The organism is Microtetraspora glauca, assembly GCF_040656155.1.
In the GTDB taxonomy this organism is placed as follows: domain Bacteria; phylum Actinomycetota; class Actinomycetes; order Streptosporangiales; family Streptosporangiaceae; genus Microtetraspora; species Microtetraspora glauca.
In genome coordinates, this window is the sequence record NZ_JBFALK010000004.1 from 332130 (window position 1) to 445917 (window position 113788).

Here is a 113788-nt window from a genome sequence, read left to right on the forward strand (position 1 = left end):
GGTGTACCGGGGCCCGGGGGGGGGGGTCGGGGGGCCCGCCGGGGGGGGGGCCCACCCCCCACTGGGGCCGCCCCCCCGGGGGCCCCCCCCCCACGGCCGTGTACGGCTCCGGAGAGCCCCCGCTCAGCTGGAACGCTTGAAGATCTTGTTGCCCAGCCAGACCAGGGGGTCGTACTTCCGGTCGACGACGCGCTCCTTCATCGGGATCAGCGCGTTGTCCGTGATCTTGATGTGTTCCGGGCAGACCTCGGTGCAGCACTTGGTGATGTTGCAGTAGCCCAGGCCGTGCTCGTCCTGCGCGGACTCCTTGCGGTCGGCCACGTCGTACGGGTGCATGTCGAGCTCCGCGATCCGCATGAGGAAGCGCGGGCCGGCGAAGGCCTGCTTGTTCTCATCGTGGTCACGGATGACGTGGCAGACGTTGTTGCACATGAAGCACTCGATGCACTTGCGGAACTCCTGGGACCGCTCGACATCGACCTGCTGCATGCGGTACTCGCCCGGCTTGACGTCCTTGGGCGGAGTGAACGACGGGATCTCGCGCGCCTTCTGGTAGTTGAACGAGACGTCGGTCACCAGGTCCTTGATGACGGGGAACGTCCGCATCGGGGTGACCGTGATCGTCTCGGACTCCTCGAACGTGGACATCCGCGTCATGCAGCCCAGCCGCGGCTTGCCGTTGATCTCCATCGAACACGAGCCGCACTTGCCCGCCTTGCAGTTCCAGCGGACCGCGAGGTCGGGAGCCTGTGTGGCCTGCAGCCGGTGGATGACGTCGAGGACGACCTCGCCCTCGTTCACCTCGACGGTGAAGTCCTCCAGGCGGCCCTCGCCGCCCTCTCCGCGCCAGACGCGGAACTTGGCCTTGTATCCCATCACGACTCCTTGACCGCGTCGTACTCCGCCAGCTCGTCCTCGGTGAGGTACTTGCTGAGCTCCGTCCGATCGAACAGGGCCAGCAGGTCACCGCGCATCGACGGCTGGATCCGCTCCTCGACGCTCACGGCCGCGCCGTCCGGCGTCGCCGAGCAGACCAGGAGCCTGCGCCGCCACTCGGGCGACATCTTCGGGTAGTCGTCCCGGGTGTGCCCGCCCCGGCTCTCCTCGCGCAGGAGAGCGGCGCGCGCGACGCACTCGCTGACGAGCAGCATGTTGCGGAGGTCGAGGGCGAGGTGCCAGCCGGGGTTGTAGATCCGGCCGCCCGGAGAGGCGGTGTGCGTCGCCCGCTCCTTGAGCTTCTCGACCGCCTCCAGGGCCTCGGAGACCTCCTCGGCCTTGCGGATGATGCCGACGAGCTCGTTCATCGTCCGCTGCAGCTCGTGGTGGACCTCGTAGGGGTTCTCGCCGCCCGACCGCTCCAGGGGCGCGAGCGCCTCGGCCCGCGCGTCCTCGACCGCCGTCTCCGCCACGACCGGCCGCTTCGCCAGGCCGTTGACGTACGAGGCGGCGCCCTCACCGGCCCGGCGGCCGAAGACCAGCAGGTCGGACAGGGAGTTGCCGCCGAGGCGGTTGGAACCGTGCATGCCGCCGGAGACCTCGCCGGCCGCGAACAGGCCGGGCACGGACGCGGCGCCGGTGTCGGCGTCAACCTCCACACCGCCCATGATGTAGTGGCACGTCGGGCCGACCTGCATGGGCTCCTTGGTGATGTCGACGTCGGCCAGCTCCTTGAACTGGTGGTGCATCGACGGCAGCCGCTTGATGATCTCGGCGGCGGGCAGTCGGCTGGAGACGTCCAGGAAGACGCCGCCCTGCGGTGAGCCGCGGCCCGCCTTCACCTCGGAGTTGATGGCCCTGGCCACCTCGTCACGCGGCAGCAGCTCCGGAGGGCGGCGGTTGTTCGCCTGGTCGGTGTACCAGCGGTCGCCCTCCTCCTCCGTCGTGGCGTACTTGTCCTTGAACACGTCCGGCACGTAGTCGAACATGAAGCGCCGGCCCTCGGAGTTGCGCAGCACGCCGCCGTCGCCCCGGACGGACTCCGTGACGAGGATGCCGCGCACCGACGGCGGCCAGACCATGCCCGTCGGGTGGAACTGGATGAACTCCATGTTGATCAGCTTCGCGCCCGCGAGCAGGGCGAGCGCGTGGCCGTCACCGGTGTACTCCCAGGAGTTGGACGTGACGACGTAGGACTTGCCGATGCCGCCGGTGGCCAGCACCACGGCCGGGGCGTCGAAGAGGATGAACTTCCCGGTCTCCCGCCAGTAGCCGAAGGCCCCGGCGATCGCGTCGCCGTCCTTGAGCAGCCGGGTGACCGTGCACTCGGCGAAGACCTTGATGTACGCCTCGGGATCGCCGTGCAGCTTCTCGTCCTCCTGCTGGAGCGCGACGACGCGCTGCTGCAGGGTGCGGATGAGTTCGAGGCCGGTGCGGTCGCCGACGTGCGCCAGCCGGGGGTACTCGTGCCCTCCGAAGTTACGCTGGCTGATCTTGCCGTCCTTGGTGCGGTCGAACAGCGCGCCCCACGCCTCCAGCTCCCAGACCCGGTCCGGGGCCTCCTTGGCGTGCAGCTCGGCCATCCGCCAGTTGTTCAGGAACTTGCCTCCGCGCATGGTGTCGCGGAAGTGCACCATCCAGTTGTCGTCGGGGTTGACGTTCCCCATCGCGGCCGCGGCGCCGCCCTCGGCCATGACGGTGTGCGCCTTGCCGAAGAGCGACTTGCAGACGATGGCCGTGCGCTTGCCCTGCTGCCGCGCCTCGATCGCCGCGCGGAGTCCGGCGCCTCCCGCGCCGATGACGACGACGTCGTATTCGTGACGCTCGATTTCCACTGTGATCCCTCGTTAGGCGAACGGGAAGTTGATGATGCCCTTGGCGACCAGCCGCACATAGAGGTCGGCGATCATGACCGAGAACATCGACGCCCAGGCGAATTGCTGGTGCTTGGCGTTGAGTTTCGAGACGAAGGTCCACGCCTTGTACCTGAGCGGGTGCTTGGAGAAGTGGTTCAGGCGTCCCGCCGTGATGTGCCGGCAGGAATGGCAGCCGAAGGTGTAGGCCAGAATCAGGATCGCGTTGACCAGAAGGATGATCGACCCAAGACCCACATGTCCCCAGTTGCCCTCTTTATCCCTGAACGCGAGCACCGCGTCATAGGTGAGGATAAGTCCGATGATCACCGCGAAGTAGAAGAAGTAGCGGTGGATGTTCTGGATGATCAGCGGCAGGCGCGTCTCACCGGTGTACTTCCCGTGCGGCTCGGCCACCGAGCAGGCGGGCGGCGACAGCCAGAACGAGCGGTAGTAGGACTTGCGGTAGTAGTAGCAGGTGAGACGGAAGCCCCCGGGCAGGCCCAGGATCAGCAGCCCGGGGGGCCAGGTGTACCAGTCGCCGATGGGGGCCAGACCGAACAGGCGTGCCCCTTCGGGACACGCCGTCGCCAGGCAGGGCGAGGCGAAGGGCGCGATGTACGGCTCCGCCAGGTAGCTCTGGTCGAAAATCGCCCAGAACCCGTAAATAAGGAATGTCAGCAGCCCGGTGAATGTCAGCGCGGGGGCGAGCCACCATCTGTCGGTGCGCAGGGTGCGTACCTTGAGCTGGGCGCGCTGCTTTCTGGCCGGGTTTTCGGCCGTTGTCTGGGTCATCAGAGACCTCTCCACCTTCCGCGGACCCTGTTGTACGCCGAGGGGGTCCGGGTGTTCATTCGTGTCGCGCCGGCCGATGCGCCACAGGTGTAACAGCGAGGTGTGTAACAACGCCGACGCGTGTTGGTGGGGGATACGTTACGACGCTGACAGGGCAAAATGTGAGAAGGGTCACCCCCTATTTCGGCAAGAGAGTGTGATTGTCGTCACGTCTCGGGGGTGCTCCGGCAGTATTCCCCCACTTGTCCGGATTTATCGGGCGCTCTGGAAGACTGTCCCCTGACCAAAGGGGAGGTCGAGGCTGGAGTGACCCGAGAGAAACCGTCGCTCGCGGGGGCCGAACCGGTTCCGCGGCTCGCCCGGCTGACCGTCGCCGTCACGCTCACCGGTTTCGCCGCCGTGTACGTGCTGGCCGCCGACGGCGTGGCGGAGGCACTGCTGGCGGTGGCGATCCTCGTGCTCCAGCTCGCGTACGTCGTTCCCCGGTGGCGGCGCTTCCGCGGCCCGGCGTTGCTCGCCGTACAGGCGGTCCTCGCGGCGGTGGCGGTGCTCGGTCTCGGCGTGTCCGTCGGCGTGCTGGGGTTCCTGGCCGGTTCGTTGCTGCTGGTCTCGGCGTGGCCCGCGGCGGTCCTCGTCGTGGCCGGTGCGGCCCTCGTCCAGGCCGTGCGCTCGGCGGACACGCTCATCATGATCGACTCTACGATCAGCACGCTCCTCACCGCCCTGGTGATCTACGGCCTGACCCGGATGGCGGACCGGGTGGACGACGTCGCCGCCGCCCGGCTCGGGCTCGCGATGGCCGCCGTCGCCGAGGAGCGCCTCCGGATCGCCACCGAACTGAACGAGGGGATCGGCCGAGGGCTCGACGCCATCGAACGCGGCGCGAGCCGGGCCATGGGACGTACGGAATCGAGCGGCCAGGAGGCCGGGAGCGCGGAGGCGATCGACCCCGCGGCGAACAGCATCCCGGGGAACAGCTCCGCGAAGATCGGCCCAGTGGCGAACAGCTCGGAGGCGGACGGCTCCGAGGAGATGAAGGAGACGATCGGGGAGGTCGCCGCGACGGCCCGGCGCTGCCTCGCCGACGCGCGGTCGGCCGCGGCGGGATACCGCGCGCTGTCGCTCGCCCCGGAGGTGGCGACCGCGCGGGCGCTGCTGTCGGCGGCGGGGATCGAGGCGGTGGTGCGGATCGGCCACACCGAGCCGCTCGGGCCCGCCGGTGCCCTGCTCGCGACCGTGCTCCGCGACGCCGTCACCGACGTCGTACGGCACGGCACGGCCGGGCACTGCGTGATCGAGACCGCCCACCGCGACGGCATGGTCCGGCTGCGCGTGACCAACGACGGCGTGCGCACCGCGGGCGCGGGCGTCGAGGGACTCGACGACGTCATCGACCAGATGGCGGCGGCCGGGGAGGTGCGCGCCGGGCTCGATCCGGACGGCCGGTTCACGGTCGAGGCCGCCATCCCGGCCACGCCGCCCGCCCCACCACCGCCGGACACCGCCTACCGGCTGTCGATCGGCCTGCTCGCGACGGTAATCGCCGGATTCTGCGTGAAGGCCCTGCTGCTCGTCCCAGAAGAGCTGGTGCTTCCGGCGGCGGCGTGCCAGGCGGTGATCGCGTTCCTCCAGTTCCGGTCCGTACGCGGGCGACGTCCGTACGCGCTCGTGGCCATGGCCCTGCTCACCTATCCGCCCCTGTTCGTGTTCGACCGGGTCTGGCTGGGGGTGGCCGGTTTCCTGGCGGGGCCGCTGCTGCTCGCGTTCCGCCCGGCGGTGGCGTGGCCGCTCGTCATGGCCGTCATGGCGAGCGTGGCGGCGATCGGGGCCGCGTTGGGGTTGCCCGCGGGGATGGTGGTCAACTACACCGTCAGCACGCTGGTCACCGGGCTGGTGATCCATGGTCTGGTGCGGCTGGCCCGGTTCGTCAAGGAACTACAGGACTCGCGGGAGGAGCCGGCCCGCGCCGCGGTCGTCCAGGAGCGGCTGCGCGCGGCCCGTGACCTGCACGATCTCCTCGGCCACAACCTGGCGGCGATCCTGCTCAAGTGCGAGCTGGCCCGCCGCCTGGCGGACGCCGACCCGGAGCGGGCCCGGCGGGAGATCGCCGATGTCATGGCGATGGCCGAGCGGGCGGAGGCCGACCTGCGGAGCGCGTCGGGCGACCACCGCGAGATGTCATTGGAGGAGGAGGCGGACTCCGCCCGCTCCGTGCTGACCGCCGCCGGAATGGAGGTCCGGCTCTCGCTCGGCCACGGACCGCTGCCCGGCCCCGCGGAGACCGTACTCGCCACGGTCCTGCGCGAGGCGGTGACCAACGTGCTCAGGCACAGCTCCGCGCGGCGATGCCACATCGAGTCCGGAGCCTCCGAGGGCGTCGTACGGCTCGGCGTGGCGAACGACGGGGTGGGCCCGAACGCCGGGCGGACCCGGCCGGGCGCGGGCATCGGCAACCTCACCACCCGGATGGCCGCGCTCGGCGGGGAGCTGACGGCCAGGGCGGACGGGGACGGCTGGTTCCGGCTGCTGGCCGTCCTCGATGTGAGTGCCCTCCTAGATCCAGCCGGACTCCTGGGCGACGCGGACGGCGTCCGTGCGGTTGCGGGCGCCGAGCTTCGCCACGATCGCGGTGAGATAGTTGCGGACGGTCCCGGCGGTGAGGAACAGTTCCGCCGCGATCTCGGTCGCCCCGGCGCCACCGGCGGCCAGCCGTAGCACGTCCGCCTCGCGTGGCGTGAGGGGGTTGTCGGCGAGGTCCCAGGCGGCGACGGCCAACGAGGGGTCGAGGACGCGGCCTCCCGCGGCGATCGCGCGGATCGCCGCGATCAGGTCGTCCGGCGGCGCGGTCTTCAGCAGGAACCCGTTGACCTGGGCGCTCAGCGCCCGGCGCAGCTGGCCCGGCCTGCCGTGCCCGGTGAGCATGAGCGTGCGGCACTCGGGCAGCTTCGCGCGTAGCTCGGCCGCGGCGGCGAGGCCGTCCAGGCCGGGCATGTCGATGTCGAGCACGGCGACGTCCGGCCGGTGCCGGAGCGCGGCGGGCAGCACGGCGTCGCCGGAGCCGACGGCGTCCACCACCGTCAGGTCGTCCTCCAGTTCCAGCAACGCGACGAGTGCTCCGCGTACGACGTGCTGATCTTCGGCCAGCAGAACCCTGATCACGGCAACATGTCTATCAGTGTCCGACTCATGACGTCGTCATGGTCGACTGGTGATCGGCTCTCTGGTTCGCGTTCTCCCGCTTCAGCAGGCTGAACACCATGGACGACGCGGTACGGCTGGACGCCGTGAGCAAGGTGTACGGCAAGGGGCAGGGCGCGGTGGCCGCCCTGCGCGAGGTGACGATCGGCATCCCCCGCGGGGGCTTCACCGCGGTGATGGGGCCGTCCGGCTCGGGCAAGAGCACGTTCCTCCACTGCGCGGCCGGACTGGACCGGCCGACCTCCGGTTCGGTACGGCTCGGCGACATCGAACTGGCGGGGATGGACGAGACGCGGCTGACCGAGCTGCGCAGGGAGCGGGTCGGCTTCGTGTTCCAGGCGTTCAACCTGGTGTCGTCGCTCACGGTGCTGCAGAACATCACGCTGCCGCTGCGCCTCGCCGGGACCCGGGTCGACCGGGCCTGGCTGGACGAGGTGGTCCGCCGCGTCCGGCTCGACGGCCGTACCGGGCACCGGCCCGCCGAGCTCTCCGGCGGGCAGCAGCAGCGGGTGGCGATCGCCAGGGCGCTGGTGACGCGGCCCGAGGTGGTGTTCGGCGACGAGCCGACGGGCGCCCTCGACATGATGACGGCGCGAGACGTGCTCACCCTGCTCCGGGAGGTGGTGGACGGTCTCGGCCAGACGGTGGTGATGGTGACCCACGACCCGCTCGCCGCGTCGTACGCCGACACCGTGCTGTTCCTCGCCGACGGGCGCGTCGTCGACACGATGAGCGCCCCGACGGTCGACAGCGTCGCCGACCGCATGACCCGGCTGGGAGCGTGGGTGTGATGATCGGGTTCGCGCTGCACACCATGCGGAACCGCACGGCCGGCTTCGCCGGAGCGTTCTTCGCGCTGCTGTGCGCCGCCGCGCTCGTCTGCGCCTGCGGCGCCCTGCTGGAGACCGGACTGCGCGGCCAGGTTCGGCCCGAGCGGTACGCCGGCGCTCCCGTACTGGTCGCCGGGGACCAGAACGTGCGCGAGACGATCCTCAAGCAGAAGGGGGAGGGCGAGGTCAAGACGAAGGTCAAGGCCAAGCCGCTGTCCGAGCGGGCCTGGGTGCCCGCCTCGCTCGCCGGTCGGCTGGCGGGCGTCCCCGGAGTTCGTTCGGTGGTCGCCGAGGTGACCTTCCCCGTCCACGCGGGTGGTGCCCGGTACGCCGGCCACGGCTGGGAATCGGCCGCGCTGACCCCCTTCACCCTGCGTGAGGGACGCGCCCCGGCGGCGCCCGGCGAGGTGGTCGCCGACGCCGCGTCGGGGCTGGCCGTCGGCGGGCGGCTCACCGTCGAGACCGGGGGCGCGTACCGCGTCGTCGGCGTGACGGCGGAGGCGCTGGACAGCCAGGCCACCCTGTTCTTCGGCACGGCCGAGGCCCGCAGGCTGGCCGGGCTGCTGGGCGGGCGCGCGGACGACATGGTCAGCGCGATCGGCGTGTTCCCCGAGGGCGCCCCCACGGTTGTCCTGGAGGGCGTGAACGCGGTGCTGGAGGGCACGAACGCGCTCGCCTACACCGGGGACGACCGCGGCACGGTCGAGTTCCTCGACGCCGAGAAGGCCAGGGTCAAACTGATCAGCCTCGGCGGCGCGCTGGGCGGCACCTCGCTGCTGGTCGCGGTCCTCGTGGTGGTGGGCACGTTCGCGCTGTCGATCCAGCAGCGCCAGCGAGAGATCGCGCTGCTGCGCGCGGTGGCCGCCACGCCCCGGCAGATCAGGACGATGCTCGGCGGCGAGGCCCTGCTCATCGGCCTGGTCGCGGGCCTTCCCGGCACGGTGCTGGGGGTGGGGCTGGCGTTCTGGCTACGGTCGCGGTTCGTGGACCTCGGCGCCATGCCGGCGAACCTCGACCTGGTGCTGAGCCCGTTCCCCGCCTTCGCCGCGTTGGGGGCGACCGTGCTGGCGGCGTGGGCCGCGGCCAGGATCTCCGCTCGCCGTACCGTCAGGATCCGCCCGGTCGAGGCGCTGGGCGAGGCCGCGCTGCGCCGGTCCGGGCTGCCGTGGGGCCGCCTGGTCGCCGGGCTGCTCTGCCTCGGCGGCGCCGTCACGCTCACGCTGGTGCTGTCCACGCTGTCCAGCGAGGCCGCCTCCAGTCCGGTGACCATGCTGACCGCGCTGGTGTGGACGATCGCGGTCGCGCTGCTCGGCCCCGTCATCGCCCGGGTCGCCGTCACCGTGCTCGGGGCGCCGATGCGCGCCTTCCGGGTGGGCGGCCACCTCGCCGCGGCCAACCTGCGCGCGGGCACCTGCCGGCTCGCCGCCGTCGTCACCCCGCTCAGCCTGATGGTGGCGATGACCTGCACGATCCTGTTCGTCCAGACCACCATGGGGCACGCCGCCGAGACGCAGGCCCGAGCGGGGACCCGGGCCGACCACGTCCTCGGGCCGCGCGTCCCAGAGGCGGCCGCCGACGCCGTACGGAAGGTGCCCGGCGTGGTGGCGGTGACCGAGGTCCTGCGTACCTCGGTGCGGGTCGGCCTGGCGAAATACGGCGCGCAGGGCGTGACCCCCGCCGGTCTCGCGTCCACCATGGACCTCGGCGTGCTGAAGGGCTCCCTGGATCGCATGGGCGACGGCACGCTCGCGGTCAGCGAGACCGCGGCGGACGGCCTGGGCGTGTCCGTGGGCGACCGGGTGGCGCTGACGCTCGGCGACGGCACACCGGCGACGCTCACCGTCGCCGCCGTCTACACCCGCGGCCTCGGCTTCGCCGATCTCACGCTGCCGCACGACCTGGTCGCCGCGCACGTGGACGACCCCCTGGCCCGGACCGTGCTCGTGGCCGCCCCGTCCGTGGAACGGGCCGTGCTGGCCGCCGCGCTGCGCGACCATCCGGGCGTGAGCGTGCTGGACCGGGTCGAGGCGATCGTCACGCCGGCGGGCGCCGAGGTCAACTACGTCGCGATGGGCCTGATCATCGCCTTCACCGCCATCGCGGTCGTCAACACGCTCGTGATGGCGACCACCGACAGGGCCCGCGAGTTCGCGCTGCTCCGCCTCGTCGGCACCACCCGGCGGCAGATCATGCGCATGCTCCGCTGGGAGACCTTCGCCGCGGTGCTTGTCGCGGTCGCACTCGGTACGGGCGTCGCCCTGGTGACGCTCGCCGCGTTCGGCGCGGGGATGACCGGATCGGCCACGCCGTACGTGCCGCCGGTGACCTACCTGGCGGTCGTCGCGGCGGCGGCGGCGCTGGCCCTGGCCGCGACCGTCGTCCCCGCCCGGACGGTGCTTCGCGACCGGCCGGCCGACGTCATCGGGGCGAGGGAGTGACCGGGATCAGAACCGGTTCGCGGTGGAGGGCAGTTTGACCACGGTGACGAAGAAGTCATCGATCTGACGGACTACCCGGATGAACTGGTCGAAGTCCACCGGCTTGGACACGTACGCGTTGGCGTGCAGGTGGTAGCTGCGCATGATGTCCTCCTCCGCCTCGGACGTGGTGAGCACCACGACGGGGATGCTGCGCAGCTCCGGGTCGTCCTTGACCTCGGCCAGCACCTCCCGGCCGTCCTTGGCTGGTGGATTGTCCGCTTCGCTCAGCAGTTCCTCAACGAGGAAGGCGTCACCAGGATCGTCCTCTATCAGCAGCAGCGTCAGCATTTGGGGCAATGCCGCAACCATGCCTGGTGAGAGCGCGGTCACAAAACGCCTCTCTATTGCTATGACGGATAAATCTTGCCAAGAGCATGAACATTATCCGGTCAATGATTGCGGTCGAGTCTGCTATCAGACAATTTGTCAGTCCGAGCTGATGAGCTCGATGCCCTGGGGGAGGCTGCCGTCGTGGGCGGCCTCCGCGAGGTAGTAGAGCAACGTCGCGCGGAACGCCTCGGCCGCGCGGGTGGGCTCGACGTCCTTGCGGTGGGCCAGCGCGATGGTGCGGCGCAGGCCGGGGGGCGCGAGCGGCGTCCCCGCGAGGCCGGGCCGCCCGTCCAGCACCATGGACGGCACCACCGCGATCCCGAGACCCGCCTCGACGAAGCGCAGCACGGCGTCCATCTCCCCGCCCTCGACGGCGAACCGCGGCTCGAACCCCGCCTGCCGGCAGGCGGTCAGCGTCGCCTCGCGCAGGTCGTAGCCGCGCCGGAACATCACCAGCGGCCGCCCGCGCAGGTCCTCGATCCGCATGTACGGCCTGCGCCGGCCCGGGGGAGAGGCGACGACGAGGTTCTCCCTGAGGATCTCCTCGGTCACCAGGGAAGGGTCACTGCTCTGCAGCGGCAGGATGATGAGCGCGAGATCGAGCTGGCCCCTGGCCAGGTCGCGGACGAGGTCGCGTGAGCCGCTCTCCTCCACGAGCAGTTCCACGCCGGGATAGTCACGATGGAACCGGGCGAGGGCGTCGGCCAGCAGCCCCGCGCACAGGGACGGCGTGGCGCCGAGCCGTACCCGGCCCCGGCGCAGACCGGCCAGCTCGGCGACCTCGCGGCGCGCGGTCTCGGCGTCGGCGAGCATGCGGCGGGCGAGCGGCAGCAGCGCCTCGCCCGCGGGCGTCAGCGTCACGTTGCCGCGGGCCCGGCTGAACAGGGGCGCGCCGAGCTCGGTCTCCAGGGTCCTGATCTGCTTGCTGAGCGAAGGCTGGGCAACCCGCATCCGCTCGGCGGCATGGGTGAAGTGCCGGGTCTCGGCCACCGCCACGAAGTACGCGAGTTGCTGGAGCTGCACGCCTCCCTAGCGTACGGCTGTGAGATTTGTCGCATCCGGCCGAGGTCGCCGGAACGCGTAAGCCGTACGGGCCACAGGTCATAGCCTGCGGCTATGGGGACGACGCCCGCCGCGACTTGGACTCTCCTCGGAACCCGAACCTAGCGTGAGCAGCTGTGACAGCCACGATAGACCGGGGAGCGGCCACCAAGCCGGTCGCACCCCACGCAGCGCAGACAAGTCCCCCCACACGCCGCCGCCCGGGCCTCTTCGCCTCGTCGAACGGCAAGAAGGCCGTCATGGCCGTCACGGGTGCGATCCTGGTGCTCTTCCTCGTCGGCCACATGGTCGGCAATCTCAAGTCGTTCTTCGGAGCGGACTCCTTCAACCACTATGCCGAATGGCTGCGGACCGTGGGCTCGCCCGCCGTGCCCAACCGCGTGCTGCTGACCGTCGTCGAGATCGCTCTCGTACTCGCGGTGGCCCTGCACATGTGGTCCGCCGTGTCCCTCGCCCGCCGCGCGTCCAAGGCCCGGCCGGTGAAGTACGCCGCCAAGCGGAAGTCCCAGGCCAACGGGTACGCCACGCACACCATGCGGTACGGCGGCGTCATCATCGTGCTGTTCGTCGTCTGGCACCTGCTCGACATGACGTTCGGCGCGGTGAACCCCGAGGGCTTCGACGCCGAGCCGTATGACCGGCTGGTCGCGGGCTTCGACCCGTCGCGCTGGTGGGTGACCCTCTTCTACGTCGTGGCGATGATCATGGTCGGCCTGCACCTGCGGCACGGCCTGTGGAGCGCGTTCCAGACGCTGGGCCTGGCGAGCGGCCGCAGCTACGGGAAGCTGAAGGCGGCCGCCGCTCTGGTGTCGCTGGTTCTCGTGGTCGGTTTCCTCGCCGTGCCCGTCGGGGTGATGATCGGAGTGATCAAGTGAGCGAGCAGGAGACGCACGGCTACAAGGTCGGCGAGCCCATCAAGGACACGAAGGCGCCCGAGGGGCCGATCGAGGGTCGCTGGGACAAGCGTCGTTTCTCGGCGAAGCTGGTCAACCCGGCGAACAAGCGCAAGATCAACGTCATCGTGGTCGGCACCGGGCTGGCCGGAGGGTCGGCCGCCGCCACCCTCGGCGAGCTCGGCTACAAGGTCAAGTCGTTCTGCTACCAGGACTCGCCCCGGCGCGCGCACTCCATCGCCGCGCAGGGCGGGATCAACGCCGCGAAGAACTACCGCGGTGACGGCGACAGCATCTACCGGCTCTTCTACGACACGGTCAAGGGCGGCGACTTCCGCGCCCGCGAGTCCAACGTGTACCGGCTGGCGCAGGTCAGCGTGAACATCATCGACCAGGCCGTGGCCCAGGGCGTTCCCTTCGCCCGCGAGTACGGCGGCCTGCTGGACACCCGCTCCTTCGGTGGCGCGCAGGTGTCCCGTACGTTCTACGCCCGCGGCCAGACGGGCCAGCAGCTCCTGCTCGGCGCCTACTCGGCCCTGGAGCGCCAGATCGCGGCCGGGACCGTCGAGATGCACACCCGGCACGAGATGCTGGACGTGGTGGTCAGCGACGGGCGCGCCCGTGGCGTCATCGTCCGCGACATGGTGACCGGAGAGATCGAGACCCACCAGGCGGACGCGGTCGTCCTCGCGACCGGCGGGTACGGCAACGTCTTCTTCCTGTCCACCAACGCCAAGGGCTGCAACACCACGGCGATCTGGCGGGCGCACCAGCGCGGTGCGATGTTCGCCAACCCGTGCTACACGCAGATCCACCCGACCTGCATCCCCGTCAGCGGCGACTACCAGTCGAAGCTGACGCTGATGTCGGAGTCGCTGCGGAACGACGGCCGCGTGTGGGTGCCGCTGGCCAAGGGCGACGCCCGCAAGCCGGCCGACATCCCCGAGGATGAGCGCGATTACTACCTTGAGCGGATTTATCCCGCTTTCGGAAACCTCGTTCCGCGTGACATCGCCTCCCGCGCCGCCAAGAACGTCTGCGACGAGGGCCGCGGCGTCGGTCCCGGCGGCCTGGGCGTGTACCTGGACTTCGCGGACGCCATCACCCGCCTCGGCCGTGACGCGGTCGAGAAGAAGTACGGCAACCTCTTCGAGATGTACGAGCGCATCACCGGGGAGAACCCGTACGAGGCGCCGATGCGCATCTACCCCGCCGTGCACTACACGATGGGCGGCCTGTGGGTGGACTACGACCTGCAGTCCACCATCCCCGGCCTGTTCGTCATCGGTGAGGCGAACTTCTCCGACCACGGCGCCAACCGCCTCGGCGCGTCCGCGCTGATGCAGGGCCTGGCCGACGGCTACTTCGTGCTGCCGACGACCATCGGCGACTACCTCGCGGGCGCGACCGCGTTCGACGAGGTGGACGAGGAGGCCGTGACGCAGGCGCGCGAGGCCGTCCAGCAGAAGATCGACAAGCTGCTCAGCGTCAACGGCACGCGGACCGCCGACTCCTACCACCGCGAGCTCGGCAAGCTCATGTGGGACTACTGCGGCATGGAGCGCACCGAGGAGTCGCTGCGCAAGGCCCTGGAGCGGATCCCCGAGCTGCGTGAGGAGTTCTGGAACAACGTGAAGGTGCCGGGCGACCCCGAGGGCCTCAACCAGGCTCTCGAGCGCGCCGGTCGGGTCGCGGACTTCTTCGACCTGGCGGAGCTCATGTGCATCGACGCGCTTCACCGTACGGAGTCCTGTGGCGGCCACTTCCGCGCCGAGTCCCAGGACCAGGACGGAGAGGCCCTGCGCGACGACGACAACTTCGCCTATGTCGCCGCCTGGGAGTGGGGCGAGGACGGCCCGACCCTGCACAAGGAAGTGCTCGACTACGAGTACGTCAAGATGACCCAGCGGAGCTACAAGTGAGCGCACCCGACGCAGTGAGCGGAGTGAAAAGCGCCGCGCAGCAAGCTTTTCGCGTAGCGAATGAGGAGTGGTGAGCGAACGATGGGCATGAACCTGACACTGAAGGTCTGGCGTCAGAACGGCTCGTCCGACGAGGGTCGGATGGTGACCTACAAGGTCGAGGACGTCTCGCCGGACATGTCGTTCCTGGAGATGCTGGACGTACTCAACGAGCGGCTCATCCTGGAGGGCGACGACCCGGTCGCCTTCGACCACGACTGCCGCGAGGGCATCTGCGGCATGTGCGGCATGGTGATCAACGGGGTCGCGCACGGCGAGCAGCGCGCGACCACCACCTGCCAGCTCCACATGCGGCACTTCGAGGACGGCGCCGAGATCACCATCGAGCCCTGGCGCGCGGCGCCCTTCCCGGTGGTGAAGGACCTCGTCGTGGACCGGTCGGCGTTCGACCGGATCATCCAGGCCGGCGGCTTCATCAGCGTCCCGGCGGGTTCGGCTCCGGACGCGCACAGCGTCCCGGTGAAGAAGGACGACGCGGACGCGGCGTTCGACGCGGCCACCTGCATCGGCTGCGGCGCCTGTGTGGCCGCCTGCCCGAACGGGTCGGCCTCGTTGTTCACCGCCGCGAAGATCACGCACCTGGGCCTGCTGCCGCAGGGTCAGCCGGAGCGCGACTCGCGGGCGAAGGCCATGGTCGAGCAGATGGACATGGAGGGTTTCGGCGGCTGCACCAACACCGGTGAGTGCACCGCGGTCTGTCCGAAGGGCATCCCCCTCGACACGATCGCCCGGATGAACGCCGACTACCTGAAGGCGTCCAAGTAACGAGACCGGAGTGCCGGGGTGACGGTCCGCCGTCGCCCCGGTCCGTTCCCGCGGGGCGCGAGCCGTACAGACGATGTACGGCTCGCGCCTTTTCGCGTTCCAGGGGACGCGCGGCGGTTCTTCGGTGCGGGTTCATGTCGGTCGTCCTCTGTTCACGGATTTCTCAGGCCAGATGATTATCGGATGTGAAACTTCCCCTTGGGGAAGGCTGTGGAGTGCGCATTTCTGCCGATCTTGAATGCTCTGACCTGCGGCGATGAATATTTCATGAGCCGGAGGCGTCGTTCTCTGAGGAATTAATGAAGAATGTGGGTGGCGCTTTTCCCAGTCCTGTGGATGTACGTTTTTCGGCGAGCGAGACCGGCGGCACCTGGAAGGCCGACTTCTCCGGTACCGGCACGAAGGCGAAGTCCTCGGGGACCGCCTATGTGAGGTGACTCCGCCGTCTGGAGCGTCAGCAGGGGATGGACGCGGCCCCGGCTCCTTGAGGGGGCCGGGGCCGCGTCATTGGTCTCTGGCGTCCGGGCCGTAGCGGCCCGCTGTAGGGGCGGTTGGATCAGCGGGTCGGCCACAACTTCACCGTGTCGTCGTCGCTGCCGGTGGCGATGGTTCTGCCGTCCGGGCTGAAGGCCACCGTTTCGACAGTGCCTGTGTGGCCGGTGAGGGTGGCAGTCGTCCTAAGGTCGGCCACGTCCCGCAACTCCACCGTGTTGTAGCCGCCGGTGGCGAGGATTCCGCCGTCCGGGCTGAAGGCCACCGTGTAGACCCCTCTGGTGTGGCCGGTGAGGGTGGCGATGCTCTTACGGCCGGCCACGTCCCACAGCCGCACGGTGTTGTCCTGGCCGGCGGTGGCGAGGGTTCTGCCGTCCGGGCTGAAGGCCACCGAGAAGACCTCCCTGGTGTGGCCGGTGAGGGTGGCGATGGTTCTACGGCCGGCCACGTCCCACAGCCGCACGGTGCTGTCGTCGCCGCCGGTGGCGAGGGTCCTGCCGTCCGGGCTGAAGGCCACCGAGTAGACCCAGCCGGTGTGGAGCGTGGCGATGCTCTTACGGCCGGCCACGTCCCACAGCCGCACGGTGTTGTCGTCGCTGCCGGTGGCGAGGATTCCGCCGTCCGGGCTGAAGGCCACCGACAAGACCCATCCGGTGTGGCCGGTGAGGGTGGCGATGCTCTTACGGCCGGCCACGTCCCACAGCCGCACGGTGTTGTCGTCGCTGCCGGTGGCGAGGGTTCTGCCGTCCGGGCTGAAGGCCACCGAGGAGACCCATCCGGTGTGGCCGGTGAGGGTGGCGATGCTCTTACGGCCGGCCACGTCCCACAGCCGCCCAGTGCCGTCGCGGCTGCCGGTGGCGAGGATTCTGCCGTCCGGGCTGAAGGCCACCGAGGAGACCCATCCGGTGTGGCCGGTGAGGGTGGCGGTCGGTGCGAAGTCGGGGATGCCGGTGGAGAGAGCGATTGTGACCGGTACGCCGATGGCGGTGACGGCACCGAGTCCGGCCAGGAGCAGGACACGGCGCCGGGGCATCCGCCGATCCGCGGCGGGGGTCGGCGCTGCCGCAGTTTGAGAGGTCACCTGGCTGCTACCTCGGCCTTCGGCCCGGACGTTCCGGCGTCGCCCGGCCGCGTCCGCGCCAAGATCGTCACGGACGTGGTTCCGCCATCGTCGGTACGGCTGACCGGGGCACCGAGCACGGCCGCCAGGTAGTGCATTGTGTTGGCGCGCATGCGGACCAGCTTCATCGGGGCGTCTTGGACGCCACTTGTCTCGTGCTAGAACGCCTGCTCGGCTGTTGTCCGGAAGCCATGGCCCGCTACCGGATTCGTCCGCAGTGCCCCGGCCCGCGCCCGGTCGGTGCTCACGCCTCGCGTACGGGAGCGTCCGGGGTCAGGATGCGCTCGACCGCGTCCGCGACCAGATCATCGACCTGTGATCCGGGAAAGATGTCGGGCAGGGTGAGCCGCTCCAGGATCAGCCAGTTCAGCGCCATGTAGAGCAGCACCACCGTGGTGGCGTCTCCCGGCATCCCGGACTCCAGGTGGAAGCCGATGTTGGCGTCCAGGTCGGCCCGGATCCTGCGGGTGAGCACCGCGCGTAGTTCGGGGCGGCGGGTGGCTTCCAGGCGCAGCTCGATCAGGGCCAGGTAGCCCGCCGGGAAGTCGGTCAGGCGGCCCACCATCTCGCGCATCAGCGCGGTGAGGTGGGCGCGGTCGCGTGGCCCCTCCACCACCTCGGCGAAGGCCGACGCGTCCGGCTGCCACCGCTCGTAGACGCGTGCCCCCGCCTGTGTCAGCAGGTCGTCGCGGTTGGTGAAGTAGTTCGACGCCGTGCCGTTCGGCACCTTCGCCTCGCTGTCCACGGCGCGGAAGGTCAGTCCGCGCGCGCCCTCGCGGGCCAGGACCTCGATGGCGGCGTCGACGAGCGCCGCCCGCCTGGCCGGATTCTGCCGCATCGCATCTCCAACGATCTCGGTTGACACCACTCTGGATGTAGTACTACGGTCTAACCACTCCAGGCAGAGTACTACATACGTAGCGACGAAAGGCCCCGTATGCGAGTCGAGTTCACCGCACTGTCCACCGCTTCCGCCGCGATGGCCGCGCCGGGTTGGAGGGGGACACCGACGCCAATCCCGCCGCAGCCCCGGCACGACCGCCGCCAGGCTCCGAGGCCGCGATCCGTACCCCGGCCGAGGCCGCTGCCCAAGCCCGGCGGAGCCAGGTGAGCGGCGGTCGGGTCCACCGCTCACGCGACCGCTGAGAACGCCACCGAGAACGACCCAGGAAACGACGTCGGATTCGGCACAGAGCCCCATATGGGGCTCCACCAGAAGACGACACCTGACACGACACCAGAACGACACGGAAAAGGATCAGATGCGAAAGCTCACGTACTACGTCGGCATGACCATCGACGGCTTCATCGCCGCCCCGGACGGCAACGCAGACTTCTTCCCCGTGACCCAGGACGTCGTGGACTTCATCCGCGACGACTATCCGGACACGCTGCCGAGCCATCTCCGGGCCCAACTCGGCGTCGACGACGGCAACCGGGACTTCGACACCGCGGTGCAGGGACGCCTCACCTACGAGCCCGCCCTGGCAGTCGGCGTGACCAGCCCGTACGCGCACCTGCGCCAGTACGTGGTGTCCCGGAGCATCACCGACAGTCCCGACCCGGCGGTCGAGATCGTCACCGGCGATCCGCTCGCCAAGATCCGCGAACTCAAGGCCGAGGACGGCAAGGACATCTACCTGGCCGGCGGTGGTCGCCTCGCGGGCACCCTGCTCCCAGAGATCGACGAACTGGTCATCAAGCTCTACCCGGTCGTCGCCGGGTCCGGCATCCCATTGTTCACCGCCGACTTCTCCCCGGCGTACTTCGACCTCACCGGTACCCGCGTCCTCGAAAGCGGGATGGTTGTCCTCACGTACAAGAGGAGGTGATCGGGGCTCATCAACCCCGGCCCGTCAGAGGGGCATGACCTGGCACGGGACCAACCGGCACGGCCCCTTCGCGGGTCCCGCCCGTCCGGCGCACATGATCCCGGCCGCGTCCCGGCTGCTAGGGTGCCGGACATGGGTTGCACATGCTTCATGAGGCTGCGCCGCGCCTAGCGGCGGGCTGACCTCACTGTTCACCAGCTCCGCCGCACATCGGAGTCATCGCCGGTGCGGCACCGCATGCTGCCCGGCTCCGATCTTCCAGCGCGGAGCAACCCATGTCTCACCCCTATCAGGGCGGCCGGCACGAGCTCGGTCAGAACTTCCTCGTCGACCGTTCGGTGATCGCCACCGTCGAACGACTCGTCGCGCGTACGAGCGGGCCGATCGTGGAGATCGGCCCCGGAGACGGCGCCGTGACCCTGCCGCTGAGCCGATCCGGCCGACCGATAACGGCGGTGGAGATCGATCCGAAGCGCGCACGGCGGCTGGAACGGCGCACCCCGGAGAACGTGGTCGTCGTCAACTCGGACATCCTGCGTTTCCGGTTCCCCAGGCACCCGCACGTGATCGTCGGCAATCTGCCCTTCCACCTGACGACCTCGATCATGCGGCGGCTTCTCGCGGAAGACCGGTGGCACGCGGCGGTGCTGCTGGTGCAGTGGGAGGTCGCCCGGCGGCGGGCGGGAGTGGGAGGAGCCAGCCTGCTGACCGCGAGTTGGTGGCCGTGGTACGAGTTCGAGGCGCACTCGCGGGTTCCGGCCCGATCGTTCCGGCCCGTGCCCTCGGTCGACGGCGGGCTGCTCACCATGGTCCGCCGGGCGTGCCCGCTCGTCCCCGACCGCAGGCCGTACCAGGACTTCGTCAAGCAGGTCTTCACCGGACGAGGGCGCGGACTGCGCGAGATCCTCGACCTGACGGGCCGGGTCCACCGTACGGCGCTCCGCGACTGGCTGCGGGCGGATCGTGTGTCCCCGTACGCGCTGCCGAAGGATCTCACCGCCGACCAGTGGGCCTCCCTGTGGCGTCTCACCCTGGCCGATGCCGCCGACCGCCCATCGCCGATACGGCGCGCACGACGCTGATTCCGGTACGGAGGCGTCTGCCGCCTCACGTCGTCCGGTACGACCACGATCCCCTAGGACGGGCCCCGCCGGCTTCGGTCGGCGCGGGCGCCTTCGCCATCGCCCCGATGGAGGACCATGGTGGGCCGGGTCTCGCATCGCTAGGGTGAGGAGATCACCGCGCATGGAGGAGCCGATGCCCGCTGGCCCGCTGGAGCCGGGAGACCCGCGCGTGCTGGGGGAGTTCGAGGTCGTCGGGCGTCTGGGCGAGGGCGGGCAGGGGATCGTCTACGAGGGGCGGACCCGGTCCGGCGAGCGGGTGGCGATCAAAGTACTTCGCAGCGGCGCGGATCCCGCCTCGCGCCGCCGGTTGGCCAGGGAGCTGCAGTCGGCACTGCGGGTGGCCCCCTTCTGTACGGCCCGGGTGCTGGCGGCGGAGACCGACCGGCCCGTCCCCTACGTCGTGAGCGAGTTCATCGCGGGCCCCTCACTGCAGGATCGGGTGCGTGAGGAGGGCCCCCTGCGTGAGGGCGACCTCGATCGCCTGGCGGTCGCCACGGCTACCGCGCTCGCCGCCATCCACAGCGCGGGAGTCATCCATCGGGATTTCAAACCGGCCAACGTGCTGCTCGGCCCAGACGGCCCACGGGTGGTCGACTTCGGCATCGCCCAGTTGCTCGACGCGAGCACGATGCCCTCGGCCCTGTCCGGCACCCCGCCGTACATGGCTCCCGAGCAGTTGGGCGGCGTGCACGGATCGCCCGCGGCCGACGTGTTCTCCTGGGCGGCGACCATGGTCTACGCAGCCACCGGCCGTGCGCCGTTCGGCAGCGACACCGTCGCCGCGGTCTTCAGCCGGATCCTCAACGCCGAGCCCGACCTCACGGACGTTCCGTCGCCTCTGCGGGAGACGCTGGCCGTCTGCCTCGCCAAGGATCCCGGGGTACGCCCCTCCGCCCGGGAGCTCATGATTCGCCTGGTCGAGCCCGGAGCCCCGACCGTCACGGTCCCCGACGTCGGCCCGGTGCCCACCGCCTACCTGCCCGCTGACTGGGGTGACCGGGCGGATCAGGTTCCAGCTGCGGCCGGTCCTGGGCCGACCGGACCGCTTTTAACCGATTCGTCCGGAACGCAGAGTCCGGCCGGCTCCGCGTACGGCCTGGCACCCACCCGCCATCTCGGCCGTTCCGACACGGCGGTGCGGGAAACGGCGCCGCGGCACGGCGAGCCGGTGCCCCGACAAGGGCGGCGGCCTGCCGTACTGATCGCGATCACCGGTACCGCCGCGGCGCTCGTGACGGCGGTGGCGCTGTACGCCACAGGGACGCTCGGTGGCCCCTCCGACCGCGACGGCGACGGCAACGGCGCGGCGAGGCCGGAGGCCGCTGCCGACACCGGCGGGGACTCCGGATCACGCTCGGTCGCAGGCGGGCAACCGGCTTCCGCGCCACCGTCGACGCCGCCCTCGGCCCAGCCGGGAGGCGGAGTCCCGGAGGCGTTCGCCGGAACGTGGACGGGCCAGGTCGTCTCGCAGGACGATCGGCAGAAGACCGCCGACGTCACGCTCACTCTGCTGCGTGACCAGCCGACGGGGACGTGGCGGGCCGGCGCGTGCGAGCAGCAGGTCACGCTGACCCGGGTCAGGACCGGGAGCGTGCTCGACCTGACCCGCGTACAGCGGAATCAGTGTGTGGGGGGAGACATGACCCTCACTCTGAAAGACCGGGCGACCCTGGACTTCGTGGGCCAGGAGGGCGCGAGCGCGCTGGAGTATCGCGGGAACCTGTACCGGTCCTGACGCGGGACCGGCCCAGGCACGTGACCACGCTTCGCACCGCCACCGGACGCCCGGTCGACGCTCAACCCGCCCGCGCGATCTGGAACGAGTAGGCCCCGGTCTTCGCCGCACCTGATCTGACCACGAGCGCGTACCGGCCGTCTCCATTGGAGAGCGGGATGTCCGACTCGTATCCGCAGAGTGGGACGGGCTGCCGTGGGCCGGCGATGTTCTTCTCCGCGGCATCCGTGAGCTCCAGCTCGATGGCCGTGCACGCCCCGGCCCCACCGAGGATCTTGATGGCCGAGGCGCCGTCCGCGTCGAACTCGAAACGGTCGATGCGTCCTGGGACGTCCAGCCGTCCCGCGCCGTCCGGGCTGCCCTCGCCGATCTTCAGGCCGATCGTCGCCGGGAACGTGCGGACCTTCACCGTCGCGATCCTGAAACTGTACGGCCCGATGACGTTCGTGTTCCCGAAGACCTCCAGCCGGTGCTTGCCCGCCTTGGTCAACGTGACGACCGACGTGCCCCAGCTGAGAGCGATGCCGGACGGGCTGACCGGCTGGTCGTCGACCTCGGAGAACACCTGGAACTGGATGTCGCCGCCGTTCATGTCGGTGACGTAGAAATCCCTGGCGTCGCCCAGGTCCAGGGTGAACGTGTCCCTCTGCCCGGCGCGGGTGAGCTCGGCCGCGACGGTGCTGCCGTCGACGAGGGCCCCACCCGGCCGAACATCCGTCTGGGCCTGGGCCGGGTCGCCCGTCTCGGTCGTGGTCGCGGCCGGCTCGCTGTTCTCCGTGGGGCGGGTGGTCTCGGTGGTCGGGGTGGTCTCGGTCGCCGTGCTGGTCACGCGCTCCGGAACGGCCTGATCGCTCCGGAGCGCGTCAACGCCGGAACCGCATCCGGTGATGGTCAGGAGCACGAAGGTCGCGCCGGCGGCAAGCCGGCGGGGCACGCTGAGGCGTCCAGTGGGGGAGGCTTTCATGCCAGCCATTGTGCGAAGCCTGCTTGCAGCCAGCTTGCCGTTGTGGATTCCGGTTCTCGAAACCCGCTGGCGCATCGCTGCTCCGGAGCGCGCAGACCGGGATAAAACGGATCTTCCTCCCCTCGCCGACACCGCGGGAAGCTCGGGTGCGGCGGATGGGGGACACGGCCGCGGCGACCGGTTTTCCACACAACCGGCGTTCTCCACAGAACGCGACTCGGGAAGGGAGGGCCGGCCGCCGCGCTGCCAGCCTGGGCCTTCGTCGTCCAGTGGAGGTGCCCATGACCGCCAAGATCCTGCTGCCGGTGGCCGCCTCGGTGAGCGTCGCCTATGTGGTCGCCGCTCCCGATGAGCCCGTTCCCGCCGCTGCGGTCACCGAGCTGGTGGAGGCCCTTCCTCCTGGCGTCGAGCTGCGGGTCGAGGAGATCGACGGCGCTCATCCGTCACTCGCCCACGCGATCCGGGTGCTCTCCTGCCCGGACTGCTCGCCCGACGTCGATCCGCTCGTCGCTGTGCTGCTGGAGATGGCGAAGGGGCATCTCCAGATCACCTGCACGGCTCCGCCGGGGTGGCCGCCCGACCACCTGCACTGGTGTGCCCTGGCGACCGACCGCCTCGCGGACCTCACCCGAGGGATCCGCCTCGATCCGCGCCCCCCGCGGTTGCTGCCCGATCAATGGCGTTCTGAGCCGTTCCTCTCCCGCGAGGATTTCGCGGTGGCCACGTGGGTCTCCGTCAGCTTCACCCCCGGCGACGACGACCGGTTCGGCATGCGCACGACGGGGCTGTCCCTGCTCGGCCTGCCCGAGCTCCGGACCACACGGCTCTCGGAGAGGCATCTTCACGGCTGGTTCCATCTCTTCCACGGCCTGGCCCACGTGCTCGCCTCGACGCTCTTCGCTCGGCCGCCCGGTCGCCGAGACATCGAGATCCCGGTGGAAGAGGTGGTGACGACCACCGACGCCAGGGCGGCGCATCGTCTGCCACCGCCCGCGCGCCGGAGGCGGGTCGTGGTCCGGCTGCGGTACGACCCGCGCACCCGTGATCTCTCCGTTCTGGCTCCCGCCGAGTTCGCCGGCCGGGAGGTTGAGTGGCGCGACCAGGTTGCGGCCGCGATGTGCGGCTGATGCGGTGATGGAAAAGATCACGGGCCTGCCAGGTGCTGTGGCCCGCTCGTCCTTGGGGTCCCGGGCCTACCAGCCCAGACAGGGGCCCGGTCGCCGCACTGGCGACGGCCCCCGACAACCGGTCAGGAGGCGCGGGGTCGGCGAGCGCTCGGCGCGAGCAGCCGTTCCAGTTCGATACGTAGGGTGGCGATGTCGATGCCCGAGGAGCTGATCACCCGCGCACCGAGCCCCTCTGCCTCCCGTAGCAGGCCGAGGAGGATGTGGCCGTCGCGGATCTCCTTGCTTTTCAGGGCGATCGCCTCGCGCAGGGACAGTTCGAGGGCCTTTTTCGCGCCCCGGTCGAAGGGGATGTGGCGGCCGCTGAGCAGCAGGCCGCGATGGTTTCGGCTGGGTGCCCGGTCGAGGGCGCCGGGCCCGAAGGTCGCCTCGACTCTTTCCCGTACGGCCGCCAGGTCGATGCCGATCGTCTCCAGAGCGTCGGCGTCCAGGTCTCCGCCACGTTGGTCCGGTCCGGGAAGGGCGCGCAGTGTCGCCGTCTCGGCCCGGTCCAGGGTGAGGCCGTGCTCGTTCAGGATCTGTGCCGACAGTGTGTCCGGATTCCCGAGGAGGCCGAGCAGCAGGTGCTCGGTGCCGATGTGCCGGTGCTGCAACCGCCGGGCGTGCTCCTGCGCCTGGGTCACCGTCTGCCGCGCGTCGTTGGTGAACCGTTCGAACATCGCTACTTCTCCCGTCTCAGTAGTCCACGTCCGCCCGCGTACTTCTTGTGGACGGCCTGCCTGGTGACGCCCAGCAATGTGGCGATCTCCTGCCAGGACCAGCCCTGGGTCCGTGCGTTCTCCACCTGAAGTGCTTCAAGTCGCTCGACCAGCACCCGCAGGGCCCGGACGGCCCGCAGTCCGATGCCGGGGTCGCGGCTGCCGGCATCGCTGGCCAGCTGCGCCGTATCGTTCATGATGTCAACCTAGGTTTACATCGTTCGCGTGTCAACCCAGGTTTACATCCGGCCTCGCGACACGCGGGCACGAAAATCGATTGCCGAGCCTGGGACCGGCCTGTGAGCCTTGAGGACGTCATGCTCTCCTTGCCTGTCGCCGACCCCGGCATTCCCGACGCCCGAAGTCCCCTCCGCTACCTGTGGTGGGTCGCCCGTGCCCAGCGCGCCCCGCTCCTGATCGGCATCAGCCTCGCCATCCTCTGGTGGCTGGGGCAGGCCCTCGTGCCCGCCGCGCTGGGCAGTGCCATCGACGCGCTGCTCTCCGCGGACACGGGCGGTCTGGTGCGCTGGTCCCTCGTCCTGCTCGGGCTGGGCGTCGTCCAGGCCGTCGCCGGCGCGATGCGGCACCGGTTCGCCGTGTTCACCTGGCTGGCCGCCGCCTACCGCACGGTCCAGGTCACCTCACGGCAGGCCACCCGGCTGGGCGCGACCCTGCCGAAACGGCTCTCGACCGGTGAGGTGGTGAGCGTCGGCAACTCCGACATCGCTCACATCGGCAACGCGATGGACATCCTGCTGCGCGGCACGGGAGCGGTCGTCGCCGTCGTCACGGTGACGGTCCTGCTGATCACGAGGTCGCTGCCGCTCGGTCTCATGGTGCTGATCGGCGTGCCGGTGATGGCGGCCGCGGTGGGCCCGCTGCTCAGGCCGTTGCACCGCCGCCAGCACCAGCAGCGCGACCTGCAGGGCGAGCTGGCCACACGGGCGGCCGACATCGTGGCGGGTCTGAGGGTGCTTCGTGGCATCGGCGGCGAGCGCGTGTTCGCCGACCGCTACCGCGAGGAGTCGCAGCGGGTGCGGCGAGCCGGGGTCGGGGTCGCGTCGGTCGAGTCGGTGCTCGAAGGCGCCCAGATCCTGCTGCCCGGACTGCTCATCGCCTGCGTGACCTGGCTCGGCGCGCGGTTCGCCCTTGCCGGCGAGATCAGCGCGGGTGGGCTCGTCGCCTTCTACGGCTACGCGGTGTTCCTCATCGCGCCGCTCCGGACGCTCACCGAGGCCGCTGACAAGATCACCAAGGGGCACGTCGCGGCCCGCAGGGTCTGCCGGATCCTGTCACTGGACCCCGAGCTCTCCGGCGGCGACGCGGCCGTGCCTTCGGGCGGCGACCTGCACGACGAGGAGTCCGGTCTCACGGTGCGGCGAGGGCTGCTGACCGCCGTGGCGGCGGCGGTGCCCGAAGACGCGATCACGATCGCCGACCGGCTCGGGAGGTACGCGCCCGGAGAAGTGACGCTGGGCGGCAGGCCGCTGGCCGATCTGCCGATCGCGGAGGTCAGGCGGCACGTCCTCATCGCGGACAACGCGGCCAAGCTCTTCACCGGCCGCCTGCGCGACGAGCTGGACGTCACCGGCACGGCTTCGGACGAGTCCGTGCACGAAGCCCTGGCCGCGGCGTGCGCGCAGGACATCGTGGAAGCGTTGCCCGACGGTCTGGACGCTCACGTGGCCGAGTCCGGCCGCGAGTTCTCCGGCGGCCAGCAGCAGCGGCTGCGCCTGGTCAGGGCGCTGGTCACCGATCCCGAGATCCTGGTCCTGATCGAGCCGACCAGCGCGGTGGACGCCCATACGGAGGCGCGGATCGCCGAGCGGCTGGGCCGGGCGCGCGCGGGTCGCACCACCCTCGTCTGCACGACCAGCCCCCTCGTCCTCGACCACGCCGACCTCGTCCTCTTCGTGGAGGACGGCAAGGTGCGGGCCGAGGGCACCCACCGGGAGTTGCTCGCCGGGGAACCCGCATACCGGTCCACGGTCACCCGAGGGGAGGAGTAGTCGATGGCACGCGAGATCCTGCCGGTCGCCGACCAGGCGCAGGTGCGCGCCTACGCGCGGCGACTCACACTGAAGTACCCCCGCGAGCTCACGCTCGCTCTGGGCCTGCACGCCCTCGCCGCCGTGGCGGGGCTGGCCGCGCCCCGGCTGCTGGGCGGGCTGGTCGAGGCCGTCAAGGACGGCACCGACACCGTCAACGTCGACACGGTCGCCCTGGCCATCGCCGGATTCGTGGTCGCGCAGGCGATCCTGGTCAGGTTCGCCGTCTACGCCTCGTCCCGGCTGGGCGAGAAGGTGCTCGCCGAGCTGCGTGAGGACTTCGTCGACAAGATCCTCGCGCTGCCGCTGTCCACCGTCGAGCGGGCCGGGTCCGGTGACCTGCTCACCCGCACGTCCCGTGACGTGGACGCGCTCTCCCGCAGTGTGCGGCACGCCGTCCCCGAGACGCTGATCGCGATCGTCACCGGGGCGTTCATGGTGGGCGCGGTCCTCGTGGTCGGGCCCATCCTCGCGGTGCCCTCGCTGCTCGCCGTGCCGCTGCTGTGGATCGCCACGCGGTGGTACCTCAACCGCGCCAGAGATGGCTACCTGCGGGAGAACGCCGCGTACGCCGATATGACGGAGGGGCTGGCCGAGACCGTGGACGGCGCGCGGACCGTGGAGGCCCTGGGCCTGCGGGACCGCCGCCACCGCAGGACGGACGGCGACATCGCCCGCTCGTGGAAGGCCGAGCGGTACACCCTTGGCCTGCGCATGGTGTGGTTCCCCGCCGTGGAGTTCGGCTATGTGATCCCGGTCGTGGCCACCCTGCTCATCGGTGGTCTGTTCTCCATGGAGGGCTGGGTGTCGGTGGCTCAGGTGACCACGGCGACGCTCTATGTGCAGCAGCTCATCGACCCGCTGGACCGGCTGCTGTCCTGGGTGGACGAGCTCCAGGTCGGTGGGGCCTCGCTGGCGCGCCTGCTCGGCGTGGCCAACGTCAAGGAGGACCGCGTGGCCGGGGCCGAACGGCCCGACGGTGAGGAACTCCGGGCGTCCGACGTCCGGTACTCCTACCGAGAGGGACGCGACGTGCTGCACGGCATCGATCTGAACGTGCGCCAGGGCGAGCGGCTCGCCATGGTCGGCCCGTCAGGCGCGGGCAAGTCCACCCTGGGCCGGCTGCTCGCGGGCATCCACGGCCCGCGCACCGGCACTGTCACCGTGGGCGGGACGCAGCTGGTCGAGCTGCCGCTCGACGAACTGCGCGGCCACGTCGCGCTGGTCACCCAGGAGCATCATGTCTTCCGGGGAACGCTGCGTGACAACGTGCTGATCGCGCGTCCCGACGCCTCCGACGGCGAGGTGCGGCGCGCGCTGGCCGCGGTGGACGCGTGGGAGTGGGTCGAGCAGCTCGATCAGGGACTGGACACGATCGTCGGCTCCGGCCGCACCGCGATCTCACCGGCGCAGGCGCAGCAGCTCGCGCTCGCCCGTCTCGTGCTGGCCGACCCGCACACGCTTGTGCTCGACGAGGCGACCTCGTTGATCGACCCGCGCGCCGCGCGCAACCTGGAGCGCTCGCTGGCGGCCGTCCTCGAGGGGCGGACCGTGATCGCCATCGCGCACCGGCTCTACACCGCGCACGACGCCGACCGCGTCGCCGTCGTCGAGGACGGCCGGATCAGCGAGCTGGGCTCGCACGACGAGCTGGTCGCGGCGGGCGGTGCCTACGCCGCGCTGTGGCAGAGCTGGCATGGCGGAGGCGTCGCCGGGCCGGTCAGGGAGCCTTCCTGAGCCGGTCAGCGCCCCGCCTTCCATCGGTTTCCGCGGCGACCTCGCCGTCGTCCTCGGACTGTTGGAGCTTGGTCAGAGTGAGGACCTGTCCGGCGACCGACCGTGCGGTGCGGGAAACCCGCCCCGCGGCGTTCACGTACGCGCCGCCGTTCCGGCCGGGGGTGTGAACGACGACGTCGATGCCGCCGAAGGTGGACTCGGCGGTGTCGAACAGTGCGGCCACGGCCCGCTCGTCGGCCACGTCGGCCACGTCGGCACTGAGTGTCCGCGCGGCCGGGCCGCGCCGTACGGCATGGCCGCGGGCCGGGGCACGCCCCGAGGACGCGGCCATGCCGTCAGGTCGACGCCGCCTGGTCAGCCCAGGGCCTTCTTGAGGAAGTCGACCTGGAGGAGCAGCAGGTTCTCCGCGACGACCTCCTGCGGCGTCATGTGGGTCACGCCGGACAACGGCAGGACGGTGTGCGGGCGTCCGGCGGCGAGCAGCGCCGACGACAGCCGCAGCGTGTGCGCCGCCACCACGTTGTCGTCCGCGAGGCCGTGCACGAGCAGCAGCGGCCGCTCCAGCTTCTCCGCGTCGGCGAGCAGCGAGGACGCCTCGTAGTGTCCCTCGTCCGGGTGGCCGAGATACCGCTCGGTGTAGCAGGTGTCATACAGCCGCCAGTCCGTCACCGGGGCCCCGGCGATCGCCGCGTGGAACACGTCCGGGCGCCGGAGGACCGCCAGCGCGGCGAGGTAACCACCGAACGACCAGCCGCGGATGCCCACCCGCGACAGGTCGAGGTCGTACTCGGCCGCCGCGCCGTGCAGCGCCTCCACCTGGTCGTCGAGCGTGACGGTGAAGTCGTGCAGCACCTCGCGCTCGAAGGCCGGGCCGCGACCGGGAGTGCCCCTGCCGTCCGCCACGATCACCGCGAAGCCCTGCTCGGCCCACCACTGGGACTCCAGGAACATCCGGCCGGAGGCGAGCACGCGCTGGGCGCCCGGGCCGCCGTACGGGTCCATGAGGACCGGCAACTTCCCGCTGCCCGGCTCGTACCAGGAGGGGAGCAGCACGGCCGTGGCCAGATTGCGCTTGCCGGTGGGGACGAGCGAGACGCGCAGGTCGATGCCGGGCCGCTCGGCGTGGGAGTCGATGTGGCCGCACGGCCGGCCGTCCCGGAAGATCCGGGTGACCGAGGTCTGGCTCTCCAGCGTGGCACCGATGATCACCGTCGTGCCTCCGGCGGACGTGCCGCTGTAGACACCCGGCTCCTCGGGGCTCACCCGCGCGAGCACGCCCGCCGAGCAGGTCCACACCTGGACTTCGGTGGGGTCGGCGCTCGCCTGGAACAGGATCGTGTCCCCGTCGACGGCCAGCACCGAGCGCACCTGCAGGGTCGGGGGCGTGACCGGACGGTCGCCGACGATCAGGCGCCGCCCGCCCTCGGAGTCGGCCACCCAGACCAGGGTGCCGTCGGACAGGTGGTCGGGGACGCCGGGGACGATGTCCACCCAGGCGGGGTCGACGTCCTCGCGGACCGGCGCGAGGCCGTCCGTGACCGTGAGCAGGCGCAGGGCCTTCTGGTCGCGCGGCATGGTGACGATCGCCAGGCCGTGATCGTCCCAGAGCGCGGTGACGAGGTACTCGTCGTCGAACGGGACCGGGGTGCGCGAGCCGTCCAGCCCGAGAACGAAAAGCTCGGTCCGGGCGTTGGGCGTGCCCGCCGCCGGATAGGCCACGGTCACCGGCTCGGACGCCGGGTTGGCCGGGTCGGCGATGTGCCAGCGCGTGACCGGGGCCTCGTCGACCCGCTCGACCAGCAGGGCGTCACCGTCGGGGGACCACCAGTAGCCGCGCATCCGGTCCATCTCCTCGGAGGCGATGAACTCGGCCAGGCCGTAGGTGACACCTTCCTCGGCGGCGAGGACGACGTCCTCGTCCGCGCCCAGGTCGCGCACGTGCAGCGCGCCCCCGGTGACGTACGCGACACGGGTGCCCGAGGGGTTCAGCCTGGGGTCGATCACCGGCCCCGGGGTCTCCAGGTGGCGTACGGCTCCCGCCGCCAGATCGACCAGGTAGAGAGCTCCGGACAGGGCGAAGACGGCCTGCTCGGCCGCGGAGTCGGTGGCGTAGGCCACCACGCCGCCCGCCGCCTCGCGGGACCGCTCACGGCGGGCGCGCTCCTCGGGCGGGAGGTTCTCCTCTCCGGCGCCGAGCGAGAGGGGGTCCACGACGAGCCGCTCGGCGCCGGTCGCGACGTCGAACTCCCACAGGCACGTCACCGGGTCGGTGCCGGACCTCGACCGGAGGAAGATCACCCGACCGCCGTCGGGAGAGATCGTGAAGCCGCGCGGGACGCCCAGGGTGAAGCGCCGGGTCCGGGCAAACAACCGGGGAAAGCTCTCAGTCATAGCTCCCCATCCTGCCAGCTAGGCTCGGAGCATGACTGACCGGCGATTGCTGCTCGTGCACGCCCATCCCGACGACGAGTCGATCGGCTCGGGGGCGACCATGGCCAAGTACGCCACGGAGGGCGCCCATGTCACGCTGGTGACCTGCACCCTCGGCGAAGAGGGTGAGGTCATCCCGCCGGAGCTGGCGCACCTGGCCGCCGACAGGGACGACACGCTCGGGCAGCACCGCATCGGCGAGCTGGAGTCGGCCTGCCGGGCGCTCGGGGTCAGCGACCACAGGTTCCTCGGCGGCCCCGGCCGCTGGCGCGACTCCGGCATGATGGGCGCCCCCACCAACGACCGGCCGGACTGCTTCTGGCGGGCCGATCTCGACGAGGCGGCCGCGGAGCTGGTCGCGGTGATCCGCGAGGTCCGGCCGCAGGTGCTCGTCACCTACGACGAGAACGGCTTCTACGGCCATCCCGACCACATCCAGGCGCACCGCGTGGCCCGGCGGGCGTTCGAGCTGGCGGCCGACCCCGCGCACCCCGGCGGGGAGCCGTGGCAGATCGCCAAGTTCTACTACACGGCCATGCCGAAGTCGGTGATGAAGCGCGCCGCCGAGGCGATGCGCGAGGCCGACATCGAGTTCTGGGGCGAGGACGTCGACGCCCTGCCGTTCGGTTGCGCGGACGAGGAGGTGACCACGGAGATCGACGCCCGCGCCCACATCACGGCGAAACTGGACGCGATGCGCGCGCACGCCACGCAGATCGCGGTCGACGCCCCGTGGTTCGCGCTCTCCAACAACGTCGGCCAGGCCGCGCTTGGGATCGAGCACTTCATTCTCCACGCCGGCGTTCCCGGCCGCCCCGGTGTCGGCGCGCCGTACGAGGTGGGAGGCATCGGCGAGCCGTACAACCGTGAGGATGATCTCTTTGCAGGCATCGACTAGTCCCCCGCCGGAGCAGGGGGAGTCCCCCGCCGTCATCGGCGCGGCCTACGGCATGCTCTTCGTGCTCGGGGTCGTGCTCGGCGTGGTCGGCGGTTTCGAGCACTCCTGGTACGCCGGGGACGTGCCCGTCGCGGCGATCGTGTGGTTGCCGATCCTGTTCGCCGTGCCGTACGCCATGGGGCGGCTGATCGGGGGCAAGATGGGCGCGCTGCTGCCCGCCGCCGGCTGGATGTTCGTCTCGTTCTTCCTGGCCAGCAAGCAGGCCGCGGGAGACCTGGTCATCGCCGCCGATCCGGCCGGATACTGGTATCTCTACGGAGGGACGGCGGCCCTCGTGGTCGCCATCATGGTCACGCGATCCCAAGGTTCGTGGCTCCTGAGGCGCTGAATGAGACCGTATGAGATGGCACCGGTTCCGGCAGGTCGTCAACGTCGTCAACCTCTCCACCCCCGTCGGCCTGCTGATCGCGCTGATCGGCGGGGCCACTCCGCGTAAGGGCGAGCACGGGCTCATCCTGGCGCACGGCTACCGCATCCCGTTTCCGGTGGCCGGCGCGTTCACGGTCGGCAATGTGGTCCTCACCAAGAACCAGGACGGCTACCTCGTGGGCGAACTGCTCGCCCACGAGTCCCGGCACGCCACGCAGTACGTCCTCTGCGCGGGGTTGCCGATGCTTCCGCTCTATGTGATCGCGGCCGCCGTCTCGCTGGTCGTCTGCGGTGATCCCGCCTCGTGCAACGTCTTCGAGCGGCTGGCCGGACTCGAGGACGGAGGCTACGCCCGGCGCCACCCCTGGTGGCGCCGGCCGGCTCGATGAACGCCGGCGTGATCCCGCCCGCGCCATCGCTCAGGCCAGCGCCCGCTCCAGCGCTCAGGCCAGCGCCCGCTCCAGCGCTCAGGCCAGCGCCCGCTCCAGCGCGTCGAAGGAGCGGTTGAGCAGGGCGATGTGGTCGTCGAGGACGTCCTCCGGACGATCGCCGGCGAGCGTCCGCCGGAAGCTGATCGCGTAGGTCGCGCGGAAGGCGGCGACGACGAGCGCCGCGGCCACCCGTGACCAGGGCCCCTTCGGGTCGGCCTCGTCCAACAGCGTCGTGAGCAGGGCCTCGACCTCGTCGAGGAACTCTCTGACCCGGGCCCGCAGGGCGGGAGAGTCCACCACGACCCGCAGGAAGTGCTCGTATCCCTCGCCGATCCCGCCCAAGGGATGGCGTTCGCGCGGCAGACGCAGGGCGGCTTCGCGTAGCGCGGCCAGCGGCTCCACGCCCGCCGGACGCTCCCGGACCGTTCGGACGATCAGGTCGGCGGCCTCCGGCAGCCGGTCGAGGAAGAGGTCCTCCTTCCGCGGGAAGTAGTTGAAGACCGTCTTCGTGGAGACCCCGGCCGCTTCGGCGATCTCGGCGACGGTGACCGCGTCGAAACCCCGCTGCATGAAGAGCCAGGACGCCATGTCGGAGATGTGCTGCCGCGACTCCTGCTTCTTCCGCTCCCGCAACCCGCTCATGCGAGAAACTATAGTTGAAGGAAAATTTTAGTGAGAGTATGTTTTTAGTCACGGTAGCAACCCATCGAGGAGGGGCACATGCTGTACGACGCGGACGTCGTGGTGGCCGGGGGCGGCCCGGTGGGGCTGATGCTGGCATGCGAGCTGCGGCTCGCCGGGGCGTCGGTCACCGTGCTCGACCGGCTGACCGCGATCGACCCCACCATCAAGGCCGGATCGCTCACGGTCTCCACTGCGGCGGCGCTCCACCGGCGGGGTCTGCTGCCGCAGCTTGAGGAGGCACAGCGGAACAACCTGCGGGGGTTCGCGCCGAGTGCGAAGGCGGGGCCGAAGTTCATCGGCCACTTCGGCGGGATCATGCTCACCTCGGAGCATCCCGACAGGTCGCGTGACGCCGGGGAGCACGGCCCGGCGGCCGGCATCACCTTGGTCGCCCAGCAGCAGGTGGAGGCGATCCTCGCAGAACGGGCCGCGGAACTCGGGGTGGACGTACGCCGCGGTGTCGAGGTGACCGGCATCGCCCCCGACGACGACGGCGTCACGGTGACCACCGACCGGGGGCCGGTCCACGGCCGGTGGCTGGTCGGCTGCGACGGAGGGAGAAGCACCGTCAGGAAGCTCGCCGGGTTCGACTTCCCGGGCACGGAGCCGGAGATCACGGCCTACCAGGCCCTGGCCGAGATGGAAGGCACCGAGGCGCTGGCGATGGGCTGGCACGCCACCCCGACCGGCGTCTACGCGTACGGCCCGCAGCCGCGCCGCATTCTGGTCGCGGAGTTCGGCGGCACGCCCGCCGACCGCGACGCACCCGTGACCGCCGCCGAGCTGGAAGCGTCGATCAGGCGCGTCACCGGAGTGGACGTCGTGGTCACCGCGGTCGACACCGTGACCCGGTTCACCGACAACACGCGCCAGGCGAGCACGTACCGGCTCGGGCGGGTGCTGCTGGCCGGGGACGCCGCCCACGTCCACCCGCCCTTCGGCGGGCAGGGGCTCAACCTGGGCGTGGGGGACGCGGCCAACCTGGGGTGGAAGCTCGCCGCGGTGATCCGGGGGGATGCCCCGGACGGGCTGCTGGACACCTACACCACCGAGCGGCACCCCGTCGGCGCCTGGGTGCTCGACTGGACGCGCGCCCAGATCGCCATCATGCGGCCCGACCCGCACGCCAGGGCGCTCCGGCAGGTGGTGGCCGATCTGGCCCGGACGACCCACGGCACGACCTTCCTCGCCGGCAGGCTCTCCGGAGTCTGGCAGCGCCACGACATTCCGGGCGACCATCCGCTGGTGGGCACGAACGCGCCCGACCTCGAACTGGCCGACGGCTCCCGGCTCGCCGACCACATGCACGACGGCCGGGCCCTGCTGCTCGACCCGTCGGGCGAGCTGCGCGCCGTCGCCCACGGGTACGACGACCGCCTGAAGGTGACCGAAGGGCCGCTCGGCCTGCTCGTCCGGCCCGACGGGATCGTCGCCTGGGCGAGCGAGGACGGTGCCGAGCCGTACGCGCTGGAGAAGGCCCTGTCCACCTGGCTCGGCGCCCCCCGCTCACCGGCCGCCGCCTGACGAAGCGCCCGCCGGGAACGGACCCTCCAAGGGACACGACCACGACACCGATCGAGGTGGACGGCGGTTGTCAGACCTTCCCGATGTCGGAGGACAGGTCCAGGCCCAGGATGTGGTCGAGGTGCAGGAAGGTCTCGAACCGCGAGCCCGGCGCCACCGAGTCGTCGATCTCCAGCTCGCGTACCAGCCGCACGGCGAGCGGCGTGTCGAGGTCGTCGTCGAACGCCTCCCGGATGCGGGCGGCCCGCTCCCTGGCGATCGGCCCGCTGGGCGACTCCGCCCACCGGGCGACGCGTCCCCGCCACCGCCTGACCGTCCGGTCGGCCGATCGCAGCAGGTCCCAGGTCAGGTCCACCGGACCGCGGTAGTGATGCTCCAGGAGCGCAAGCCGTACGGCCAGCGGGTCGAGGCCGGCGGCCTCCACGTCGGAGACCAGCGTGTCCGCGGGCTCGCCTCCCTCGAACAGCAGCGGCCCGCCCACCACCCGGTGCCGGCCGTCAGGACCGCCGGGGCCGAGCACGAGATCGACGGGCTCCCCGGCGTACGGCAGAGGCGTGGACAGGTGGATGTTCAGCGCGAGCGGGCCCGGCTCCCCGGCGTCGCCGTGGGTGAGCACCCGCAGGCCGTGTCGCTCGATCACCCGGCGTACGAGGTCGGGCAGCAGGTAGGACAGCGGGCCCGGCGGTGTGGAGACGTACATCCGCAGCGCCCGCGCCCCGGCGGGGGCGACCCGTTCGACGCTGTCCCGCAGGGTGTCATGGAGCCGCAACATGCTCCGAGCCTAGCCAGGCGGGCGTGATCGACCAATCCGCTGTGATCGTGCTACGTATTTGCGGTGAAATTTCGCAATACCGTGGCCATCGCCGCCCTGACGGCAGCGGCGACTGCCGCGATCCCCGCCGCGGCCCACGCTTCGAGCGCGGCTGATCCCGCCGACGCTGTCGCGAAGCAGTTCGGGACAGGCCGTGGGGTGAAGCTCTCCGAGACCTCCACGATCACATTCGGCAGCGAGATCATCTCGTACCGGGTCAAGGGGGCTTTCGGGTTCGGGAAGTCCGGGATCGCCGCGGCGGACGTCACCCGGGTCCCGACCGTGGACGGCAAGACCGGGGACAGATTCCACTTTCGCGTCGTCGGTGGCGTGACCTACGCGTACGGCGGGGTCTGGGGCGACGAGTGGACCAAGGTGAACCAGAAGTACAAGCCGCAGGAGTTCTCCGAGCAGAACATCGACGTCTTCGAGCGGGCGACCCTCAGGAAGCTCCTCACGACGGCCACCAAGCATGCGCCCGGAGGGAAGGTGGGCGGCGTGCGGACCACCGCCTACTCCGGCACCGCCGATTTCGGCGCGATGCATGCTGTCTCACCCGCCTTTCGCGCCGAGTTCGGCAAGCTCACCGCGAAAGAGAGGAAGACCAGGATCACCTGGCGGCTGTGGGTGGACGGCAAGGGCCTGCCGCGCCGCCTGACCACGTCATGGAAGCGCGGCCCCAGTGACGACTTCCCGATGGACACCGGCTCCGCCGTCACCACGAACTACGACGCCTGGGGCTCGAAGGTGACGGTCGCCTCACCGCTGGAGTGATTCAGGAGTCGAGGAAGTTCAGGATGTCCCGGTCGCCGCGGTCTCGCAGCCTGGCCATGATCTCCTCGCGCGCCGCGCCCTCGGGGAGACCGATGCGGGCGCCGATGAGCCGCAGGCCCTCCGCCTCGGAGGCGACCGGCGCGGTGTAGCCGATGAGATGCAGGGCCCGGTTGAGCGCGGCCAGCCCCGGCGTGGCGGCGGGCAGGAAGCGGGTCAGCAGCTCCCCGCCGTCGGAGACGGTGAGGAAGACGTGATCGCCCTCCGAGGCGTTGTAGCCCGCGAGCACCGGCCGGATGGACCCCATCGTCGGCTGGTTGTGCCAGCTGATCACCACCTCACCGGACGGCGTCGAGGCGGTCAGCTGCCCGCCCGGGGCCATGCCCAGGTGCGCGGCGAAGCCGGTCGGCAGCGGCGACCCGGAGCCGCGCAGGTGCTCGGGGTTGACGTCCACCCGGTGCCACCAGCGGCCGTCCCTGCTGCGGAAGCAGCGACGGGTCATCGACACGTCCCGGCGCGGTTGGTACGGCTCGGCCTGCTCCTGCCCGGCCACCCGGATCCAGCCGCGCTGCGTGCGCTCGAACCCGGGGCCCCCGGCGTACGCCCGGACGGAGCTCTCGCTCACCTCGTACCGGGAGGTGAGGCTGCCGACGATCGTGCTGACCGACGCCTCGCCGCCCGCCCGCTCGATCTCGCGGGTGATCATCTCGCGGATGCCGAGGTACTCCTCCCCGCCCCAGCGCCGCAGGCCGTACTTGTTGCGGTCGAGGCGCAGGAACCGGTCGTCGGCGGTGAGCTGGTTGCGGATCCCGACCAGGCTGTAGTCCTCGCCGATCCGCGACTGGATCTCCTCGGGCGAGAGCGCGGTGCCGGCCACGGCGAGCACGGCCTCGGCCTTGTCGTTGACGCTGCGCGGCCACGGGACCACGTGTCCTTCCAGCACCCGCAGGTGCGGGACGGCGGCGAGCCAGCGCTCCGCCACGTCCTCGCGGATGCCGAGCTGGGCGACCAGGGACACCGCCTCGCCCAGGGGACGCGGGCCGTCGGCGAAGAGCTGCCGGGTCTTCTCCCGTAGCTCGTCGGCCCCTCCGGCGACCAGCCAGCCGTCCACCTGGTCGTAGCCGGTGAGCAGGGTGCGCAGGAAGCGCCATGTGGGGATCCCCAGCGTGGCGAGCTCGGCGCGGTGCCACGGGACCGCCGCGGCGAGGTCGTCGGCGGGTACGGCGGAGCCCAACCGGCCACGGAGCCAGGTGAGGTGCGCGGTCAGCGGGCCCGCCTCGGGTGAGGTGAGCCACGACTCCACGTGGTCACGCAGGTCGCGCTCGATCTGCCGGATGCGCTCGCGGGTCACCGAGAACCGCTGGGCCAGCTCGTCCAGCGTCACCCGCTGCTCGGCGTAGAGCCGGTCCCTCGCGATGGCGCGCTGCCGGTCGTCGAGCCGGGCGAAGACCTCGTCGATGATCTCGGGGATCGGGCGCTCGGGCAGCGCCGGCGCGACGGGGGCGCCGGACGGCTCCTCGGCCGGCTCGGTCTCCAGGAGCCTGCCGATGACGTCCGCGAACAGCTGCTGGACGGCCTCGCGCGGGCCGGGCGTCTGCAGGCTCTCCTGCGGATTGGTGAACCTCAGCAACGGCAGGATGTCGCCGAGCGCCAGGTGTCCCCAGCAGGCCGTGGTGAGATCCACCAGCCGGGAGACGACCCGCTCGATCCCCACCGCCGCACAGGCCCGATCGAGGGGAATCGCCTGCCACCACGCGTCTGGAAGACCGGGGTCGCTCGCGATCGGCTCGACCTGACTGGGTGCGGTCCAGCGCAGGGGAGGCACGATGTCGCTCAGGCTAAGGTTCATGCAGGTCCAACCGGCAAGGGGAATATATCCGCAGTTCAGACTAGGGGATCAGGCAGGTAGGAAGGGACTCGCTCGTCCGGTGTGGGAGACGTAGAGCATCTCGCTGGCCCGTGTGCACGCCACGTAGAGGAGCCCCCGTTCGCGTTGCAGGTCGTGCGCCCGTGCCGTCGGATCCTCGGCGGCCGGGGTCAGTGCTTCGGGTGCCGGCACGATTCCGTCAGCCACGCCTATCACGGCCACCCGCCGGAATTCCAGTCCCTTCATCCCGTGCAGCATGGTCACCTTGACGCTGATCCCGGCCTCCTGCAGCGCCGTACGCGCGGCTCTGACGAGGTCGGTGGTGCGGGCAGCCACGGCGATCTGGTCCTCGGGGACGCCGTCGGCGAGCCACGAGGAAAGGTGGGACACCAGCCCGGCCAGCTCCGCCTCCTGGGAGACGTATCCGAGGACCGTGGGGCGCGGCCCGTGCTGCAGCGCCCGGTAGCCGTGCAGTTCGGCGATGCCCTCCACGAGGCCGTCCGCCGGCCCGCCGCCGCGCAGCCGGATGCCGAAGGACAGGATCTCGTGCGGCAGCCGGTAGGAGATCTTGAGGTGGAATCTCCGCGTGGGGATGCCGAGCCCGGCCAGTGCGACACGGGTGTCGAACATGCGCTGGTGGGGGTCGCCCACGATGAACATGTCGTTCGGCGCGAGCGGCACCGCCGCCCGCAGCAGGCGCCACTGCGCCGGGTGCAGGTCCTGCGCCTCGTCCACCACGATGTGCCGGTACGGCTCCCTGCCCGGTGCCTCGTCGCCCAGCATGTCGCCGGTGGACCGGCCGAGCAGTTCGGCGGCCTCGGACGCGAGCTGAAGGAGGGTCCGGCGGCCGGACTCCCGCAGCCGCTCGGTGACGTACTGGACGGCACGCCAGACGGTGGCGCGGATCTCCGGTGACAACTCGACCGTACGGCCGGAGCGCGGGGCGGCGAGGTACTCGTCCAGGGTGCGCAGGTTCTGGGAGAGGATCACCTGCTCCCATTCGCGCAGCAGGAACGCGGCGGCGAACCTGCTGCCCGCCGCCTCCTGCCACAGCGCGGCCAGGTCGCCGGTGCCGACCAGGGTCGGCGGGCGGCCCTCGGCCTCGGACACGATGCGGTGCGCGAGCCGGTCGACGTTGCGCACCTCGATGCGCTCGCGCACGGTCTCGTCGTCGACGATCAGGTCCAACCGGGCGGCCAGCTCCGAGGCCAGCGCCTGGGAGAAGGTGACCAGCAGGACGGGTCCGGCCGCCGCGCGGGCCAGGTACGCGGCCCGGTGCAGGGCGATGACCGTCTTGCCGGTGCCCGCGCCGCCGGTCACGAGCGTAGGCAGGTCGTACTGCGGCCAGTTGGCGTACGTGTGCTGCGGCGGATAGAGGAATGTGGCCCAGTGCGGGGCGTTGAGGATCCGGTCGAGTTCCTGCTGGCTGGTGGCGAAGGCCGCCCTGCCGGGGCTGCGCCGCAGCGCGGCGAGCAGGTCGTCGGGGTCGATCTCGCCCGGCTCCATGCAGCGGCAGCCGTCCAGCTCCGACCAGGCCGCCGCCAGCGACCCGCCCTTGGCCAGCGCCATGAGCGGGGCCAGCTGGCTCTCCGGCAGGAACGGCTCGATCCCGGTGAGGTGCACCTCGGAGGTCATCAGCCGCAGCAGCGGGAGAAGCGTCTCGTCGATGCCGATCTCAAGCAGGTCGTTGTCGCAGAACGTGCCGAACAGGCGGCGGTCGGTGCCCCGCGACGCCCGGCGCAGGGCCGCCTCGGACTGGTCGATCGCCTCGGCGTCCCACACCTCGACGACCCCGATGGCCGTGTTGACGCCGACGCGGTGCCGCTGGGCGTAGGACCACGCCTCGTCGTCGGGCAGCACGGTCAGCAGCCAGTAGGTGTCCTCCTGCCGTACGACGACACCCCGGTGGCCGGCGGACAGGCGCAGGGTGGCCACGCGGGGGTCCCGGCCGTTGCGCACCCGCTCGGGGTGCGGCGCGGCGAGGGAGTTGTGCAGGAACCGCCGCAGGGCGACGGTGGCGTCCCGGCGGGCCGGGGTGTCGAGGGCGCCGAGCTTCTTGACGAAGTCCGGTGAGATCGCGAGCCTGGGCATCTCCGGCTAACCCAACAGGGACAGGAGGTCGCGGTCCCCTCGCTCCCGGAGGCGGGTGAGGAGCTCGGTCTGGCCGACGGGACCGGCGAGGCCGATCCTGGTGGCGATGACACGGCCCGCCTGCTCGCGGGTGCCTCCCGGCGCGGTGTAGCCCACCAGCCGGAGTGCCCGTGAGGTCTGGTCGCCGCCGCTCGCCGCCGGCAGGTGCCGTACCCGCAGCATCCCCTCGTCGGAGAGTGTGAGGAAGATGTGGCTTCCTTCCTTGGCCGCCATCTCCGTGAGGATCGGTTGGAGTGATCCGAGAGCCGGATGGGCCTGCCACGAGAACGTGACGTCCCCTGTGGCGCTTCGCACGGTACGGCTGCCGCCCGGGGAGAGCCCGAGATAGGCGGCGAACCCGCTGGGCAGGGAGATCTCCGCTCCTTCCAGATGCTGCGCGCTCACGTCGACCCGCAGCCACCAGCGCCCGTCGGGCTGGCGGAAACAGCGCCGGGTGAGCGCGACGTCCTTCAACTGGCCTTGCTGTTTCGCCGGTGAGTCCGGCGGGGATCCGGGCGGTGTGCCCGGAGAGAAACCTGGAGAGAACCCCGGCGAGAAGTGTGGTGCGAGGCCCGGGGCGGGATCCGGAACCGGCCCGGGGACGAGCGCCGGGACGCTCGGCGGAAGGCTCGGGGTCGGGCCTGCGGCCGATGCGGGCGGAAGGCCCGGGGTGGGGGCCGGGCGGGAGCCGTTGCCGCTCTGGATGCGGAGCTGGGGCACGTTCTCCAGCCACTCCTTCGCGACCTCGGGATGGATCCCGAGCGAGGCGACCAGTTCGAGCGCGCGGGCGATCGTGGGCGGACGCTCGGCGCCCAGGATGAGGGCGCGCGTCCTCTCGTGCAGATCGTTCAGGTCACCGGCCACCACCCAGTCTCCGGAGACCCGGTGGTCCGGCAGCGTGGCCAGCACGAACTGCCAGGCGGGCACGTCTAGGGAGGGCAGGTCGTGCCCGTGCCACGCCGCGGCCTCGATGAGGCGGGACTTCGGCGCCGCGACGCCCAGCGTCTCCGCGACCCGCCGAACGTGCTCGCCGTACGGCACGGCGTCCGGCCCGGCCAGCCACGCGGCGAGCTGCTCGCGCAGCGACGCCTCCACGGCGCCGATGGCCTCGACGGGGACGGCCAGCAGCTTCGCCAGCTCCTCGACGGGGGAGGGTGTCTCGCAGAAGACCCGGTTCTGGGCGACCATCCAGGTCCTGTCGTCGAGACCGGCGAACGCCGCGTCGATCAGGGCGGGGTAGTCGGGCTCCTCGGCGGGCGGGCTTGCGGAGGAGGCCTCCGCGACGGCGGGGTTTTCCCGCAGCGCCGGGCTTTCCAAGAGGACGGGCTTTTCCGGGAGGGCCGGGTTTTCCGGGAAGGCGGGTGCGACAGCGCCTCCGGGACGGATGCCCTCCGGCTCCGGCAGAGCGTGTGTGCTCTCGGGCAGATCGCCCGGCCCGTCGACCGGGGGGAGCGGGCCCTCGGCCGGAGGGAGTTCGGCCGGAGGGGCCGTGTTCTCGGCCGGAGGCGTCTCAACGAGAGGGGTCTCGGCCGGAGAGGCTTCGTTCTCGGCCGGAGTGGCGTCGACGGCAGGAGTCTCGACCGGGGAGGCCGTGTTCTCCGCCGGAGCGGTCAGAGGCGGCTCGCCCGGAGGGATCGTGTTCTCGCCCGGAGGGATCGTGTTCTCACCCGGGGGGACCGGGCTCTCGGGCAGGGCCCGCGCCACAGGACTTTCCGGGACGGCCACCGACGCGGCGAGGACCTCGGGCACGGCACGCGCGGCGGCGGCGACCGTCCGGCCCGGTGGCGCGAGCCGTACGAACACGGCCGTGAACAACGCGGTCAGGACCGGGCGGGCCCTGATGAACGCCTGGTCGGACAGCTGGCGGGCGGACAGCGAGAGCAGGCCCGGCCAGGACCCGGCACGATCCAGGGCGATAGCGACCTGGGGGTCGTCCGCCTCGTCCGGGTCGAGCACGTGGAGTGCGGGGAGCACATCACCGACGGCCGCGGCCGGCCACTGCTCCAGGGCCAGCTCCGTGACCAGCTCGCCGAGCGCCTCGGGACCGAGGACGGCGAGTACGCGGGAGACGGGCAGGCTACGCCACCACGCCTCCGGCAGCGCGCCCGCAGAGGCGTCCTGCGCGGCGTCCGGAGGGACGTCCGGCGAACGGGGCGGCGCGGTCAGCGTTCCGATGCGGGCAGCGTCACTCCAGCGCAGCGGTGGCACAAGGTCACTCAGGCAGAAGTTCATCGCTTTCCCATCAGTCTGTACAGCCAGACCATAGTCTGACAAATCCCCTGCCACAGCGGGAGTTTCGTCAGCGACGAACAGCGGCGAAACGGAGACGTACGTAGTCGGCCACCCATCCGGACTCCCGCCTGAGCGCGGGGGCGGCGAGCTCGTTCACCCTGCGCAGAAGCGGTTCCACGAGTGCGGGCGGCACCCCGTCGAGCAGCGATCCGGCGAACATCCGCACCCAGTCGGCCGCGCCGCCCGGACACTCGTCCAACGGGGTGGGGCGGTCGACGTACTCCAGGATGCGCACCGTGAAACCGCCCTTCTCCAGCCGGAGGGCGTACTCGGCGGGGGTGGGGAAGTACCACGGGAGCTCCGGCTCGCGCAGCCCGTGCTCCCGCCAGGCGGTGCGCATCGCGGACGTCAGCGTGGCGCAGTTGCCCGCGCCGCCCAGCTCGGCGACGAACCTGCCCCCCGGGCGCAGAGCCATCCGCACACACGAGATCACGGCGTCGGGGTCGCGGCTCATCCAGTGCAGCGCCGCGTTCGAGAACACCGCGTCGTACGGCTGGGCCACCGTGAAGTCGTCGCCGTATCCGATGGTGAAGTCCAGGCCGGGATATTGCGCGATGGCCGTCTCGATCATGGCGGTGGAGCCGTCGATGCCCAGGACGCTCGCGCCCCGCTTGGCGATCTCGGCGGTGAGCACGCCGGTGCCGCAGCCGAGGTCGAGGACACGCTCACCCGGCTGCGGGTCGAGCAGCTCCACCAGCGGCACTCCCTGGGCCGACACATAGCCGAAGGAGCTGTCGTAGGCGCGAGCGTTCCACCGCGTGAGACTGGGGGTTTCGTATCGCAAGATCGGCTCGCATTCTCGTGTGTGACACACTTTACGGCGTCGCCGAACTCGCGACCGCTATGAGCCGATTTGCCGGGCCCAGTGCTTCTGCAGGTAGGTCTTCGCGGCGTCCTGCTCGGGAATCGTGAGGATCACCGGTGTCCCGACCGCCTTGGGCAGCTTGCCGGCGGCGTCGCGGTCGAGCGTCTTGCGCATCTCCATGGCCTCCATCCGTACCGGGCGGGCGTACCCCCGGAGATAGAGGTTCTGGCCGTCGTCGGACAGCAGGAACTCCTGCCAGAGGCGGGCGGCGGCCGGATGCGGCGCCTTCTTGTTGATCGCCTGGACATAGTAGGAGGCGAGGACCGCGTCGTGCGGGATCGTCACCAACCAGGTCGGCTTGCCGTTCTGCGTCGTGGCCGCGGAACGCGCCAGGTTCAGGTAGTCCCAGTCGACCACCGCCGTGGCCTGGTCGGGGGCGGCGAGCGCGCCCGACTTCTTGATCCCGGCGAAGAAGTCGACTCCGCGGGCGGGGTTCGTCTTGCCCTTCCTGAGTGAGGTCGCCATGACCCCGCTGAAGGCGGACGCGGTGCGCAGCGGGTCACCGGGGAGGGCCACCGTGACGCCCTGCTTGTTCAGCGCCGCGTAGGACGCGGGCGCGGCCATCTTGCGCGGGTCGTAGCCGATGGACATGTAGCCGCCGTACGCGGCGTACCAGAGCCCCCCGCCCTCCTTGAGGTCGTCGGGGATGTCCTGCCAGCCCGCCACCTTGTACGGCGCGAACTTCTCGGCGTTGGCCACCGCCACGTCCAGGTTCAGGTCGAACACGTCAGGGGGCGTCTTCGTGGCCGCCGCGGCGACCTGCTGCTGGCTGTTGGCGTCGGGCCGCAGCTCCGTCACCTTGATGCCGTACTCCTCGGAGAACCGCTCGATGATGTGCCCGTAGTTGACCCAGGTGTGCGGCAGCCCGATGACGGTGAGCGCGCCCTCCTTGCGGGCGGCGGCGACCAGCCCCTCCATGCCGCCGAAGCCGCTCAGGCCGGCGGCGTGCACGTTCGCGGGCGGCAGTTGCTTGGGCTCCTGCGCCGAAGCGGAGCAGGCGGCGGCGACGGCCGAGACGAGGAGGATCGCGGCAACGCTGGCACGTTTGGTCACCCGCCGAATACTGTACGTGGTGCTCCCGGTGGTCGAGGAGGCACGCGCGGGGTTTACCGAGCACGCGCGGGATTTACCTGGGCGGTACCACTTTGGCCGCGACCAGGCTCTCCTCCGCGATCTCCACGAGGGTCCCGTCCCGCTTGCGCACGGCCAGCACGCCGCCGCTCCACGCCTCCAACACGCCGACGGCGTCGCCGAAACCACCGGGCACCACGCGCCGCGTGGTCACCCTTTTCCCCACGTCAGCCGGGGTTATCGCGACGACGAACCGGGCTCCGAACCGAGGGGTCACGCCGATTGTCCCCCTCCCGTTTCAGCCAGTGGGTGGGCAACGCAATACTAGGTCTGAACAACCCGCGGTCGAATCGTGCCAACCAGAAGGAGCCCGAAGGTGACGTACGTCATCGCGCAGCCTTGCGTGGACGTCCTGGACAAGGCGTGCATCGAGGAGTGCCCCGTCGATTGCATCTACGAGGGCAACCGGATGCTCTACATCCACCCCGACGAGTGCGTGGACTGCGGAGCCTGTGAGCCGGTCTGCCCCGTCGAGGCGATCTTCTACGAGGACGACCTTCCCGAGCAGTGGAAGGACTTCTACAAGGCCAACGTGGAGTTCTTCGAGGAGCTCGGCTCCCCGGGCGGGGCCTCCAAGGTCGGCAAGATCGAGAAGGACCACCCCGTCGTCGCCGCGCTTCCGCCGCAGGGCGAGGACCACTGACCAGGGGAGACTCCGCCCATTGAGCGTCCAGGCTCGATGGGCGGATTCGTGATGACTAGGGGGCACCTTTGATCTCGTTGCCGGACTTCCCCTGGGATCGGCTCACGCCGTACAAGGAGAGGGCGCTGGCGCACCCGGATGGGATCGTCGACCTCTCGGTCGGCACTCCGGTCGACCCGGTGCCCCTCGTGGCGCAGAAGGCTCTCACCGAGGCGGCCGACAGTCCCGGCTACCCGCTGACGTACGGCACGCCGCGGCTGCGCGAGGCGGCCGCGGGCTGGTTGGCGCGCAGGCACGGCGTCCGGGTCGACGCGGCGGACATCCTGCCCACCATCGGTTCCAAGGAGCTGGTGGCCTGGCTGCCCACCCTCCTCGGCGTACGGCCCGGCGAGCACGTGCTGTTCCCCGAGCTGGCCTATCCGACCTACGACGTGGGCGCCCGGCTGGCCGGGGCCACGCCGTACGCCACGGACGGCCTGCTGGCGCTCGGTCCCGAGCGGGTCCCGCTCGTCTGGGTGAACTCCCCGTCGAACCCGACCGGCCGGGTGCTCCCGGCGGAACACCTCCGCAAGGTCGTCGACTGGGCGCGCGAGCGCGGCGCCGTGGTCGCGTCCGACGAGTGCTACCTGGAACTCGGCTGGGAGGAGAGCCCGGTCTCGATCCTCCACCCCGACGTCTGCGGCGGCTCGCACGAGGGACTGCTCGCGGTGCACTCGCTGTCGAAGCGATCCAACCTGGCCGGTTACCGCGCGGGCTTCGCCGCGGGGGATCCGGCGCTGATCAAGCGGCTCCTGGAGATGCGCAAGCACGCCGGGATGATGATGGCCGCTCCCGTCCAGGCCGCCATGGCCGCGGTGCTGGACGACGACGCGCACGCCGACGAGCAGCGGGAGCGGTACGCCCGCCGCCGCGCCGTGCTGCGCCCCGCGCTCGAAGGCGCGGGCTGGCGGGTCGAGCACTCCACGGCCGGGCTCTACCTGTGGGCGACGGACGGCAGGGGCTGCTGGGACCAGGTGGAGGCCCTGGCCGGGCTCGGCATCCTGGCCGCGCCGGGCGACTTCTACGGCGTGGCCGGTGCGAAGCATGTCCGGATCGCGGTGACCGCCACAGATGAGCGGATAAATGCGGCTGTGCTCCGCCTCCAGTAGGATCGCCCGGCATGACGGCGACGGCAGTGGTGGTGCTCACCTTGAGCGTCGTGACACTCGTCGTCGTGCTGGGCGCGTTCCTCACCACGACGAGGTCCGGGCGGACGCGGACGCCGCCGGCCAGAGCGGTCCAGGCCCCCGGCCCCGCGTACTTCGATCCCCGCACCATCAAGGTGACCGACACCGTGCACTGCGCGGGTGTCCGCTTCCGCGCCATCGGCGCACTCCATCTGTCCCGGCAGGGCGAGCAGCGGACCGAATACCTCCTCGACGAGGGCAACCGCCGCTACCAGTGGTTGTCCGTGGAGGAGCGCCGAGAGCCGGGCGCCGACGGAGCCGGACATCTGGAGGTCCTGCTGTGGACCACGGTCCCCACCGAGGGCATGGTGCCCGCCAAGAGCACGCTGATGATGGAGGGTGCGGAGTTCTCGCCCGTACAACGCGGCACGGTCGCGTTCCGCGCCGAGGGGACCACTGGCCTGCCCGACCGCGGCCTGCTGGACTTCGCCCACTACCGCGCGAACGACGGACGGCTGCTGGCCTTCCGGCGGGTCCAGGGCGGCACGTGGGCCGCCTCGTACGCGCATCCGCTGCCGCCGGGGTCGATCACGGTGGAGCGGCCTTCGTGAGGTCTGTCGAGTGACGGGACATGTCTCACGTACGGCGCTGGCCATCGTGGCCATCGTCGTCGTCCTCGGGGGAGGCATCTTCTTCGGCGCCTACTACCTGCTTGGGCGCGCCAAGCCGTTCGCACTCGGGGAACACTGCAAGATCACCACATCGGACGGCACGCTCGACCTGGACATCGACCAGTCGGAGATCGCCGCCACCATCGCCGCCGTCGCGGCGCGGCGCGGACTGCCCGAGCGGGCCCTTCAGATCGCGTACGTGACGGCCATCCAGGAGTCCAAGCTCGCGAACCTGCCCTACGGCGACCGCGACTCGGTGGGCGTCTTCCAGCAACGGCCCTCTCAGGGATGGGGCACCCCCGCGCAGCTCCAGGACCCCGTCTACGCGACCAGGAAGTTCTTCGTCGCCCTGGAGAAGGTCAAGAACTACCGCAGGATGTCGCTGCACGAGGCGGCGCAGGCCGTCCAGCGTTCCGCGGACGGCTCGGCGTACGCCCAGCACGAGATGCAGGCCAGGATCCTGGCCGGCGCGTTCTCCGGGCGTGTCCCGAAGGCGGTGCGCTGCTGGTACCCGCCGCCGGAGAAGCCGGTCGACTTCCGTCCGGAGGAGGCGCGCAAGCAGTTGCGCCGCGAGTTGGGCGACGACACGGCGGCCAAGCGGGCCTGGCTGGTCGCCGGCTGGTACGTCACCCACGCCCAGCGGTACGGCCTGCGCGAGATCCGGTACGACGGACTGTCGTGGACGGCCGCCGACGGACACGACGGCTGGCTGGCGTCGGAGAAGGCGTCCGGGGCCAGCAAGGTCCGGGTCCTCTGAGGGATAGGCTCGGTGACCATGCGGCTGGACATGGATGTGGACCTGAACGACGACGTGACCGCGCTGACGGCGCGTCTGGTGGACATCGAGTCGGTCAGCGGAGACGAGAAGGCGATCGTCGACGCGATCGAGGAGGCGCTGCGTCCCCTGGGGCACCTGTCCGTCGACAGGGACGGTGACGCCCTCGTCGCGCGTACAGCCCTCGGCCGCGCGGAGCGGGTCGTGATCGCCGGGCACGTGGACACCGTGCCCGTGGCGGGCAATCTGCCCTCGCGGGTGGAGGGCGACCTCATCTATGGATGCGGCACCTCCGACATGAAGTGCGCCGTCGCCGTCATGCTCAAGCTGTGTCTGCTGGAGACGCCGAACCGCGACCTCACCTTCGTGTTCTACGACTGCGAGGAGATCGAGGCCGAGCGCAGCGGGCTGCTCAGGCTCACCCGCAACCATCCCGATTGGCTGACCGGCGACTTCGCGGTGCTGATGGAGCCGACGCACGGCCTGATCGAGGGCGGTTGCCAGGGCACGCTGCGGGCCGAGATCTCCACGCACGGGGTGCGCGCCCACAGCGCCAGGTCGTGGCAGGGCGCCAACGCCATCCACGCCGCCGCGCCGGTCCTCGACCTGCTCAACGCGTACGGACCGAGGCGTCCGGTCGTCGAGGGCCTGGAGTACCACGAGGGCCTCAACGCGGTCGCGATCCGCGGCGGGGTGGCGGGCAACGTGATCCCCGACGAGTGCGTGGTGACGGTCAACTACCGCTTCGCCCCCGACCTGTCGGTCGAGCAGGCGCAGGACCACGTCCGCGAGGTCTTCGCCGGGTTCGAGGTGCGGTTCACCGACGCGGCCCCCGCCGCCCGGCCGGGGCTGACCCATCCGGTGGCGGCCCGCTTCGCCGAGGCCGTCGGCGGCGTCCCCAGGGCCAAGTACGGCTGGACCGACGTCGCCCGTTTCTCGGCGCTCGGCATCCCCGCCGTCAACTACGGTCCCGGCGATCCGAACCTGGCGCACCGGCGCGACGAGCACGCCGAGCTTTCCAAGATCATCGAATGTGAAGCGCGGATGACCGCCTGGCTGTCCTGATCCACCCGCGCGGATCTGTTCGCGCGGATCTGTTCGCGCGGATCTGTTCGGCCGGATCGGCGCCGAAATGAAGAAAGTGGCTTTCCTCGCCGGCCATTTGGCGGGGAAAGCCACTTTCATCCCGAGCAGCACCCTCGCCTGTTAGACGTGGCCTGGTTGAATCCCGGTTCCGCGATTTTTCAAGATTATTTTGACTGCTGGGCTAGCGTGATCGACATGACTACGATCCGCCGGGAACGCCGCCAGGGCCCCTCCGTCCTCCGCGGCAGCATGGTTACCGATTCCACCTATGACCAGCGGCTTCTCGACCGCAGAGGGCCCACGGACTGGCTTCACATGGACCCGTGGCGGGTGCTGCGCATCCAGTCGGAGTTCGTCGAGGGTTTCGGCGCGCTCGCCGAACTCCCGCCGGCGGTCACCGTCTTCGGCTCCGCCCGCACCGGCCGTGATTCCAAGGAATACGAGATGGGCGTGCGGCTCGGCCGGGCGCTCGCCGAAGCCGGTTTCGCCGTGATCACCGGAGGCGGTCCCGGCGTGATGGAGGCGGCCAACAAGGGCGCCCTGGAGAGTGGCGGGGTCTCGGTCGGCCTCGGCATCGAGCTGCCGCATGAGCAGCACATGAACGAGTACGTCGATCTCGGCGTCGAGTTCCGCTACTTCTTTGTGCGCAAGACGATGTTCGTCAAGTACTCCTCCGGATTCGTGACCCTTCCCGGCGGGTTCGGGACGCTCGACGAGCTCTTCGAAGCGCTCACCCTGGTCCAGACGCGCAAGGTCACCTCGTTCCCTGTGGTCCTGATGGGCACCGAGTTCTGGGCGCCGCTGATCGACTGGATCCGCACCACGCTCGTCACGGCCGGCAAGGTCTCCCCGCACGACGTCGACCTGATCCAGATCACCGACGACCCGGACGCGGCGGTGGACATCATCGTGGCGGCCGACCGGCAGCAGCAGGCCGGTACGGCGCGGCGCGAGGAGGTCGCCGCCCGCCACACGGTCGGCGACGCCCAGTAGCCGGGCCCAGCAGCCGGGCACAGTACCCCAAGCCCAGTAGCCGCGCCCGTGCCCGGCCCAGTGAGTCCGGCCCAGTGAGTCCGGCCCAGTGAGTCCGGCCCAGCCACGGGTTCGTCCCGAACTCGGTCCGGCCCCTGGCTCTAAGGTGGAGTGATGTTCATCTGCGTGTTCTGTTCCTCCAGTCAGAAGATCGACCCCAAATACGTGGATCTCGCGACGGAGGTGGGAGAGGAGATCGCCAGGCGCGGCCACGGGCTGGTCAGCGGGGGAGCGATCGTCTCCTGCATGGGAGCCGTCGCGCGGGCGACGCGGCGGGGCGGCGGCCGCACCGTCGGCGTGATCCCCAGGGTGCTGGTGGACATCGAGATCGCCGACACCGACTCGGACGAGCTGATCGTCACTGACGACATGCGGCAGCGCAAAGGCCTCATGGACGCCAGGTCCGATGCCTTCCTGGTCCTCCCCGGAGGCATCGGCACGTTGGAGGAGCTCTTCGAGATCTGGACCTCCCGCGTGCTGGGGATGCACGAGAAGCCGCTGGTCCTGCTCGACCCGTGGGGGCTCTACACGCCGCTGCGCGAGCTGGTGGACGGCCTGTACGACCAGGGCTTCACCCGGCCGGGCGTCTTCGACGCCATCTCCTGGACGGCGGACGTCCAGGAGGCGTTCGACCTCCTGGAGAAGCCGGGCCTGGAGCTCCGCCCCACTCCGGAGGAGCTAGGCGAGGCCACGCCGAGTTAGGGCCGGAGGCCGCCGTCCGGCCAGAGAGTCGGTCATCTCGACCGCGAGCCGTACGTCCCGGGCCGTCTCCGGGGTCGTGCGGAACACCCGCGCCCCTGCCCAGGCGAAGACGGCGGCCGTCGCGACCGCCTCGGTCGCGTCCTCGGGCAGGGTCACGGCGACCGTAAGGCCGGCCCGGACGAGGTCCGACACCTCGGCCACGGAGCCGGCCCACGCCCATCCCGGGTCGATCGCGTCATCGGGGCCGAGTACCACCGTCATACTTTGATGCTCCCACGGATGGGACTTGTGGCACGATTCGTATGTGCTGGTCGTTCTCGTCCTCGCGGCGCTCGCCGTCGTAGGCTGCGCGGTAAAGGTTTCGCAGGGCCATGGTGGCGCGCTGGCCGAGTTCACGCCAGACACGCCACCGCTCGTCCTCCCCGCAGGGCGGATGGACGCCGCGGACCTGGCCGGGCTGCAACTGCCGATCGGTCTCGTCGGCTACCAGACGGACGCCGTCGACGCGACGCTCCAGCGGGCCGCGATCTCGCTCAGCGAGCGGGACGCCCACATCGCCGCCTTGGAGCAGCGCCTCGCCCAGGTGCTCGCGGAGCGGCTGTACGGCCGCCCTGAGGATTCCTCCGAGCCCGCCCGGCCCACTGATCACGTGGAGCCCGCGGACCCCGCCCACGACGCCCACGAGCCCGATCACGCGGACCCCGGCGAAGCCGCCGCTGCCGAAGCCGCCGGGAAGACCGAGAAGATCGGGAAGGCCGGGACGACGGAAAGCGCTGGAGAAGCCGACAGCACGAAGACATCCGACAGCGCCCACAACGCCGAAAGCGTCGAGCCCCGCCCCCAGGTCGCGACGGCGGCCGCCAACGGGGCCTGGGAGGACGCATGATGATGAGATGCGCGTGGGCCACCTCGGCGCCCGACTACATCGCGTACCACGACGACGAGTGGGGCCGAACCGTCCGCGGCGACGACGGCGTCTTCGAGCGGGTCACGCTGGAGGCGTTCCAGTCCGGTCTGTCCTGGCTGACCATCCTGCGCAAGCGGGAGAACTTTCGCGCGGCCTTCGCCGGGTTCTCCATCGAGAAAGTCGCCGCGTTCGACGAGTCGGACGTGGAGCGGCTGATGGGCGACGCGGGCATCGTCCGTAACCGCGCCAAGATCGAGGCGGCCCTCGCCAACGCGAGGGCCGCGCTGGACCTGCCCGGCGGGCTGTCCGACCTGGTGTGGAAGTACGCCGATCCGGCCGCGCCGGTGCCCCGCACCGGCGCCGAACTCCCGGCCCGTACGCCGGGATCCACGGCACTGGCCAAGGAGCTCAAGAAGAACGGCTTCCGCTTCGTCGGGCCGACCACGGCCTACGCGCTCATGCAGGCCATCGGGCTGGTCAACGATCACCTGGCCGGCTGCTGGGTGAGGGACGCCGTCAACGCCCCTCAAAGCGAGGCCGCTCCTTGTTGAGGAACGCCTTGGTCGCCGCGGCGTGGTCGGCCGTGGCCGCGCACTCCTCCTGAAGGTCCGCCTCCAGATCCAGCGCCTCCGACAACGAGTGCGAGGCAGCGTAGTCCAGCGCCTTCCTGGTCGCCGAGTACGCCCGGGTGGGCCCCTGCGCCAGCCGTACGGCCAGCTCGCGGGCCACGGTCATCACCTCGTCGGCGGGGACGACCCGGGAGACCAGGCCCAGCTCCAGCGCGCGGCCGGCGTCCACGACGTCGCCGAGCAGGAGCAGCTCACGGGCCCGGGCCGGCCCGATCAGGCGCTGCAGCGTCCAGGACGCGCCCGAGTCCGGAGCGAGGCCGATCCCGGTGAACGCCATGGCGAACTTCGCCTTGTCCGAGGCCACCCGGAAGTCGCACGCGAACGCCAGCGCGGCGCCCGCGCCGGCCGCCACCCCGTTGACCGCCGCGACGACCGGCTTCTCCATCGAGGTGAGCGCCCGCACGATCGGGTTGTAGTGCTGCCGTACCGTGTCGGCGAGTCCGAGGCCGCGCTCCAGCAGGTCCGCGTGCTCACGCAGGTCCTGCCCGGCGCAGAAGCCGCGGCCCCGGCCGGTCAGCAGCACCGCGCGTACGGACACGTCGTCCCTGGCCCGTTCCACGGCGGCGAGCAACGCGGACTTCATCGAGATGGTCAGCGAGTTCATGGCGTCCGGACGGTTCAGCGTGATCGTGGCGACTCCGTCGCCGAACTCGTAGGAAACCTCGTCGGCGACGTCATCGGTGGCGGTCATCGCATCTCCTTCGGTGTGGAGTCCCCGGCCTTCGGCCCTGAGGAGGAAACGCGGCATGGTGCCGCGGGTTGTCGGCTGTCGTGGCGGCTGTCCGGCGGCGAGAACCAGGCCGCGGGACCTACCGCCGGGCTGGCGGAAAGTGAAGCCTGTGAGGGCTGCGCGGGACCGTCGGACGGTTCCCCGTCCCTCGTCCTGACCGCGACGGCGACCGCCGGTGAAGCGGGAAACCCGACCCGTGAGGGTTGGAATGCTCCGGCTTCAGCCGTGGGGAAAGACGTCAAGTGCTCCATCCATGTTCTGGTCGATGAACGCGGTGGCGGCCGGCAGCAGCCGAGCGGCCTCCCGCTCAAAGTAGAGGCGGGCCTTCTCTCCCGGCCACGCGGGGGGCAGGAGTTCGGCGGGCAGCCCGGGATCGCGGAACAGGAAGTTCCGCCAGCCGTGCAGAAGCCTGCTCCGGACCGCGAAGACCTGGTCGTCGGACGCGCCGTCGGGCAGCGAGCCGACGAGGACCTCCGCGTCGGCCAGCCACTCCTCGTACGCCCGGCCGATCGCGTCGAGATCCCAGGCACGGGCCACCAGCTCCCGCGGATCGCCCGCGAGGGTGGCGTCGAACCTGTCGGCGCTGATCCGCAGCGTGTCCAGTTCGGGGGAGGGACGGGGGCCGATCCAGGTGGTCTCCGAGAGGGGTGCGTAGCCGAGGAACGCCAGATCCGCGCGGAGCCGCTCCCGTCGCGGCCGGTCGCGTACCGGTTCGAGAACCAGCAGGTGCCACCGGCCGGACCAGCTCACCGGGCCCACCCGGTAGACGCGCGCCACCGCCTCGTCGAGGCGGTTCACGCCCTTCGGGGTCAGCGCGTACCCGGGGCCGTGGGGCAGCCGCACCGGAGCGAGCCAGCCCTGGCGGACCATCCGCGATATCGCGGTACGTACGGCCGGAGCGGCGATGCCGAGAGGTGCGAGCAGCCGGACGAGGGCGGCCACGGACGCGCGAGCGCCGCGGGTACGGAGATGGTCTCCGTAGAGATCGAAAAGCGCGGCTCGGGCGTTCATCCCACCCAGTGTGCTGTCAGGATCTGCCGTCGACAATGCATATCCGACGTCCTTTGATCGACTGTACGGGGCACGGTCGTTACCTTTTTAAGCTCAGAGGCGGGATAATAGGCCATCACACAAGACGTGAATAAGCCGGCCACCCCCGGGCAGCCGGCGACGTGGGAAGGGATGCACGCATGGCGGCGATGAAGCCGCGGACTGGCGACGGTCCGCTGGAAGTCACCAAGGAAGGCCGGGGCATTGTCATGCGGGTCCCTCTCGAGGGTGGCGGCCGGCTCGTCGTCGAGCTCTCGGCGGATGAGGCCGGCGCCCTTGGAGACGCACTGAAGAAGGTGGTCGGCTGACTCCCAGCCGACCTGTTCGATTTTCGGCCCTGGCGGCGGGGATGTTCCCGGTGCCGGGGCCGCCTTGTTGGAGGTGCCTGTGCCGATAGAGACCACGCCGACCTTCGCCGCCGAGCCCGCCGTCGACGCACAGTTCGTCGCCGTGCCGTTCGGACGCGATCTCGCTCCTCCGGCGGAGCTTCCCCTGCCGGTGGACGCGCTGCTGGCCCATTACGAGGCCAAGGGGGATCCAGGAGAGGTCGTCGAGGTCCCGGTCGCGCTCGGCTCGGGCATCCGCCGCGTCCTCCTGTACGGCATCGGCGCTGGTTCGGCCGCTGACCTGCGCAGAGCCGGCGCCTCCGTGGTCAGGAAGATCAAGGGGGGCGCGACCGTCTGGATCCGGGTACCGGAGGTCACCGACGCCGCCGCGCTGGCCGAGGGCGCGCTGCTCGCGTCGTACACGTTCCGGATCGGTGCGAGCCGTACGCCGCCGAAGATCGTCTTTGTCGGAGGGGACGAGGAGGCGCTGCGGCGGGGTGAGACGATCGCCCGCGCGACGTCGCTGGCCCGCGACCTGATCAACACCCCCGCGTCGGTCAAGTCCCCGGCCTGGCTCGCGGAGCAGGCGCGGTCGGTCGCCGCCGATGCCGGGCTGGGGTTCCGCGAGGACACCGAGCTCGTGGACTTCGGCGGCATCCGCGCGGTCGGACGGGGTTCGGCCGGCCCTCCCAGGCTGGTGGAGATCTCGTACGCGCCTGAGGGGGCGACCCGGCACGTCGTCCTCGTCGGCAAGGGCATCACGTTCGACACCGGCGGTCTGTCGCTCAAGCCCGAAGAAGGCATGAAGACGATGAAGACCGACATGGCCGGCGGGGCGACCGTCATCGCCGTCATGGGGGCGCTCGCGACGGCCGGCGTGCCCGTGCGGGTCACCGGCCTCGTGGCGTGCGCGGAGAACGCGTTCTCCGGCTCCGCCCAGCGGCCGGGTGACGTCATCACCCAGTACGGCGGGCGCACCGTCGAGGTGCTGAACACCGACGCGGAGGGCCGGCTGGTGCTGGCGGACGCGCTCGCCTACGCCGACGCCGAGCTCGCTCCCGACGCGATGATCGACATCGCCACCCTGACCGGCGCGGCCAAGGTCGCGCTCGGGCTGCGGCTGGGCGCGCTCTACGCGACCGACGAGGCGCTGGCGAGCGCGCTGCTGGCCTCGGGGGAGGTCACCGGCGACCGGCTGTGGCGGATGCCGTTGATCGACGACTACCGCGCCGACCTGGACTCGGACATCGCCGATCTGGCCAACGTCGACAGGCGGATGTCGGGGTCGGCGGGATCGGTCGCCGCCGCCCTCTTCCTCAGGGAGTTCACGGGCGGCCGGCCGTGGGCGCATCTGGACGTCGCCGGGCCCGCGCGGTCGAGCGCCGACGACGGCGAGATCACCAAGGGTGGCACCGGGTTCGGCGTACGGCTGCTGCTGCACTATCTGACGTCAGTGAAATAGCTCACTGAATCAGCTCACTGAATCAGCTCGCTGGACAGCTCACTGGGACAGCTTCACGGCGGCGAGCAGGCCGTCGCCGAGTGGCAGCATCAGCGGGCGGAGCCGGTCGTCGGAGCGGACCAGCTTGCCCAGCTCCCGGACGGCGACGGTGTCCGGGTCACGCTGGGTGGGGTCGGCCACGCGGTCGTGCCAGAGGGCGTTGTCGAACGCGACGATCCCGCCCGGGCGCAGCAGCCGTACCGACTCGGCCAGGTAGTCGCCGTACTCCTGCTTGGCGGCGTCGCAGAAGACAAGGTCGTATCCCCCGTCGGCGAGGCGGGGGAGCACGTCGAGGGCGCGGCCGCCGATCAGGCGGATCCTGCTGCCGGAGAAACCGGCTTCCGCGAACGTCTTGCGGGCCAGGCGCTGGTGCTCCGGCTCGGAGTCGACGCTGGTCAGCGTGCCGTCCGGGCGCATGCCGCGAAGGAGCCACAGTCCCGAGACGCCGCAGCCCGTGCCGACCTCGACCACCGAGCGGGCGTTGATCGCGGTGGCGAGGAAGCAGAGCGCCGCCCCGCCCCCGGGCAGGATCGGGGGCGCTCCCACCTCGATGCCGCGCCGGCGCGCGGATTGCAGGATCTCGTCCTCGGGGACGAACTCCTCCGCGTAGGCCAGGCTGGCCGGGGTCGTCGCCATCGGCCTCTCCTTCCCTCCTGCATTTTGTCGCAGCCTAGGGGAGTCGGGGTCGAACGGGAACTCACGCCACAACGGGGACGTTGCACGCTTTGAACGGTCTTTGTAGAGACCGCTCGATCGCGGTGCGCAGGAAGGGGCGAAACCAGGCACTATGGCTGTAGCGACGATCCTGCAGAGAGGACTCCCGGTGGACGACCACGACCACCAGGCGGACGCCCCCGTGTCCGACTGGACGCCTCCCACCTGGGAGGAGGTCGTCAGAACGCATTCCGCTCGGGTCTACCGGCTCGCGTACCGCCTCACCGGCAACGTGCACGACGCCGAGGACCTGACACAGGAGGTCTTCGTCCGGGTCTTCCGTTCGCTGTCCAGCTACACGCCGGGCACCTTCGAGGGCTGGTTGCACCGGATCACCACGAACCTCTTCCTCGACATGGCACGGCGCAGGCAGCGCATCAGGTTCGAGGGGCTGGCCGACGACGCCGCGGAGCGGCTGCACGGCCGGGAGCCGTCGCCGGCGCAGGCGTACGACGACGCCCACCTGGAGCACGACATCCAGGCGGCGCTCGACGCGCTCGCGCCCGAGTTCCGCGCGGCCGTGGTGCTGTGCGACATCGAGGGACTGTCGTACGAGGAGATCGCGGCGACGCTGGGAGTGAAGCTCGGCACCGTGCGCAGCAGGATCCACCGGGGTCGCGCCCAGTTGCGCGAGGCGCTCGACCACCGCGCCCCGGGAGCGAACAGGAACGGTGACCAATTCCCCCCTTCGTTCAGCAAGGAGGGTGCATGAGTCATCTTGGCGAGCGCGTTTCCGCGCTCATCGACGGCGAACTCGGTCACAGGGAACGGGAGCGGGCGCTCGCCCATCTGACCTTCTGCGCGGACTGCCGTGCCGAGGTCGACGCCATGCGCGCGTTGAAGAGCCGGTTGCGGTCCATCGAGCCGCCGGCCATGCCGGTCGATCTCACCATGTCCCTGCTGCGCATGTCAGAGCCGGGAGGGCCGATCCCGCCGCGCATGCGGCCGTTCCCGGACCATCCGGCCTTCGCCTCCACCAGGCTGCCGGCGATGCAGCACGGCATCGCGCCGCTGGACAACCGCCCCCGCCTGGGCGGCGGGCACTCGGGTCCCGGGCGGCCGAGCCGTACACGCCGGGCGGGATACGTCGCGGTGGGGGTCGCCTCCGCGGCGGTGGCGCTCGGTACGATGTTCATCGTCGGCGGCACGGGGGCCCAGCAGACCCACAACCCTCCGGTGCAGTTCGTCAACCCGCAGCAGAACATCGCACCGCCTCAGACGAGCCCGACGCCTAGTCCGTCGCCGAGCTTGCGCTCCCACCTCGCTCGATGACATTCGAACGCAGGAGGGACCGCGCGGATGACCGACGACACGAGTGCGTTCGACCCGCCCGAGCGGCCTGACTTCCTTCCCGCGCCCTACCAGGCGACCGGCCTGGGCCCCGGCTGGGGGCCTCCGCCGCCGTATCCGCCCGTTCCGGCGCGTACGGCCGGTGGGCCCCCTGTGCGCCTGTATCTCGCCCTCGCGGTGGTCATCGCGCTGGTGGCCGGGGCGGCGGGGAGCTGCGGCACCTACCTGCTGACCAGGCCGCCGTCCGGCACCGACCCGTCGTACCGGCTGAGCGCGGTGCCCACCGGTTCGACCTCGCGGGCGCCCGAGTCCGTCGCCGGGGTCGCGTCCCGGGTGCTGCCGAGCGTGGTCTCGCTGGAGGTGAAGGGCAACCAGGAGGCGGGGACCGGCTCGGGCTTCGTCATCCAGGGCGGCTACATCGTGACGAACAACCACGTGGTCGCGGTCGCCGCCCAGAGCGGGGAGATCCGGATCCGGTTCAACAACCGCAGGTCGTCCAAGGCCCAGATCGTCGGCCGCGACCCGAACTCCGACATCGCCGTGGTGAAGCCGGAGGAGACGTTCGGGGCGCCCGAGATCACCCTGGGGAACTCCGACGGCGTGGTGGTGGGCGATCCCGTCATCGCCGTCGGCTCGCCGCTCGGCCTCACCGGCACCGTCACCACCGGCATCGTCAGCTCGCTCAACCGGCCGGTCGAGGCGGGCGGCGAGACCGGCTCCGACTACGCGCTGATCAACGCGATCCAGACGGACGCCGCGATCAACCCCGGCAACTCCGGCGGCCCGCTCGTCAACGCGTCCGGCCAGGTGATCGGGGTGAACTCGGCCATCGCCACGCTGGGCAGCGGGGCGCTGCTCGGCCAGCCGACCGGCAGCATCGGCCTGGGCTTCGCGATCCCCATCAACCACGTGAGGAGAGTCGCCCAGGAGCTGATCACGACGGGTGCCGCGCGCACCTCCCGGATCGGCATCACCATCGACCAGGAATACCAGGGCCAGGGTGTGCGGATCGCCTCCGGAGCGAACCGCGGTGAGCCCGCCGTCACCCCGGGCGGCCCGGCGGACAAGGCGGGTCTGAAGCCCGGTGACGTCATCCTCGAGGTCGACGGGCAGCCCGTGGGCGACAGCCGCGAGCTCATCGTGACGATCCGCAGCAAGGCGCCCGGCGACCGGATCGCGATCAAGTTCCAGCACGACGGCGAGGACAAGACCGCGACCGTCACCGTCGGTGCGGCTCCGGCCGTGACGGCACGGCCGTCGTAATACCACTGCGGTGCTATTAGTCTGAAACCAGCTGTTCCTGGAAAAGGAGATCACCTGTGTTCGGACTGGGCTGGCCAGAGATCCTGGCACTCGTGGTGATCGCGCTGCTCGTGTTCGGCCCGGAGAAGCTGCCGCAGGCGGCCCAGCAGGCCGGGCGTACGCTCCGGCAACTGCGCCAGATGGCCAACAACGCCAAGGCCGATCTCGAGGCCAACCTCGGGCCCGAGTTCAAGAACTTCGACCCCGCGGACCTCAACCCGAAGACGTTCGTGCGCAAGCATCTGCTCGACGACGTCGAGAACGACTGGAACGCGGCGCCGGCGGCGGCAGCCGTCCCCATCGCGGCCGGGGCGGTGTCCCCGGGCGGCGACCTCGGCTTCGGCGAGATCCCGCCGTACGACACCGAGGCGACCTAGGCCGGACGTTCCCCTATCGAACACCGGCGTACGGGCTCGGCGTACAGGCTCCGCACGCGGGCAAGGAAACGACTCGGGCCCGCTCACGGTCGTGAACGGGCCCGGGGCGGGGTGATGAAATCAGCGACCGGCGGGAGAGATGTCCAGCTTCAGCCCCTTGAGGCTGGTGGACTTCTTGCTCAGCCCGGCTGCGATCCGGCGCAGCTCTGCCGCGGCCGGGGCGTCGGGGTCGGTCAGCACCAGGGGCTTGCCCTCGTCGCCGCCCTCGCGCAGCCGCATGTCGATGGGAACCTGGCCGAGCAGCGGCACCCGGGAGCCCAGGATGCGGGTCAGCCCGTCGGCCACGCTCTGGCCGCCGCCCTCGCCGAACACCGAGATGCGCTCGTCACAGTGCGGGCAGGGCAGCCACGCCATGTTCTCGATGACGCCGGCGATCTGCTGGTGGGTCTGCGCGGCGATGGAACCGGCCCGCTCCGCCACCTCGGCCGCGGCCTGCTGCGGGGTGGTGACGACCAGGATCTCGGCGGACGGCATCCGCTGGGCCACGGAGATCGCGATGTCACCGGTGCCCGGGGGCAGGTCCATGAGCAGGACGTCGAGGTCGCCCCAGAAGACGTCGGCGAGGAACTGGTGCAGCGCGCGGTCGAGCATGGGGCCGCGCCACACCACGGGAGTGTTGCCGTCGGGCTTGAACATGCCGACCGAGATGACCTTGATGTCATGCGCCACCGGCGGCATGATCATGTCCTCGACCTTGGTGGGCCGCTGGCTCACGCCGAGCATGCGCGGCACGGAGTGGCCGTAGATGTCGGCGTCCACGACGCCGACCTTCAGGCCGGAGTCGGCCATGGCGGCGGCGAGGTTCACGGTGACGGACGACTTGCCGACGCCGCCCTTGCCGCTCGCGACGGCGAACACGCGCGTCAGTGAGCCGGGCTTGGCGAACGGGATCTCCTTCTCGGGAGCCCGGTCGCCGCGCAGCTTGGTCTGCAGGGTCTTGCGCTGCTCGGCGCTCATGACGTCCATGTCCACGTGGACGCGCGTCACACCGTCGATCTTCGAGACGGCGTTGGTGATGTCCCGGGTGATGGTGTCCTTCAGGGGGCAGCCGGCGACGGTGAGGAACACGCCGACGCGCACCACCCCGTCAGGGGAGATATCGATGCTCTTGACCATGTCAAGCTCGGTGATCGGCCGGCGGATCTCCGGGTCGTTGACCGTCGCCAGCGCCGCCGTCACCAATTCTGGGGTCGGTGCCATGGATCCATGCTATGGAGTCGGCCACTGTCCTCCGAACACCGGGAGCGGCACTTCACCGTCGCGTGTGCCGTACCGCGGGGGTGTGCTGGTGAGGCGGGGGGCCGGGGTGGCGGTGGGGCGGCAGTGAACGGGTGCCGCACGGCGGCGGCGGGACGGTGGCCTACTGGTTCCTGGAGCCGCCCAGTTCCTCCTGGAGCCGCTGGAGCTCCGACCGGATGTAGTCCCTGGTCGCCGTCTCCCCGATGGCGATCCGCAGCGCGGCGATCTCCCTGGTGAGGTATTCGATCTCGGCCTGGTTGCGCTCGGCCGCCGTCCGGTCCTGGTCGTACTGGACGCGGTCCCGGTCGGCCTGCCGGTTCTGGGCCAGCAGGATCAGCGGTGCCGCGTACGACGCCTGGAGGGAGAGCATGAGCGTCAGAAAGATGAACGGATACGGGTCGAACCGGAACGGCGCCACGGCGTTCCAGGCCATCCAGACGGTGACGAACACCGTCATGTAGACGAGGAAGCGGGCGGTGCCGAGGAAACGGGCGATCTGCTCGGAGAGCCGCCCGAACGCCTCCGGGTCGTAGTGGGGACGGAGCCGCATGGTCACGTCCCGCGGCTGGTCGAGCCGCTCAGTCATTTCTCTCCCGCCAGTCTTCCGGCAGCATGTGGTCCAGGACGTCGTCCACCGTCACCGCTCCGAGCAGCCGCCCGTGCTCGTCCACGACCGGCGTCGCGACGAGGTTGTACGTCGCCAGCAAGGAAGCCACCCCCCGAAGCGGGAGGTCGGGCCTGATCGGATCGACGGTGTTGTCTACCACGCCGCCGAGCATGGTGGACGGAGGCTCTCGCAGGAGCCGCTGAAAATGGGCCACGCCGAGGAACCGGCCGGTCGGCGTCTCCGTGGGCGGGCGGGCGACGAAGACCTGGGCGGCGACTGCCGGGGTCTGCTCCCGCTGCCGGATGTGCGCCAGCGCCTCCGCGACGGTCGCGTTGGGCGGCAGGACCACCGGGTCGGTCGTCATCATCCCGCCCGCGGTGTCCTCGTCGTAGACCAGCAGCCGTCGTACGGGCGCGGCCTCCTCGGGCACCATCAGGCGGAGCAGGGCCTCGGCCTCGTCGGCGGGCAGTTCCTGGAGCAGGTCGGCCGCGTCGTCCGGGCTCATCGCCTCCAGCACGTCGGCGGCCCGCTCGGCGTGGAGCTGGCTCAGCACGGTGACCTGGTCGCGTTCCGGCAGTTCCTCCAGCACGTCGGCGAGCCGGTCGTCGTCGAGCGCGGCGGCCACCTGGGCCATCCGCTTGCGCGGCAGCTCGTGGAGCATGTTGGCGAGGTCGGCGGAGCGCATCGCGTCGAAGGCGGCGAGCAGGTTGGCCGCGCCCTGGTCCTTCTGGACCACGCCGAAGCCCGTGACCTCTTCCCAGTCCACGATGAGGGTCTCGCCACGGCGCCTGGACCCGCGTCGTACGGCGACCTTGCCGAGCACCCATTCGGCCGGGCGGGCCTGCTCCATGGCGAGGTCGAGCACGGTGACCTCCTCGCCCTGGTAGCGCACGGTCAGGTCGAGCATCTCGCCGATGGCGAGGGTCTCGGACTCGCGCTGCTCGAACCTGCGCATGTTGAGCTTGCCGGTGAAGATGACGGCCCGGGACTCGACGCTGGTGATGCGGGTGATCGGCAGGAACACCCGGCGGCGTGGCTGGATCTCGACGACGAAGCCGTGGACACGCGGTGGGAGAGGGCCGCGAATCCCGACCACCACGTCCCGGATCCGGCCGATCTGGTCACCGGCCGGGTCGAACACCGCGAGCCCGGCCAGCCGGGCCACGAAGATCCGATCCACCTTGCCAGATTACGCCGGGATGCGCCGGACGGCCTGGTATGACAGGATCAAAAGGGGCTAATGGTAGTTACATGGGGTGGTGGGTGTGAGGGCGGCGAGCTTGGCGATCGCGGTCGCCTCGGCGTGCTGTTTCGGCTTCTCCGGGCCGATGGCCCGATATCTGGGAGCGGCCGGGCTGACGCCGATGGAGGCGGTCTGGGTGCGCATGGCCGGGGCGGGACTGCTCCTGGTCGTCGCTCTCGTGATTGTACGGCCGAAGGCCCTTCGGATCCCGCGTGACCGGCTGCTTTTCGTCGCCGCGTACGCGTTGATCGCGGTGGCCGCCGTCCAGGGCCTGTTCTTCTTCGTCATCACCCGGCTGCCGGTCGGCGTCGCGCTCCTCCTGGAGTACACCGCCCCGGTGCTGGTCGTGGTCTGGGTGCGTTTTGTCCGGGGCCTGCGGCTCGCGCGGTCGGCCTATCTGGGCGCCGTGGTCGCCGTGGCGGGGCTGGCCGTCGTGGTGGAGGTCTGGGACGGCATCCGGCTGGACGCGCTCGGGCTGATGGCGGGGCTCGTCGCCGCCGCCTGCTGCGCCGGATATTTCCTGATGAACGATGCTTTCTCGGATGACGACATGGATCCCCTCGGGCTGATCGCCTGGGGCATGACGGGCGCGGCCGTCGCGCTCCTGCCGCTCTCGCGCCCCTGGAACATCGACTGGGCGGCGTTCGGCCGGACCGCGACGGTGGGCGGTCACACCCTGCCCGTGCTGGGCGCCGCGCTCTGGCTGATCCTGGTGGCGACGGTCGCCGCCTACATCACGGGAGTGATCGCGGTCCGCCGCCTCTCGGCCGCCGTCGGCGCCACCGTCGCCACGCTGGAGGTCATCGCGGGCGCCGTCATCGCCTGGTTCCTGCTCGGCGAACGGCTCGGCGGCGCCCAGATCGTCGGAGGCGCCGTCGTCCTCGCCGGCGCCCTGCTGGCCCAGTCCGCCGCCGCACGGCCGAAGACCGACCCTGCCATACTGCTCACGCCGGAGGCGTCAACCGTACGATGACGGACCCGGCGGCCCAGCGGTCGGTCAGCGTGGTGGCGTCGGGGGCGTTGAGACGCTCCTTGGCGAGCGCGGCCACCGCCTCCGGAGAGCGGGACTGGTCCACCACCTCGACCGAGGCCGTGAACCTCACCAACTCGGCGCCGTTGTCCTTGCTGCGGAGGGTCACCTCCACCTCGGACGCCTCCGCGAGACCGGGCAGTTCCTGCTCGCCTCCGCCGGTCACGAGGTAGATCGCCCCCTCGTGCCACACATGCCAGGCCAGGCGCGGTCCGGCGGCCAGGGTCACCCACAGCACGCCGGACTTCTTCGCGCCCTCCTCGATCAGAGGGGCGTTCACCTGCCGGACCGCCCGGTGAGCTTCCAGGCGGCGGGCAGCAGCCCGGCCGCCACGGCGATCTTGACGGCGTCGCCCGCGAGGAAGGGCACCACGCCGGCGGCGAGCGCGGGCGCCAGGCCCATGCCGGTCACCGCCATCAGTACCGGGACGCCGAAGGCGTAGATCACCAGGTTGCCGAGGATCATCGTGCCGGCCGTACGCGCCGGGGTGCGGTCACCGCCGCGCTCGGCGAGCCTGCCGACGAGGGCGGCCGCGACGACGAAGCCGATCAGGTAGCCGAAGGTCGCGCCGCCGGGGCCGTGTCCGCCGCCCGTGAACCACGGCACTCCGGCGATGCCGGCCAGCACGTACAGGCCCATGCTGAGCGCCGCGCGGTTGAATCCGAGCGCCGCGCCGACGAGCACGACGGCGAAGGTCTGGCCGGTGACCGGGACGGGCGAGCCCGGAATGGGGAAGCTGAGCTGGGCGGCCAGGCCGGTCAGCGCGGCGCCGCCGAGGACGAGGGCGGCGTCGCGGACCCGGGCTCCGGGGATGAGATCGGACAGGACGGCGGGGCGCACCCCGGTGGCGATTTCAGTCATCGCTTTCTCCCTCAACGCTCGTGGACGGTGCCATTCTTCGCGAAAGACGCGCCGATGGCCGTACAAGGCCGGTGCCAAGAACGCGGCACCTCCTTTGTAGCGATCGACCATGGCCCCGCTAGCGTGTGGCCATGCGTGCTCGACGTTCGTGCCTGGCCGTGCCCGGCAGCAATCCGCGTTTCATCGAGAAGGCCCAGGGTCTGGCCGCCGACGAGGTCTTCCTCGACCTGGAGGACTCCGTCGCGCCCGCCGCGAAGGAGAAGGCGCGCGAGAACGTGGTCGCCGCGCTGCGCGACGGCGACTGGACCGGGAAGACGATCGTCGTCAGGGTCAACGACCTGACCACGCAGTGGACCTACCGCGACGTCATCGACGTCGTCGAGGGTGCGGGCGACCGCCTCGACTGCGTCATGCTGCCCAAGGTCGAGGACGCCTCGCACGTGGTCTGGCTCGACACGCTGCTCACCCAGATCGAGAAGGCGCACGGGCTGCCCCGGATCGGCATCGAGGCGCAGATCGAGAGCGCCCGCGGTCTCGTCAACGTGGACGCCATCGCCGCCGCGTCCGACCGGCTGGAGACGCTGGTGTTCGGCCCCGCGGACTTCATGGCGTCCATCGGGATGAAGACCCTGGTCGTGGGTGAGCAGCCCCCCGGGTACGGCGAGGGCGACGCCTACCACTACATCCTCATGCGGATCCTGATGGCCGCCCGGGCCAACGACCTGCAGGCCATCGACGGGCCGTACCTGCAGATCAAGGATGTGGACGGCTTCCGCCGCGTGGCCGGAAGGGCGGCCGCGCTGGGCTTCGACGGCAAGTGGGTGCTGCACCCCTCCCAGGTGGAGGCGGGCAACGAGGTCTTCTCACCGTCGCAGGAGGACTACGACCACGCCGAGTTGATCCTTGAGGCGTACGACTACTACACGACCGTGGAGCGGCGCGGGGCGGTCATGCTGGGCGACGAGATGATCGACGAGGCGTCCCGCAAGATGGCCCTCGTGGTGGCGGCCAAGGGGCGTGCCGCGGGTCTGGCGAGGGCTCGGACCTTCGAACGGCCGACAATGGAGTAATGACCGACCCGCAGTGGAACCCGGCCGCCGAATGGAAACCGCCCTCCCAGGGTGACCCGAACGCGCAGGGGGGACCACCCGCGGACCAGCCTCCGCAGGGACCGCCCCCGCAGCAGGGCCCGGGACAACCCGGCCCCGGGCAGCAGAGGCCCGGAGCACCCGGTCCAGGGCACGAGGGCCCAGGTCAATGGGGGCCGGGGGAGCACGGCCCGGCACAGTGGGGTCCGGGGCCGTGGGGTCCGGGGGGACAGGGCCCGGGGCCGTGGGGTCCGGGGCAGCACTATCCGGCCGCGCCGTACCAGTGGGCGCCTCCGCCGCCCCCGGCTCCCTGGGCCATCGGTCCGTCACCGGGCACCCGCTACGACCGGCTCGCCCGTACGGCACTGCATCGCTGGTGGCGGCCGATCGTCGGGACGCTCGCCATCGTCGCCGGATACCTCGTGGTGTCGGTGGTGGCCGGGATCGCCGCCTGGCTGGTGTCGATCCTGGCGGGCGTTCCGATGGTGCTGCAGGGCACCCAGATCTTCGCGGACCCGCTGCTGACGCTCGGGTTCAATCTCGGCCTGATCGCCCTGGCGATCCCCCTGGTGGCCGGGGCGGCCTGGGCGGTGCAGCGGCGGAGGCCGGGCACGCTCTCGTCGGTCGCCGGGCGGCTGCGCTGGGGCTGGCTGTTGTCGTGCGTCCCCATCGCGCTGGTCGCCGTGATCCTCGGTGAGATCGCGCAGCAGCTGACGTTCCTCGCGACCGGCGTGTCGACCGGGTTCATGTGGGTGGGCTGGGACCGCTTCCTGGCTCCATTGATCGTCATCCTGGTGCTGGTGCCGTTCCAGGCGGCGGCCGAGGAGTACGTGTTCCGCGGCTGGATCCTCCAGGCGTTCGGGGCCTACCTGCGCAACCCGGTGCCCGGCATCGTCGTCGGCGCGGTCGCCTTCGCCTCGCTGCACGGCTACACCGACTGGGGCATCGCCTACGTCTTCGGGTTCGGTGTGCTCATGGGGTGGCTGGCGATCCGCACCGGGGGCCTGGAGGCGCCCATCGCGTTGCACTCCGTCAACAACGTGTTCGCCTTCGGCATGACCGCCGCCGCGGGCGGCCTCCAGAACGCGCTGCAGCAGGGCTCAGTGCCCTGGCAGTCGATCGTCGGCACGGTCGTGCAGTTCGCCGTCTTCACCGTCGCCGTCGTGATAATCGCCCAAAGACGATCAATTCAGACTCTGTCCCGATAAATCTCACTAGAGAGGTATGGTCAGCGCGGCGTTCGCTGTGTTGGTCTTTAGAGGTGATCGCCAGCCGGAGACCGGGTATCAACATGCTCGCGTCCGCTTCGCCGTTCTAGTGGAGGCACGGAGCGTGAATTCGGACCCCCCTTCACGCGATGAGGAACACCCGGCGACGCCACCGGCGATCCCGCCCATCCCTGAGGGCCCTCCACAGGGCTCCTCGCCATGGGCGCTGCCTCCGTTCGGTGCCCCCGTACCCGATGAGACGCCCCCGCCGCGCCGCACCGGGCGGCGTCCGTACTCCGACGAGCCCGACACTCCCGACACGCCCGCCAGGCCCCGGCGCCTGGTCGACCGGCCGGACAAGCTCGTCGCCTCCGGCCGTGCCACCCCCCAGGAACCGGCCGAGCCCATACGGGAGCGGGAGACCGGACACACCGGACACACCGGACACACCGGACAGGAGCAACAGCCACACCCGGAGCAACCGGCGCAGCCCGAGCCGGTGCGGAGGATCGGCGCCCCGCCCGGAGGGCGCCCGGCCCGTCCTGACGTGCTCGTGGCCACCGGCCCACCCCGCTCCGGCGGCGGCCGGCACCATCACCACCGGCGGCGGAGCGAGCCCAAGCGCCCGTTCCGCGTCCGCAGGTACGTCGCACCGGTCCTGGCGTTCGCCCTGCTGCTCGCGGCCGCGTTCGGTGTCGCCCGATGGGTGTCGGGACCGTCGGCGGGCGGCCTGCTTCTCGCGTCGGGCGACGGCCAGTCAGGGGACACGGCGTTCCCGGCCCCCGGCCTGCCCGGCAACGGCTCCAGCCAGGTGCTCAACGCGGTCACGTCGGCGGACTCCACGGTCGTGGCCGTGGGCAGCGACATCAGCGGCCCGGTGCCGCGACCACTCTTCCTCGTCTCCACGGACGGCGGCGGGAAGTGGGAGCTGGGGCGGGTCGTCGGCCCGGCCGGTTACGACATCGTCGGCGGAGCGGTGGGCCGGGTCGTGGGCGGCGGCGGACACTGGCTCGCCGCGGGTACGGACGCGCCCGGGTCCGCGGGACCGGCGGCGCGCGGCATGTGGGTCTCCTCCGACGGCAAGACCTGGACCGCGGTGGATCCCGGCCGGTTGACCGCGTTCTGGAGCCAGGATCGGATCACCGACCTGGCCAGGACCGCCACCGGCTTCGTGGCCGTGGGCACCGCGACCCTCCGGGACGGTACGGCCGGCCCGGTGGCCTGGGTGTCGCCCGACGGGCGGGGATGGACCCGCGTGGACACCGGCCAGATCGGCACTCCCGACAAGGTGCGCGGCATGCGCGCCGTCGCCGCGCGCGGCGACCAGGTCGTCGCCTTGGCCGACCCCGGCGAGGGCGACTCCGCCTCGGTGGTGCTCCGCTCGGCCGACGGAGGCAGGTCCTGGCTCCGTACGGCCGTCGCCCTCGCGGACGTACGGCCGGAGCCGGGAGCCCTGGCGGCCACGGGCAAGGGCTTCGTGCTGGTCCCGACGCGACAGCGGTCGGCTGCGGGCGAGGTACGGGTCTTCTGCTCGGGCGACGGCGCCAAATGGGAGCAGTGCGGCACCATCGGGAAGCTCGGCCCCGAAGGCGCGGGCGTGCGGGGCCTGGCCTCGTCCGCGGCGGGGATCGCGGCGGTGACGGAGTCGGCCTGGGAGCGGTACGCCCTCTACACCAGCGCCGACGGGCGCAAGTGGACCAAGAGCGCCGACCTCGGCGAGATCCCCGGGACGCTGCGCGGGCTCACCATCACCGACGAGGGCGTGCTCGTCGCGGGCGGGGACAAGCGCGGGCCCGGAGACGTGGAGAACCTGCCCGTGCTCATGACGGCGAGAAAGGGCAAGCAGGCGAAGGCCGTACCCCCCGGGGAGATCGCGGGGCTGACGCGGCTGGCCAGGGAGACGACCAACCTCGCGGCGGCGGGCGGCCTGTTCGTCGCCGTCGGCTCCGGCGGCGGCGACGCCGGCATCTGGACCAGCGGCAACAACGGCGCCAACTGGAAGAGCCTCACCTACCCCGATCTGCTCGGTGGTTCGGGACGCCAGGCGCTGAGCGCGGTCGCCCACGGGCGGAAGGGATGGCTGGCCGTCGGCACCACCACCTCCGACCCGGCGGTCACCCGGCCCCTCCTGGTCACCTCGGCCGACGGCAGAACCTGGAAGCCCGGCCCGGCCCTCGACGTGCCGGCGGGCCACTTCCTCCTGGCGCCGAACGCGGTCGCGGCCGGGCCCAAAGGGTACGTCGTCGCGGGCGAGGACCGCGGCGCGACGGGAGTGCTTCCCGCCCTGTGGTTCAGCCCCGATCTCAAGCGGTTCACGCGGGCGGCCCAGGGCGCCATGCCGACCGGGGGCGCGGGTGTGCGCATCGCGGACGTCACGGCCACGTCGTCCGGGTTCATGGCCGTCGGAGGCTCCGGCACCGCCGACCGGGAGACGGGCGTCGTCTGGGTGTCCTCGGACGGGGTCGAGTGGACGGCCAGAGGCCGGGTGCTGCCCGACGACACCCGCTCGGCGGGGCTGCGCCACGTCGTGGCGCGGGGGAACGAGGTGATCGCGGTCGGCGTCGCCGACGGCGGCCGTCCCTTCGCCGCGGTCTCGTCGGACAACGGGTCCCACTGGGAGTACGCGTGGCTGCCGGTGGAGGGGGCGGCCGCCGTGCTCGACCTGGTGGCGGCGGACCAAGGAGTGGTCGCGGTGGGGGCGCACGGCCCGGCCGGCGAGGGGGACAGCACGGTCTGGATCTCCGGCGACGGCCTGGACTGGACCCGCCACACGCTCACCGGGGACGGCCTCGGCGGTGCCGGGGCGCAGTGGCTCGGATCGGTCGCGGTCTCGGGGAACCGGGTCGTCGCCACCGGCCGGTCGGCGACCTACACGGAGGACCACCTCACGATCTGGCGGAGCACGTTCACGTCGTCGGAGGACCGATGACCTTCCAGGAGACGAGTGCCTCCACCAGGCCGTCGGTCAGCGGAAGCCGTACCAGCTCGGCGAGATCGCACCACCGGGCGTCGGCGGCGTCGTCGCCGGGCGACAGGCGGCCGTCCGAGGCGGCCACCAGATAGTCGTGGATCTCGTAGGTCACACCCGCCGGCCCGGGACGCCGTACGGTTCCGGCCAGGGAGCCCACCGTGCCGTCGAGGCCGGTCTCCTCGCGCAGCTCGCGCCGCAGCGCCTCGGCGTCGGTCTCGCCGGGTTCGACCCTGCCGCCGGGGAGGGACCACAGGCCCTCACCGGGCGGATGGCCCCTGCGGACCAGCAGTATCCGTCCGGCCGGGTCCAGGACGATCGCTCCCACGCATCTCACCACATACAGAACATTACGACCGGATAACCCAGAGGTCCTTGACGCCAGTGGTTCACGGAAGCACCGTGGGTAGTTGTGAGAGCCGCGCCTTCCTGTCCGCGGTGCTTCGGGCCGCTGCATGAGCCGAGCGTCTGGAACAGCTCCTGGCGCTGCGACTTGCACGGCGACGTGCTCCCGCTCCAGCCGCCCCATCGGCCCTCACGGGCCGCGCTCGACGCGCTCAGGCAGGCGTCACTGGTCCCCGTGTGGTTGCCGTGGCCGCTGCCCACGGGCTGGCTCGTCACCGGGTTCGCCGAGGTGGGAGACGACCGCACCGGCGGCCGGGCCAGCGTGGTCGCCCTCTCCGGCCCTTCGGTCACGCACGGCCCCGCCGACCTGCTGATCGTCGCCGAGGAGCCCGGTGTGGGCCTCGGCGCGGCCTATGCCGGGCTTGACGGGCCCGACCCGGGAGGTGAGTTCGACGCCGGCCCGCCACACGCGAAGATCGAGGTACGCGGGCATCCCGGCGCGCTGTGGTGCCTCCTCAAGGGGGTACCGCCCGACCGCGCCGTGTACGTGGGGGAAGCCCTCGGCAACTGGTTGTGGATGATCGCCTGGCCGGCCGAAGTAGGGTGTTTCATCCCGCTCGCCCAGCTCTCCCTGCGCGACCTGCGTGACAACGACCAGGAACTCGACCTCCCGTACGGTGCCTTCTCCCCTCGCCTCGACGACGAGCCACGAGAGGCATGAGCTAGTAGGGTTCTGAGACGTGACAGCGCGTATCGAACGAGTGGTGACCTCCGGCGTGGTCGAGATCGACGACGCCGAGCACAAGGTTGAGAACAACACGTGGATCGTGGGTGACGATGAGGAGGTCATCGTCGTCGACCCGGCGCGGGACGCCGACAAGATCCTCGAAAAGGTGGGCGAGCGCGAGGTCCTCGCCGTCATCTGCACGCACGGGCTGCCCGACCACGTCGGCGCCGCGATCGAGGTGGCCGCCAGGGACGAGGCCGTCATCGCCCTGCATCCCAAGGACAAGCGCCTGTGGCGCCAGACCTGGGAGGAGACCTGGCCCGACATCGAGATGGAGGACGAGGGCCTGTTCGCCGTCGCCGACGTCGAGCTCGAGGTGCTCACCACGCCCGGCATCACCCAGGGCGGCGTCTCGCTCTACTGCGAGGCGCTCGGCGCGGTCTTCACCGGCAAGTCCCTCCAGGCCGACGGTCCGGGCAGGCTCGGCGGGGAGTACCCCGCGCTGGCCGACCAGCTCACCGCCATCGGCGAGCGGCTCTTCACGCTGCCGCACGGCACCCGCGTGCTGCCCGCCCACGGCGAGGAGTCCACGATCGGCGATCTGGAGCCCCAGTTCGACGGCTGGCTGTCCGGCTCACTCACGGGAGGCGACGAGCAGCACCGGGAGTCGCCCCTCGTGGACGGCACCGGCGCCTCCGGCATCACGCTGAAGCTGGACGACGAGTAGCCGCTCCCATGGAACAGCTGGGATTCGAGGGCATGCCGCGCCGGCTGTACGCGTGCACGCCCTCACGGCTGAACTCGTGGCTCGACTGCCGCCGCCGCTACCGCTTCACCTACCTGGACCGGCCGGCGCCGCAGAAGGGGCCTCCCTGGGCGCACAACAGCGTGGGGGCCTCGGTCCACAACGCGCTGGCCGGATGGTGGCGGCAGCCGTACGAGCGGCGCACGCCGATGACGGCGGCGACCCTCCTCACCAGCGGGTGGATCACCGAGGGGTTCCGCGACCAGGAGCAGTCCACGACGTGGCGTGATCGTGCCCGCGAGATGGTGTCCGGATATGTCGCGGCACTGGATCCAGCGGACGAGCCGGTCGGCGTCGAGCGCACGGTGGCCACCCGGACCGCCGTCATCGCGGTCTCCGGGCGGATCGACCGGCTCGACCGGCGCGGCGACGAGCTCGTCGTGGTCGACTACAAGACCGGTCGCCGGGCGCTCGACAGCGACGACGCGCGCTCCTCGCTGGCCCTGGCACTGTACGCGATCGCGTCGTCGCGCGTGATGCACCGCACCTGCCGCAAGGTGGAGCTGCACCACCTGCCGACGGGTTCGGTGGCCGAGTGGGAGCACACCGACGAGTCGCTCGATCGGCATCTGCGCCGGGCCGAGGAGATCGCGCTGGAGGCGTCCGAGGCCGACGAGGCCTACCGCGCGTGGTCCGGCGCCTCCGGATCCCGTACGGCGAGCACGGACCCGGTGCCGCCGGAGGTCGACGCGCTGTTCCCGCCCAGTCCCGGCCCGATCTGCTCGTGGTGTGACTTCCGGCGGCACTGCCCGCAGGGCCTGCAGGCAGGACAGGAGCGCAATCCCTGGGACGGCCTCCACTAGGTGGCGCCTGACAAGGTAGGTCGTGCCTGGCAGGTCACGGCCTGCTGCGCACGGCCTGCTGCGCACGGCCTGCTGGGGCGTGTCGGGTGCTCCCCGGCCGGTGAACGCCCTGCTGGGCCCCTCCCGGGGCCCGTCAGGAGTGGTGCAGGATCTCGCTCTCCGCGGCGTTCCAGAACCGGGTGAGCGCCGCGGCCGTCGTCTCGGGAGCCTCGACGGCCGGGGAGTGGGCGGCGCCGGGCACGACCACGCATTCGGCGTCGAGCCGGTCGGCCATCTCGGCCTGCAGGAGGGGCGGCCAGCCGTCGTCGTGCTCGCCGTACAGGACGAGGATGGCGAGGCCGCTCTCGGCGAGTTCGTCCACGCGGTCGGGGGCGTCGAGCACCTCCCTCGCCATGGCGAGCAGCCCGGCGGGGGAGTGGGCGAGCAGCCGCTTGCGCAGGAAGGACACGATCTCGTCGGGAACCCCCGCCCTGAGCGCCTCCGGCTCCAGCCGGTTGGCCCAGAGGTACTCGACGCCGTACTCCGGCAGCTCGGTGAGCATGATCCGGCCCGTCTTCTCGCGGGGTCCGATGATCCCCGCGGGACCCGAGCTCATCAGCGTGTATGACGCGATCTTGGCGGTGCCGTCCAGGGCGGCCTCACGGGTGATCAGCCCGCCGAAGGAGTGTCCGAGCAGGTGCACGGGCTCGCCCCCGCCGACGGCGTGGGCGACCAGGTCGATGTCGGCGCCCAGGGCCGCGCAGGTGTACGCCGAGGGATCGTCGGGCCCGGGTGTCTCGTACTGGCCGCGGATGTCGACCGCGACGACCCTGCGGCCGGCCTGGGCGAGAGTCTGGAGGACCGAGATGAAGTCCTCCTTGCTGCCGGTGAATCCCGGGACGAGGAGGGCGGGCCAGCGTTCGGGGACACCGCTGACGGGCTCCGCCGAGAGGACCGCGAACGTGCCCGCCGGCGTCTCGATCTGCTGGGTGGTGACACCCGGGGGCAGCGTCAGGAATCGCGGCGTACTCACGTGGCACCACGATACCCAGCGATGCTGTTGGCGACACCGCCAACAGCACTTTGCCGGTTGTGACCCATAACTCCATGCCTCCTACAGAGGGTTTACCCACTGCCGGATGGCGGTCTCCCGTCCCCGGCCGGCGGGCCGGGGACCGGTCTGTCTCCCGTGGCTATCCGCCTCGCCGTGACCGCGCTGGGCGGCGACGCTGGGCCGCGCGCTCCGTCGCCGCGGAGGGCGCGGGAATGTCGTCCTCCGTCGCGAGGTCGGGAGATCGGAACACCACGACGAACGGGCTCGGCGGGATGATCCGCTCCGGCTGCGGCTTCGGCTGGGGCAGCGGTTCGGGCTCGAGTACGGCCAGCGGCTCGGGCACGAGGTCGCGCTCGGGCACGAGGTCGCGCTCGGGCTCGGCGTGCGGCGTGGGCACGGGCCGGATCTCCTCGACGGCGGCGGGGACCGCCGTCTTCCGGGTCTTCCGGGTCTTGCGGACCTGGTCGACCTCGCGGACCTGCTCGGCCTCGCGGACCTGCTCGGCCTCGCGGACCTGATCGACCTCGCGGGTCTGCTCGACATCGAGAGCCCCTTGTGGCTCGCGTGCCTCGACCGCCGCCTCGGCCTCGGCGCTGCGGCCACCGCGGGTGCGGCGGCGCTCCCTCGGCGTACGGGCGGGGCGCTCACGGCGCTCCTCCCGTCCGGGCCGGTCGCCGCGACCGCGAGAGCGAGTACGCCCGGTCTCGCCGAGATCCTCGATCTCCTCGGCGGCCAGACCGGCGCGGGACCTCCTGGCGTGCGGCAGCACGCCCTTGGTGCCCTCGGGGATGCCCAGGTCCGTGTAGACGTGCGGCGAGCTGGAGTAGGTCTCGACCGGCTCGGCGAAGTCGAGGCTGAGCGCGTTGTTGATGACCTTCCAGCGGGTGAGCTCGGTCCACTCGACGAACGTCACGGCGACGCCGGTGCGCCCGGCGCGGCCGGTCCGGCCGATGCGGTGGACGTAGGTCTTCTCGTCCTGCGGACAGTCGTAGTTGACCACGTGGGTGACGTCGTCGATGTCGATGCCGCGGGCCGCCACGTCGGTGGCGACGAGGACGTTGATCTTTCCGTTGCGGAACGCGCGCAGGGCCTGCTCGCGCTGGCCCTGACCGAGGTCTCCGTGCACGGCCGCGACGGCGAAGCCCTTGTCGTCGAGCTGCTCCGCCACCATGTCGCAGGCGCGCTTGGTCTCGCAGAAGATCATGGTCAGGCCGCTCGTGGTGCTCTGCAGCAGCCGGGCCACGATCTCGATCTTGTCCATGCGGTGCGTGCGGTACACGAACTGCGTGGTCTGCGGGGTCGCCTCGGCCTCGGCGTCGTTGTTCTCCGCGCGGACGTGGATCGGGCGGTTCAGATAGCGCCGCGACAGTGCGACGATCTCGCCCGGCATCGTGGCGGAGAACAGCATGGTCTGCCGCTTCTCCGGGACCAGCTTGATGATGCGCTCGATGTCGGGAAGGAAGCCCAGGTCGAGCATGCGGTCGGCCTCGTCCATGACGAGCATGGTGATCTGGCCGAGGTCGAGGTGCTTCTGCTTGACCAGGTCGAGGAGCCGGCCGGGGGTGCCCACGATGACGTCGACGCCGCTCTTGAGGGCCTCGATCTGCGGCTCGTAGGCGCGGCCGCCGTACACGGTGAGGATTCGGGAGCCGAGCTTGCCCGCGGCGAGGACGAGGTCTTCCGTGACTTGCAGGGCGAGCTCTCGGGTGGGGACCAGGACCAGGCCGCGCGGCTTCTTGCGGTTCTTCCGCGGCTTGCCCACGAGCTGCAGCATCGCGACGCCGAACGCGTAGGTCTTGCCGGTGCCGGTGCGTGCCTGGCCGATGACGTCCTGCCCGGCGAGTGCCAGCGGGAGCGCCATTTCTTGGATCGGGAACGGTGAAGTGATGCCCTCGGTCTCGAGCGCATCGGCGATCTCTGGGATGACTCCCAGGGCTCGGAACGTCGTCAGTGTGACCTGCCTCAGTCGTTGGCGAAGGCGGCCCACCGGAACCAGATCGGCCGGAACTCTCCCAGGCCGTGTTCTCACGGATGTGGCGCCCTCGGCGTCATCAGCGACCGCGGCATCCAGTTACTGGGGGTCTGGAGCCGGACGGCCCAGATCAATACAGTGCGGTCGCACTTTCGCGAACCAGTCTACTCGATACCACAACATGGAACCGTTTTCTCCGTGTTCCCGATGTTCGGTCAAGTGTTTTCGCGTGATCGTTTCCTCCGGGCGCGCGTCGGGTGGGGCGAAACCGGCCCGCGTACGACCCGCGTACGCTGCACCCATGAACGAAACCCCTCCAGGTGTCGTGGACCTGCTCGGCGTGCTCGCGTACGCGGAGCTCACCGCGTTCCTCCGGCTGGCCGAGGACGCGGCGCTGCTCGCGCCTTCGTTGACCGACCGTGCCGCACTCGGTGACGTGGCCGCGGCCGAGTACGGGCACTTCCGGCTGCTGCGCGACCGGCTCGCCTCGCTCGGCGTCGACTCGGAGGAGGCCATGGCGCCGTTCGTCGACGCCATCGACGCCTGGCACGAGCAGACGAAGCCGAGCGACTGGTACGAGGCCCTGGTCAAGGCGTACGTCGGCACGGGGATCGCCGGTGACTTCTACCGCGAGGCCGCCCGGCACGCCGACCCCTCCGTCACCGAGCTGGTGGAGGAGGTACTGGCCGACGAGGTGCGGTCCGCGTTCACCGTGGATCGGGTGCGTGCGGCCATCGAGCAGGATCCGCGGCTGAGCGGCCGGTTGGCGTTGTGGGCCCGCCGGATGGTCGGCGAGGCGCTCAGCCAGGGGCAGCGGCTCGCGGCGGCCCGCCCCGACCTGGCGGTCCTGCTGGTGGAGCCGGGAAGCGAGGACCTGGCCGAGATCGGGCGGCTCTTCGCCCGCCTGACGGAGGCGCACGGGAAGCGGATGTCCGCCCTGGGACTCACGCCGGGCCCGTGAGCGCCGGGCCCGTGAGCGCCGGGGCCGTGATCACTGGGCGCGTCGAGCGTGTGGGACCGGACCTCTGGCCATCGATCCCGGAGCCGCCGGGGCCGGTACCGATAGGGCAGCCGGTCCGCTGATCGAGCGGCGTGAGGACGCCAACGGTTGTAGCGTGCGAGGCATGAGCGCCTCGCGCCGCTACGGCAGTTCCTTGACGAGATGTGGGCCGAACCGCTGGACGACACGCGCTGTGTTGCGCAGGGGCAGCGCGGGCTGTCCCACCATCAGCCGCAGGCGTGACGAGGCGCACCGCATGGCCGTGGTCCGCCGTCCTCCCGGGTGCGCGTACGGGCCGCGCTGATCCGGAGCGGCGCAGGAGACCACCGTCCCCCGCCGCGCCGCGACGGGGGACGCGACTCGGAGGGCCGGCCTAGAGTGTCCCGCCGAAGCCGATCGTGCGCTGCTCGTCCTCGCCGACCTCGACGAAACCGAGGGCGGACACGGGCACGACCACTCGGCGCCCGTTCGTATCGGTGAGCGAGAAGACGCCCTTGTCCGCGGCGAGAGCCTGGCGGAGCTCCTCCTCGATCTGCTCGGCCGACATGTCGGTCTCCACGACGAGCTCGCGGTGCACCGACCGAACAGCGATCTTGACTTCCATCGGGCTCCCCTTTCCAGAGGGCTGCGTCACGCAGCGCCTCACCCCCATCGTCGCCGTCCTCCGGCGCGGTGAGCCCTCTGATCGCGTCAAGCGAACAGGAAATCCCGCGCGTTCAGCCGGTCCGGGGGAAGCCGCTGATGCCGCGCCAGGCGAGGCGGGCCATCAGCTGGGTGGCGGCCTCCTTGGGGATGGAACCGTGGCTGCTGAGCCAGTAGCGCGCGCTGACCTCGGCCATGCCGACCAGGCCGACCCCGAGCAGGTGCGCCTCGTCGCTGGAGCAGCCGGTGTCCTCCTGGATGACCTGGCTGATCGCGTCGGCGCTCTCCCGCAGGGACCGCTCCATCCGCTGGCGTACCGGGGCGACGTTGCGCAGATCGGACTCGAAGACCAGCCGGAACGCCTCACCCTGGCTGGACACGAAGTCGAAGAACGCCCCGATCGCCGCCTGGACCCGCTGCTTGTTGTCGCTGGTGGACGCGAGGGCCTCGTGGCACCTCGTCACCATGTCGTCGACGTGAAGATCGAGCAGGGCGAGGTAGAGCTCGAGCTTGCCGGGGAAGTGCTGGTAGAGCACCGGCTTGCTGACACCGGCCCGCTCGGCGATCTCGTCCATGGCCGCCGCGTGGTAGCCGTTCTCCACGAACACTTCCTGCGCCGCGCTCAGGAGCTGACGGCGGCGGGCCATACGGGGCAGGCGGGTGCCCCGGGGCTTGGCGTCCGGGGTAGCGGTCACGGCACTCTCGTCTCCTTGTTGCGGGAACTCGCCCATCCTACGTGTGGGTAACCAGGTCAGCGGTAGTCCTCTTCGCCGTACTGCTCGACGACGCGTTCCTGATCGGTGGCGTCGGCGGCGTCGGCCTCGATCGGCACCTGCTCGGGCCAGCGGGGTTCTTCCGCGGACTTCAGCCGCTGGAGATCCTCGACCGCGTCCTCTTCCGGCGTCTCGCTCGAGATCTCCTCAGGCGGGATCTCCTCGGACAAGGTCTCCTCAGGTGTCTCTCCGAGGGAGTCCATCTCGGACATCTGCCGTCCTCCGTTCCCGGCCCCGTCGACGCCGCGACAGGTCCAACACTACGGCCACGGGCCGTACCGGCTAAGTGGTGGAGGCCCGGAACAGGTCTCCATGCCGCTCGACCCGGTCCAGCACGTCTCGTGCCGTGTAAACGAGCTGTCCCGGGTCCGTACAGGCATCCACCTCTGCCCACGAAAGCGGGGTCGACACGGTCGGGACGCTGCCGGCCCGCAGGGAGTAGGGGGCGACGGTGGTCTTCGCCGGGTTGTTCTGGCTCCAGTCGATGAACACCTTCCCCGGCCGTTCCCGCCTGGCCATCACGCTGGTGACGAACGTGTGCTCGCGCTCCAGCCGCCGAGCGAGTTCGCGGGCGTACGCGTTCGTGTCCTCGTCGCCGTTCCACGGCACGTAGAGCTGCATGCCCTTGCTGCCGCTGGTCTTAGGTGATCCCTCGCGGCCGTCCTCCTTGAGCACCTCGCGGAGCAGGAGGGCCACCTCGCAACACTCCACGATCGTCGCGGGGGCGCCGGGATCGAGGTCGAAGACCAGGGTGTCCGGTGGCAGCGGGTCTCCCTCCTCGGAGACGCGCCACATGGGGACGTGAAGTTCCAACGCGGCGAGGTTGGCGTAGTAGACGAGCGTCGCCAGGTCGTCCACGATCGCGAATTCGATCTTCTCTCGCCCCTTCGAGCTGCCGGGGGCGGGCAGGGTGGCCGTACGGACCCAGTCGGGGGTGTGGCCGGGCACGTTCTTCTCGAAGAAGAACTGGCCGTCGACGCCGTCGGGGTAGCGCTTGACGGTCAGCGGGCGGCCGCGCAGGTGGGGGAGCAGGGCCGGGGCGATCCGGGTGTAGTAGTCGATGACCTCGGCCTTGGTGAACCCGGCGTCGGGGTAGAGCGTCTTGCCGAGGTTGGTCAGCACCAGCTCCCTGCCCTCGACCTGGACCCGTACCTTCCTGGTCACAAGCGCACCTCCGAGGCGGCCGATAGGGCACCGCCATAGTGGGTACCTGCCCAACAGGTAAGTCCTTTGAATCCCGAGATGGTGTAGTTCGAACAAAGAGACGAGAATGTGGCTATGCGCAGCATCTGGAAGGGCGCCATATCGTTCGGGCTGGTCACCATTCCCGTGAAGCTCTACTCCGCGACGGAGCAGAAGGATGTCGCCTTCCACCAGGTGCACCGGGAGGACGGCGGGCGCATCAAGTACAAGCGGGTGTGCACGGCCGACGGCCAAGAGGTGTCCTACTCCGACATCGCCAAGGGCTTCGAACTGCCGAGCGGCGACATGGTGGTGCTGACCGACGAGGACTTCGCCGACCTGCCGCTGACCACGTCCCGCCGGATCGACGTACTGCAGTTCAGCCCCGCCGAGCAGATCGACCCCATCTACTTCGCCAAGTCGTACTACCTGGAGCCGGAGGCGCAGGGGGCGAAGCCGTACGTGCTGCTGAGGGACGCGCTGGAGCGCTCGGGCCAGGTGGCGGTCGTGAAGGTGGCGTTGCGTCAGCGCGAGTCCCTGGCGACGCTCCGCGTCCGTGACGGCGTGTTCGTGCTGGAGACGATGTTGTGGCCGGACGAGGTGCGCACGGCGGAGTTCCCGTTCCTCGACGAGGACATCGACGTCCGCCCGCAGGAGCTCAAGATGGCCGAGTCCCTGATCGAGACGATGGTCGCGGACTTCGATCCCGGGGAGTACAAGGACACCTACCGCGAGGCGCTCCAGGCGACCATCGAGGCGAAGATCGCCGGCAAGGAGGTGGTGGCCCCCGAGGCTCCCGCCGAGGAGGCGCCCGCCGTCGACCTGATGGCCGCGCTCCGCGCCAGCGTCGAGGCCGCCAAGAAGGAACGCGAGGGACGCGCGCCGGCCAGGAGGGCGGACGGCGGGAAGGCCGCAGGGAAGGGCGCTGGGAAGGCTGCGAAGAAGGCGGACACCAGTGCCGAGGAAGAGGAGAAGGCGCCTCGCAAGCGCGGGGCACGCCGCTCCGCGTGATCCCGCTCCGCGTGAGCCTGGGGCCGTGTGACCCTGGGCCGTGTGATCCAGCGCGGCGTGACCCTGGGCCGCGTGATCCCCGGCTGGTACGGGTTCGCGTCTGGAAAACGAACTGCGTGACGTCCGGACGGGAAGAGAGATGGCCATCCGGCCGGATCAACCGGGCCGGATGGCCGTAGTGGGTTGGAAGGCGAGGACCCGCGGGATCTCACCCGTGGCGTCCGCCTTTCTGCGCTGGATGATGAATCTCATCGTGTGGGCGAGGAAGCAGACGTGTTCCTCGTCCGTGTGGTGGCGCCTCTCCGCGTGCCTCCCGTCCAGGATGAGCGGGTATCACGGTGAGGTGGCCGACGGAGGTCGGCTCAGCCGGCGGCGACAGGCGTGAGGGGCGCCGCGGTGGTCGCGTCGGTCGGCTCAGCGCGCTCTTCGCGAACATCCCTGGGCAGACGGATCGTGATGTTGTTGATCACGTGCTGGCGCTGCCGCTGGTGCTGCCGCTGGTGCCCGCGCTGGTGCTGGCGGTTGCGGTTGTGGTTGCGGTTCCAGTTGCGGTTGTGGTTGCGACCTGCGCCGCCCCAGTTACCGCAGCCGCAGCCGCCGGTCTGGACGACGGCGGCGCTCGCCGTGGTCGCGGTGGTCGTGGCGCCGAGGGCCACGGCTCCGCCGGTCATTGCGGTGCTGATCACCAGCCCCGCGATGGCGCTCTTCAGCATGGACATTGCGCTTCTCCTTTGAAAGGAATTGATTTTCCTCCACATTTGGGCATTCTCTGGATTGCCGCAGACAATGCCCGAGAGATCGTCCTTTGTGGATCATCTCTGTGATGTCTTGATTGCCTGACCGGCCAGGTGGTAAACGATGGAATTGGTCTTTTATGGTGTGCTTGCCGTTTCGTTGACGACGTCCGCAATGAGGGATTTGCTGCGTAGCGAGGGGAAGGTCGCCGGTGAGTCGTGCGGTCGATCGGGGCACATGTGGGATATCTCTCCGGCCCGGTGGAATTTCGCGATGAACGCGGCGCCGAGTGAAATCCGGCGCGGTTCCGTGTCGCCGTAGATGGGGAAAGGCCCGTCCGATCGGCGTGGCGCCGGCCGGACGGGCCTCGGTGTTTCCGGAATGGTGAGCCCTCGGGCGTCCCGGTGGTTGTCACCCCTTACCCGGCCCGCTTGTCCGCGCCGGTGTCGTGGATTCATCCTCCGATGCGGACGACAGGTGAACGGGGCGGGACGATCATCCGTCGATAGCTCGCGGTCTCACGGTTTGGTGGATGCGCCTACTTACTGCTGGTTGGCGGTGCCTGCGGCGTTGCCGGTGCCCCCGGTGCCGCCGTTGGCGTTGGAGTTGGTGCTGTTGGTGACGCTGCCGCCGTTGCCGCCGTTGCCGCCGCGGGCCAGAACGAGCTGGGCGAGGATGTCCTCGGCCCGCAGGCCGCGCTCCTCGCGCTCGCGCTCCCGCCGCTGCTCCGGCTGGCGGATGCGGATGTTGTTGATCACGTGCTGGCGCTGACGCTGCTCTTCGCGCTGGTGCTCGCGCTGGTTCTGGTGGTTGCGGTTGTGGTTGCGGTTGTGGTTGCGGTTGCGGTTGCCGCGACCCCAGCCGCCGCCGCCCCAGCCGCCGCCGCCGCAGCCGACCTGGACGACGCCGGCGTTCGCGGCGGTGGTGGTGGTCGCCGCGCCCAGCGCGACGGCTCCGCCGGTCATCGCGGTGCTGATGGCGAGAAGCCCGACGAGGTTCTTGAACTTGGGCATTGCGTTTCTCCCCCGAAAAGGAATCGTTTCCTCTTGACGCTCTGACATCTTCGCGAAATCCCCCGAAGACGCCCCGGATGCCCTTGATGTGGCATTTCCGTATTGTCTTGATTTCCAGATGAGTGGGATGACAAACGCGACCGTTCCGGCCTTAGCCAGCTCTTTTCATTTCATTGGGCGCGTCGATCGCGACATGTTTCCCTCGATGGCGCGGGGCCGTTCACGAGGGGATTCCGTCGCATACGTCAGTGCGGGCATTTGTGCGGCTTTTGTCCCCTCTTCTTGGGGTAACAGAAGAGGTGAACGCGAAAAACCCTGCCCGGCCCGCACGAAGCGGGCCGGACAGGGTGGTGTTTTTCGGCGAGGGGCTGAGTCGCGCCCTCGCTGTCGGCGCCGTAGCCGGTCTGACCCCCGGGACCTTTCGGCCTTCCGGCCTCCTCGCGTTCCTCGTGAACGCGGCCAGGAAGAACCGCGTCCCGGGTGGGACGCGGAGACCGTGGAAACGGCTTTCGGATGCCGCGGCGGCCTGCTGCCGCCGGTTTTCAGAAGATGAGACCGGCCTGGCGCTTGTCGCTCGGTGGTCTCACGGTCGGAGAATGCGCTTATTTACTGCTGGTCGGCCGCGCCCGCGGCGTTGCCGTTGCCGCCGGCGCCGCCGTTGGCGTTGGAGTTGGTGCTGCCGGCGATGGCGCCGCCGTTGCCGCCGTTGCCGCCGCGGGCCAGGACGAGCTGGGCGAGGATGTCCTCGGCCCGCAGGCCGCGCTCCTCGCGCTCGCGCTCCTGCCGCTGCTCCGGCTGGCGGATGCGGATGTTGTTGATCACGTGCTGGCGCTGCCTCTGGTGCTGGCGCTGGTCGTCGCGCTGGTGCTGACGGTTGCGGTTGTGGTTCCGGTTCCAGTTACGGTTCCGGTTGCCGCGACCCCAGCCGCCCCCGCCCCAGCTGGCGAAACCGCCGGCCTGGACGACGCTGGCGTTCGCGGCGGTGGTGGTGGTCGCCGCGGCCAGCGCGACGGCTCCGCCGGTCATCGCGGTGCTGATGGCGAGAAGCCCGACGAGGTTCTTGAACTTGGGCATTGCGTTTCTCCTGAAAGGAATGGGTTCCTCGTGGCGCTCTGACATCTTCGAGATCTTCTCTGAAGAATATTACGAACGCCCCTAGGCGGGTCATTTCCGTATCGTCTTGATTTCCGGAATTTGGGACGGCAAACGAGGTCATACGCTTCTTAGGCGGTACTTTTCGTCCTATTGGGAGTGCCGCGTGGGCGGATTGTTGCCGCGCGGATGATGGTGTGATTCCCGGGCGCCTCTATCACGTACGGGCGATGCGCACGTATCAGCGGATCGCGGCGCGTCATGGTCCGCGGCCGAAAGGGCCAGAAAATTGAAATCCTGTCCGGCTCGCATGGCGCGGGCCGGACAGGGTGATGTTTTTCGGCGAGGAAAGCGAGGCGCTTCGCTTACGGACACTCTCGCTTTTCGCGCCGGATCCCGTTCTCAACGCCTGGGACCGGCGTGGTCCCTTCCGGCCTGCCCGTGCTCTCCGTGAACATCGAGCAGGAAGAACCGCGTTCCCATGAAACGCGGAAAGCGTTGAGACGGCCTTCAGGCGCGACGGCGGCACATGCCGCCGGTTTTCGGAAGGTGAGACCGGCCTGGCGCTTGTCGCTCGCTGGTCTCATGGTCGGTGAATGCGCTTATTTACTGCTGGTTGGCCGCGCCGGCGGCGTTGCCGTTGCCGCCGTTGCCGCCGTTGGCGTTGGAGTTGGTGCTGCCGGCGATGGCGCCGCCGTTGCCGCCGTTGCCGCCGCGGGCCAGGACGAGCTGGGCGAGGATGTCCTCGGCCAGCACGTCGCGGAGGTCGCGGCCCTGCTCGCGCTCGCGCTCCTGCCGCTGCTCCGGCTGGCGGATGCGGATGTTGTTGATCACGTGCTGACGCTGGCGCTGCTGCTGGCGCTGGTGCTCGCGCTGGTGCTGGCGAAGGCGGTTGTGGTTGCGGTTCCAGTTGCGGTTGCGGTTGCGGCCCTGGCCGCCCCAGTTACCGCCGCAGCCGCCGCCGCAGCCGCCGGTCTGGACGACCGCGGCGCTCGCCGTGGTGGCGGTGGTCGCTGCGCCCAGCGCGACGGCTCCGCCGGTCAGCGCGGTGCTGAGGGCGAGGAACCCGATGAGGTTCTTGAACTTCGGCATTGCGTTTCTCCCTTGAAAGGAATTGATTTGCGCCGACACTCCGACATCCTCGAGGTTCTTCTCAAGAGAATGTCTGGATGACCCGTGGTGGATCACCTCTGCGTTGTCATTGGTTTCCGTCCATGTCGGACGGCAAACGATGGTTGGCCGCTCTTAGTCTCTGCTTGTCGCTCTATTAATGAAGTGAGACAATAGAAGGTGATTTGTGGCCGATGTGCCTTATGTCGGATTTGGTCAGGGTGGATTTCCGCCGGAAGGTCCGGAGATGCATCCGACTCCGTGTCATCCGCGTGCGTTCCCCGTCGATGAAACCCGTATGGGCGGGGTGAAAAAGAAATCCGGCCGGCGGGATGCCGGCCGGATCGGTGCGTTTTCAGTTGGGTGTCGTGACGGCTCGCGACCGCGAGAGCGGCCGTCCGCCGCCAGAAACCGGCGTCCGCCTCTCGGAGGAGGAACGGACATCCCGTCCACGTGTGGCGCCACGGGTCCCGGGCGTGGGATCGCGCCTCCGGCCGAAAGACGAGTGGCCGCTTCCCGGTCCGGCCCACGTGCCGAGGCCGGGCTCAGTCGAGGACCCTGAATTCGCGAAGGATGTCCCTGCCGTTGTTGCTGGACGTCGTGGTGGCGGTCGGCGGGAGGTTTCGGTCCTCCGGGACCACGACGTCGTTGATCAGGAACTGGGTCTGCTCCTGGTGCTGGTTCTGCTGGTTGTGCTGGCTCTGGTGCTTGTTGTTCGTGTTGCGGTTCCAGCCTCTGCCGTTGCCGCCGCAGCCGCCGTTGCCGCAGCCACCGGTCCGGATGACGGACGCGCTCGCCGTGGTGGTGGTCGCCGCGCCGAGCGCGACCGCACCGGCGGCCATAGTGGCGCCGACGGCGAGAAGCCCGGCGAGCCTCTTGAACTTGGGCATTGCGTTTCTCCTTCGAAAGGAATCCGTTCGCCCCCCGTTTCGACTTTCTCGGATATTTCCAGAGTCGCTGCGGCGGACGGCGGGGTGACCTCGTTGATCACTCCTGCGGGTCTGTGATTTCCTCCCGTATCTAGCGGCAAACAGTAATTGACTGCTCTTAGTTGCAGCTTGTCGCTCTATTACTAATGTTGAGTTGATAAATTTCGATTCGCGGGTATTTGTGCGATATGTCCGAGTTGGTGTGATAACAAAAATCCGGCCGGCGGGATGCCGGCCGGATGGGCCGCGTTCTCGGCGAGGGCCGCGGACGTCGCCGCCCCCAGCGGAGCCCTGCCACAGGCAGGGCTCCGCCTCTCCTCCGGGAGCGGGATGTCCCTCATCTAGCGTGCCCGCGCTCCCCGTGACCGCCCTCGCCTCCTGCTTTGAGGCGTACGGGGCCCGGTGGAACGCGGGCACGCGGGATCATTCCTCGACGCCGACGACGTCCGGCTCTTTAGAGCTCGTTCGTGTTGGACAGGATCTCGGGCAGGTCGTCGTCGAAGTCGTCGTTCCGGTCCACCCGGATGTTGTTGATCACGTGCTGGCGCTGCGTCTGGTGCTCGCGCTGGTGCTCGCGCTGGTTCTGGTGGTTGCGGTTGTGGTTGCGGTTCCAGTTGCGGTTGCGGTTGCGGCCCTGGCCGCCCCAGCCGCCGCCGCAGCCGCCGCCGCAGCCGCCGGTCTGGACGACCGCGGCGCTCGCCGTGGTGGTGGTGGCAGCGGCGCCCAGGGCGACCGCTCCGCCGGTCAGCGCGGTGCTGAGGGCGAGTAGCCCGACGAGGTTCTTGAACTTGGGCATTGTTGTTCTCCCTTGGAAGGAATTGATTTGCCCCGACACTCTGCAGCTCTCCGAATTCGGAGAATATGCGGATGACCCTTATGCGGATCATCTTCGCGCCGTTTTGATTTCCTGCCACGTCGAGAGATAAACGGCGATCGGCGGCTTTTACCCTCTGCTTGTCACTTTATTGGAGACGTTGAGCGATTAGTGCTTCTTATGTAGTGAGATGTCGCTGATGTCGCAATTGTCGAGATTCATGGGTATTGCTCCCTTGGGAGTGGCGACGGCCTCGTAGGCTCGGATGGTAGGCGGCGGCCACTGCGCCTGAAGTGCGGCGGGTCTGGAGCGCCAAACGAATACGCGCGAAACGCGAAAAGGCCATCCGGTCGGCAGCGCTGCCGACCGGATGGCCTTTTCGCGATTCGCTGTGGTGAGGGCTCCCGCGATCTTCCCTCGCGGGAGCCCTCGCATCATCGTGGGCAGAGGATCACGTTCACCTCACAGTGAGGAACTCACGTGATCCACCTTGCTCTGGCGTGTCGGCCGCCCGCCGAACCTCGCGTTCCGGAGAACCGAGATTCCGGTAGAGCGTCGGTACACGTCGCCTCGCCTGCGCCCTCCGTGATTAGAACTCGTCGTCGAAGCCCCGGCCGCGGTCGATCCTGATGTTGTTGATCACGTTCTGGCGCTGCGCCTGACGCTGGTTCTGGTGGTTGCGCTGGTGCTGGCGGTTGTGGTTCCGGTTCCAGTTGCGGTTGTGGTTACGCCCGCCACGGCCCCAGCCGCCGCCGCAACCGCCCCAGCCGCCGCCGCAGCCGCCGCCGCAGCCGACCTGGACGACGCCGGCGTTCGCCGCGGTGGTGGTGGTCGCAGCACCGAGCGCGACGGCTCCACCGGTCAGCGCCGTGCTGACGGCGAGACCCGCGATGACACTCTTGAGCTTGGGCATTGTGTTTCCCCCTTGAAAGGATGGTTGCCCCGTTTTTCGACATTTCCCAAATACTTTGGAAAACGGCTTGGATAGTCCGTGAATGGTCCATCCTGGTTGTCATGATTTCCGGGTAGCCTGCCCGATAAACGGCTATCGTGCGCTTTTACTCCTTGCTTGTCGCTTTATTGACGATGTTGAACTCTTATTGCTAGTTATGCTGCAAAATGTCCCTCTATGTCCGGTTTGTGGCTGTGCTGGCCGGAGGTGGCGATATCGTCGGAACATCGTCGGAACGGCGGGCGAACAGGGGAGGTCGCGTGGGTGTCGAGCCGATTCCGGACTGGCCGGGCGAGCTGATCGAGCTGGGGAACACGCGGATCCACGTGCGGTCCACTCCCCGTGGCCCGGCCGAGGCCGGGGTCTTCGTCCACGGCCTGGCGGGCTCCGCGACGAACTGGACCGACCTGATGGGCGAGTTGGCGGGCGAGGTCACCGGATGGGCGCTCGACCTGCCCGGCGCGGGTTACTCGCCGGCGCCCGCGGACGGGGACTACTCCGTGGACGGCCACGCCCGTGCGGTCATCGCGCTCATCGAGCACCTGGGCGGCCCGGTCCACCTGTTCGGCAACTCGCTCGGCGGCGCCGTGTCCGTACGCGTCGCGGCCACCCGGCCAGAGCTGGTCAGGTCGCTCGTGCTGGTGTCACCGGCGCTGCCCGACCTGCTTCCCCGGTACGGCCCGGCCCGCGTGGCCGTCTCCGCGGCGCCGCGCCTCGGAGAATGGGCGGTCCGGCGGCTGAGCACGGTCCCCGCCGAGCGCAGGGTGCAGGCGACCCTCGGCATGTGTTACGCGGACCTGCGCAGGGTCCATCCCGAACGCCTGAGGCTCGCGGTCGAAGAAGTGCGGCGGCGGGACGCGCTGGCCCACGCCGGCCAGGCGCTGGTCGGCTCCGCCAGGGGCATCGTCGGCGAGTACTTCCGTACCGGCCCGGAGAACCTGTGGCGGCAGGCCGCGCGGGTGACGGCGCCCACGCTGGTCATCCACGGCCGGCGTGACCGGCTGGTCGACGCCCGGATGGCGACGCGCGCCGGGCGGACGTTCCCCGATGTGCGTCTCGTCACCATCCGGCACGCCGGGCACGTCGCCCAGATGGAGTTTCCCGAGATCGTGGCGCGCGAGGCCAGGCGCCTGCTCGCCGAGGCGCGCGTCCACGCCGGTTGACCTCTCGATTGGGGAATGCCGGAGGCCCCCGGCTAGGTTGTCACTAGATGCTTGTGATGACCCCCTGAAATGGGAGTGGGACTGTGTCGTTGCCACCACTGGTAGAGCCGGCAGCAGAGCTGACCGTCGACGAGGTGCGCCGTTATTCGCGCCACCTGATCATCCCCGACGTCGGGATGGCCGGGCAGAAGCGGCTCAAGAACGCCAAGGTGCTCTGTGTGGGCGCCGGTGGCCTGGGTTCCCCGGCGCTGCTGTACCTCGCCGCGGCGGGCGTCGGCACGCTGGGCATCATCGACTTCGACGTCGTGGACGAGTCGAACCTGCAGCGGCAGGTCATCCACGGGCAGTCCGACGTGGGCCGCCTGAAGGCCGACTCCGCAGCGGCGAGCGTCCGCGAGATCAACCCGCTCGTCAACGTGGTGATCCACAACGTGGCCCTCACCACCGACAACGTGATGGACATCTTCTCCGGCTACGACCTGATCGTGGACGGCACCGACAACTTCGCCACGCGTTACATGGTCAACGACGCCGCGGTGCTGCTCGGCAAGCCGTACGTCTGGGGATCCATCTACCGCTTCGACGGGCAGGCCAGCGTGTTCTGGGCCGAGCACGGCCCCTGCTACCGCTGCCTCTACCCGGAGCCCCCGCCTCCCGGCATGGTTCCCTCCTGCGCCGAGGGCGGCGTCCTCGGCGTGCTGTGCGCGTCGATCGGCTCCATCCAGGTCAACGAGGCCATCAAGGTCATCACCGGCATCGGCGAGCCGCTCGTCGGCCGTCTGATGATCTATGACGCGCTGGAGATGAAGTACCGCGACGTCAAGGTCCGCAAGGACCCCGAGTGCCCGCTCTGCGGCAAGAACCCCACGATCACCGAGCTGATCGACTACGAGGCGTTCTGCGGCACCATCTCCGACGAGGCCCAGGAGGCCGCTCTCGGCTCGACGATCACCGCGGCCGAGCTCAGGGACATGAAGGAGCGCGGCGACGACATCTACGTGATCGACGTCCGCGAGCAGAACGAGTACGAGATCGTCAACATCCCCGGCGCCGTGCTGATCCCCAAGGGCGAGTTCATCAACGGCTCGGCTCTGGAGGGCCTGCCGCAGGACAAGAAGATCGTCCTGCACTGCAAGTCCGGCGCCCGGTCGGCCGAGGTCCTCGCGATCCTCAAGAACGCCGGCTTCGCCGACGCCGTCCACGTCGGCGGCGGCGTGCTCAGCTGGATCAAGACGGTCGACCCCTCGCTTCCCACCTACTGACGGCCACTCGCCCGGCCGCCGTCCTCATGATCAGGACGGCGGCCGCGGTGTGGTCGTTTCGTCTTTTTGAAGGATTTATGCCTGGGTGGGGTTAAGGTCGCTGACGTGAGTGGGACACGGACGTGGCCGGCGCTGATGGTGGCGTCCGCACTCACCGTGATCTGCGTGATCATCGCCGGAGTCGCGGGGAGCGCGGCGGCCGGCGAGCTCACCAGGGGCCCGAGCGCCGGAGAGCTGCGGCAGGCGTCCGCCGCCGAGGTGGCCCGCCGCTGGGAGCTCTGGCCCGCGGGCCGGATCTTCCCCGCGACCCTCGGTTACACCGGCGAGCAGGGCGGCCGCGAGAAGGCCAGAAGAGTCGGCGTCTCCTCACGTACCGACTGTGCCGCCTCCGTCGACGCCCCCCTCCGCGCCCCGATCCGCGCCGCCGGATGCCGGGCGGTCCTGCGCGCCACCTACCTCGACGCCCTCCAGGGAATCGTCATCACCGTCGGCGTCGCCGCGTTCCCCGACTCCGTCTCCGCCTCCGCCGCCGAGGCAGCGTTCCCCAAGGGCGGGAAACCCTCACCGGGGCTGCGCGCCCTCGCCTTCCCCGGAACTGTGACCGACCGGTTCAGCGCCGCCAGCCGCCAGGCCGGTACGGCCAGGCAGGCCGGGCCGTACGTCATCCTGACCACGGTCGGGCAGGTGGACGGGCGGCCGGCGCGCTGGGTGGGCAAGCAGCGGCCCACCATCTTCACCTTCACCGGCGATCTGGCCGCCCAGATCGCGACGGCGCTCACCGCGCCCGCCGCCCCCGACTGCGAGGCGAAGGAGTGGCGATGCTGAGGCCGCGCGTCCTGGCCGTGCTCGCCGCGCTCACGGTCGCCCTGCTTCCCGGTACGGCGCGCGCCGACGACGTGCGGGCGAGCCAGCACCCCGTGTTGCGGACCCTGGACCTCGCCGAGGCGTGGCGCCACACCAAGGGCGAGGGCGTCACCGTGGCCGTCCTCGACTCCGGAGTGGACCCCCGGCACCGGGACCTCGCCGGATCGGTGGTCATCGGCAAGGACTTCACGGTGGGCGCGAACCCCAGAGGTGTCGCCCCCACCCGCCTGCACGGCACGTACATGGCGTCCCTGATCGCGGGACACGGGCACGGCCCCGGGCGCGAGGACGGCGTGATCGGTGTCGCGCCGGACGCGAGGATCCTCTCCGTGCGGGTGATCCTCGAAGACGAGGAACCCGGCTTCCGGACGTTCAACTCCGATGTGCGCTACGAGGGCGTGGTCGCCAAGGGCATCAGGTACGCCGTGGACCGCGGCGCCGACGTGATCAACCTGTCGATCTCGAAGGACCTGCCGACCGAGGAGGAGCGGGACGCCATCCGTTACGCCATCTCCAAGGGCGTGGTCCTGGTCGCGGCGGCGGGCAACGAGGGAGCGGGGAAGCGCGACGCCCCCTACTCCTATCCGGCGGCCATCCCCGGCGTCATCTCGGTGGCCGCGGTCACGCCCGCCCTGCGCCGGGCGTCGTTCTCCAACCGGAACTCCTCGGTCATGGTCGCCGCGCCCGGCGTGGACATCCTCGGCGCCGGTCCGGGCGACGAATACTGGGTGGGCCGCGGCACCTCCCAGGCGACCGCCCTGGTCTCCGGCGTCGCCGCGCTGATCAAGGCGCGCCATCCACGGATGTCACCCGCCCTGGTCGCGCAGGCACTCACCTCATCCACTTCCACCCGGAACAGGTACAACACCGGCACCGGATTCGGTGTGGTCAACGCGAACCGGGCCCTGACGACGGCGGCGGCGCTCGCCCGGCACCGGGCCACGGCGTCGGGACCGGGCGTGCAGGACCCCTCCCGGAAGATCGGCGCGAAGGAGCGCGATCCCGAACCGGTGGCGGTGGTGCGGCGCGACCAGCGGGCCATCGTCGTCTACGCCGCCGTCGCGATCGGCGGCCTCATCGGTGCCGGCACCGGCCTGGTCGTCCTGGTCCTTCTCGTACGGCGGGCCAGGCGTGAGGACGACGACACCCTGGTTCCGCCTGCTCCTTGGCGTACGGAGCCTCAGACGTAGCATCGAGGTATGTCGCCCGACCAGCCGGGGAAACGTCCCCGCGCGCACCGCTGGCCCGCGTCCGCGCGGAGGGCGGAGGCGGCCCAGGCGGCCGCGGCGCGGGCCGAGCTGGCGCGCGGCGTCAGGCTCCGCTCGACGTACGTCGCCATCATGGGCGTCGTCCTCGCCGTCGCCGCCGTGAACGTTCTGCTCGGGGCGGTCGGCGTGCTGCGGGAGACGCGCTCACGCCCGCTGACCGGCGCCGAGCGGGCCAGATACGCCCAGGAGGACGTCGCCCGCCGATGGCGGGCCTGGCCGGTCGGGATGGTCTTCCCCGAGGAGCTCGAATACGCCGGGCTGGGCCGCGCGCAGCAGTTCGCCCGCCGGGTCGGGATCGCGCCCGAGAGCGCCTGCACTGCCGCGGTCGACGCGCCCGTGGCCTCCGTCCTGCGCAGATACCGCTGTGTCACCATGCTGCGGGCGACGTACGTGGACCAGACGGCGACTTTCGCCGTCACGGTCGGCGTGGCGGTGCTCCGCGACGAGCAGACCAGGGTGGACGCCTCCGCCAAGCTGCCGCAGGACGACCGGGTCGGCGTGCGGCCGGTCGCCTTCCCGAACACGGTGACCGACCTCTTCGGCGCGGCGCAGCGGCAGCGTACGGGTTGGGTGGGGGCCGGGCCGTACATCGTCTTCTCCTCCGTGGGGTACACCGACGGTCGAACCCGTGACTCCGTGTCCCCGGAGGAGCAGTTGAACAGCGAGATGTGGCCGGTCGCGCAGTCGATCGCCGCGCGCATCGCGCGTTCCCTGGCCGAGCCGCCCGACGTCCCACGCTGCACCCAGGGGAACGTGTGCTGAGGCGCGCGGCGCGGTGCGCCGCCGTCCTGTCGGTCCTGCCCGTCCTGTCGGTCGTGTCCGCTGCCCCGGCCCTGGCGGCGCCAAGCGGCGACCGCGTGGTGCTCGACGCCGTCAACGCCGAGAAGGCGTGGAAGGTCACCAAGGGCGAGGGCGTGATCGTCGCCGTCCTCGACGGCCGGGTGGACGGCGGCGCGTCCGAGCTGAAAGGGCGGGTCGAGCAGGGCCCCGACATGACCGGCACCGTCTTCGGCCGGGCGAAGTCGTCCCCGGGGGAGGCCACGGCCACGGCGTCCCTGATCGCCGGCGACGGGAGCGGCGGCGGCGCCTGGGGCGTCGCGCCACGCGCGCGCATCCTGTCCATCCCCGTGATCTCCGAGACTCTGCCCGGCGACTTCGTCGATCCGCAGGCGGAGCCGGGAGCCGCGATCGACAGCCCGCTCGCCCGGGCGATCCGGCACGCCGCGAACAACGGGGCGAGCGTCATCAGCGTCCCCACGGGCTCCTATGCCGTGGGCAGGATGGACCGCGACGCGATCTCGTACGCGCTCTCCCGGGGCGTGGTGATCGTCTCGGGCGTGGGCGACGGCGGGGACTACTGGCGGTTCCCCGCCGGATATCCGGGAGTCGTCGGCGTGGCCGCGGCCGGGAAGGACGCCCCCACCAGCACGAACCTGTCGGTGCTCGTCGCCGCGCCCGGCGTGGACCTGCCCGTGGCCCTCCCGGACGGCCGGCACGGCCACAGGACGGGCAGCGGCCCGGCCAGCGCGATCGTCGCCGGCGTCGCCGCCCTCATCAAGGCGCGCTACCCGGACCTCAAGCCCGAACTGGTGACCCGCGCCCTCATCACCACCTCGCGCCGCGGGGTGCCCGGATACGACAAGAAGACCGGCTTCGGCGTGGTCGACGCGGCGGCCGCGCTCGCCAGGGCGGGGGAGCTGGGCGGGTACGCCCGTACGGTGCCGGTGGAGGAGGATCTGCACTTCGGTGACGGCAGGCTCACCCCGGGGCCCGCGCGCCCGGGACCGGATCCCGTTAGGCTCTGGATCTACGGCATCGGCGTCCTTCTCGGCGTCGGCGCCTTCGTCGCGGCGGTCGTGGTGCTCACCCGCCGGTGATCACGTGTTGATGGCCGTTCGGCTGCGTTTCGGCTGCGGTATGGCCGATCTCGGCACTATCGGGCACAGGCGGGGGCAAAGGTTCGCTAAGGTCGCGGCTCATGGGGTACGAGCTGCGCGTCGAGCGGGAGTCACCGCTCGCCTACGCCGAACTCGCGAGCGTGATCTCGGCGGAGGCCGGATACGAGCTGCGCGGGTCGCAGGAGGCCGGCGAGGTTCTCGCGTGGCACGGCGACGCCGTGCATCCGGTGGCGACCTGGTCGGGCCGGCTGTCCGGCCAGCCGGGGTCCGACTGGCATGTGGCCCAGCTGGCCCGGCTCTCCGATCTCGTAGGCGCCAGCCTCATCGGCGAGGACGGCGAGGCGTACGGCATCAGGAACGGCATCGTCGAGCAGATCAACGGCACGTCGAGCTACGAGTTCGGGAAGCTGGAAGAGATCATCGCCGCCGGGCCGGCCGAATGGAGCACCTGAGCGGCTACGCCGAGCGGGTGCTCGAGGTGGTCGAGCGGATCCCACCCGGCAAGGTCATGCCGTACGGCGACATCGCGGAATACCTGGGGGAGGGTGGGCCGCGGCAGGTGGGACGCGTCCTGTCCCACTGGGGCGGCGGCGTTCCGTGGTGGCGTGTGCCCAGGGCGGACGGATCCCCGCCCGCGGGGCACGAGAGCGAGTGCCTCACCCGGTGGCGCGAGGAGGGCACGCCGCTCCGGGGAGACCGAGCTGACATGAGACGCGCTCGATGGGACGGACGCGCTCGCTGACCGCTTACCATTTCTAGAACACCGGTCTCCGAAGGGTGGTGCCTCCCCTATGACACCCGCGCCCACGAGCGACACCGTCGCCGACCGATTGCGGGCTGTTCAGGAGCTTTATGACCGGGGTGAGTCCATAGGGGCGCTGGTCGCCCTGGTCCGGGAGGCGGGCCTCGGGCCGGCGGAGCGCCGCGGCGTCGATCGCGAGGCGCTTGCCGGACCGCTCGGACTGCGACTGGACGCGGCGGCCAAGCGCGGAGCCGCGCGCCGCCGCGAGGCGATCTCGGTGCTGCGCCCCTATCTCGCCGAGGTGGACCCCAGGGTCAAGCGGGACCTCCCGGTCGGCCGCCGGGCCGGATACCACCTGGTCGAGACCCGTGACCCCGAGGAACTGGCCGAGAGCGACGCGCTGGCCAAGCTGGCCGCCGCCGCGGCCGAGCCGTCCCGGCGGGTCCGCAAGGGGTTCCGGTGGTACGCCGACCTGCCCGTCGAGGTGGACGACAAGCTGCTCCGGCTGCGCAGGGCCGACCTCGTCCCGGTGACGCAGATCGACGACATCTCCTGGGTCGGCGGCCGGCTGCGCATCACCGGCCACGCCTACCTCGCCGGCCTGTCCGTGCGCAGCCGCCGCTTCAACCACGCGACCGTCGTGCTCAAGGGCCCCCGCTGGCTGCCGCGTGTGACGCTGAAGACCCGCCGCGTCTACCGGCCGGAGGCCACCCACGCGGCCAAGGAGCCGGGCTGCAACTACGACTGGGCGGGGTTCACCGCCGAACTGCACCCGTTCTCGCTCCGCTGGCGGGCCGCCCTGCGGGCCGTGGTCCGCGGCGGCAAGCGGGTGCTCCGCCGCCGCAACACGGTCCAGGACACCACCACCTGGCGGGCCGAGATCGCGATCTGGAGCCGCATGGCCCGGGCGACCGGCACGCTCCGCGGCCCGGCCATCGGCCGTACCGAGCGCCCGGCCGGCCTGCAGGTCAAGCCGCGCTGGTGGGTGCGCCCCGTGTGGACGTCCGACAAGTCGCTCCAGGTGGTCCTGCAGCCGACGAGAGCCGAGCTGACCCGCGTCCGGCTGGACGGCGACAACGTCGTGCTCACCGGCTTCATCCCCGGGCATCCCGTCACCAGGGGCAAGGCCCGGGTGGGCGGCCACCGGATGGCCGCCGAGTTCGCCCCGGTCGAGGGCGGCAGCGAGTTCACGCTGGCGCTGGGTGTCCAGACGCTGCTCAAGGACCGCGACGCGCGCCGGTTGTGGGTCGAGCCCAAGGGAGAGCCCGCCGCGGCCGTGATGCTGGAGGGCGGCGAGGAGACCCGGCTCATCGTCGGCGACCGTGAGATCACCGTCCAGGGCGACCGGCGTGACCGGGTGGTCATCTCCGGGCACAAGATCCTGCCCGTGATCACCTCGGCCGAGTGGCAGGACGACGCGCTCACCCTCACCGGTACGTACCCCGACCCCGATCCAGGTCCGCGAGACCTGCTGTTGCGGCACCGCGGCGGCCTGATCATCCGCGTTCCCCTGCGGCGTGACGGCGAGGAGTTCTCCGTACGGATCGCGCCCGGCGCGATGCCCAGGTTCGGGAGCACCGTCCCGCTGGCCGAGGGCGTCTGGAGCATGTCGGTCGCGCCGCCGGGCAAGCACGGCCCCGCCATCGCCCCGACCCGCTTCGACCACGCGGGGCTGGACGCCCTGGACGAGGAGCAGCGCACCGTCGACGGCCGCGTCTACCGGTTCGTCGCGACCCGTTACGACGTCCCCGTGCTCGTGGCGGCCGAGGACCGGCCGGGTGACGAGCGCAGCGCGGCCGGAGTCTGGGCGCTGAGCCGCAACTTCTACCCCGCGGAGCGGGCGCGGCCGCTGCGCGAGGCCGCGGTCTACGTCTCCTACGACGGCAGGTCCTACTCCGACAGCCCGCGGGCGATCTATGAGGAGCGGCTGCGCCGGGGCGACGACAGCGAGCACATCTGGGTCGTCAGGGACGGCGCCTTCGTCCCGCCGGGCTCGGCCGACCTCGGCCTCGGCGGGGACATCGTCCCCAAGGTCGTCAGGGAGGGCAGCCGGGAGCACTACGAGGCGCTGGCCCGCGCGAGATACGTCGTGTCCAACGGCTTCCTGCCGCCGTGGTACCGCACCCGTGACGACCAGGTGTGCGTCCAGACCTGGCACGGCACCCCCGTCAAGCACATCGGCCGCGACCTGCCGCACATGCGGCGCGAGCCGAGGCCGCCGGTCTGGCACCGCCAGGCCGTCGAGGTGCGCGGATGGGACGTCCTGGTCTCGCAGAGCGCCTGGGCCTCCTCCGTGATGCGCAAGGCGTTCGGCTACGAGGGAGAGATCCTCGAGAGCGGATACCCGCGCAACGACGTGCTGGCCGGGGACCGCGAACCCGCGGCCGCCGCGATCAGGCGCCGGATAGGCATCCCCGAGGGTAAGCGTGTGGTCCTCTACGCGCCGACCTTCCGCGACTACGACCGCAGGAACGCCTCGGTGAAGCTGGACCTCGTCGACGCGCGACGCGCCCTCGGCGCCGACCACGTCGTCCTCGTACGCGGTCACGCGATGCAGGCGTTCCCGCACGTGCCGTCCCTGGACGGGTTCTCCATCGACGTGACCACCTATCCCGACATCGCGGACCTGCTCCTGATCGCGGACGTGCTGGTCACCGACTATTCCTCGACGATGTTCGACTTCGTGGCGAGCGGGCGGCCGGTCGTGCTGTTCACGCCGGACCTGGACCGCTACCGCTCGGCCCGCGATCTCTACCTCGACCTGGAGTCGCAGCGGCCCGGACTCCGGCTCGCGACGTCTCCGGAGGTCGTCGAGGCACTGCGGTCGATCGACTCGGTGTCGGCGAAGCTCGCCGACCGATACGCCGCGTTCGTCCGCACCTACGCGCCGCACGACAACGGCAAGGCCGCCGCCCGCCTCGTCGATCACGTGTTCTCCTCCTGACCCTGTGCCCAACGGGGCACGATCAGTCCCCGTGGTCTGGTGGAATGGCGTGTTATGAGTTATCAGCTGGTACGTCGTGGGGCGGTTGGGCGGCATGCTGCCCCCGTTCTCGACGAGCACCAGCGCGCGGTCGTCGAGCACGGGTCCGGCCCGCTGCTCGTGCTCGCCGGGCCGGGCACGGGCAAGACCACCACGATCGTGGAGACCGTGGTCGACCGGATCGAACGGCGCGGCGTCGATCCCGAGCGCGTCCTCGTCCTCACTTTCAGCCGCAAGGCCGCCGGTGAGCTGCGGGAACGCATCACCGGCCGGATGCGCAGGACGACCAGGACGCCACTCGCCCTCACCTTCCACAGCTACGCGTACGCGCTGCTGCGCCGTGAGGCGGTGCTGGCGGGCGAGCCGCCGCCCCGGCTGCTGACCGGCCCGGAACAGCTCCTGGAGGTCCGCAGGCTGCTCCACGGCGAACTGGAGGACGGCGCGCGGCACTGGCCGTCACGGATGCGGGAGATGCTCGGCACCCGCGGGTTCGCCGAGGAACTGCGCGACTTCCTGTCCCGGGCGGCGGAGCGCGGCCTGGACGGCGACGCGCTGATCCGGCTCGGACGCCGGCACGGGCGGGAGGACTGGCAGGCCGCCGGGCTGTTCTCCTACCGCTACCAGGACCGGTTCGACCTCGACCCGGTGCCCTCGCTCGACTACGCCGAGCTGATTCGCGCGGCCGCCGGCCTGCTCACCGACGGCGACGTACGGCGGCGCGAGCGCGCGGCCTACGACGTCGTGTTCGTGGACGAATACCAGGACACCGACCCCGCGCAGGAACTCGTCCTCCAGCAACTCGCGGGCGACGGGCGCGACCTGATTGCGGTGGGCGACCCCGACCAGTCCATCTACGGGTTCCGTGGCGCGGACGTGCAGGCGATCCTCCGGTTCCCGGAGCGGTTCCGCACCCTGGACGGCCGCGAGGCGCCGGCCATCGCGCTGCGGGTCTGCCGCCGCAGCGGCCCCGAACTGCTCGACGCGTCCAGGCGGGTCGCGGCGCGGCTTCCCGCCACCCGCACCGGCCATCGCGACCTGCGGCCGGTGACCGGAGCGGAGCCGGGCGGCGTGCGCGTCCTGATCGCCGACAGCGCCAGCCAGGAGTCCGCCGTCGTCGCGGACACCCTGCGCCGGGCCCATCTGCTCGACGGCGTGCCCTGGTCCCGGATGGCCGTGCTCGTGCGCAGCGCGGCCAGACAGATCCCGGTCCTGCGCCGCGCGCTGGTCACGGCGGGGGTGCCGGTCGTCGTCGGCGGCGACGAGGTGCCGCTCATCCAGGAGCCCGGGGTACGGCCCCTCATCACCCTGTTCAAGGTCGCGGTCCGGCCCCCCGCGCTCGACGCGGCGACCGTCGAGGAACTCCTCACCGGCCCGCTGGGCGGCACCGACATGATCGGCGTCCGGAGGCTGCGCCGCGCCCTGCGGGCGGAGGAGCACGCCGAGGCCGCCGACGAGCAGACGTTGCCGTTCGAGCCCCGATCCTCGGACGAGCTGCTCGTGGCCGCGATCCGTGAACCTCAGACGCTGATCCCGGTGGAGCCGCACGTGGCCGCGCCCGCCGAGCGTGTCGCCAAGCTGCTCCAGATCGCGCGCTCCGCCGTACGAGACGGGCCGGAGGCCGTGCTGTGGGCGATCTGGCAGGCCAGCGGGCTCGCCGAGCGATGGACCGAGACCAGCATGTCCGGCGGATCCAGGGGAGCCCAGGCCGACCGCGACCTGGACGGGGTCGTGGCCCTGTTCGACTACGCCGCCCGCTTCGTCGACCGGCTGCCCAAGGCGGGCGCCGAGGTCTTCCTCGACGACCTGATCTCGCAGGAGATCCCCGGCGACTCGCTCGCGGAGCAGGCGCCGGACGGCGAGGCCGTACGCATCCTGACCGCCCACCGGTCCAAGGGCCTCGAATGGGACGTCGTGGTGGTTCCCGGCGTTCAGGAAGGCGTGTGGCCGGACCTGCGGCTGCGCGGTTCCGTCCTCGGCATCGAGACGCTCGTCGAACTGGCCGGAGGCACGGCGCCGGACACGGCCGCGCTCGACACCGGCGCCGCCGCGGCCGCCCTCGCCTCCAAGCTGCTCGCCGAGGAGCGCCGGCTGTTCTATGTCGCGGCCACGCGGGCGCGCCACAGGCTGGTCGTGACCGCGGTCGGCGGCGAGGACACCGACGAGCGTCCCTCCCGCTTCCTGTCCGAGCTGCTGCCCGGCGGCGCCGAGCCGGTGACCATGGACGACAAGGCGCGTTGGCTCAGCATGCCCGCGCTCGTCGCCGACCTGCGCGCGGCCGTCTGCGACCCGACGAAGCCGGAGGCGCTGCGTCGGGGCGCCGCGACGCACCTCGCCCGGCTGGCCCGGGCCGGGGTGCCGGGCGCGAGCCCGCACGACTGGTACGCGCTGACCCCGCTGTCCGACGACCGCCCGCTCGGCTGGCCGGACGACATCGTCCGCGTCTCGCCGTCCGCGGTGGAGAACTTCACCAAGTGCGGACTCCGGTGGGTCCTGGAGACGGCCGTGGGCGCCGGGAGCTCCAGCGTGACGCAGAGCCTCGGCACGGTCATCCACGCGATAGCCGTACTCGCGACGGGCGACGACCCGGACCTCGGAAAGCGGCTGGACGAGGTCTGGGGGCAGTTCGACTTCGGCGGGGTGTGGTTCAACCGCAAGCAGCGCAAGGTCGCCGAGCAGATGGTCGAGCGGTTCCTCCAGTGGCACAGGAACAACGAGCGCGACCTCGTCGCGCTGGAAGAGCCGTTCACGGTGACGCTGCCCGACGCCGGCGTACAGATCAAGGGCCGGGTGGACCGGGTCGAGCGGGACAAGGACGGCCGGGCCGTCATCATCGACATCAAGACCGGCGGCACCAAGCCCAAGGACGGCGAGCTGGACCGGCACCCGCAGCTCGGGGTCTACCAGCTCGCCACGCTGCTGGGCGCGTTCAAGCGGCACGGCCTGGTCGAGCCGGGCGGGGCCGCGCTCGTCCAGGTGGGCAAGGCCGCGGGTGTCAAGGGCGAGGCCAAGGAGCAGGCGCAGGGAGCGCTCGGCGAGGACGCGGATCCCGGTTGGGCCGAGGACCTGGTCACGACCGTCGCGGCCGGCATGTCCGAGAAGGTGTTCGTCGCCAAGGTGAACGACGGCTGCCGCACCTGCGCCGCGAAGATCTGCTGCCCGGTCAACGACAGCGGAGGTCAGCTGTGCTGAGCCCGGTCGAGCTCGCCGGGAAGCTCGGCATCCTTCCCCCCACCCCCGAACAGGCGGCCGTGATCGAGTCCGGCCTGGAGCCGATGGTCGTCGTGGCCGGCGCGGGATCCGGCAAGAGCGAGACCATGGCCGGCCGGGTCGTCTGGCTGGTCGCGGCGGGCCTGGTCCGGCCGGAGCAGATCCTCGGGCTGACCTTCACCCGCAAGGCCGCGGCGGAGCTGGCCGACCGGGTGCGCAGGCGCCTCGCCGGGCTCGCCTCGGCCGGTCTGGTCCCGGCCGAGCTGCTCGACGCCGAACCCACCGTCTCGACCTACCACGCGTACGCCGCCCGGCTGGTCACCGACCACGCGCTCCGCGAGGGGCTGGAGCCGACGATGCGGCTGATGACGCCGGCCGTGGCATGGCAGATGGCCGCGCGTGTCGTCGGCCAGTACGACGGCCCGATGGACCTGGTCGACCTCGGGCCGCCGAGCGTCACCGCGGCGGTCCTTGAGCTCGCGGGCGAGTTGGCCGAGCATCTGCGCGGCCCGGGCGACGTCCGCGAGGTGGGCGCGTGGCTCCGTGAACGCCTCGCCGCCGTGCCGGGGAAGGCCACGCTGCCCCAGCAGCGGCCGGTACGGACCCAGGCGGTGCGCGAGCAGCTCCTGCCGCTGGCCGAGGCGTACGAACGGGTGAAACGCGCCAGGGAGGTCATCGACTACGGCGACCAGATGGCCCTCGCCGCGCGGATCGCGGCGAACCACCCCGAGGTGGGCGCGTCGGAGCGGTCACGGTTCTCGGTCGTGCTGCTGGACGAGTACCAGGACACCAGCCACGCCCAGCTCGTCCTGCTTCGGGCCCTGTACGGCGGTGGACACCCGGTCACGGCGGTGGGCGACCCGTGCCAGTCGATCTACGGCTGGCGCGGCGCGTCGGCGGGCAACCTGTCCCGGTTCCCCGAGGACTTCCCGACGGCGGCGGGAGATCCCGCGCCGGTCCGTCAGCTCTCCGTCAGCTTCCGCAACGGCGAGCGGGTGCTCGACGTGGCGGCCAAGATCCAGGTCCCGCTGCGGGACGGGCGTCGCGGGAGCGTGCCCGTGCTCGTGCCCGGCTCCAACCGGGTGGATCGCGGCCGGGTCGTCTGCGCTTTCCACGAGACCGCGGAGAACGAGGCCGCCTGGATCGCGGACGGCATCGCCAGGACGCTCGGCGCGGAGCAGGCACCCGACGGCCTGCCCTGGGCCGAGGGCGAGCGGGGGCGCGCCCTGCAGGCCAGGGACGTGGCGATCCTGGCGCGCAAGCGAGCGCAGTTCCCCGCCCTGCGCCGGGCCCTCGAAGCGCGGGGCATCCCCGTCGAGGTGGTCGGGCTCGGCGGCCTGCTGACCGTCCCCGAGGTGGCCGACATCGTGGCCACGCTGCGCGCGCTCTACGACCCGACGGCGGGTGACGCGCTCGTGCGGCTGCTGGCGGGGCCACGCTGGCGGATCGGCCCCGCCGACCTGAAGGTCCTCGGCGACCTCGCCCGCCGGCTGAGCCAGGAGAGCAGGCGGGCGAACGACCCGCTGGAACAGGTGATGGCCGACCTGGAGAGCGAGCGTGGCAGCCTGATCGACGCGCTCGACGAGCTGCCCGACCGGCCGGAGTGGCTGGAGCCGTTCTCGCCGCTGGCCCGGGTCCGCCTGCCCGCCCTGGCGGGCGAGCTCAGATCGTTGCGCGCCCGCGCGGGCCAGCCGCTGCCGGACCTCATCATCGAGATCGAACGGCGGCTCGGCCTGGACGTCGAGGTGGCCGCCAGGGGCGGCAGCGCGCTGGCGGCACGGGCCGACCTCGACGCGTTCCTCGACGCCGCGGCCCGGTTCGCGGGCGACGCGGAGGACCCGACGCTCGGCGCGTTCCTCGCCTACCTCAAGGCGGCGGAGAGCGAGGAGTTCGGCCTTGAGGCCGGGCGGGTCGGCGAGACCAACAGCGTGAAGCTCATGACCGTCCACGCGTCCAAGGGCCTGGAGTGGCCGGTCGTCGTCGTGCCCGGCCTGTCGCAGATCACCACCCAGAAGGGCGGCCTGGCCAAGGGCAGCGTCTTCCCCGCCACACCGGTCACCAACTCTCGATGGACGGAGAACCCACGCAAGCTGCCGTACCCGCTGCGTGGCGACGTGTCGGACCTGCCGGAGCTCGCGGGCCTCGACAAGGACGCGATCGCCGAGTTCGACGAACGTTGCCGCGACCGTGACCTGCTGGAGGAACGCCGCCTCGCGTACGTGGCCGTGACCCGGGCGCACTACCTGCTGATCGCGTCGGGATACCGCTGGGGCACCTCGTCGAAGCCGCTCGAACCCTCCGACTTCCTGACCGAGATCCGCGACGCGGGCGCCACGGTGACGCACTGGGACGAGAGCGACGCGGCGCAGAACCCGCTGCTCGCCGAACCCGCCGAGGCGTCCTGGCCGTCCCTGTCCGTACGCGACGCCGTGCTGGAGGGCGCCCGCATGGTCGAGGAGGCCATGGAACGGGCGCTCGAAGGGGTCGACGACCGTACGCCCGCCAGGGGCGAGCGGATGCGGGCCTGGGAACGTGACACCGAGTTGCTGCTCAGGGAGCGCGAGCGGCGTAGGGAGGCGGCGGTCGTCGATCTGCCCGCGCGGCTCTCGGTCTCGTCACTCGTCACGCTGGCCGGGGACCCGTCGGCGCTGGCCCGGCAGGTACGGCGTCCGCTGCCGAGGAAGCCGGCGCCCCTTGCTCGGCGGGGCACCGCGTTCCATGCCTGGTTGGAGTCCCGGTGGGGGCAGCAGCGGCTGATCGACGACTTCGAGCTGCCCGGCGCGTCCGATGACCTTTCCGACGCCGACGTCCAGCTCGCCGAGCTGCAGGCGCGGTTCGAGGAAAGCGTGTGGGCCTGGCGGGAGCCGCTCGACCTGGAGGTTCCGTTCGAGACGATGATCGCGGATCGCCTGGTCCGTGGCCGCATGGACGCGGTCTTCACCGACGGCGACGGCTATGTGGTGGTCGACTGGAAGACCGGTGAGCGACCGCGGGGCAGGGCCGCCAGGACCGCCGCCGTCCAGCTCGCCGCGTACCGTCTGGCCTGGGCGTCGCTCGCCCGGGTGCCGCTGGAGAAGGTCGGGGCGGCCTTCCACTACGTCCGCTCGAACGAGACCGTGCGGCCGGTCGACCTGCTCGACGCCGAGGGCCTGGCCGACCTGATCCGCCGGATTCCCCAGCTGGATTCGTGAGGCGGGGTGCCCCCGGGAGTCAGCCGAAGATCAGTGACGTGTCGAGCTTGATCCCGAACGGCTCGGGCAGCTCCAGTGCCGGTCGGCTCGAAAGGAGGGCGGGAGAAGGCTCTCTACCGCAGGGTGAAGAGACCCTGTCCGGCGGCTCCGGCGAACGCCGGCGTCAGGCGAGGGGGTTGGCCACGGGGACGTATCCGGCGGACCGGTCGGCGTCCCTGGCCCAGCGCACGCCGAGGTTGGCCTTGGCGGGCAGCGGCGTGCCCGCGAGCAACTCTGCCAGCAGGGGCGGCGAGCCGTGGCCGGCGGCGTACGCCTCGATGACGTCCCTAGTGATCGACCAGAGCCGGGGCAGCGTGTCCCCGCCCGCGTGGTCGGCGACGGTGGCGGCGATCTCGGCGAGGTGGTTGACCAGGAGGCAGTAGACGACGCGGTTCCAGCCGCGCTCGGTGTCGTAGGTGATCGCCGAGGCCACCGCGGGGGGCAGACCCGACACGTCGTGCCGGTCCCTGACGAGCTTGGTCCCCTCCATGTCCCGAAATATGGCTTCAACGGGGAAGCCGTGGTGATCGACCCCGAGCAGCACGTTCTGCAGGTGGGGTTCGAGGACGACCCCGTGCGTGAAGTACGCGTCGAGCACCGGCGGCGCCACGCGTTCCACATAGGCGTGCCACCAGGCCAGGGGGTCGGCCGCGCCGTACGGAGCCGAGGCCGGTGTTCCCGGGTGCCCTCCCTGAAAACGCCCGGTGTGGGCCCCGGAGCGGTTCCCCGTGCCCGGCACGGCAGCGGCCAGCGCTCCGGCGAGGACCGGGGTGACGCCCGGACCGCACACCTCCCACGGACCCGGCCGGAGGATCACGCCGAGCCCTTCGAGTAACCGGACGCCGAGGTCCGCCGACCGGTAGCCGGGCTCGGGCAGCCGCCGCGTGCCCGGGAAGTCCGCGGCGAGCCGCGCGAACACCGGGCCGAGCCGCTCGCTGAGCTCCACCGCCCCGATCAGCTCATACCAGGCGTTCTTCCGTACGCAGTTGGTGATCCGCACGTCGAGGCTGAACTTCAGGCACAGCCCGGAGCCCGGGTCGTACACGGTCCGGACCGACGAGGTGGGGACCACGGGCCGGGAGCCGTCTCCCAGATCGACGAGCCGTCCGTCGGACAGCGGGCCGCGCAGTTCGTCGGCGAGAAGGTCGAGCTGCCACGGGTGGGCGGGCAGCAGGACGTATCCCGGCGGTGCGGAGCCGAGCAGGCCCAGCGCGCCGGTGTCGCCCCGCCCGGCCACCAGGTCGGCGCGTACGCCGAGCAGTCGGAGCGGGAACTCCACGTGCGCCTCCGGCGCGTAGCGCAGCCAGCCCGAACCTGCGCGTGCCTTGGGGGAGGGGTGGAAGGGGTGGCCCGCCACCAGCGCCTGCTCCGAAGCGAGCCACGGATCGTCGGGGGGCCTGGCACGTTCGCGGGCGCGCAGCAGCGCCGTGACCGCCTCACGGCTGTTCGCCACCTGCCCGGCGAACTCCTCGTTGCCGCCGGGGAGCTCCTGCTCGACCAGCTTGACCAGCATCTCGGAGCTGAGCGGCTGCCACACGCCGCCCGCGAGCCACTCAGGCGGGCCGTCGAAGCGCAGTGCGATCCCGCCGTGGACTCGGGCGCGCAGCAGGGTCCCGGCCACCCGGAGCAGCAGGTACGGCCCGGCCGGCCAGACCTGACCGCGCGGCCCGGCCACCTCGCGGACGCAGCAACGGAGCAGCGCGCCCAACGTCACCGCCTCCGCGACGGCGCGGCGGTCCTCCCTGGCGGTCGAACGGCCCTCGTCCACGGACGGGCGGCCTTCTTCGGCGAACGGACGGTCCTCGTCCATGAACAAGCTGCCTTCTCCCGCGAACGGGCGACTCTCTCCCGCGGATGGACGTTCTGAGGCGGGCGGCTGGTTCTCCGCCGCGGGCACGGCGCTCATCGCGGGAAGCGGAGGTAGTTCGGCCCGCTGGTGCCGTAGAACTTGTTGACGTCCCTGGCTCCCGACCGTTCCTTGTCCACCAGGGTCGCGGCGGTGACCATGGACTTGCCGACCAGCCGGGCCGCGTCCAGGGTCCTGGCCCGCAGCAGACGGGCCATCGGGTGCTCGCCGAACTCCGAGAGCGCGTCGTCGAGCGCGTCACGGACCAGCCCGGACGCGTCCTCGACCGCCCCGAACACGATCGCCGCGGCGGCCAGATGCAACGTGATCGTCACGAACACGTCAGCGAGGGAGTGCGGGTCGTCGGTCAGCATCCGCTCGTCGGCGAAGGCCGGTACGGCGAGCCCGGCCGAGCCCAGACGGTCCGGGGCGGCGAGGAGCCCGTCGTTGTCCTTCACCATCAGCCGCATGGTCCCGTCCGTGAACACCAGCGACAGGTTCTGCTGGTGGGCCTCCAGCGCGATGCCGTACCGCGCGAAGAGCCGGACGTTCCACGCGAAGAGGATGGCCAGGTAGTCGCGGAGGAGCGCCCGGACATCACCCGCGTAGAACCGGGCGGCGATCTCGGGCAGCACACCCGGCGCGGCCAGGGCCGCCACGGGGACGATCTCACCGGGGGGCAGCCTGCGGATCATCCAGCCGAGGTACTCGTGGCCCGCGTGGCCGTGGAGCTGCTCGTCCGCGAGGACCACCGGCAGGTCCGGCTCCCGGCTGAGCACCTCGCGGAGCAGCGACTCGGCGAGCGCGCCGTCTCCCAGCGTGTCCGGCTTGATCGACCGACGGTTCCGCAGCCCGAGCGTGCTCGTCGGGATCGGCAGTTTGAGGTGCAGCCGTTCGCCGGCCACGACCGTGCGCATCGACAGCGTGGGCCGGACCCGGAGGTACGGCAGGCCCGCCACGATGACGCCGGCGATGCCGGTGACCACGGGAAGCGCGAGCGGATGCACGGGGAAGAGCCGGTGCGTGTCCGCCAGCCGTTCCGGGAGCCCCACCTCGGCCATGCAGGGAAAGAAGAGTCCAGGGCTGGTTTCCGCTTCGGAGGAGAGCGTGACGCGGTCCCGGGGAACCGCGGCCCAGCGGAGGTCGAACGCGGGCGCGAACTCCGGAGCGTACGCGAGCAGGCCCTCGGCCGGGACGCCGAGGCGGCAGCGCGCGGTCGGGTACACGGGATGGTCCACGGCCGCCGCGAGCGCCTCGTACCGGATCGGGCCGTGTACGCGGGCGGGCGCCTGCGTCCCGTGGCGGTCGTAGAGCTCCAGCGCGGCGAGGGTCTCGTGGCATTCGGTGGCGAAGGCCGCGACCCCCGGGGCGTCGGCGGGCGTGGCGACCGCCTCCAGCGTCTCCAGCACCTCCGCCAGGGTGAGCGTCACCCCGGGGGCGATGGAGAAGTCCTGGAACAGGCCGCCGGGCGCGAGCCGTACCCTCCGGCCGGACGCGAGGACGAGGGCCACGCCGTCCCTGCTGTGTTCCAGCCGGGACGCCATCCCCGCGAAGTCCTCGCGGAGCAGCGCGTTCAGCACCCTCCTCGCCAGGTACGGCTCCCGCCCCACGGGGTGGAGCCCGGGTATCGCGTTCATGCGATCACCCAGGGCCGGCCGCCTCGGAAGGAGGCCACGGCGGCGTCGACGCTCGCGCGGTCCGGGCCGACCGCGCGCAGCAGGCCGAGATAGTCGCGGTTGGTGCGGGTCAGCTCGACGCGCTCGCCGACCCGCCGCAGCGGTCGATGCCACAGGCGCACTCCGTCGTGTTCCCGAGGTCCGTCCCACGGGCCCTCCCACGGACCCTCCCCCGTCGGAGGCGCGGCGGCCACCACGCCGGAACGGTCGGCGACGAGGCTCACCACCGCGCCGTGCCCGGCGACGGTCGCCTCTCCCCGTTCGGGCAGCGGCTCGCCCGCGTGCACCCGGAGTATCCATTCGAACAGCGGCACGCCGATCAGGTCGGCGAGGAGGAAGTCGCAGTTGTCGCCGATCACGCGGTAGTTGACCTCGATGATCCGCGGCCCATCCCGCGTGACGACGTATTCGGTGTGGCACGCGCCGAAACCCACGCCCAGCGCGGCCAGCGCGGCCAGCACGTGCTCGCGCGCGCCGGGGGGAGGCTCCGGATCCCAGTCGAGCCGCTCCTCGACGAAGTGCGGCAGCGGGCCGAGCGTGGTGCGGAATCCGCCCAGTACGGTCAGGGTGCGGCCGTCGCCGAGCGTTTCGAGGGTGTGGAGGGGGCCGTCGAGGTACTCCTCGGCCACCAGGACCTCGCCGGGCCGCCGCGTCCTGATCCCGGCGACGGCGTCGGCCAGTTCCTCGGCGTCCCTCGCCAGGACGACGTCCTCGCTGGCGACACCCATGGCGGGCTTCACCACCGCCGGGTACGGCACGGCGTCGGGGAGGCCGCCCCCGGGCGTCAGCCGTACGGACCGGACGGTCTCGAGCGGCGTGAGCCGGTGGCGGGTGAGCGCCTTGTTCTTGGCGGTGACGCAGGCGCGCCAGTCCTTGCCGGGGAGGCCGAAGTACGCGGCGGCGAGGGCGGTCTCCGCCTGGATGTGGTCGGAGTTGGAGAAGATGGCGCCGGGCGCGTGGTGCCGGGCGATGGTGTCGATCACCGCTCGGACGTCACGGACGTCCGTCTCGATGGTCTCGAACCCGGGATATCCGCCGGGGTGGTCGGTCAGGATCGTGACGTCCCAGCCCAGAGCCTCGGCCGCGGGCAGGAACCCCCCGGTGACCGAGTCGGTCGGATTCAGCGAGGTGAGGTACAGCCGCACGCAGTGACCCCCGAAGGTAAGGCTAACCTAACCCGGTTCATCCTAGCCTTCGAGAGATCGTTTTGGCGGCGAATGGAAAGATAGGCGAGTGGAATCGACTGACGTGCTCATGGGTCCGCTGCTGCTGTCGCGCGGGGTCGTCGACCGCTCGGCCGCGCTGCGCAACGACGAGAACTGGCTGCGGCGCGTGTGGGCCGACGACGCGACCCGCGTCCTTCTCGTCCACGAGGGCGAGACCCTGATCCGGAGCAGCGGCGCCGAGGCGAGCCTGACGCTGATGTCACCGGCCGAGGCTCCCGAAGGGCCGCGTTACCTGCTCGGCGTGGACGCCGCCGGCGTGCCGTACTTCGCGGTCAAGGCGCCGCTCACCGCCGGGAGCCGGGCGGGCGATCCGATGGGCCTGCGCCGGGCGGGGGCGCTGCTCGACGACCGGGACGCGGGGTTGTTCGTCTACGCCGTCGCCCTGGAGGCGTGGCACGCCGGGCACGAGCACTGCCCGCGCTGCGGAAGCCGTACGGACGTCGCGGCCTCTGGCCACATGCGGATCTGCCCCAAGGACGGCAGCCAGCACTTCCCCCGCGTGGACCCGGCGGTGATCATGCTGGTGCGCGACGAGGCCGACCGGATCCTGCTGGCCAGGGGGCCGCAGTGGCCGGAGGGCCGGATGTCGGTGCTCGCCGGGTTCGTCGAGCCGGGCGAGTCGCTGGAGCAGGCCGTCCTGCGCGAGGTCCTCGAAGAGGTCGGCGTCGTCGCGGCCGCGCCGCGGTACATGGGCAGCCAGCCGTGGCCGTTCCCCCGCAGCCTCATGGTGGGGTTCTTCGCCCAGGCGCTCTCCACCGACCTCCGGCCGGACGCCGACGAGATCGCCGAGGCCCGCTGGTGGTCCAGGGACGAGCTGAGCGCGGCCGTGCGGTCGGGGGAGCTGGGCCTGCCGCCCCAGGTCTCGATCGCCCGCAGGCTCATCGAGACCTGGTACGGCTCGCTGATCGAGACCGACTGACCCGTTCGACGTCCGGTTCCGGGATCGACACGACGGTCGGTTCCGGGATCGACACTGACCCCCCGGTTCCGAGGGTCGTTACGGGCGTTCCGGTTCCGGGATCGTGCGGGCGTGCCGGTTTCGGCGGCGGGTCAGCAGGCGCCGGTGAGGTGCCGCCGGACCTCGGCCACCGAGGGGTTCGTCATGGTGTGGCAGTCCGCCACCACGGTCGGGACGACCTGGTTGCCGTTGTTCACGCTCATCACGAACTCGGCGGCGTCCGGATGCCGCTCGATGTCGATTTCCTGGAAGGTGATCCCCTCGCGGGTGAGCTGGCCCTTCAGCCGCTTACAGGGGCCGCACCAGCTCGTCGTGTAGACAGTGAGCGCCATCTTCGTCCCTTCGTGTGACATGAGCAGTCATTGACAACACGGACGACCACTGCTCATGTTCCCGCTGGGGCATGCCGGTCAGATCACACTGCCCGGCGAACTCGGACCTGCGGCCCAGACGTGCGGCCCCGACCCTCGACTCGGATCTGCGGATCAGAGATGCGGCTCGAAGGTGCGGCTCGGGCGGCTCACTTGGCCAGGCGCGCGGCGATCCACGACTGGACGCCCTCGGCCACGCCCACCTCGCGGTAGAGCGGCGCGCTGTGCTGGGCGCCGGGCATCGTCCGGATGGTCATCTTCACGCCGACCTCCTCGAGCGCCTGCTTGAGCAGCTCGCTCTGGTACGGCGGCACGAACTCGTCCAGGGAGTGAACGGTCAGCATCGGGGCGTCCGACGCGCTCGCGTGGAACGCCACCTCCATGCTCGACCAGATCTTGGGGCACTGGGTCGGCCCGCATCCACCCGCCAGGGCGACCGTGGCCTTGCGCAGCTTGCGCTGGTAGGCGTCCCCGCCCTCGTCGCCGTCGGTGAACGCGGTCAGCGGCGAGATCACGGGCGAGACGCCCACGACGCCGCGCAGCCCCGGGAGGCCGTTGCCGTACGTGCCGACCGCCGCGGCGATGTGGCCGCCCGCGGAGAAACCGAGCACGACGTAGCGGTCCGGATCCATGTTGAACACCTCGGCGTGCCTGCGCACGGTCGCGATCGCGTCGAGCGCGTCGCTTCGCTGCGCGGGCCACGGGGCGTCACCGGAGAGCCGGTAATTGATCGTGATGACGGTATAGCCGAGCTGGGCGTAGCTCCGGCTGATCGAGGTCGTGTACTTCTTGTCGCCGCCCGACCACCATCCGCCGTGGATGATGAAGACCGCCGGGCGCCGCTCGCCCGTGGAGTGCCACCAGACGTCCATCCGCTGCCGGGCGTGTGAGCCGTACGAGAAGGTGCGGACGGTGGTGTCAGAGGACAGCGGCGTGGCGGTTACCGTGGCCGTGGGACTCGGACTGGGACTGGGCGACGGCGTGGGGTCGTCCGCTGCGGCGTCGGCACCCGACGGCGCGAGCAGAACGGCAGCGAGGGCAAGGGATCCGACACCTACCGCTGTCCTTCGCACCGCTCGTTCCTCCCCGGAGCCAGGGTCGCCCCCTGTGGGGAAACCACGCTGTCTCTGTTAGTTGCTGGAAGGATGATGCCAGTTCATCCGTCCGCATCGCATGTTGGGAGCGTTACGTGGACGTCCTCGCGGGACTGGATCCCGAGCAGCGCGACGTCGCCGAGGCGGTGCGCGGCCCGGTGTGCGTGCTGGCCGGCGCAGGTACGGGCAAGACCCGGGCCATCACCCATCGCATCGCGTACGCCGTGGCGTCGGGGGTGGTCGAGCCGCAGTGCGTGCTGGCTGTGACGTTCACCACACGGGCGGCGGGTGAGCTCAGGCAGCGGCTGCGCCGGCTCGGCGCGCCGGGCGTGCAGGCGCGCACCTTCCACGCGGCGGCGCTGCGACAGCTCAGCTACTTCTGGCCGCGCGTGATCGGTGGGGACACGCCCCAGATCGTGGAGTCCAAGCTGCCACTGCTGGTCGAGGCGTGCCGCCTGGCGAGGAGGAACCCCGACCGCGGCGAGTTGCGCGACGTCGCGAGCGAGATCGAATGGGCCAAGGTCACCCAGATCGGGCCGGAGGACTACCCCGCCGCGGCGCTCAAGGCCCGGCGCACCCCGCCGATCGCCCCCGAGGAGGTGGCCCGGCTCTTCGAGGCGTACGAGGACCTGCGCCGCCGCCGCAACCTGATCGACTTCGAGACGATCCTGGAGCTGACCGCCGCGGTGATGACCGAGCACCGCGAGGTCGCCGCCCAGATCCGCCAGCAGTACCGCTACTTCGTCGTGGACGAGTTCCAGGACGTCAACCCGCTGCAGAAGCTGCTGCTCGACACCTGGCTCGGCGGCCGGGACGACCTGTGCGTGGTGGGCGATCCCAACCAGACCATCTACTCCTTCACCGGCGCGACACCGCACTACCTGACGAACTTCGCCGTCGAGCACCCCTCGGCCAAGGTGATCAGGCTGGTGCGCGACTACCGCTCCACCCCGCAGGTGGTCACGCTCGCCAACCGTGTCATGGCGCGCTCGGCGCACCGGCTCGAACTGGTCGCGCAGCGCCCCGACGGGCCCGCGCCCGAGTTCACGGAGTACGACGACGAGCCGGCCGAGGCGCTCGGCGTCGCGCTGACCGTCAAGAAGCTCATGGCCGACGGCGTCCCCACCCGGGAGATCGCCGTGCTCTTCCGGGTCAACGCCCAGTCGGAGGCGTACGAGCAGGCGTTCACCGAGTCAGGCGTGCCGTACGTGCTGCGCGGCGCCGAGCGGTTCTTCGAGCGGCCCGAGGTACGGCAGGCGGTGGTCCTGCTGCGGGGGGCCGCCCGGTCGGCGAACGACGAGGAGCCACTCGCGCCGGGCGTCCACGCGATCCTCTCGGGCATCGGTCTCACGCCCGAGCCGCCCGGCGGCGGCAAGGCCCGGGAGAAATGGGAGTCACTCAAGGCCCTCGCCGATCTCGCCGAGGACATGGCGGCCGAGGGCGCCAACCTGCCGGCCTTCGTCGCCGAGTTGGAGCGCAGGGCGATGGAGCAGCACGCGCCGCCGGTCGAGGGAGTGACGCTCGCCTCGCTGCATGCCGCCAAGGGGCTCGAATGGGACGCCGTCTTCCTCGTCGGGCTCACCGACGGCATGGTCCCGATCGTGTACGCCGAGACTCCCGAGCAGGTCGAGGAGGAGCGGCGGCTGCTCTACGTGGGCGTGACCCGGGCCCGCGAGCACCTGCACCTGTCCTGGGCGCTGGCGCGCTCCCCGGGCGGCCGCAGGTCACGCCGGCCGTCCCGGTTCCTCGAAGGACTGTCCCCGCGTACGGCGACCCCGCCGCCGGTGGAGCGGCGTTCCCCGGCGAGGAAGGCGGCGCTGCCCGTCCAGTGCCGGATCTGCGGCAAGTCGCTCGCGACGGCCGCGGAGCAGAAGCTGGGCCGCTGCGTGGGCTGCCCGGCCGACTACGACGAGGCGCTGCTGGAGAGCCTCAGGTCCTGGCGCACCTCCGTCGCCAAGGAGGCGAAGGTCCCGGCGTACGTCGTCTTCACCGATGTGACGCTCCAGGCCATCGCCGAGCGGGTGCCCGTCTCCGAGGACGACCTCCTGCGGATAGCGGGGATAGGACGGGTCAAACTGGACCGGTATGGTGACGCTGTGCTCGACCTGTGCCGTGCCGCCGCCGGGGTGACCGGCGAGTAATGGGAGGTTCGCTGTGAACTCCGCCCTCAAGGAGCTCCTCGACCTTCTCGATCTTGAGCAGATCGAGCTGGACATCTTCCGGGGCCGCAGCCCCGAGGAGCGCATCCAGCGTGTCTTCGGCGGGCAGGTCGCGGCGCAGGCGCTGGTGGCCGCGGGCCGTACGGTGCCGCCGGACCGCATGGTCCACTCGCTGCACGCGTACTTCATCCGGCCCGGTGACCCGGCGATCCCGATCGTCTACAACGTCGAGCGCGTGCGCGACGGCCGCTCCTTCACCACGCGCCGGGTCGTCGCCATCCAGCACGGCAAGGCGATCTTCACCATGTCGGCCTCGTTCCACGTCGACGAGCCCGGCGTCGCGCACCAGGCGCGGCCGATGCCCGATGTGCCCGCCCCCGAAAGCCTGCCGACGTTCCAGAGCCGGATGCTCGCCGCTTTCGGCGACGACACGCTCTGGCGCGAGTGGGCCGCCAAGCCGCGGCCGGTCGACTTCCGCTATGTCAGCGCCCTCCCGTGGGAGGCGCAGCGTGACCCCAGCCTGGTCAGCACGGAGAACAACGCCTGGTTCCGGTACGACGCGGAGCTTCCCGACGACCCGCTGCTGCACGTGGTGCTGGCCGCCTACGCCTCCGACTTCACCCTCGTCGACACCGTCCTGCTCGCGCACGGCATGGCGTGGGGGGCGACGAATGTCAGCGGCGCCTCCTTGGACCATGCCATGTGGTTCCACCGGCCGTTCCGCGCCGACGACTGGCTGCTGTACGCCCAGGAGTCGCCCTGGTCCGGTGGCGCGCGCGGTCTCGCCCGCGGAGAGATGTACACGTCGTCAGGGCAGCTCGCGGTGTCGGTGGTCCAGGAGTGCCTCATCCGCGTCAGTTAGTGCCCCTCCCGTCCCGTGCGCGTCCTGTGCCAGGGCTCCGGAGGCATCCGGACGAGCGCCGGAGCGGCCGCATGCCGGGCCGAAAACCGCGCCCGGCCACGCCGACCCGAGGGGCGGTCCCGGGCCGCGTACGAGGTCGGTGCTAGCCTGACGGCCAGTGTCGCGAAACCGTGAAAATCGCAGGTAGAAAATAGGTTGCCGGGTTCCCGGTTTCGCATTTAGGGTCATGAAAGTCGGTCGGGCGGCCCAGCCCGACCATCGCATTCAAATGGAGGTGAGTCCTGTGGAGAGCACGATCATGTTTGCCACCCCGTGGCTCGCTTCCGCACGCCCGGCCGCCGATGTCGCGCCAGTCGCACTGATGCGCGGCAAGGCCGCTCGTGCCGAGGCTCTGCCCGGTTCGGCTGCCTTCGGCGTTCTCGCCGACGTGCGCCGTGGCATCCCCGCCTACCGTCCGTCCATCACGGAGCGGCCGATGGGCGCTCAGCAGACCAGCCACACCGCCAATGGTGGAG

The 113788-nt window shown here is 70.9% G+C and carries 105 protein-coding genes and 1 pseudogene (1 of these 106 running past the window's edge); 56 read left to right on the forward strand and 50 right to left on the reverse strand.

Annotated elements, in window-relative coordinates; all coding sequences use genetic code 11:
- Nucleotides 1-123 precede the first annotated feature (123 nt).
- Genes AB0I59_RS10525 through sdhC form a run of 3 tightly spaced genes read right to left on the reverse strand, consistent with a single transcriptional unit; the run spans nt 124 to nt 3584 of the window.
- Complete coding sequence (locus tag AB0I59_RS10525; protein WP_061259388.1) at nt 124-876, reverse strand: succinate dehydrogenase/fumarate reductase iron-sulfur subunit; 753 nt, start codon at nt 874-876, stop codon at nt 124-126.
- The gene (locus tag AB0I59_RS10530; RefSeq protein WP_061259387.1) at nt 876-2771 is read right to left on the reverse strand and encodes a fumarate reductase/succinate dehydrogenase flavoprotein subunit; all 1896 of its coding nucleotides are present in this window, start codon (nt 2769-2771) and stop codon (nt 876-878) included. Before AB0I59_RS10530 ends, AB0I59_RS10525 begins: the two co-directional genes overlap by 1 nt.
- A gap of 12 nt (nt 2772-2783) precedes the next feature.
- Nucleotides 2784-3584 carry a succinate dehydrogenase subunit SdhC gene (gene sdhC / locus AB0I59_RS10535; protein WP_061259386.1) on the reverse strand — a complete coding sequence of 267 codons (801 nt, stop codon included), beginning with the start codon at nt 3582-3584 and terminating at the stop codon, nt 2784-2786.
- A gap of 1851 nt (nt 3585-5435) precedes the next feature.
- Between sdhC and AB0I59_RS10540 the strand changes: the two are divergent.
- Nucleotides 5436-5702, forward strand: a pseudogene (locus AB0I59_RS10540) (histidine kinase); the annotation flags it as partial.
- Nucleotides 5703-6137: 435 nt separating this feature from the next.
- On the opposite strand, the gene AB0I59_RS10545 reads toward AB0I59_RS10540, so the two are convergent.
- Nucleotides 6138-6743 carry a response regulator transcription factor gene (locus AB0I59_RS10545; protein ID WP_061259385.1) on the reverse strand — a complete coding sequence of 202 codons (606 nt, stop codon included), beginning with the start codon at nt 6741-6743 and terminating at the stop codon, nt 6138-6140.
- A 98-nt stretch (nt 6744-6841) separates the two neighbouring features.
- Here AB0I59_RS10545 and AB0I59_RS10550 point away from each other — a divergent pair, with 98 nt between their 5' ends.
- A complete protein-coding gene (locus AB0I59_RS10550) occupies nt 6842-7573 on the forward strand; it encodes an ABC transporter ATP-binding protein (RefSeq protein ID WP_061259384.1) in 732 nt (243 codons plus the stop codon).
- Nucleotides 7573-10050, forward strand: a complete 2478-nt coding sequence (locus AB0I59_RS10555) for an ABC transporter permease (protein WP_358131925.1) — start codon at nt 7573-7575, stop codon at nt 10048-10050. The genes AB0I59_RS10550 and AB0I59_RS10555 overlap by 1 nt, the downstream gene beginning before the upstream one ends.
- Before the next feature lie 6 nt (nt 10051-10056).
- On the opposite strand, the gene AB0I59_RS10560 is transcribed toward AB0I59_RS10555, so the two are convergent.
- A complete protein-coding gene (locus AB0I59_RS10560; protein ID WP_358132050.1) occupies nt 10057-10380 on the reverse strand; it encodes a response regulator in 324 nt (107 codons plus the stop codon).
- Nucleotides 10381-10518: 138 nt separating this feature from the next.
- Nucleotides 10519-11445, reverse strand: coding sequence for a LysR family transcriptional regulator (locus tag AB0I59_RS10565; protein ID WP_061259382.1), 927 nt, complete (start codon nt 11443-11445; stop codon nt 10519-10521).
- Between the two features lie 155 nt (nt 11446-11600).
- Between AB0I59_RS10565 and AB0I59_RS10570 the strand changes: the two genes are divergently transcribed.
- From AB0I59_RS10570 to AB0I59_RS10580, 3 genes are all read left to right on the forward strand, one after another.
- Complete coding sequence (locus AB0I59_RS10570) at nt 11601-12359, forward strand: succinate dehydrogenase cytochrome b subunit (RefSeq protein ID WP_082777374.1); 759 nt, start codon at nt 11601-11603, stop codon at nt 12357-12359.
- Entirely contained in the window at nt 12356-14299 is a 1944-nt protein-coding gene (locus AB0I59_RS10575) for a fumarate reductase/succinate dehydrogenase flavoprotein subunit (protein ID WP_358131927.1), read from the forward strand. Before AB0I59_RS10570 ends, AB0I59_RS10575 begins: the two co-directional genes overlap by 4 nt.
- A gap of 87 nt (nt 14300-14386) precedes the next feature.
- Complete coding sequence (locus AB0I59_RS10580; RefSeq protein WP_061259407.1) at nt 14387-15124, forward strand: succinate dehydrogenase/fumarate reductase iron-sulfur subunit; 738 nt, start codon at nt 14387-14389, stop codon at nt 15122-15124.
- Between the two features lie 556 nt (nt 15125-15680).
- Here AB0I59_RS10580 and AB0I59_RS10585 read toward each other — a convergent pair.
- The 3 genes from AB0I59_RS10585 to AB0I59_RS10595 all read right to left on the reverse strand — a co-directional run bounded on the left by AB0I59_RS10585 (nt 15681) and on the right by AB0I59_RS10595 (nt 17574).
- Complete coding sequence (locus AB0I59_RS10585) at nt 15681-16649, reverse strand: WD40 repeat domain-containing protein (protein ID WP_061259379.1); 969 nt, start codon at nt 16647-16649, stop codon at nt 15681-15683.
- Nucleotides 16650-16693: 44 nt separating this feature from the next.
- Nucleotides 16694-16849: a hypothetical protein gene (locus AB0I59_RS10590; protein WP_358131929.1), complete on the reverse strand. Its 156-nt coding sequence runs from the start codon at nt 16847-16849 to the stop codon at nt 16694-16696.
- 131 nt (nt 16850-16980) lie between these two features.
- Entirely contained in the window at nt 16981-17574 is a 594-nt protein-coding gene (locus AB0I59_RS10595) for a TetR/AcrR family transcriptional regulator (protein WP_061259378.1), read from the reverse strand.
- A gap of 424 nt (nt 17575-17998) precedes the next feature.
- Between AB0I59_RS10595 and AB0I59_RS10600 the strand changes: the two genes are divergently transcribed.
- From AB0I59_RS10600 to AB0I59_RS10610, 3 genes are all read left to right on the forward strand, one after another.
- Nucleotides 17999-18568: a dihydrofolate reductase family protein gene (locus tag AB0I59_RS10600; RefSeq protein WP_061259377.1), complete on the forward strand. Its 570-nt coding sequence runs from the start codon at nt 17999-18001 to the stop codon at nt 18566-18568.
- Nucleotides 18569-18843: 275 nt separating this feature from the next.
- Nucleotides 18844-19650: a 23S ribosomal RNA methyltransferase Erm gene (gene erm, locus AB0I59_RS10605; RefSeq protein WP_358131931.1), complete on the forward strand. Its 807-nt coding sequence runs from the start codon at nt 18844-18846 to the stop codon at nt 19648-19650.
- Between the two features lie 175 nt (nt 19651-19825).
- Nucleotides 19826-21427, forward strand: coding sequence for a serine/threonine protein kinase (locus AB0I59_RS10610; RefSeq protein ID WP_358131933.1), 1602 nt, complete (start codon nt 19826-19828; stop codon nt 21425-21427).
- 61 nt (nt 21428-21488) lie between these two features.
- On the opposite strand, the gene AB0I59_RS10615 is transcribed toward AB0I59_RS10610, so the two are convergent.
- On the reverse strand, nt 21489-22391 hold the full coding sequence (locus AB0I59_RS10615) for a hypothetical protein (RefSeq protein ID WP_358131935.1): 903 nt from the start codon (nt 22389-22391) through the stop codon (nt 21489-21491).
- 281 nt (nt 22392-22672) lie between these two features.
- Here AB0I59_RS10615 and AB0I59_RS10620 point away from each other — a divergent pair, with 281 nt between their 5' ends.
- A complete protein-coding gene (locus AB0I59_RS10620) occupies nt 22673-23518 on the forward strand; it encodes a hypothetical protein (protein WP_358131937.1) in 846 nt (281 codons plus the stop codon).
- Nucleotides 23519-23640: 122 nt separating this feature from the next.
- Here AB0I59_RS10620 and AB0I59_RS10625 read toward each other — a convergent pair whose 3' ends face one another.
- Both AB0I59_RS10625 and AB0I59_RS10630 read right to left on the reverse strand, forming a co-directional pair.
- Nucleotides 23641-24234: a Clp protease N-terminal domain-containing protein gene (locus AB0I59_RS10625; protein ID WP_061259372.1), complete on the reverse strand. Its 594-nt coding sequence runs from the start codon at nt 24232-24234 to the stop codon at nt 23641-23643.
- Between the two features lie 2 nt (nt 24235-24236).
- Nucleotides 24237-24470 carry a hypothetical protein gene (locus AB0I59_RS10630; protein ID WP_061259371.1) on the reverse strand — a complete coding sequence of 78 codons (234 nt, stop codon included), beginning with the start codon at nt 24468-24470 and terminating at the stop codon, nt 24237-24239.
- Nucleotides 24471-24590: 120 nt separating this feature from the next.
- On the opposite strand from AB0I59_RS10630, the gene AB0I59_RS10635 reads away from it, so the two are divergent.
- A complete protein-coding gene (locus AB0I59_RS10635; RefSeq protein ID WP_061259370.1) occupies nt 24591-26282 on the forward strand; it encodes an ABC transporter ATP-binding protein in 1692 nt (563 codons plus the stop codon).
- A 3-nt stretch (nt 26283-26285) separates the two neighbouring features.
- The gene (locus AB0I59_RS10640; protein ID WP_358131940.1) at nt 26286-28058 is read left to right on the forward strand and encodes an ABC transporter ATP-binding protein; all 1773 of its coding nucleotides are present in this window, start codon (nt 26286-26288) and stop codon (nt 28056-28058) included.
- On the opposite strand, the gene AB0I59_RS10645 is transcribed toward AB0I59_RS10640, so the two are convergent.
- Both AB0I59_RS10645 and AB0I59_RS10650 read right to left on the reverse strand, forming a co-directional pair.
- Complete coding sequence (locus AB0I59_RS10645) at nt 28042-28389, reverse strand: hypothetical protein (RefSeq protein WP_358131942.1); 348 nt, start codon at nt 28387-28389, stop codon at nt 28042-28044. The genes AB0I59_RS10640 and AB0I59_RS10645 overlap by 17 nt on opposite strands.
- A 23-nt stretch (nt 28390-28412) precedes the next feature.
- A complete protein-coding gene (locus AB0I59_RS10650; RefSeq protein ID WP_061259367.1) occupies nt 28413-30449 on the reverse strand; it encodes a S9 family peptidase in 2037 nt (678 codons plus the stop codon).
- Nucleotides 30450-30480: 31 nt separating this feature from the next.
- Here AB0I59_RS10650 and mshB point away from each other — a divergent pair, with 31 nt between their 5' ends.
- From mshB to AB0I59_RS10665, 3 genes are read left to right on the forward strand one after another with little or no spacing between them, the layout of a single operon-like run.
- Nucleotides 30481-31386, forward strand: coding sequence for an N-acetyl-1-D-myo-inositol-2-amino-2-deoxy-alpha-D-glucopyranoside deacetylase (gene mshB / locus AB0I59_RS10655; protein ID WP_061259366.1), 906 nt, complete (start codon nt 30481-30483; stop codon nt 31384-31386).
- Nucleotides 31370-31774 (forward strand): DUF6113 family protein, encoded by a 405-nt coding sequence (locus AB0I59_RS10660; RefSeq protein ID WP_358131945.1) that lies wholly within the window; start codon nt 31370-31372, stop codon nt 31772-31774. The genes mshB and AB0I59_RS10660 overlap by 17 nt, the downstream gene beginning before the upstream one ends.
- Before the next feature lie 10 nt (nt 31775-31784).
- Nucleotides 31785-32204, forward strand: coding sequence for a hypothetical protein (locus AB0I59_RS10665; protein ID WP_061259364.1), 420 nt, complete (start codon nt 31785-31787; stop codon nt 32202-32204).
- 78 nt (nt 32205-32282) lie between these two features.
- Here the strand turns inward: AB0I59_RS10665 and AB0I59_RS10670 are convergent, their stop codons facing one another.
- Nucleotides 32283-32888 carry a TetR/AcrR family transcriptional regulator gene (locus AB0I59_RS10670; RefSeq protein WP_358131947.1) on the reverse strand — a complete coding sequence of 202 codons (606 nt, stop codon included), beginning with the start codon at nt 32886-32888 and terminating at the stop codon, nt 32283-32285.
- A gap of 78 nt (nt 32889-32966) precedes the next feature.
- On the opposite strand from AB0I59_RS10670, the gene AB0I59_RS10675 reads away from it, so the two are divergent.
- Complete coding sequence (locus AB0I59_RS10675) at nt 32967-34454, forward strand: FAD-dependent monooxygenase (RefSeq protein ID WP_358131949.1); 1488 nt, start codon at nt 32967-32969, stop codon at nt 34452-34454.
- 70 nt (nt 34455-34524) lie between these two features.
- Here the strand turns inward: AB0I59_RS10675 and AB0I59_RS10680 are convergent, their stop codons facing one another.
- On the reverse strand, nt 34525-35226 hold the full coding sequence (locus AB0I59_RS10680) for a cysteine--tRNA ligase (protein WP_358131951.1): 702 nt from the start codon (nt 35224-35226) through the stop codon (nt 34525-34527).
- Nucleotides 35227-35289: 63 nt separating this feature from the next.
- On the opposite strand from AB0I59_RS10680, the gene AB0I59_RS10685 reads away from it, so the two are divergent.
- Nucleotides 35290-36039 (forward strand): hypothetical protein, encoded by a 750-nt coding sequence (locus tag AB0I59_RS10685; protein ID WP_358131953.1) that lies wholly within the window; start codon nt 35290-35292, stop codon nt 36037-36039.
- 1 nt (nt 36040) lies between these two features.
- On the opposite strand, the gene AB0I59_RS10690 is transcribed toward AB0I59_RS10685, so the two are convergent.
- From AB0I59_RS10690 to AB0I59_RS10715, 6 genes are all read right to left on the reverse strand, one after another.
- Nucleotides 36041-37885, reverse strand: a complete 1845-nt coding sequence (locus tag AB0I59_RS10690; RefSeq protein ID WP_358131955.1) for a sigma factor-like helix-turn-helix DNA-binding protein — start codon at nt 37883-37885, stop codon at nt 36041-36043.
- A 48-nt stretch (nt 37886-37933) separates the two neighbouring features.
- A complete protein-coding gene (locus AB0I59_RS10695; protein WP_061259358.1) occupies nt 37934-39994 on the reverse strand; it encodes a UvrD-helicase domain-containing protein in 2061 nt (686 codons plus the stop codon).
- Nucleotides 39995-40000: 6 nt separating this feature from the next.
- On the reverse strand, nt 40001-42265 hold the full coding sequence (locus AB0I59_RS10700; protein WP_358131957.1) for a hypothetical protein: 2265 nt from the start codon (nt 42263-42265) through the stop codon (nt 40001-40003).
- A gap of 67 nt (nt 42266-42332) precedes the next feature.
- The gene (locus tag AB0I59_RS10705) at nt 42333-43109 is read right to left on the reverse strand and encodes a class I SAM-dependent methyltransferase (protein WP_061259356.1); all 777 of its coding nucleotides are present in this window, start codon (nt 43107-43109) and stop codon (nt 42333-42335) included.
- A 57-nt stretch (nt 43110-43166) separates the two neighbouring features.
- A complete protein-coding gene (locus AB0I59_RS10710) occupies nt 43167-44243 on the reverse strand; it encodes an ABC transporter substrate-binding protein (protein ID WP_358131959.1) in 1077 nt (358 codons plus the stop codon).
- Between the two features lie 73 nt (nt 44244-44316).
- A complete protein-coding gene (locus AB0I59_RS10715) occupies nt 44317-44538 on the reverse strand; it encodes a putative acetyltransferase (protein ID WP_061259354.1) in 222 nt (73 codons plus the stop codon).
- A gap of 99 nt (nt 44539-44637) precedes the next feature.
- On the opposite strand from AB0I59_RS10715, the gene fdxA reads away from it, so the two are divergent.
- The 7 genes from fdxA to AB0I59_RS10750 all read left to right on the forward strand — a co-directional run bounded on the left by fdxA (nt 44638) and on the right by AB0I59_RS10750 (nt 50396).
- A complete protein-coding gene (gene fdxA, locus AB0I59_RS10720; RefSeq protein ID WP_061259353.1) occupies nt 44638-44964 on the forward strand; it encodes a ferredoxin in 327 nt (108 codons plus the stop codon).
- Between the two features lie 68 nt (nt 44965-45032).
- Nucleotides 45033-46112, forward strand: a complete 1080-nt coding sequence (gene dapC, locus AB0I59_RS10725; RefSeq protein ID WP_061259352.1) for a succinyldiaminopimelate transaminase — start codon at nt 45033-45035, stop codon at nt 46110-46112.
- Nucleotides 46113-46123: 11 nt separating this feature from the next.
- Nucleotides 46124-46741: a DUF4178 domain-containing protein gene (locus AB0I59_RS10730; protein WP_061259351.1), complete on the forward strand. Its 618-nt coding sequence runs from the start codon at nt 46124-46126 to the stop codon at nt 46739-46741.
- 10 nt (nt 46742-46751) lie between these two features.
- Nucleotides 46752-47558, forward strand: coding sequence for a hypothetical protein (locus AB0I59_RS10735; RefSeq protein ID WP_358131962.1), 807 nt, complete (start codon nt 46752-46754; stop codon nt 47556-47558).
- Between the two features lie 18 nt (nt 47559-47576).
- Nucleotides 47577-48641 carry a succinyl-diaminopimelate desuccinylase gene (gene dapE, locus AB0I59_RS10740; protein WP_358132052.1) on the forward strand — a complete coding sequence of 355 codons (1065 nt, stop codon included), beginning with the start codon at nt 47577-47579 and terminating at the stop codon, nt 48639-48641.
- Between the two features lie 216 nt (nt 48642-48857).
- On the forward strand, nt 48858-49655 hold the full coding sequence (locus AB0I59_RS10745) for an LOG family protein (protein WP_061259404.1): 798 nt from the start codon (nt 48858-48860) through the stop codon (nt 49653-49655).
- Nucleotides 49656-49808: 153 nt separating this feature from the next.
- The gene (locus tag AB0I59_RS10750; protein ID WP_061259350.1) at nt 49809-50396 is read left to right on the forward strand and encodes an LOG family protein; all 588 of its coding nucleotides are present in this window, start codon (nt 49809-49811) and stop codon (nt 50394-50396) included.
- Here the strand turns inward: AB0I59_RS10750 and AB0I59_RS10755 are convergent.
- Nucleotides 50373-50657 carry a hypothetical protein gene (locus AB0I59_RS10755; protein WP_061259349.1) on the reverse strand — a complete coding sequence of 95 codons (285 nt, stop codon included), beginning with the start codon at nt 50655-50657 and terminating at the stop codon, nt 50373-50375. The genes AB0I59_RS10750 and AB0I59_RS10755 overlap by 24 nt on opposite strands.
- A gap of 43 nt (nt 50658-50700) precedes the next feature.
- On the opposite strand from AB0I59_RS10755, the gene AB0I59_RS10760 reads away from it, so the two are divergent.
- Together AB0I59_RS10760 and AB0I59_RS10765 are read left to right on the forward strand one after the other, a co-directional pair.
- Entirely contained in the window at nt 50701-51282 is a 582-nt protein-coding gene (locus tag AB0I59_RS10760; RefSeq protein ID WP_061259348.1) for a hypothetical protein, read from the forward strand.
- Nucleotides 51279-51854 (forward strand): DNA-3-methyladenine glycosylase I, encoded by a 576-nt coding sequence (locus tag AB0I59_RS10765; RefSeq protein WP_358131965.1) that lies wholly within the window; start codon nt 51279-51281, stop codon nt 51852-51854. Before AB0I59_RS10760 ends, AB0I59_RS10765 begins: the two co-directional genes overlap by 4 nt.
- Here the strand turns inward: AB0I59_RS10765 and AB0I59_RS10770 are convergent.
- Nucleotides 51820-52623: an enoyl-CoA hydratase-related protein gene (locus AB0I59_RS10770; protein WP_061259346.1), complete on the reverse strand. Its 804-nt coding sequence runs from the start codon at nt 52621-52623 to the stop codon at nt 51820-51822. The two genes, AB0I59_RS10765 and AB0I59_RS10770, sit on opposite strands and share 35 nt — an antisense overlap.
- Nucleotides 52624-52881: 258 nt before the next feature.
- Nucleotides 52882-53673 carry a PaaX family transcriptional regulator gene (locus tag AB0I59_RS10775; protein WP_061259345.1) on the reverse strand — a complete coding sequence of 264 codons (792 nt, stop codon included), beginning with the start codon at nt 53671-53673 and terminating at the stop codon, nt 52882-52884.
- A 179-nt stretch (nt 53674-53852) separates the two neighbouring features.
- Here AB0I59_RS10775 and AB0I59_RS10780 point away from each other — a divergent pair, with 179 nt between their 5' ends.
- A complete protein-coding gene (locus tag AB0I59_RS10780; RefSeq protein WP_082777371.1) occupies nt 53853-54020 on the forward strand; it encodes a DUF3117 domain-containing protein in 168 nt (55 codons plus the stop codon).
- 73 nt (nt 54021-54093) lie between these two features.
- A complete protein-coding gene (locus AB0I59_RS10785; RefSeq protein ID WP_435830928.1) occupies nt 54094-55500 on the forward strand; it encodes a leucyl aminopeptidase family protein in 1407 nt (468 codons plus the stop codon).
- Nucleotides 55501-55539: 39 nt separating this feature from the next.
- On the opposite strand, the gene AB0I59_RS10790 is transcribed toward AB0I59_RS10785, so the two are convergent.
- On the reverse strand, nt 55540-56175 hold the full coding sequence (locus tag AB0I59_RS10790; RefSeq protein ID WP_061259343.1) for an O-methyltransferase: 636 nt from the start codon (nt 56173-56175) through the stop codon (nt 55540-55542).
- 151 nt (nt 56176-56326) lie between these two features.
- Between AB0I59_RS10790 and sigE the strand changes: the two genes are divergently transcribed.
- The 4 genes from sigE to AB0I59_RS10810 are packed head-to-tail and all read left to right on the forward strand — an operon-like array spanning nt 56327 to nt 59222.
- A complete protein-coding gene (gene sigE / locus AB0I59_RS10795) occupies nt 56327-56965 on the forward strand; it encodes an RNA polymerase sigma factor SigE (protein ID WP_061259342.1) in 639 nt (212 codons plus the stop codon).
- The gene (locus AB0I59_RS10800; protein WP_061259341.1) at nt 56962-57525 is read left to right on the forward strand and encodes an anti-sigma factor family protein; all 564 of its coding nucleotides are present in this window, start codon (nt 56962-56964) and stop codon (nt 57523-57525) included. The genes sigE and AB0I59_RS10800 overlap by 4 nt, the downstream gene beginning before the upstream one ends.
- A gap of 27 nt (nt 57526-57552) precedes the next feature.
- Nucleotides 57553-58806, forward strand: coding sequence for a S1C family serine protease (locus AB0I59_RS10805; RefSeq protein ID WP_061259340.1), 1254 nt, complete (start codon nt 57553-57555; stop codon nt 58804-58806).
- 56 nt (nt 58807-58862) lie between these two features.
- Nucleotides 58863-59222, forward strand: coding sequence for a sec-independent translocase (locus tag AB0I59_RS10810; protein WP_061259339.1), 360 nt, complete (start codon nt 58863-58865; stop codon nt 59220-59222).
- A 120-nt stretch (nt 59223-59342) separates the two neighbouring features.
- Here AB0I59_RS10810 and AB0I59_RS10815 read toward each other — a convergent pair whose 3' ends face one another.
- The 3 genes from AB0I59_RS10815 to AB0I59_RS10825 form a co-directional block, all read right to left on the reverse strand.
- Nucleotides 59343-60482, reverse strand: a complete 1140-nt coding sequence (locus AB0I59_RS10815) for an Mrp/NBP35 family ATP-binding protein (RefSeq protein WP_061259338.1) — start codon at nt 60480-60482, stop codon at nt 59343-59345.
- Nucleotides 60483-60642: 160 nt separating this feature from the next.
- The gene (locus AB0I59_RS10820) at nt 60643-61107 is read right to left on the reverse strand and encodes a DUF1003 domain-containing protein (RefSeq protein ID WP_061259336.1); all 465 of its coding nucleotides are present in this window, start codon (nt 61105-61107) and stop codon (nt 60643-60645) included.
- A complete protein-coding gene (locus tag AB0I59_RS10825) occupies nt 61100-62308 on the reverse strand; it encodes a magnesium transporter MgtE N-terminal domain-containing protein (protein ID WP_061259334.1) in 1209 nt (402 codons plus the stop codon). Before AB0I59_RS10825 ends, AB0I59_RS10820 begins: the two co-directional genes overlap by 8 nt.
- Nucleotides 62309-62393: 85 nt before the next feature.
- Between AB0I59_RS10825 and AB0I59_RS10830 the strand changes: the two genes are divergently transcribed.
- Nucleotides 62394-63344, forward strand: a complete 951-nt coding sequence (locus AB0I59_RS10830; RefSeq protein ID WP_358131972.1) for an EamA family transporter — start codon at nt 62394-62396, stop codon at nt 63342-63344.
- On the opposite strand, the gene AB0I59_RS10835 is transcribed toward AB0I59_RS10830, so the two are convergent.
- Nucleotides 63316-63681, reverse strand: a complete 366-nt coding sequence (locus AB0I59_RS10835) for a hypothetical protein (RefSeq protein WP_061259332.1) — start codon at nt 63679-63681, stop codon at nt 63316-63318. The genes AB0I59_RS10830 and AB0I59_RS10835 overlap by 29 nt on opposite strands.
- Nucleotides 63678-64262 carry a biotin transporter BioY gene (locus AB0I59_RS10840; RefSeq protein WP_061259330.1) on the reverse strand — a complete coding sequence of 195 codons (585 nt, stop codon included), beginning with the start codon at nt 64260-64262 and terminating at the stop codon, nt 63678-63680. Before AB0I59_RS10840 ends, AB0I59_RS10835 begins: the two co-directional genes overlap by 4 nt.
- A 131-nt stretch (nt 64263-64393) precedes the next feature.
- Between AB0I59_RS10840 and AB0I59_RS10845 the strand changes: the two genes are divergently transcribed.
- The 3 genes from AB0I59_RS10845 to AB0I59_RS10855 all read left to right on the forward strand — a co-directional run bounded on the left by AB0I59_RS10845 (nt 64394) and on the right by AB0I59_RS10855 (nt 69487).
- Nucleotides 64394-65332, forward strand: coding sequence for an HpcH/HpaI aldolase/citrate lyase family protein (locus AB0I59_RS10845; RefSeq protein ID WP_358131974.1), 939 nt, complete (start codon nt 64394-64396; stop codon nt 65330-65332).
- Nucleotides 65332-66558, forward strand: a complete 1227-nt coding sequence (locus AB0I59_RS10850; protein WP_358131976.1) for a CPBP family intramembrane glutamic endopeptidase — start codon at nt 65332-65334, stop codon at nt 66556-66558. The genes AB0I59_RS10845 and AB0I59_RS10850 overlap by 1 nt, the downstream gene beginning before the upstream one ends.
- A gap of 124 nt (nt 66559-66682) precedes the next feature.
- Nucleotides 66683-69487: a hypothetical protein gene (locus AB0I59_RS10855; protein ID WP_358131978.1), complete on the forward strand. Its 2805-nt coding sequence runs from the start codon at nt 66683-66685 to the stop codon at nt 69485-69487.
- On the opposite strand, the gene AB0I59_RS10860 is transcribed toward AB0I59_RS10855, so the two are convergent.
- A complete protein-coding gene (locus AB0I59_RS10860; protein WP_358131981.1) occupies nt 69465-69854 on the reverse strand; it encodes an NUDIX hydrolase in 390 nt (129 codons plus the stop codon). The two genes, AB0I59_RS10855 and AB0I59_RS10860, sit on opposite strands and share 23 nt — an antisense overlap.
- Before the next feature lie 84 nt (nt 69855-69938).
- On the opposite strand from AB0I59_RS10860, the gene AB0I59_RS10865 reads away from it, so the two are divergent.
- The 3 genes from AB0I59_RS10865 to AB0I59_RS10875 are packed head-to-tail and all read left to right on the forward strand — an operon-like array spanning nt 69939 to nt 72206.
- Nucleotides 69939-70592, forward strand: a complete 654-nt coding sequence (locus tag AB0I59_RS10865; protein WP_061259319.1) for a DUF6758 family protein — start codon at nt 69939-69941, stop codon at nt 70590-70592.
- Nucleotides 70593-70611: 19 nt separating this feature from the next.
- Complete coding sequence (locus tag AB0I59_RS10870) at nt 70612-71325, forward strand: MBL fold metallo-hydrolase (protein ID WP_061259317.1); 714 nt, start codon at nt 70612-70614, stop codon at nt 71323-71325.
- Between the two features lie 8 nt (nt 71326-71333).
- Nucleotides 71334-72206, forward strand: a complete 873-nt coding sequence (locus tag AB0I59_RS10875; protein WP_358131984.1) for a RecB family exonuclease — start codon at nt 71334-71336, stop codon at nt 72204-72206.
- 133 nt (nt 72207-72339) lie between these two features.
- Here AB0I59_RS10875 and AB0I59_RS10880 read toward each other — a convergent pair whose 3' ends face one another.
- Both AB0I59_RS10880 and AB0I59_RS10885 read right to left on the reverse strand, forming a co-directional pair.
- Complete coding sequence (locus AB0I59_RS10880; RefSeq protein WP_358131986.1) at nt 72340-73218, reverse strand: alpha/beta fold hydrolase; 879 nt, start codon at nt 73216-73218, stop codon at nt 72340-72342.
- Nucleotides 73219-73378: 160 nt separating this feature from the next.
- Nucleotides 73379-75100 (reverse strand): DEAD/DEAH box helicase, encoded by a 1722-nt coding sequence (locus tag AB0I59_RS10885; protein ID WP_358131988.1) that lies wholly within the window; start codon nt 75098-75100, stop codon nt 73379-73381.
- Nucleotides 75101-75512: 412 nt separating this feature from the next.
- On the opposite strand from AB0I59_RS10885, the gene AB0I59_RS10890 reads away from it, so the two are divergent.
- The gene (locus AB0I59_RS10890) at nt 75513-76172 is read left to right on the forward strand and encodes a ferritin-like fold-containing protein (RefSeq protein ID WP_061259311.1); all 660 of its coding nucleotides are present in this window, start codon (nt 75513-75515) and stop codon (nt 76170-76172) included.
- A gap of 412 nt (nt 76173-76584) precedes the next feature.
- On the opposite strand, the gene AB0I59_RS10895 is transcribed toward AB0I59_RS10890, so the two are convergent.
- From AB0I59_RS10895 to ligD, 4 genes are all read right to left on the reverse strand, one after another.
- A complete protein-coding gene (locus AB0I59_RS10895) occupies nt 76585-76815 on the reverse strand; it encodes a DUF3107 domain-containing protein (protein WP_061259310.1) in 231 nt (76 codons plus the stop codon).
- Nucleotides 76816-76927: 112 nt separating this feature from the next.
- Nucleotides 76928-77548, reverse strand: coding sequence for a TetR/AcrR family transcriptional regulator (locus AB0I59_RS10900; RefSeq protein WP_082777370.1), 621 nt, complete (start codon nt 77546-77548; stop codon nt 76928-76930).
- A 56-nt stretch (nt 77549-77604) separates the two neighbouring features.
- Nucleotides 77605-77838, reverse strand: a complete 234-nt coding sequence (locus AB0I59_RS10905; protein WP_061259305.1) for a hypothetical protein — start codon at nt 77836-77838, stop codon at nt 77605-77607.
- 70 nt (nt 77839-77908) lie between these two features.
- Nucleotides 77909-78790, reverse strand: coding sequence for a non-homologous end-joining DNA ligase (gene ligD / locus AB0I59_RS10910; RefSeq protein ID WP_061259303.1), 882 nt, complete (start codon nt 78788-78790; stop codon nt 77909-77911).
- A 114-nt stretch (nt 78791-78904) separates the two neighbouring features.
- Between ligD and ku the strand changes: the two genes are divergently transcribed.
- On the forward strand, nt 78905-79819 hold the full coding sequence (ku, locus tag AB0I59_RS10915) for a non-homologous end joining protein Ku (protein ID WP_061259301.1): 915 nt from the start codon (nt 78905-78907) through the stop codon (nt 79817-79819).
- Nucleotides 79820-80181: 362 nt separating this feature from the next.
- Here the strand turns inward: ku and AB0I59_RS10920 are convergent, their stop codons facing one another.
- From AB0I59_RS10920 to AB0I59_RS10950, 7 genes are all read right to left on the reverse strand, one after another.
- Nucleotides 80182-80538 carry a hypothetical protein gene (locus AB0I59_RS10920; protein WP_061259297.1) on the reverse strand — a complete coding sequence of 119 codons (357 nt, stop codon included), beginning with the start codon at nt 80536-80538 and terminating at the stop codon, nt 80182-80184.
- A gap of 558 nt (nt 80539-81096) precedes the next feature.
- Nucleotides 81097-81567, reverse strand: coding sequence for a hypothetical protein (locus AB0I59_RS10925; protein WP_061259296.1), 471 nt, complete (start codon nt 81565-81567; stop codon nt 81097-81099).
- Between the two features lie 606 nt (nt 81568-82173).
- Nucleotides 82174-82641, reverse strand: coding sequence for a hypothetical protein (locus tag AB0I59_RS10930; RefSeq protein ID WP_061259295.1), 468 nt, complete (start codon nt 82639-82641; stop codon nt 82174-82176).
- 624 nt (nt 82642-83265) lie between these two features.
- The gene (locus AB0I59_RS10935; RefSeq protein WP_061259293.1) at nt 83266-83751 is read right to left on the reverse strand and encodes a hypothetical protein; all 486 of its coding nucleotides are present in this window, start codon (nt 83749-83751) and stop codon (nt 83266-83268) included.
- 563 nt (nt 83752-84314) lie between these two features.
- Entirely contained in the window at nt 84315-84659 is a 345-nt protein-coding gene (locus tag AB0I59_RS10940) for a hypothetical protein (RefSeq protein ID WP_358131993.1), read from the reverse strand.
- A 493-nt stretch (nt 84660-85152) separates the two neighbouring features.
- Nucleotides 85153-85494 carry a hypothetical protein gene (locus tag AB0I59_RS10945; protein ID WP_061259290.1) on the reverse strand — a complete coding sequence of 114 codons (342 nt, stop codon included), beginning with the start codon at nt 85492-85494 and terminating at the stop codon, nt 85153-85155.
- 607 nt (nt 85495-86101) lie between these two features.
- On the reverse strand, nt 86102-86425 hold the full coding sequence (locus AB0I59_RS10950; RefSeq protein ID WP_061259287.1) for a hypothetical protein: 324 nt from the start codon (nt 86423-86425) through the stop codon (nt 86102-86104).
- Nucleotides 86426-86724: 299 nt separating this feature from the next.
- Between AB0I59_RS10950 and AB0I59_RS10955 the strand changes: the two genes are divergently transcribed.
- The 11 genes from AB0I59_RS10955 to AB0I59_RS11005 all read left to right on the forward strand — a co-directional run bounded on the left by AB0I59_RS10955 (nt 86725) and on the right by AB0I59_RS11005 (nt 103042).
- Entirely contained in the window at nt 86725-87627 is a 903-nt protein-coding gene (locus AB0I59_RS10955; RefSeq protein ID WP_061259286.1) for an alpha/beta fold hydrolase, read from the forward strand.
- Between the two features lie 83 nt (nt 87628-87710).
- A complete protein-coding gene (gene moeZ, locus AB0I59_RS10960) occupies nt 87711-88889 on the forward strand; it encodes an adenylyltransferase/sulfurtransferase MoeZ (RefSeq protein WP_061259285.1) in 1179 nt (392 codons plus the stop codon).
- A 105-nt stretch (nt 88890-88994) separates the two neighbouring features.
- A complete protein-coding gene (locus AB0I59_RS10965; RefSeq protein WP_358131996.1) occupies nt 88995-89714 on the forward strand; it encodes a hypothetical protein in 720 nt (239 codons plus the stop codon).
- Nucleotides 89708-90943, forward strand: coding sequence for a S8 family peptidase (locus AB0I59_RS10970; protein WP_358131998.1), 1236 nt, complete (start codon nt 89708-89710; stop codon nt 90941-90943). Before AB0I59_RS10965 ends, AB0I59_RS10970 begins: the two co-directional genes overlap by 7 nt.
- A gap of 9 nt (nt 90944-90952) precedes the next feature.
- Nucleotides 90953-91783: a hypothetical protein gene (locus AB0I59_RS10975; protein WP_358132000.1), complete on the forward strand. Its 831-nt coding sequence runs from the start codon at nt 90953-90955 to the stop codon at nt 91781-91783.
- Complete coding sequence (locus AB0I59_RS10980) at nt 91777-92898, forward strand: S8 family serine peptidase (RefSeq protein WP_358132002.1); 1122 nt, start codon at nt 91777-91779, stop codon at nt 92896-92898. The genes AB0I59_RS10975 and AB0I59_RS10980 overlap by 7 nt, the downstream gene beginning before the upstream one ends.
- A 101-nt stretch (nt 92899-92999) precedes the next feature.
- Nucleotides 93000-93371, forward strand: coding sequence for a hypothetical protein (locus AB0I59_RS10985; RefSeq protein ID WP_061259280.1), 372 nt, complete (start codon nt 93000-93002; stop codon nt 93369-93371).
- Complete coding sequence (locus tag AB0I59_RS10990) at nt 93359-93661, forward strand: MGMT family protein (protein ID WP_358132004.1); 303 nt, start codon at nt 93359-93361, stop codon at nt 93659-93661. The genes AB0I59_RS10985 and AB0I59_RS10990 overlap by 13 nt, the downstream gene beginning before the upstream one ends.
- A 49-nt stretch (nt 93662-93710) precedes the next feature.
- Nucleotides 93711-96605, forward strand: coding sequence for a CDP-glycerol glycerophosphotransferase family protein (locus tag AB0I59_RS10995; protein WP_358132006.1), 2895 nt, complete (start codon nt 93711-93713; stop codon nt 96603-96605).
- A gap of 54 nt (nt 96606-96659) precedes the next feature.
- Nucleotides 96660-99833, forward strand: coding sequence for an ATP-dependent helicase (locus tag AB0I59_RS11000; protein WP_358132008.1), 3174 nt, complete (start codon nt 96660-96662; stop codon nt 99831-99833).
- Nucleotides 99827-103042, forward strand: coding sequence for an ATP-dependent helicase (locus AB0I59_RS11005; RefSeq protein WP_082777369.1), 3216 nt, complete (start codon nt 99827-99829; stop codon nt 103040-103042). The genes AB0I59_RS11000 and AB0I59_RS11005 overlap by 7 nt, the downstream gene beginning before the upstream one ends.
- A 163-nt stretch (nt 103043-103205) precedes the next feature.
- Here AB0I59_RS11005 and AB0I59_RS11010 read toward each other — a convergent pair whose 3' ends face one another.
- From AB0I59_RS11010 to AB0I59_RS11020, 3 genes are all read right to left on the reverse strand, one after another.
- On the reverse strand, nt 103206-104891 hold the full coding sequence (locus tag AB0I59_RS11010) for an IucA/IucC family protein (protein ID WP_358132010.1): 1686 nt from the start codon (nt 104889-104891) through the stop codon (nt 103206-103208).
- 92 nt (nt 104892-104983) lie between these two features.
- Nucleotides 104984-106564 carry an IucA/IucC family protein gene (locus tag AB0I59_RS11015; RefSeq protein WP_358132012.1) on the reverse strand — a complete coding sequence of 527 codons (1581 nt, stop codon included), beginning with the start codon at nt 106562-106564 and terminating at the stop codon, nt 104984-104986.
- Nucleotides 106561-107748: a siderophore biosynthesis protein gene (locus AB0I59_RS11020; protein WP_061259274.1), complete on the reverse strand. Its 1188-nt coding sequence runs from the start codon at nt 107746-107748 to the stop codon at nt 106561-106563. Before AB0I59_RS11020 ends, AB0I59_RS11015 begins: the two co-directional genes overlap by 4 nt.
- 88 nt (nt 107749-107836) lie before the next feature.
- Between AB0I59_RS11020 and nudC the strand changes: the two genes are divergently transcribed.
- Entirely contained in the window at nt 107837-108748 is a 912-nt protein-coding gene (gene nudC, locus AB0I59_RS11025; protein ID WP_358132014.1) for an NAD(+) diphosphatase, read from the forward strand.
- 131 nt (nt 108749-108879) lie between these two features.
- On the opposite strand, the gene AB0I59_RS11030 is transcribed toward nudC, so the two are convergent.
- Nucleotides 108880-109119 (reverse strand): mycoredoxin, encoded by a 240-nt coding sequence (locus AB0I59_RS11030; RefSeq protein WP_228645803.1) that lies wholly within the window; start codon nt 109117-109119, stop codon nt 108880-108882.
- Between the two features lie 188 nt (nt 109120-109307).
- Nucleotides 109308-110231: an alpha/beta hydrolase gene (locus AB0I59_RS11035; RefSeq protein ID WP_061259272.1), complete on the reverse strand. Its 924-nt coding sequence runs from the start codon at nt 110229-110231 to the stop codon at nt 109308-109310.
- Between the two features lie 116 nt (nt 110232-110347).
- Here AB0I59_RS11035 and AB0I59_RS11040 point away from each other — a divergent pair, with 116 nt between their 5' ends.
- The 3 genes from AB0I59_RS11040 to AB0I59_RS11050 form a co-directional block, all read left to right on the forward strand.
- A complete protein-coding gene (locus AB0I59_RS11040) occupies nt 110348-112393 on the forward strand; it encodes an ATP-dependent DNA helicase UvrD2 (RefSeq protein WP_061259271.1) in 2046 nt (681 codons plus the stop codon).
- A gap of 13 nt (nt 112394-112406) precedes the next feature.
- Nucleotides 112407-113273 (forward strand): acyl-CoA thioesterase, encoded by an 867-nt coding sequence (locus AB0I59_RS11045; protein ID WP_061259270.1) that lies wholly within the window; start codon nt 112407-112409, stop codon nt 113271-113273.
- A gap of 283 nt (nt 113274-113556) precedes the next feature.
- Nucleotides 113557-113788, forward strand: partial view of a hypothetical protein gene (locus tag AB0I59_RS11050; RefSeq protein ID WP_358132017.1) — the 5' portion only. It continues 44 nt past the right edge of the window; only the first 232 of its 276 coding nucleotides appear in the window; its start codon is at nt 113557-113559; its stop codon lies beyond the right edge, outside the window.

Excerpts from the sequence above, each read along its gene's own strand:
- AB0I59_RS10525 (WP_061259388.1), bottom strand. The coding sequence starts at position 876 with ATGGGATACAAGGCCAAGTTCCGCGTCTGGCGCGGAGAGGGCGGCGAG.
- sdhC (WP_061259386.1), bottom strand. The coding sequence starts at position 3,584 with ATGACCCAGACAACGGCCGAAAACCCGGCCAGAAAGCAGCGCGCCCAG.
- AB0I59_RS10550 (WP_061259384.1), top strand. The coding sequence starts at position 6,842 with ATGGACGACGCGGTACGGCTGGACGCCGTGAGCAAGGTGTACGGCAAG.
- AB0I59_RS10555 (WP_358131925.1), top strand. The coding sequence starts at position 7,573 with ATGATCGGGTTCGCGCTGCACACCATGCGGAACCGCACGGCCGGCTTC.
- AB0I59_RS10560 (WP_358132050.1), bottom strand. The coding sequence starts at position 10,380 with ATGCTGACGCTGCTGCTGATAGAGGACGATCCTGGTGACGCCTTCCTC.
- AB0I59_RS10580 (WP_061259407.1), top strand. The coding sequence starts at position 14,387 with ATGAACCTGACACTGAAGGTCTGGCGTCAGAACGGCTCGTCCGACGAG.
- AB0I59_RS10585 (WP_061259379.1), bottom strand. The coding sequence starts at position 16,649 with ATGCCCCGGCGCCGTGTCCTGCTCCTGGCCGGACTCGGTGCCGTCACC.
- AB0I59_RS10590 (WP_358131929.1), bottom strand. The coding sequence starts at position 16,849 with ATGCGCGCCAACACAATGCACTACCTGGCGGCCGTGCTCGGTGCCCCG.
- AB0I59_RS10595 (WP_061259378.1), bottom strand. The coding sequence starts at position 17,574 with ATGCGGCAGAATCCGGCCAGGCGGGCGGCGCTCGTCGACGCCGCCATC.
- AB0I59_RS10600 (WP_061259377.1), top strand. The coding sequence starts at position 17,999 with ATGCGAAAGCTCACGTACTACGTCGGCATGACCATCGACGGCTTCATC.
- erm (WP_358131931.1), top strand. The coding sequence starts at position 18,844 with ATGTCTCACCCCTATCAGGGCGGCCGGCACGAGCTCGGTCAGAACTTC.
- AB0I59_RS10610 (WP_358131933.1), top strand. The coding sequence starts at position 19,826 with ATGCCCGCTGGCCCGCTGGAGCCGGGAGACCCGCGCGTGCTGGGGGAG.
- AB0I59_RS10615 (WP_358131935.1), bottom strand. The coding sequence starts at position 22,391 with ATGAAAGCCTCCCCCACTGGACGCCTCAGCGTGCCCCGCCGGCTTGCC.
- AB0I59_RS10620 (WP_358131937.1), top strand. The coding sequence starts at position 22,673 with ATGACCGCCAAGATCCTGCTGCCGGTGGCCGCCTCGGTGAGCGTCGCC.
- AB0I59_RS10625 (WP_061259372.1), bottom strand. The coding sequence starts at position 24,234 with ATGTTCGAACGGTTCACCAACGACGCGCGGCAGACGGTGACCCAGGCG.
- AB0I59_RS10630 (WP_061259371.1), bottom strand. The coding sequence starts at position 24,470 with ATGAACGATACGGCGCAGCTGGCCAGCGATGCCGGCAGCCGCGACCCC.
- AB0I59_RS10635 (WP_061259370.1), top strand. The coding sequence starts at position 24,591 with ATGCTCTCCTTGCCTGTCGCCGACCCCGGCATTCCCGACGCCCGAAGT.
- AB0I59_RS10640 (WP_358131940.1), top strand. The coding sequence starts at position 26,286 with ATGGCACGCGAGATCCTGCCGGTCGCCGACCAGGCGCAGGTGCGCGCC.
- AB0I59_RS10645 (WP_358131942.1), bottom strand. The coding sequence starts at position 28,389 with ATGGCCGCGTCCTCGGGGCGTGCCCCGGCCCGCGGCCATGCCGTACGG.
- AB0I59_RS10650 (WP_061259367.1), bottom strand. The coding sequence starts at position 30,449 with ATGACTGAGAGCTTTCCCCGGTTGTTTGCCCGGACCCGGCGCTTCACC.
- mshB (WP_061259366.1), top strand. The coding sequence starts at position 30,481 with ATGACTGACCGGCGATTGCTGCTCGTGCACGCCCATCCCGACGACGAG.
- AB0I59_RS10665 (WP_061259364.1), top strand. The coding sequence starts at position 31,785 with ATGAGATGGCACCGGTTCCGGCAGGTCGTCAACGTCGTCAACCTCTCC.
- AB0I59_RS10670 (WP_358131947.1), bottom strand. The coding sequence starts at position 32,888 with ATGAGCGGGTTGCGGGAGCGGAAGAAGCAGGAGTCGCGGCAGCACATC.
- AB0I59_RS10675 (WP_358131949.1), top strand. The coding sequence starts at position 32,967 with ATGCTGTACGACGCGGACGTCGTGGTGGCCGGGGGCGGCCCGGTGGGG.
- AB0I59_RS10680 (WP_358131951.1), bottom strand. The coding sequence starts at position 35,226 with ATGTTGCGGCTCCATGACACCCTGCGGGACAGCGTCGAACGGGTCGCC.
- AB0I59_RS10690 (WP_358131955.1), bottom strand. The coding sequence starts at position 37,885 with ATGAACCTTAGCCTGAGCGACATCGTGCCTCCCCTGCGCTGGACCGCA.
- AB0I59_RS10695 (WP_061259358.1), bottom strand. The coding sequence starts at position 39,994 with ATGCCCAGGCTCGCGATCTCACCGGACTTCGTCAAGAAGCTCGGCGCC.
- AB0I59_RS10700 (WP_358131957.1), bottom strand. The coding sequence starts at position 42,265 with ATGAACTTCTGCCTGAGTGACCTTGTGCCACCGCTGCGCTGGAGTGAC.
- AB0I59_RS10730 (WP_061259351.1), top strand. The coding sequence starts at position 46,124 with ATGACGGCGACGGCAGTGGTGGTGCTCACCTTGAGCGTCGTGACACTC.
- dapE (WP_358132052.1), top strand. The coding sequence starts at position 47,577 with ATGCGGCTGGACATGGATGTGGACCTGAACGACGACGTGACCGCGCTG.
- AB0I59_RS10745 (WP_061259404.1), top strand. The coding sequence starts at position 48,858 with ATGACTACGATCCGCCGGGAACGCCGCCAGGGCCCCTCCGTCCTCCGC.
- AB0I59_RS10750 (WP_061259350.1), top strand. The coding sequence starts at position 49,809 with ATGTTCATCTGCGTGTTCTGTTCCTCCAGTCAGAAGATCGACCCCAAA.
- AB0I59_RS10755 (WP_061259349.1), bottom strand. The coding sequence starts at position 50,657 with ATGACGGTGGTACTCGGCCCCGATGACGCGATCGACCCGGGATGGGCG.
- AB0I59_RS10765 (WP_358131965.1), top strand. The coding sequence starts at position 51,279 with ATGATGATGAGATGCGCGTGGGCCACCTCGGCGCCCGACTACATCGCG.
- AB0I59_RS10770 (WP_061259346.1), bottom strand. The coding sequence starts at position 52,623 with ATGACCGCCACCGATGACGTCGCCGACGAGGTTTCCTACGAGTTCGGC.
- AB0I59_RS10775 (WP_061259345.1), bottom strand. The coding sequence starts at position 53,673 with ATGAACGCCCGAGCCGCGCTTTTCGATCTCTACGGAGACCATCTCCGT.
- AB0I59_RS10780 (WP_082777371.1), top strand. The coding sequence starts at position 53,853 with ATGGCGGCGATGAAGCCGCGGACTGGCGACGGTCCGCTGGAAGTCACC.
- AB0I59_RS10790 (WP_061259343.1), bottom strand. The coding sequence starts at position 56,175 with ATGGCGACGACCCCGGCCAGCCTGGCCTACGCGGAGGAGTTCGTCCCC.
- sigE (WP_061259342.1), top strand. The coding sequence starts at position 56,327 with ATGGCTGTAGCGACGATCCTGCAGAGAGGACTCCCGGTGGACGACCAC.
- AB0I59_RS10800 (WP_061259341.1), top strand. The coding sequence starts at position 56,962 with ATGAGTCATCTTGGCGAGCGCGTTTCCGCGCTCATCGACGGCGAACTC.
- AB0I59_RS10805 (WP_061259340.1), top strand. The coding sequence starts at position 57,553 with ATGACCGACGACACGAGTGCGTTCGACCCGCCCGAGCGGCCTGACTTC.
- AB0I59_RS10815 (WP_061259338.1), bottom strand. The coding sequence starts at position 60,482 with ATGGCACCGACCCCAGAATTGGTGACGGCGGCGCTGGCGACGGTCAAC.
- AB0I59_RS10820 (WP_061259336.1), bottom strand. The coding sequence starts at position 61,107 with ATGACTGAGCGGCTCGACCAGCCGCGGGACGTGACCATGCGGCTCCGT.
- AB0I59_RS10840 (WP_061259330.1), bottom strand. The coding sequence starts at position 64,262 with ATGACTGAAATCGCCACCGGGGTGCGCCCCGCCGTCCTGTCCGATCTC.
- AB0I59_RS10845 (WP_358131974.1), top strand. The coding sequence starts at position 64,394 with ATGCGTGCTCGACGTTCGTGCCTGGCCGTGCCCGGCAGCAATCCGCGT.
- AB0I59_RS10850 (WP_358131976.1), top strand. The coding sequence starts at position 65,332 with ATGACCGACCCGCAGTGGAACCCGGCCGCCGAATGGAAACCGCCCTCC.
- AB0I59_RS10875 (WP_358131984.1), top strand. The coding sequence starts at position 71,334 with ATGGAACAGCTGGGATTCGAGGGCATGCCGCGCCGGCTGTACGCGTGC.
- AB0I59_RS10885 (WP_358131988.1), bottom strand. The coding sequence starts at position 75,100 with ATGGCGCTCCCGCTGGCACTCGCCGGGCAGGACGTCATCGGCCAGGCA.
- AB0I59_RS10890 (WP_061259311.1), top strand. The coding sequence starts at position 75,513 with ATGAACGAAACCCCTCCAGGTGTCGTGGACCTGCTCGGCGTGCTCGCG.
- AB0I59_RS10895 (WP_061259310.1), bottom strand. The coding sequence starts at position 76,815 with ATGGAAGTCAAGATCGCTGTTCGGTCGGTGCACCGCGAGCTCGTCGTG.
- AB0I59_RS10905 (WP_061259305.1), bottom strand. The coding sequence starts at position 77,838 with ATGTCCGAGATGGACTCCCTCGGAGAGACACCTGAGGAGACCTTGTCC.
- ku (WP_061259301.1), top strand. The coding sequence starts at position 78,905 with ATGCGCAGCATCTGGAAGGGCGCCATATCGTTCGGGCTGGTCACCATT.
- AB0I59_RS10920 (WP_061259297.1), bottom strand. The coding sequence starts at position 80,538 with ATGTCCATGCTGAAGAGCGCCATCGCGGGGCTGGTGATCAGCACCGCA.
- AB0I59_RS10925 (WP_061259296.1), bottom strand. The coding sequence starts at position 81,567 with ATGCCCAAGTTCAAGAACCTCGTCGGGCTTCTCGCCATCAGCACCGCG.
- AB0I59_RS10930 (WP_061259295.1), bottom strand. The coding sequence starts at position 82,641 with ATGCCCAAGTTCAAGAACCTCGTCGGGCTTCTCGCCATCAGCACCGCG.
- AB0I59_RS10935 (WP_061259293.1), bottom strand. The coding sequence starts at position 83,751 with ATGCCGAAGTTCAAGAACCTCATCGGGTTCCTCGCCCTCAGCACCGCG.
- AB0I59_RS10940 (WP_358131993.1), bottom strand. The coding sequence starts at position 84,659 with ATGCCCAAGTTCAAGAGGCTCGCCGGGCTTCTCGCCGTCGGCGCCACT.
- AB0I59_RS10945 (WP_061259290.1), bottom strand. The coding sequence starts at position 85,494 with ATGCCCAAGTTCAAGAACCTCGTCGGGCTACTCGCCCTCAGCACCGCG.
- AB0I59_RS10950 (WP_061259287.1), bottom strand. The coding sequence starts at position 86,425 with ATGCCCAAGCTCAAGAGTGTCATCGCGGGTCTCGCCGTCAGCACGGCG.
- AB0I59_RS10970 (WP_358131998.1), top strand. The coding sequence starts at position 89,708 with ATGCTGAGGCCGCGCGTCCTGGCCGTGCTCGCCGCGCTCACGGTCGCC.
- AB0I59_RS10975 (WP_358132000.1), top strand. The coding sequence starts at position 90,953 with ATGTCGCCCGACCAGCCGGGGAAACGTCCCCGCGCGCACCGCTGGCCC.
- AB0I59_RS10985 (WP_061259280.1), top strand. The coding sequence starts at position 93,000 with ATGGGGTACGAGCTGCGCGTCGAGCGGGAGTCACCGCTCGCCTACGCC.
- AB0I59_RS10990 (WP_358132004.1), top strand. The coding sequence starts at position 93,359 with ATGGAGCACCTGAGCGGCTACGCCGAGCGGGTGCTCGAGGTGGTCGAG.
- AB0I59_RS10995 (WP_358132006.1), top strand. The coding sequence starts at position 93,711 with ATGACACCCGCGCCCACGAGCGACACCGTCGCCGACCGATTGCGGGCT.
- AB0I59_RS11000 (WP_358132008.1), top strand. The coding sequence starts at position 96,660 with ATGAGTTATCAGCTGGTACGTCGTGGGGCGGTTGGGCGGCATGCTGCC.
- AB0I59_RS11010 (WP_358132010.1), bottom strand. The coding sequence starts at position 104,891 with ATGGACGAGGACCGTCCGTTCGCCGAAGAAGGCCGCCCGTCCGTGGAC.
- AB0I59_RS11015 (WP_358132012.1), bottom strand. The coding sequence starts at position 106,564 with ATGAACGCGATACCCGGGCTCCACCCCGTGGGGCGGGAGCCGTACCTG.
- AB0I59_RS11030 (WP_228645803.1), bottom strand. The coding sequence starts at position 109,119 with ATGGCGCTCACTGTCTACACGACGAGCTGGTGCGGCCCCTGTAAGCGG.